The 108,089-nt window shown below is 36.9% G+C and carries 108 protein-coding genes, 1 tRNA gene, 2 riboswitches and 1 other annotated feature; of the genes, 14 read left to right on the plus strand and 95 right to left on the minus strand.

The window, feature by feature from the left end; translation table 11 throughout:
* Positions 1 to 111: 111 nt before the first annotated feature.
* The 3 genes from EJN67_RS05235 to EJN67_RS05245 all read right to left on the minus strand — a co-directional run bounded on the left by EJN67_RS05235 (position 112) and on the right by EJN67_RS05245 (position 3,898).
* A complete protein-coding gene (locus EJN67_RS05235; protein WP_165000744.1) occupies positions 112 to 1,038 on the minus strand; it encodes a PDC sensor domain-containing protein in 927 nt (308 codons plus the stop codon).
* A gap of 228 nt (positions 1,039 to 1,266) precedes the next feature.
* Positions 1,267 to 1,950 (minus strand): GntR family transcriptional regulator, encoded by a 684-nt coding sequence (locus tag EJN67_RS05240; RefSeq protein WP_129723290.1) that lies wholly within the window; start codon positions 1,948 to 1,950, stop codon positions 1,267 to 1,269.
* Between the two features lie 22 nt (positions 1,951 to 1,972).
* Entirely contained in the window at positions 1,973 to 3,898 is a 1,926-nt protein-coding gene (locus EJN67_RS05245) for an aconitate hydratase (protein WP_129723292.1), read from the minus strand.
* Positions 3,899 to 4,042: 144 nt separating this feature from the next.
* Between EJN67_RS05245 and EJN67_RS05250 the strand changes: the two genes are divergently transcribed.
* On the plus strand, positions 4,043 to 5,314 hold the full coding sequence (locus EJN67_RS05250) for a methyl-accepting chemotaxis protein (RefSeq protein ID WP_165000745.1): 1,272 nt from the start codon (positions 4,043 to 4,045) through the stop codon (positions 5,312 to 5,314).
* A gap of 47 nt (positions 5,315 to 5,361) precedes the next feature.
* Here EJN67_RS05250 and EJN67_RS05255 read toward each other — a convergent pair whose 3' ends face one another.
* Positions 5,362 to 9,126, minus strand: a complete 3,765-nt coding sequence (locus EJN67_RS05255; RefSeq protein WP_129723296.1) for a phosphoribosylformylglycinamidine synthase — start codon at positions 9,124 to 9,126, stop codon at positions 5,362 to 5,364.
* Between the two features lie 95 nt (positions 9,127 to 9,221).
* On the opposite strand from EJN67_RS05255, the gene EJN67_RS05260 reads away from it, so the two are divergent.
* A complete protein-coding gene (locus EJN67_RS05260) occupies positions 9,222 to 10,097 on the plus strand; it encodes a LysR family transcriptional regulator (RefSeq protein WP_129723298.1) in 876 nt (291 codons plus the stop codon).
* A gap of 137 nt (positions 10,098 to 10,234) precedes the next feature.
* On the opposite strand, the gene EJN67_RS05265 is transcribed toward EJN67_RS05260, so the two are convergent.
* Entirely contained in the window at positions 10,235 to 10,687 is a 453-nt protein-coding gene (locus EJN67_RS05265; RefSeq protein ID WP_165000746.1) for an ATP-binding cassette domain-containing protein, read from the minus strand.
* Between the two features lie 86 nt (positions 10,688 to 10,773).
* Between EJN67_RS05265 and EJN67_RS05270 the strand changes: the two genes are divergently transcribed.
* A protein-coding gene (locus EJN67_RS05270; RefSeq protein WP_394347508.1) for an IS3 family transposase occupies positions 10,774 to 11,906 on the plus strand; the annotation gives its coding sequence in 2 pieces (ribosomal slippage) (positions 10,774 to 11,002 and positions 11,002 to 11,906; 1,134 coding nt in all).
* A gap of 64 nt (positions 11,907 to 11,970) precedes the next feature.
* Here EJN67_RS05270 and EJN67_RS05275 read toward each other — a convergent pair.
* The 5 genes from EJN67_RS05275 to EJN67_RS05295 form a co-directional block, all read right to left on the minus strand.
* A complete protein-coding gene (locus tag EJN67_RS05275) occupies positions 11,971 to 13,563 on the minus strand; it encodes an ATP-binding cassette domain-containing protein (protein WP_129723303.1) in 1,593 nt (530 codons plus the stop codon).
* On the minus strand, positions 13,532 to 15,160 hold the full coding sequence (locus tag EJN67_RS05280; protein WP_129723304.1) for an ATP-binding cassette domain-containing protein: 1,629 nt from the start codon (positions 15,158 to 15,160) through the stop codon (positions 13,532 to 13,534). Before EJN67_RS05280 ends, EJN67_RS05275 begins: the two co-directional genes overlap by 32 nt.
* A gap of 37 nt (positions 15,161 to 15,197) precedes the next feature.
* Positions 15,198 to 15,497 carry a hypothetical protein gene (locus EJN67_RS05285; protein ID WP_129723305.1) on the minus strand — a complete coding sequence of 100 codons (300 nt, stop codon included), beginning with the start codon at positions 15,495 to 15,497 and terminating at the stop codon, positions 15,198 to 15,200.
* A gap of 45 nt (positions 15,498 to 15,542) precedes the next feature.
* The gene (gene loaP / locus EJN67_RS05290; RefSeq protein WP_129723306.1) at positions 15,543 to 16,067 is read right to left on the minus strand and encodes an antiterminator LoaP; all 525 of its coding nucleotides are present in this window, start codon (positions 16,065 to 16,067) and stop codon (positions 15,543 to 15,545) included.
* 659 nt (positions 16,068 to 16,726) lie between these two features.
* Positions 16,727 to 17,524 (minus strand): HAD-IIA family hydrolase, encoded by a 798-nt coding sequence (locus EJN67_RS05295; protein ID WP_129723307.1) that lies wholly within the window; start codon positions 17,522 to 17,524, stop codon positions 16,727 to 16,729.
* 153 nt (positions 17,525 to 17,677) lie between these two features.
* Positions 17,678 to 17,788: riboswitch (TPP riboswitch) on the plus strand.
* A 66-nt stretch (positions 17,789 to 17,854) separates the two neighbouring features.
* On the opposite strand from EJN67_RS05295, the gene thiT reads away from it, so the two are divergent.
* Complete coding sequence (thiT, locus tag EJN67_RS05300; protein WP_243641235.1) at positions 17,855 to 18,409, plus strand: energy-coupled thiamine transporter ThiT; 555 nt, start codon at positions 17,855 to 17,857, stop codon at positions 18,407 to 18,409.
* Between the two features lie 28 nt (positions 18,410 to 18,437).
* Here the strand turns inward: thiT and EJN67_RS05305 are convergent, their stop codons facing one another.
* Together EJN67_RS05305 and EJN67_RS05310 are read right to left on the minus strand one after the other, a co-directional pair.
* On the minus strand, positions 18,438 to 18,872 hold the full coding sequence (locus EJN67_RS05305; protein WP_129723308.1) for an OsmC family protein: 435 nt from the start codon (positions 18,870 to 18,872) through the stop codon (positions 18,438 to 18,440).
* 109 nt (positions 18,873 to 18,981) lie between these two features.
* The gene (locus EJN67_RS05310; RefSeq protein ID WP_129723309.1) at positions 18,982 to 19,614 is read right to left on the minus strand and encodes a hypothetical protein; all 633 of its coding nucleotides are present in this window, start codon (positions 19,612 to 19,614) and stop codon (positions 18,982 to 18,984) included.
* A 160-nt stretch (positions 19,615 to 19,774) separates the two neighbouring features.
* Here EJN67_RS05310 and EJN67_RS05315 point away from each other — a divergent pair, with 160 nt between their 5' ends.
* The gene (locus EJN67_RS05315; protein WP_129723310.1) at positions 19,775 to 21,199 is read left to right on the plus strand and encodes a hypothetical protein; all 1,425 of its coding nucleotides are present in this window, start codon (positions 19,775 to 19,777) and stop codon (positions 21,197 to 21,199) included.
* On the opposite strand, the gene EJN67_RS05320 is transcribed toward EJN67_RS05315, so the two are convergent.
* The 76 genes from EJN67_RS05320 to EJN67_RS14370 form a co-directional block, all read right to left on the minus strand.
* The gene (locus EJN67_RS05320; protein WP_129723311.1) at positions 21,189 to 21,473 is read right to left on the minus strand and encodes a DUF3343 domain-containing protein; all 285 of its coding nucleotides are present in this window, start codon (positions 21,471 to 21,473) and stop codon (positions 21,189 to 21,191) included. The genes EJN67_RS05315 and EJN67_RS05320 overlap by 11 nt on opposite strands.
* 129 nt (positions 21,474 to 21,602) lie before the next feature.
* Positions 21,603 to 22,391, minus strand: coding sequence for an Mrp/NBP35 family ATP-binding protein (locus EJN67_RS05325; protein ID WP_129723312.1), 789 nt, complete (start codon positions 22,389 to 22,391; stop codon positions 21,603 to 21,605).
* Positions 22,392 to 22,449: 58 nt separating this feature from the next.
* Positions 22,450 to 22,968 (minus strand): hypothetical protein, encoded by a 519-nt coding sequence (locus tag EJN67_RS05330; protein WP_129723313.1) that lies wholly within the window; start codon positions 22,966 to 22,968, stop codon positions 22,450 to 22,452.
* Between the two features lie 205 nt (positions 22,969 to 23,173).
* Positions 23,174 to 24,484, minus strand: a complete 1,311-nt coding sequence (locus tag EJN67_RS05335; RefSeq protein WP_129723314.1) for a putative bifunctional diguanylate cyclase/phosphodiesterase — start codon at positions 24,482 to 24,484, stop codon at positions 23,174 to 23,176.
* A gap of 104 nt (positions 24,485 to 24,588) precedes the next feature.
* Positions 24,589 to 26,016, minus strand: a complete 1,428-nt coding sequence (locus tag EJN67_RS05340; protein ID WP_129723315.1) for a sensor domain-containing diguanylate cyclase/phosphohydrolase — start codon at positions 26,014 to 26,016, stop codon at positions 24,589 to 24,591.
* Positions 26,017 to 26,187: 171 nt separating this feature from the next.
* Positions 26,188 to 26,715, minus strand: coding sequence for an NUDIX hydrolase (locus EJN67_RS05345; protein WP_129723316.1), 528 nt, complete (start codon positions 26,713 to 26,715; stop codon positions 26,188 to 26,190).
* 3 nt (positions 26,716 to 26,718) lie between these two features.
* Entirely contained in the window at positions 26,719 to 27,672 is a 954-nt protein-coding gene (locus tag EJN67_RS05350; RefSeq protein WP_129723317.1) for an SPFH domain-containing protein, read from the minus strand.
* Entirely contained in the window at positions 27,673 to 28,110 is a 438-nt protein-coding gene (locus EJN67_RS05355; protein WP_129723318.1) for an NfeD family protein, read from the minus strand.
* A gap of 248 nt (positions 28,111 to 28,358) precedes the next feature.
* A complete protein-coding gene (gene kamA / locus EJN67_RS05360) occupies positions 28,359 to 29,471 on the minus strand; it encodes a lysine 2,3-aminomutase (protein ID WP_129723319.1) in 1,113 nt (370 codons plus the stop codon).
* A 2-nt stretch (positions 29,472 to 29,473) separates the two neighbouring features.
* Complete coding sequence (locus EJN67_RS05365; RefSeq protein WP_243641236.1) at positions 29,474 to 30,502, minus strand: D-alanine--D-alanine ligase family protein; 1,029 nt, start codon at positions 30,500 to 30,502, stop codon at positions 29,474 to 29,476.
* Positions 30,503 to 30,675: 173 nt separating this feature from the next.
* Positions 30,676 to 31,326, minus strand: a complete 651-nt coding sequence (locus EJN67_RS05370; protein WP_129723320.1) for a rhomboid family intramembrane serine protease — start codon at positions 31,324 to 31,326, stop codon at positions 30,676 to 30,678.
* 20 nt (positions 31,327 to 31,346) lie between these two features.
* Complete coding sequence (locus EJN67_RS05375) at positions 31,347 to 31,751, minus strand: bacteriohemerythrin (protein ID WP_129723321.1); 405 nt, start codon at positions 31,749 to 31,751, stop codon at positions 31,347 to 31,349.
* Between the two features lie 38 nt (positions 31,752 to 31,789).
* Positions 31,790 to 32,206 (minus strand): bacteriohemerythrin, encoded by a 417-nt coding sequence (locus EJN67_RS05380; RefSeq protein WP_129723322.1) that lies wholly within the window; start codon positions 32,204 to 32,206, stop codon positions 31,790 to 31,792.
* A gap of 31 nt (positions 32,207 to 32,237) precedes the next feature.
* A complete protein-coding gene (locus tag EJN67_RS05385; RefSeq protein ID WP_129723323.1) occupies positions 32,238 to 32,714 on the minus strand; it encodes a GNAT family N-acetyltransferase in 477 nt (158 codons plus the stop codon).
* Positions 32,715 to 32,783: 69 nt separating this feature from the next.
* Positions 32,784 to 33,230: a chemotaxis protein CheW gene (locus tag EJN67_RS05390; RefSeq protein ID WP_129723324.1), complete on the minus strand. Its 447-nt coding sequence runs from the start codon at positions 33,228 to 33,230 to the stop codon at positions 32,784 to 32,786.
* A gap of 14 nt (positions 33,231 to 33,244) precedes the next feature.
* Positions 33,245 to 34,346, minus strand: a protein-coding gene (prfB, locus tag EJN67_RS05395) for a peptide chain release factor 2 (RefSeq protein WP_243641237.1) whose coding sequence is annotated in 2 segments (ribosomal slippage) — positions 33,245 to 34,270 and positions 34,272 to 34,346 — 1,101 coding nt in all. Because the reading frame shifts where the segments join, the coding sequence is not laid out codon by codon here.
* Positions 34,347 to 34,360: 14 nt separating this feature from the next.
* Positions 34,361 to 37,054 (minus strand): preprotein translocase subunit SecA, encoded by a 2,694-nt coding sequence (gene secA, locus EJN67_RS05400; RefSeq protein ID WP_129723325.1) that lies wholly within the window; start codon positions 37,052 to 37,054, stop codon positions 34,361 to 34,363.
* Positions 37,055 to 37,264: 210 nt separating this feature from the next.
* Positions 37,265 to 37,804: a ribosome hibernation-promoting factor, HPF/YfiA family gene (gene hpf, locus EJN67_RS05405; protein WP_129723326.1), complete on the minus strand. Its 540-nt coding sequence runs from the start codon at positions 37,802 to 37,804 to the stop codon at positions 37,265 to 37,267.
* A 143-nt stretch (positions 37,805 to 37,947) separates the two neighbouring features.
* Positions 37,948 to 38,520, minus strand: coding sequence for a hypothetical protein (locus tag EJN67_RS05410; protein ID WP_129723327.1), 573 nt, complete (start codon positions 38,518 to 38,520; stop codon positions 37,948 to 37,950).
* Between the two features lie 13 nt (positions 38,521 to 38,533).
* Positions 38,534 to 39,256 (minus strand): amino acid ABC transporter ATP-binding protein, encoded by a 723-nt coding sequence (locus EJN67_RS05415; RefSeq protein ID WP_129723328.1) that lies wholly within the window; start codon positions 39,254 to 39,256, stop codon positions 38,534 to 38,536.
* The gene (locus EJN67_RS05420; RefSeq protein ID WP_207207973.1) at positions 39,249 to 39,923 is read right to left on the minus strand and encodes an amino acid ABC transporter permease; all 675 of its coding nucleotides are present in this window, start codon (positions 39,921 to 39,923) and stop codon (positions 39,249 to 39,251) included. Before EJN67_RS05420 ends, EJN67_RS05415 begins: the two co-directional genes overlap by 8 nt.
* Positions 39,924 to 39,959: 36 nt before the next feature.
* Positions 39,960 to 40,733: a basic amino acid ABC transporter substrate-binding protein gene (locus tag EJN67_RS05425; RefSeq protein ID WP_129723329.1), complete on the minus strand. Its 774-nt coding sequence runs from the start codon at positions 40,731 to 40,733 to the stop codon at positions 39,960 to 39,962.
* A gap of 162 nt (positions 40,734 to 40,895) precedes the next feature.
* Entirely contained in the window at positions 40,896 to 41,177 is a 282-nt protein-coding gene (locus EJN67_RS05430; protein ID WP_129723330.1) for a zinc-ribbon domain containing protein, read from the minus strand.
* Between the two features lie 309 nt (positions 41,178 to 41,486).
* Positions 41,487 to 41,930, minus strand: a complete 444-nt coding sequence (gene flgN / locus EJN67_RS05435) for a flagellar export chaperone FlgN (RefSeq protein WP_129723331.1) — start codon at positions 41,928 to 41,930, stop codon at positions 41,487 to 41,489.
* Positions 41,923 to 42,318: a flagellar export chaperone FliS gene (gene fliS, locus EJN67_RS05440; protein ID WP_129723332.1), complete on the minus strand. Its 396-nt coding sequence runs from the start codon at positions 42,316 to 42,318 to the stop codon at positions 41,923 to 41,925. The genes flgN and fliS overlap by 8 nt, the downstream gene beginning before the upstream one ends.
* A 37-nt stretch (positions 42,319 to 42,355) precedes the next feature.
* On the minus strand, positions 42,356 to 43,954 hold the full coding sequence (fliD, locus tag EJN67_RS05445; protein WP_129723333.1) for a flagellar filament capping protein FliD: 1,599 nt from the start codon (positions 43,952 to 43,954) through the stop codon (positions 42,356 to 42,358).
* Positions 43,955 to 43,966: 12 nt separating this feature from the next.
* Positions 43,967 to 44,338 (minus strand): flagellar protein FlaG, encoded by a 372-nt coding sequence (locus tag EJN67_RS05450; RefSeq protein ID WP_129723334.1) that lies wholly within the window; start codon positions 44,336 to 44,338, stop codon positions 43,967 to 43,969.
* Positions 44,339 to 44,414: 76 nt separating this feature from the next.
* Positions 44,415 to 45,824 (minus strand): MATE family efflux transporter, encoded by a 1,410-nt coding sequence (locus tag EJN67_RS05455; protein WP_129723335.1) that lies wholly within the window; start codon positions 45,822 to 45,824, stop codon positions 44,415 to 44,417.
* A gap of 9 nt (positions 45,825 to 45,833) precedes the next feature.
* A complete protein-coding gene (locus EJN67_RS05460; RefSeq protein WP_129723336.1) occupies positions 45,834 to 46,283 on the minus strand; it encodes a zinc ribbon domain-containing protein in 450 nt (149 codons plus the stop codon).
* A 44-nt stretch (positions 46,284 to 46,327) separates the two neighbouring features.
* Positions 46,328 to 46,774, minus strand: a complete 447-nt coding sequence (locus tag EJN67_RS05465; RefSeq protein WP_165000748.1) for a DUF7575 domain-containing protein — start codon at positions 46,772 to 46,774, stop codon at positions 46,328 to 46,330.
* 88 nt (positions 46,775 to 46,862) lie between these two features.
* Positions 46,863 to 47,306, minus strand: a complete 444-nt coding sequence (locus tag EJN67_RS05470) for a GtrA family protein (protein WP_165000749.1) — start codon at positions 47,304 to 47,306, stop codon at positions 46,863 to 46,865.
* A 39-nt stretch (positions 47,307 to 47,345) separates the two neighbouring features.
* The gene (gene ade, locus EJN67_RS05475) at positions 47,346 to 49,142 is read right to left on the minus strand and encodes an adenine deaminase (RefSeq protein ID WP_165000759.1); all 1,797 of its coding nucleotides are present in this window, start codon (positions 49,140 to 49,142) and stop codon (positions 47,346 to 47,348) included.
* Between the two features lie 37 nt (positions 49,143 to 49,179).
* A complete protein-coding gene (locus tag EJN67_RS05480; RefSeq protein ID WP_165000750.1) occupies positions 49,180 to 50,169 on the minus strand; it encodes a LysM peptidoglycan-binding domain-containing protein in 990 nt (329 codons plus the stop codon).
* 187 nt (positions 50,170 to 50,356) lie between these two features.
* Positions 50,357 to 51,016 carry a hypothetical protein gene (locus EJN67_RS05485; RefSeq protein ID WP_129723341.1) on the minus strand — a complete coding sequence of 220 codons (660 nt, stop codon included), beginning with the start codon at positions 51,014 to 51,016 and terminating at the stop codon, positions 50,357 to 50,359.
* 14 nt (positions 51,017 to 51,030) lie between these two features.
* The gene (locus EJN67_RS05490) at positions 51,031 to 51,798 is read right to left on the minus strand and encodes a hypothetical protein (protein WP_129723342.1); all 768 of its coding nucleotides are present in this window, start codon (positions 51,796 to 51,798) and stop codon (positions 51,031 to 51,033) included.
* Positions 51,799 to 52,003: 205 nt separating this feature from the next.
* Positions 52,004 to 53,659: an ROK family protein gene (locus EJN67_RS14445; protein WP_341538795.1), complete on the minus strand. Its 1,656-nt coding sequence runs from the start codon at positions 53,657 to 53,659 to the stop codon at positions 52,004 to 52,006.
* A gap of 299 nt (positions 53,660 to 53,958) precedes the next feature.
* Positions 53,959 to 54,726, minus strand: a complete 768-nt coding sequence (locus EJN67_RS05505; RefSeq protein ID WP_129723343.1) for a PHP domain-containing protein — start codon at positions 54,724 to 54,726, stop codon at positions 53,959 to 53,961.
* A 7-nt stretch (positions 54,727 to 54,733) separates the two neighbouring features.
* Complete coding sequence (locus EJN67_RS05510) at positions 54,734 to 55,561, minus strand: carbohydrate ABC transporter permease (RefSeq protein WP_129723344.1); 828 nt, start codon at positions 55,559 to 55,561, stop codon at positions 54,734 to 54,736.
* A gap of 17 nt (positions 55,562 to 55,578) precedes the next feature.
* Complete coding sequence (locus EJN67_RS05515; protein WP_165000751.1) at positions 55,579 to 56,478, minus strand: carbohydrate ABC transporter permease; 900 nt, start codon at positions 56,476 to 56,478, stop codon at positions 55,579 to 55,581.
* 72 nt (positions 56,479 to 56,550) lie between these two features.
* Positions 56,551 to 57,888 carry an ABC transporter substrate-binding protein gene (locus tag EJN67_RS05520; protein ID WP_129723346.1) on the minus strand — a complete coding sequence of 446 codons (1,338 nt, stop codon included), beginning with the start codon at positions 57,886 to 57,888 and terminating at the stop codon, positions 56,551 to 56,553.
* 64 nt (positions 57,889 to 57,952) lie between these two features.
* On the minus strand, positions 57,953 to 59,152 hold the full coding sequence (locus EJN67_RS05525) for an ROK family protein (protein ID WP_165000752.1): 1,200 nt from the start codon (positions 59,150 to 59,152) through the stop codon (positions 57,953 to 57,955).
* A gap of 42 nt (positions 59,153 to 59,194) precedes the next feature.
* Entirely contained in the window at positions 59,195 to 60,439 is a 1,245-nt protein-coding gene (locus tag EJN67_RS05530; protein WP_165000753.1) for an alkaline phosphatase family protein, read from the minus strand.
* Between the two features lie 216 nt (positions 60,440 to 60,655).
* Positions 60,656 to 62,659 carry a methyl-accepting chemotaxis protein gene (locus EJN67_RS05535; protein ID WP_129723349.1) on the minus strand — a complete coding sequence of 668 codons (2,004 nt, stop codon included), beginning with the start codon at positions 62,657 to 62,659 and terminating at the stop codon, positions 60,656 to 60,658.
* A 162-nt stretch (positions 62,660 to 62,821) separates the two neighbouring features.
* The gene (locus tag EJN67_RS05540) at positions 62,822 to 63,751 is read right to left on the minus strand and encodes a diguanylate cyclase (RefSeq protein ID WP_129723350.1); all 930 of its coding nucleotides are present in this window, start codon (positions 63,749 to 63,751) and stop codon (positions 62,822 to 62,824) included.
* A complete protein-coding gene (locus EJN67_RS05545; RefSeq protein WP_129723351.1) occupies positions 63,744 to 64,379 on the minus strand; it encodes a chemotaxis protein CheC in 636 nt (211 codons plus the stop codon). Before EJN67_RS05545 ends, EJN67_RS05540 begins: the two co-directional genes overlap by 8 nt.
* Positions 64,366 to 64,743 carry a response regulator transcription factor gene (locus tag EJN67_RS05550; RefSeq protein ID WP_165000754.1) on the minus strand — a complete coding sequence of 126 codons (378 nt, stop codon included), beginning with the start codon at positions 64,741 to 64,743 and terminating at the stop codon, positions 64,366 to 64,368. The genes EJN67_RS05545 and EJN67_RS05550 overlap by 14 nt, the downstream gene beginning before the upstream one ends.
* Before the next feature lie 120 nt (positions 64,744 to 64,863).
* Complete coding sequence (locus tag EJN67_RS05555; RefSeq protein WP_207207972.1) at positions 64,864 to 67,239, minus strand: homocysteine S-methyltransferase family protein; 2,376 nt, start codon at positions 67,237 to 67,239, stop codon at positions 64,864 to 64,866.
* Positions 67,240 to 67,245: 6 nt separating this feature from the next.
* The gene (locus EJN67_RS05560) at positions 67,246 to 67,893 is read right to left on the minus strand and encodes a methionine synthase (RefSeq protein ID WP_165000755.1); all 648 of its coding nucleotides are present in this window, start codon (positions 67,891 to 67,893) and stop codon (positions 67,246 to 67,248) included.
* Positions 67,883 to 68,794, minus strand: a complete 912-nt coding sequence (metF, locus tag EJN67_RS05565) for a methylenetetrahydrofolate reductase [NAD(P)H] (protein WP_129723354.1) — start codon at positions 68,792 to 68,794, stop codon at positions 67,883 to 67,885. Before metF ends, EJN67_RS05560 begins: the two co-directional genes overlap by 11 nt.
* Positions 68,795 to 69,032: 238 nt before the next feature.
* Positions 69,033 to 71,006 carry an FtsX-like permease family protein gene (locus EJN67_RS05570; RefSeq protein WP_129723355.1) on the minus strand — a complete coding sequence of 658 codons (1,974 nt, stop codon included), beginning with the start codon at positions 71,004 to 71,006 and terminating at the stop codon, positions 69,033 to 69,035.
* A complete protein-coding gene (locus EJN67_RS05575; RefSeq protein WP_129723356.1) occupies positions 71,003 to 71,761 on the minus strand; it encodes an ABC transporter ATP-binding protein in 759 nt (252 codons plus the stop codon). Before EJN67_RS05575 ends, EJN67_RS05570 begins: the two co-directional genes overlap by 4 nt.
* Positions 71,762 to 71,853: 92 nt before the next feature.
* Complete coding sequence (locus EJN67_RS05580; protein ID WP_129723357.1) at positions 71,854 to 72,882, minus strand: sensor histidine kinase; 1,029 nt, start codon at positions 72,880 to 72,882, stop codon at positions 71,854 to 71,856.
* Entirely contained in the window at positions 72,879 to 73,553 is a 675-nt protein-coding gene (locus tag EJN67_RS05585; RefSeq protein WP_129723397.1) for a response regulator transcription factor, read from the minus strand. The genes EJN67_RS05580 and EJN67_RS05585 overlap by 4 nt, the downstream gene beginning before the upstream one ends.
* A gap of 110 nt (positions 73,554 to 73,663) precedes the next feature.
* The gene (locus EJN67_RS05590) at positions 73,664 to 74,671 is read right to left on the minus strand and encodes a methyl-accepting chemotaxis protein (RefSeq protein WP_129723358.1); all 1,008 of its coding nucleotides are present in this window, start codon (positions 74,669 to 74,671) and stop codon (positions 73,664 to 73,666) included.
* A gap of 152 nt (positions 74,672 to 74,823) precedes the next feature.
* On the minus strand, positions 74,824 to 75,861 hold the full coding sequence (locus EJN67_RS05595; protein ID WP_129723359.1) for an NAD(P)H-dependent amine dehydrogenase family protein: 1,038 nt from the start codon (positions 75,859 to 75,861) through the stop codon (positions 74,824 to 74,826).
* Between the two features lie 104 nt (positions 75,862 to 75,965).
* The gene (locus EJN67_RS05600) at positions 75,966 to 76,802 is read right to left on the minus strand and encodes a MerR family transcriptional regulator (protein ID WP_129723360.1); all 837 of its coding nucleotides are present in this window, start codon (positions 76,800 to 76,802) and stop codon (positions 75,966 to 75,968) included.
* 589 nt (positions 76,803 to 77,391) lie between these two features.
* Positions 77,392 to 77,586: a flagellin gene (locus EJN67_RS14360; protein ID WP_279387716.1), complete on the minus strand. Its 195-nt coding sequence runs from the start codon at positions 77,584 to 77,586 to the stop codon at positions 77,392 to 77,394.
* A 245-nt stretch (positions 77,587 to 77,831) separates the two neighbouring features.
* Positions 77,832 to 78,938, minus strand: a complete 1,107-nt coding sequence (locus EJN67_RS14365; RefSeq protein WP_129723361.1) for a flagellin N-terminal helical domain-containing protein — start codon at positions 78,936 to 78,938, stop codon at positions 77,832 to 77,834.
* A gap of 185 nt (positions 78,939 to 79,123) precedes the next feature.
* The gene (locus tag EJN67_RS05615) at positions 79,124 to 79,357 is read right to left on the minus strand and encodes a carbon storage regulator (protein ID WP_129723362.1); all 234 of its coding nucleotides are present in this window, start codon (positions 79,355 to 79,357) and stop codon (positions 79,124 to 79,126) included.
* Between the two features lie 3 nt (positions 79,358 to 79,360).
* Positions 79,361 to 79,792 carry a flagellar assembly protein FliW gene (gene fliW / locus EJN67_RS05620; RefSeq protein WP_129723363.1) on the minus strand — a complete coding sequence of 144 codons (432 nt, stop codon included), beginning with the start codon at positions 79,790 to 79,792 and terminating at the stop codon, positions 79,361 to 79,363.
* A 20-nt stretch (positions 79,793 to 79,812) separates the two neighbouring features.
* Positions 79,813 to 80,379: a DUF6470 family protein gene (locus tag EJN67_RS05625; RefSeq protein WP_129723364.1), complete on the minus strand. Its 567-nt coding sequence runs from the start codon at positions 80,377 to 80,379 to the stop codon at positions 79,813 to 79,815.
* Between the two features lie 6 nt (positions 80,380 to 80,385).
* A complete protein-coding gene (gene flgL / locus EJN67_RS05630) occupies positions 80,386 to 81,363 on the minus strand; it encodes a flagellar hook-associated protein FlgL (protein WP_129723365.1) in 978 nt (325 codons plus the stop codon).
* A gap of 15 nt (positions 81,364 to 81,378) precedes the next feature.
* Positions 81,379 to 82,953, minus strand: a complete 1,575-nt coding sequence (flgK, locus tag EJN67_RS05635; RefSeq protein WP_129723366.1) for a flagellar hook-associated protein FlgK — start codon at positions 82,951 to 82,953, stop codon at positions 81,379 to 81,381.
* A gap of 34 nt (positions 82,954 to 82,987) precedes the next feature.
* Positions 82,988 to 83,488 carry a flagellar protein FlgN gene (locus EJN67_RS05640; protein ID WP_165000756.1) on the minus strand — a complete coding sequence of 167 codons (501 nt, stop codon included), beginning with the start codon at positions 83,486 to 83,488 and terminating at the stop codon, positions 82,988 to 82,990.
* A 5-nt stretch (positions 83,489 to 83,493) separates the two neighbouring features.
* Positions 83,494 to 83,796, minus strand: a complete 303-nt coding sequence (gene flgM, locus EJN67_RS05645) for a flagellar biosynthesis anti-sigma factor FlgM (protein ID WP_165000757.1) — start codon at positions 83,794 to 83,796, stop codon at positions 83,494 to 83,496.
* Between the two features lie 58 nt (positions 83,797 to 83,854).
* Positions 83,855 to 84,274 carry a TIGR03826 family flagellar region protein gene (locus tag EJN67_RS05650; RefSeq protein WP_129723369.1) on the minus strand — a complete coding sequence of 140 codons (420 nt, stop codon included), beginning with the start codon at positions 84,272 to 84,274 and terminating at the stop codon, positions 83,855 to 83,857.
* Complete coding sequence (locus tag EJN67_RS05655) at positions 84,255 to 85,025, minus strand: ComF family protein (protein ID WP_129723370.1); 771 nt, start codon at positions 85,023 to 85,025, stop codon at positions 84,255 to 84,257. Before EJN67_RS05655 ends, EJN67_RS05650 begins: the two co-directional genes overlap by 20 nt.
* A 10-nt stretch (positions 85,026 to 85,035) precedes the next feature.
* A complete protein-coding gene (recD2, locus tag EJN67_RS05660; protein WP_129723371.1) occupies positions 85,036 to 87,282 on the minus strand; it encodes an SF1B family DNA helicase RecD2 in 2,247 nt (748 codons plus the stop codon).
* Positions 87,283 to 87,319: 37 nt separating this feature from the next.
* Positions 87,320 to 87,904, minus strand: coding sequence for a hypothetical protein (locus EJN67_RS05665; protein WP_129723372.1), 585 nt, complete (start codon positions 87,902 to 87,904; stop codon positions 87,320 to 87,322).
* A 64-nt stretch (positions 87,905 to 87,968) separates the two neighbouring features.
* Positions 87,969 to 88,124 (minus strand): YvrJ family protein, encoded by a 156-nt coding sequence (locus tag EJN67_RS05670; RefSeq protein WP_129723373.1) that lies wholly within the window; start codon positions 88,122 to 88,124, stop codon positions 87,969 to 87,971.
* 56 nt (positions 88,125 to 88,180) lie between these two features.
* Entirely contained in the window at positions 88,181 to 88,396 is a 216-nt protein-coding gene (locus EJN67_RS05675; protein ID WP_129723374.1) for a DUF2922 domain-containing protein, read from the minus strand.
* Between the two features lie 41 nt (positions 88,397 to 88,437).
* Positions 88,438 to 88,662, minus strand: a complete 225-nt coding sequence (locus EJN67_RS05680; RefSeq protein WP_129723375.1) for a DUF1659 domain-containing protein — start codon at positions 88,660 to 88,662, stop codon at positions 88,438 to 88,440.
* 92 nt (positions 88,663 to 88,754) lie between these two features.
* Positions 88,755 to 89,132 (minus strand): hypothetical protein, encoded by a 378-nt coding sequence (locus EJN67_RS05685; protein ID WP_129723376.1) that lies wholly within the window; start codon positions 89,130 to 89,132, stop codon positions 88,755 to 88,757.
* Positions 89,133 to 89,219: 87 nt separating this feature from the next.
* Positions 89,220 to 90,404 (minus strand): methionine adenosyltransferase, encoded by a 1,185-nt coding sequence (metK, locus tag EJN67_RS05690; RefSeq protein ID WP_129723377.1) that lies wholly within the window; start codon positions 90,402 to 90,404, stop codon positions 89,220 to 89,222.
* A gap of 98 nt (positions 90,405 to 90,502) precedes the next feature.
* Positions 90,503 to 90,611: riboswitch (SAM riboswitch) on the minus strand.
* 80 nt (positions 90,612 to 90,691) lie between these two features.
* Positions 90,692 to 91,039: a cell wall hydrolase gene (locus EJN67_RS05695; RefSeq protein ID WP_341538797.1), complete on the minus strand. Its 348-nt coding sequence runs from the start codon at positions 91,037 to 91,039 to the stop codon at positions 90,692 to 90,694.
* Positions 91,040 to 91,051: 12 nt separating this feature from the next.
* Positions 91,052 to 91,183 (minus strand): hypothetical protein, encoded by a 132-nt coding sequence (locus EJN67_RS14370; protein WP_279387717.1) that lies wholly within the window; start codon positions 91,181 to 91,183, stop codon positions 91,052 to 91,054.
* Between the two features lie 107 nt (positions 91,184 to 91,290).
* Between EJN67_RS14370 and EJN67_RS05700 the strand changes: the two genes are divergently transcribed.
* Entirely contained in the window at positions 91,291 to 92,598 is a 1,308-nt protein-coding gene (locus EJN67_RS05700) for an amidohydrolase family protein (RefSeq protein WP_129723379.1), read from the plus strand.
* 159 nt (positions 92,599 to 92,757) lie between these two features.
* Positions 92,758 to 92,883 (plus strand): hypothetical protein, encoded by a 126-nt coding sequence (locus EJN67_RS14375; protein ID WP_279387718.1) that lies wholly within the window; start codon positions 92,758 to 92,760, stop codon positions 92,881 to 92,883.
* 51 nt (positions 92,884 to 92,934) lie between these two features.
* Here the strand turns inward: EJN67_RS14375 and EJN67_RS05705 are convergent, their stop codons facing one another.
* From EJN67_RS05705 to EJN67_RS05715, 3 genes are all read right to left on the minus strand, one after another.
* On the minus strand, positions 92,935 to 93,837 hold the full coding sequence (locus EJN67_RS05705) for an AraC family transcriptional regulator (RefSeq protein ID WP_129723380.1): 903 nt from the start codon (positions 93,835 to 93,837) through the stop codon (positions 92,935 to 92,937).
* Positions 93,838 to 93,908: 71 nt separating this feature from the next.
* Positions 93,909 to 93,993, minus strand: a tRNA-Tyr gene (locus tag EJN67_RS05710).
* 80 nt (positions 93,994 to 94,073) lie between these two features.
* Positions 94,074 to 95,018, minus strand: a complete 945-nt coding sequence (locus EJN67_RS05715) for a L,D-transpeptidase family protein (protein WP_129723381.1) — start codon at positions 95,016 to 95,018, stop codon at positions 94,074 to 94,076.
* A 204-nt stretch (positions 95,019 to 95,222) separates the two neighbouring features.
* Here EJN67_RS05715 and murC point away from each other — a divergent pair, with 204 nt between their 5' ends.
* Together murC and EJN67_RS13995 are read left to right on the plus strand one after the other, a co-directional pair.
* The gene (gene murC, locus EJN67_RS05720) at positions 95,223 to 96,605 is read left to right on the plus strand and encodes a UDP-N-acetylmuramate--L-alanine ligase (RefSeq protein ID WP_129723382.1); all 1,383 of its coding nucleotides are present in this window, start codon (positions 95,223 to 95,225) and stop codon (positions 96,603 to 96,605) included.
* 79 nt (positions 96,606 to 96,684) lie between these two features.
* Positions 96,685 to 96,861: a hypothetical protein gene (locus tag EJN67_RS13995; protein WP_165000758.1), complete on the plus strand. Its 177-nt coding sequence runs from the start codon at positions 96,685 to 96,687 to the stop codon at positions 96,859 to 96,861.
* Positions 96,862 to 96,897: 36 nt separating this feature from the next.
* On the opposite strand, the gene EJN67_RS05725 is transcribed toward EJN67_RS13995, so the two are convergent.
* A complete protein-coding gene (locus tag EJN67_RS05725) occupies positions 96,898 to 98,142 on the minus strand; it encodes an adenosylhomocysteinase (protein ID WP_129723383.1) in 1,245 nt (414 codons plus the stop codon).
* 187 nt (positions 98,143 to 98,329) lie between these two features.
* Between EJN67_RS05725 and EJN67_RS05730 the strand changes: the two genes are divergently transcribed.
* On the plus strand, positions 98,330 to 98,635 hold the full coding sequence (locus tag EJN67_RS05730) for a hypothetical protein (protein ID WP_129723384.1): 306 nt from the start codon (positions 98,330 to 98,332) through the stop codon (positions 98,633 to 98,635).
* Between the two features lie 41 nt (positions 98,636 to 98,676).
* On the opposite strand, the gene EJN67_RS05735 is transcribed toward EJN67_RS05730, so the two are convergent.
* The 3 genes from EJN67_RS05735 to EJN67_RS05745 all read right to left on the minus strand — a co-directional run bounded on the left by EJN67_RS05735 (position 98,677) and on the right by EJN67_RS05745 (position 102,985).
* On the minus strand, positions 98,677 to 101,808 hold the full coding sequence (locus EJN67_RS05735) for an alpha-mannosidase (RefSeq protein WP_129723399.1): 3,132 nt from the start codon (positions 101,806 to 101,808) through the stop codon (positions 98,677 to 98,679).
* 98 nt (positions 101,809 to 101,906) lie between these two features.
* The gene (locus tag EJN67_RS05740; RefSeq protein WP_129723385.1) at positions 101,907 to 102,371 is read right to left on the minus strand and encodes a chemotaxis protein CheX; all 465 of its coding nucleotides are present in this window, start codon (positions 102,369 to 102,371) and stop codon (positions 101,907 to 101,909) included.
* 29 nt (positions 102,372 to 102,400) lie between these two features.
* Positions 102,401 to 102,985, minus strand: a complete 585-nt coding sequence (locus EJN67_RS05745) for a CheB methylesterase domain-containing protein (protein ID WP_129723386.1) — start codon at positions 102,983 to 102,985, stop codon at positions 102,401 to 102,403.
* Positions 102,986 to 103,246: 261 nt separating this feature from the next.
* Between EJN67_RS05745 and EJN67_RS05750 the strand changes: the two genes are divergently transcribed.
* The 4 genes from EJN67_RS05750 to hydG all read left to right on the plus strand — a co-directional run bounded on the left by EJN67_RS05750 (position 103,247) and on the right by hydG (position 107,672).
* Positions 103,247 to 103,771, plus strand: coding sequence for a nitroreductase family protein (locus EJN67_RS05750; protein ID WP_129723387.1), 525 nt, complete (start codon positions 103,247 to 103,249; stop codon positions 103,769 to 103,771).
* A 72-nt stretch (positions 103,772 to 103,843) separates the two neighbouring features.
* Positions 103,844 to 104,770 carry a DUF2935 domain-containing protein gene (locus tag EJN67_RS05755; RefSeq protein WP_129723388.1) on the plus strand — a complete coding sequence of 309 codons (927 nt, stop codon included), beginning with the start codon at positions 103,844 to 103,846 and terminating at the stop codon, positions 104,768 to 104,770.
* 234 nt (positions 104,771 to 105,004) lie between these two features.
* A complete protein-coding gene (gene hydF / locus EJN67_RS05760) occupies positions 105,005 to 106,204 on the plus strand; it encodes a [FeFe] hydrogenase H-cluster maturation GTPase HydF (protein ID WP_129723389.1) in 1,200 nt (399 codons plus the stop codon).
* Positions 106,205 to 106,223: 19 nt separating this feature from the next.
* A complete protein-coding gene (gene hydG, locus EJN67_RS05765; RefSeq protein WP_129723390.1) occupies positions 106,224 to 107,672 on the plus strand; it encodes a [FeFe] hydrogenase H-cluster radical SAM maturase HydG in 1,449 nt (482 codons plus the stop codon).
* 154 nt (positions 107,673 to 107,826) lie between these two features.
* Positions 107,827 to 107,883, minus strand: a sequence feature (sodium ion sensor (DUF1646 type); this cis-regulatory element may regulate processes involved in with the transportation of sodium ions).
* Positions 107,884 to 108,089: the final 206 nt, after the last annotated feature.

The raw sequence follows: 108,089 nt of genomic DNA on the forward strand, positions 1-108,089 counted from the left end.
AGTTTCTTGCCCATATTAATATAACCTCACTTTTCTATATCTATGGACAATAGTTTACTACAAAAGGCTATACAATCTCATCGGTAATTTTTTCATTGGCTAAATGTTCCTTCATGCTTTTGCCGTGACCCCTAATATTAGGCAAAATAGCGATAAACTTAAAGTAAAGGTTTTAGTTCGATTTATCTCAGCCAAAAATATGCTTTTAGGCATAACCATAACATATTTCCAATTGTTTTGCTCAGATGTATGGCATAGTACAGTAACTTCATCCCTACCCATGCTATAATCAAATATACTGCTAGATAAGCTTATCTGTTTTTTGATTTCATTTGGTAAAAGAGGTGCCTCTTTAGACGTAAGTATCGTTTCTCCATTTTTATCAATTATATAGATATAAGCTCCCGCTGCCCAATGCATCTTATCTATCATGCCGCTTATCTTTTCTTCATCTATTAATATAATTAATTGTCCAAGTGGCCTATCACTTCTATTTATGGGAATTGACTGAACAAAAGTTATTACCCTATGTTTCTCTGAATTATAGGCATTTAGTTGTCTAGAAGGCAAATAAGTATGAAAATGATATTTTGATAAAACTTCATCTTGCCAGCTACTATATTCTACTCCTTCATAACTGTACATAATGTCATAAAATCGCTGCGATGGAAATTTCACTGTTGCTGTAACTACTTGGTCTGTATTATAAAAATATATATAATAATCGTAGATAAACTCATTTTTAGGGTAGTTCATCATGTCTTCCATTATATCTTTATAAGAAAATATATAATCATTTCCCTTAATCAATATGGCTAGCTTTTTATCAAATACTATATTGTTACTTAATTCATATACCTGTCTTAACTTATTATCCATATCTATCTGTAGTTGTTCAAGCATAGCAAAGCTAGATCGTTTTATATTTTCCAATGTATTCTTTTCCATCCTCTGGTAGTATATTACATTGCTGGTCATAGATAATAGAAGTATTATTATATATGAAATTGAAAATATTAGAAACACACTCCTTTTCATTTTTGTATGCCTTATATCTTCCATTAACTTTGTAAACCGTTTGAAAAGCAATGTACCCACCCTTTCAATTATATAAACCTATTGTTTGAATTCACCATAAATTATAGATCAAGCATAATACACTAACTATTTAGTTACTAATATTATAATATAATTTCTACTTATTTTAAATACTAAAATTTTTATATAAAAAGTACTCATAATAACATAAGGATATATTAAAGGACATTAAATGTCCTTTAATATATCCTTATGAGTGTGCAAATTTTGACTTGCCTGGGAGATATGATTTATCATAAGCAGCTCCCCACTTTTTGCATCACCTTTTTTAAATGCTTCAAGAATTGCCTTGTGTTCTTCTAATGCCCGCTCTGCCCGTTTGGGTACCTTATATGAACCTAGCCGAGCCCTTTCTATATAGCGCAGTAAACTCCTCAATGTATGTTTTAATACCTTGCTATTAGATGCATCATATATAGTTTCATGAAACCTGGTATCTAGTTCTGTCAAGCGCTCCATATCATTCTTTCCAGTAGCATGCTCCATTAAACTAACAATCTCTTCAAGTTCCTTTAGCTGATTTGGAGAGATACGCAATACGCCCCAACGTACCGCTAAACCTTCCATAGTAGATCTAATAGTATATATATCCTCTATATCCTGCTCAGTAATCTCCGTTACAAACACGCCTTTATTAGGCACATATACTACCAAGCCTTCCAGTTCTAACTGTCTCAATGCTTCTCTCACTGGTGTTCTGCTAACTCCAAGTTCTTCTGCAAGCTTAGTCTCTACCAGTCCCTCACCAGGATGATACTTACCATTTATGATATCCTGCTGCAACCTATTAAATATACGCCCCCTAAGTGAATTTTGTTCATAGGCGTCTGTCTCCCAGAAATTTTTTGCCAAGCCATTATTCCTCCCTTAAAGGCTATGCATTCTTTTTAGTATAATTTAAAAGTCCTCCTGCTAATATCACATTCTTAAGTCTAGGTGAAACTTCAAGTTTTACCTTAAACTCAATATCTTTTGTAATATTTTTTACAATTAGTGTATCGCCTTGTTTTATTTGATTCACTGCATCTTCTATAACTATATAATCGTCCCTGTCTATGGTATTATAATCATCTTCATTTACAAATACCAAAGGTAGTATACCAGAATTTATAAGATTGGACTTGTGTATTCGTGCAAAAGATTTTGCAATAACTCCTTTTATACCAAGGTATAAAGGTACCAATGCCGCATGCTCTCTGCTGGAACCCTGTCCATAATTATGTCCAGCTACTAAAAATCCTCCTCCCGCCTCCTTGGCCCTAGCTGGGAATCCCTTATCCACAGGTGTCAAACAATAATCCGATAGATATGGTATATTTGATCTATAGGGAAGAAGCTTGGCATTTGATGGCATTATATGATCGGTAGTTATATTATCTTCCATCTTTAAAAGTACCGTTCCACTCACCTTATCCTTTAACTCTTCATTTATAGGGAATGGCTTTATATTGGGCCCCCTCACTACTTCCACATCCTCCGCATGTTCAGCCGGTGAAATAACAGAATTATCATTTACTACAAATGTATCAGGCATATCGATTTCAGGATATTCACCTAATATTCTTGGATCTGTCAAAACTCCTGTAAGTGCAGTAGCCACTGCTACCTCAGGGCTAGCTAGATATACCTTTGCACTAACAGTACCACTTCGCCCATAGAAATTACGATTAAATGTACGTATAGATACTGCATCTGTAGCCGGTGCTTGTCCCATACCTATACAAGGTCCACATGCACATTCAAGCACCCTAGCGCCTGCATCCACCATATCAGCCAATGCACCATTTTTAGCAAGCATAGTATATACCTGCTTGGAGCCTGGAGAAATAACCAAGCTAACATCTGGATGCACTGTTTTACCTTTGAGTATTTTTGCCACTCTCATAAGATCCAAATATGATGAATTTGTACAACTGCCTATAGCAACCTGATCCACCTTTATAGGTCCAACATTTTTTACACTGTCCACATTATCAGGACTATGGGGCTTTGCTATCAAAGGTTCCAAAGTACTTAGATCTATTTCAATCTCCTCATCATATTGGGCATCATAATCCGCACATATCTCTATCCACTCATCTTCCCTGTTCTGCGCCCGCATAAAGGCTCTAGTCATCTCATCACTTGGAAATATAGAAGTGGTAGCACCTAGCTCTGTGCCCATATTGGTTATCGTTGCCCGTTCCGGAACTGTAAGGGTAGATACACCATCCCCGGCATACTCGAGTACTTTGCCCACACCACCTTTAACTGAAAGCTGTCTTAATATCTCAAGTATTACATCCTTTGCAGTTACCCATGGATTAAGTTTGCCTTTCAATACTACCCTGCATACTCTGGGCATAGTAAGATAATAAGGTCCTCCCGCCATAGCAACTGCTACATCTAGCCCTCCAGCACCAATAGCCAACATACCTATACCGCCTGCTGTAGGTGTATGACTGTCAGAACCTAAAAGGGTCCAGCCCGGTCTATCAAAACGCTCTAGATTAACCTGATGGCATATACCATTGCCAGGTCTTGAAAAATAAACACCATGTTTTGATGCCACAGTTTGTATATATTTATGATCATCTGCATTTTCAAATCCAGCTTGCAGCATATTATGATCTACATAGGCTACAGATCGTTTTGTTTTAACCCTTGGCACCCCCATTGCTTCATATTGTAGATATGCCATGGTCCCGGTAGAATCCTGAGTCAGGGTTTGATCAATGGTAATAGCAATCTCCTTACCTGACTTCATAGTACCGCTTATCAAATGCTTTTCTATTATCTTTTCTACGATGTTTTTACCCATATCTAACCTCCTTACGCTTGATATCTAGCATTATTGTATACAATAATACACATGGTGTCAATTAGGAAGTTTCCTTTGCTATTCTTCCAAAAAAGTGCTATAATATGTCATAAATACGAGTATTATGGGGAGGTAGGAAATTACATGCAGTCAACAGAGAAAAGCTTTTTCACCAGATCTACAGCTTGGATCGTAAAAAAACCAATGCTTGCAGCCGGTATAATATCCATAGGTTTTACCATTCTGATTAAATTGATAGCAAGACTTACCTGGGGACAATTTTTCATAGTATTAGCCTTCAATATGTTTGCGCTTATGGGGATAGCTTATGTAATAAGCAAAAATGCTAGCAACAAACTAGACTCAATGGTATATATAATGGACAGAATAAAAAAACGTGATTTCAAGCAAACCTTAGATGTAAATGAATTTCAGGGTATTGAATCAGTGCCTATGACTTTTAACAGCATGGTAGAAGAGCTACGCAATATAATGGTATCCCTGAAGGATATATCTGTTAAACTGGTAGGCTCATCCAATATGTTAAGTGACAACTCTGGCAAGGTAAATGCTGCCATCGATGATATATCGGCAACTATGAATGAAATAGCCCATGGTGCCTCTGAACAGGCCGCTGAAGCTGAGCGTGGTGTAAGTCTTATAACCAATCTGGCTGATGAGATCAATAATGTCCATAACTATTCAAATAAGGTAGTAAAATCATCAAATGGCATGAAAAATCTCACAAAAGAAGGCATAGAAGCAGTAGATACATTAAAACATGCAAGTGAAGAGAGCATTGATGCTTCTTTAGAAGTAGCAAAATTCATAGATAGTTCAATAAACAGGGCTCAAAATATCGGTGAATTTGTATCCACAATCAATCAGATTGCAGAACAAACAAATCTCCTTGCATTAAACGCAGCCATAGAGGCTGCAAGGGCGGGAGAAGCAGGTAAGGGATTTGCTGTAGTAGCAGATGAAATTCGGAAACTGGCTGACAACAGTAAAAATGCTACTGAACAAGTAGAGGTACTTATGGAGCAGATAGTAAAAGAAGCAGATAATGCACACAGTATATTGACCTCCATAAATACCGTTATGGATGAACAGTCAAAGGCAGTAGAAAATACATCAAGTACCTTTTCCGATATAGCACAAAGTGTTGAAAATGTAATCACTGAGATAGACAGGGTAACAAAAGCCATAGCAGTAATGGAAGAGAATAAAAACAATGCCATAGATGCAATACAAAATATATCCGCAGTATCTGAAGAAGCTGCTGCATCTAGTGAAGAAGTTGCTGCAAGCACTCAGACCCAGAAGGATTTTATGCAAGAGATGGTAAACTCCACACGTATGCTGAACGAATTAGCACTCGAATTAAAACGCCATGTGGAATCATACAACGTATAATACATATAAAAAAATGGAGCAAATTTGCTCCATTTTTTTATTCCTATTTATTTAAAATATCTAACTCCCGCCTCAAATATCCCTTGATCCTTTTCACCTTTTATATTCATATATAAGCCATTTCCTATACGCTCTGAATGTCCCATCTTCCCAAGTATGCGCCCATCAGGACTTGTTATACCCTCCACAGCCCACATGGATCCATTTGGATTATGCGGCATATCATATGTTGGGTTTCCATCCAAATCCACATACTGGGTAGCAATTTGACCATTTTTCATCATATCTTCCAGTTCCAAATCCGATGCTACAAATCTACCTTCGCCATGGGATATGGGAAGCGTATGCATATCACCTTCATTGACATTCATAAACCATGGTGACCTGGTAGATACCACTTTTGTACGCACCATACAGGACATATGCCGACCTATTGTATTGTATGTCAATGTCGGGCTATCCGCCTTTAGCTCCCTTATCTCGCCATATGGTACCAATCCCAACTTAACAAGGGCTTGAAAACCATTACATATACCTAGCATCAGTCCATCCCTATTCTTCAGCATATCCATCACCGCATCGGACACCTTTTGATTTCTAAAGGCAGTGGCTATAAATTTCCCTGAACCATCCGGTTCATCTCCACCGCTAAATCCACCAGGTAACATTATAATTTGGGCATTATTTATTCTTTTAACCAATTCATCTAGTGAATCTTCTATATGTTTTGGTGTCAGATTTCTAAATACAAATACATCCACCAATGCTCCCGCCTTCTCAAAGGCCTTTTTGCTATCGTACTCACAGTTGGTACCCGGAAATACGGGAATCAATACCCTTGGTTTTGCTATCTTTTCCTTTGAATATATAAAAGTCTGTTTATCAGATTTAATGCTTAGTATACTATTATCTGTATGCCCCTTTACTTTGGTTGGGAAGACCGTTTCCAAGGGTTTTTCCCAAGCCGCTATGGCATCTTCAATGGATATAATGTTATCATCTAAAACGATCTTTCTATCCTCAGTGGTATCTCCCAATAGTTTATAGTCAATGCCATTCAGTAATGTATCCACATCCTCATTAGTCCCTATTTCTACTATCAAAGATCCGTATGCAGGATTAAATATATCATTTTTATCTACACAATTATTAAATTTGAAACCTATCTTGTTCCCAAAGCACATCTTAGATATGGCCTCACATACTCCTCCATACCTTATGCTTTGAGCAGACAATATCCTGTTATCATTTATAAGTTCATATATCCTCGTATACATAGCATCTAGCTTTTTAAAATCAGGAAGATGGGCATCATCCCTTACAAGCGGAAGATATACCACTTTGCTTCCAGCATTTTTAAACTCTGGAGATAATACATTTTTTATAAGAGTAGGACATACAGCAAATGCTACCAGTGTAGGAGGTACATCCAAATCGTTAAAGCTGCCTGACATACTATCCTTACCACCGATTGCCGGGAGTCCCAATTGCATCTGGGCATAATATGCACCCATAAGTGCTGAAAATGGCTTACCCCATCTCTTAGGATCATTGCCCAAACGTTCGAAATATTCCTGAAGGGTTAAACGTACCTTTTTATAGTCTCCTCCCATTGCTACTACCTTGGCAACAGCCTCTACTATGGCATATACAGCACCATGGAATGGACTCCACTTTGCTATATTGGGATTGTATCCATATGTCATTAGGGTAGTGGTAGTAGTATCTCCTTCCAATACCGGTACCTTCGCTGCCATACCCTCTGCTGGTGTAAGCTGATATTTCCCGCCAAATGGCATGAGTACCGTACCTGCACCTATTGTGCTGTCAAACCTTTCTGCCAAACCCTTTTGACTGCATATATTAAGATCCTGAAGCTTTTGAAGCCACATATCCCCTATATCATCTCCGGCATATGATGCGTTAAAGGGCACATTTTCATGATCGGGGGCTAATACCTCTACCGTTGTCCGCTGGGATGCTCCATTACTATCCAAAAAATCCCGGCTGATATTTACTATTGTATTATCCCTCCATACCATCCTTAGCCTTTCCTCTTCTGTAACATATGCAACTAATGTAGCCTCTAAATTTTCTTCTTCTGCAGCCCTTATAAATTTCTCGGCATCATCCTTAGATATGAGCACCGCCATGCGCTCCTGGGATTCTGATATTGCAAGCTCCGTACCATCCAATCCCTCATATTTTTTAGGCACCGTATCCAAGTTTATAAAAAGTCCAGGGGCCAATTCGCCTATAGCCACCGATACTCCCCCTGCACCAAAATCATTACATTTTTTTATCATACGGGTAACATCGGGGTTTCTAAACAATCTTTGTATTTTCCGCTCTTCTAGGGGATTTCCCTTTTGCACCTCTGCACCACAACTCTCCAAAGACTCTTCGGTATGAGCCTTTGATGAACCGGTTGCACCACCGCATCCATCTCTTCCTGTCCGACCGCCTAATAATATAACCACATCACCAGATACAGGTCTTTTTCTTACTACATTTTCTCTTGGAGCTGCGCCTATAACTGCCCCCAATTCCATACGCTTAGCTACATATCCCTCATCGTATATCTCCACTACCTGACCGGTAGATAGGCCTATTTGGTTTCCGTATGAACTATAGCCTGCTGCTGCACCATTTGTAATCTTCCGCTGCGGAAGCTTGCCAGGCAAAGTATCTTTAAGAGGAATCCTTGGATCACCACTTCCAGTTATTCTCATAGCTTGATATACATATGCCCTGCCAGATAACGGATCCCGTATGGCACCCCCCAGACAGGTAGCTGCACCGCCAAATGGTTCTATTTCCGTTGGATGATTGTGAGTCTCATTTTTAAACATTATGAGCCATTCTTCAATTTTTCCATCCCTGTCTACGGGCACCACTATACTACAGGCATTTATCTCATCTGATTCATCCAAATCATCTAGCATACCCTGCTTCTTAATGGCCTTCATTGCAATGGTGGCCATATCCATTAGACATATATCTTTTGCCTTTCTTCCGTCATATACATAATCCCTGGTTTTCATATATCCTTCATACGCAGATTTTATAGGTTTTGCAAGCGGATCATCGGATATCTTTATTTCTTCTATTTTGGTTAGAAAAGTAGTATGGCGGCAATGATCGGACCAATAGGTATCCAATACCCTTATCTCTGTTATAGTAGGGTCCCTTTTTTCTTCATCTCTAAAATAGCGCTGACAAAATCTAATGTCGTCTATGGACATGGCAAGACCTAAATCATCAATCATGTCCTTTAGCTCATCTTGAGATAGGTATATAAAACCATCTATACTATCCACATCCTGTGGTACATCTGCATAAAGCTCAATTGTAGATGGTTTTTCAAGGCTGGCTTCCCTCGATTCTACTGGATTAATGCAATAGTTCTTAATCCTTTGAAATTGCTCTTTTGATATATCGCCCTCTAGGACTATAAGTTTTGCTGTCCGTACTATGGGCTTGTCCCCCTGGGTCAATATCTGTATACATTGGGCAGCACTATCTGCCCTTTGGTCATATTGTCCAGGCAGATATTCTATGGCAAAGGCCTCGCCTTCTATATCAATCTCTTCATCCCATACTTTATCTACAGGCGGTTCTGAAAATATAGTACCCTTTGCAAGATTGTATACCTCATCTGAAATGCCCGATACATCATATCTATTTATTATGCGTACATCCGTTAGTGCTTCTATTCCCAAATTGTCATGAAGGTCATTATAGAGATTTCGAGCCTCTACCGCATATGTCCCTCTCTTCTCCACAAAAATACGTCTAACATGCCCATTCATAGGAAATCCCCCTTTTTTATTTTTCATCTTTATTATATTATGTTATAATATATAAGTAAAATTAATATTTCTAATCATTTGTATTAGGAGGGCTTATGAATATAAATTTTGAGCTATACAAGGTTTTCTATTTTGTTGCAAAATACAAAAGTTTTTCCCTGGCAGCTAAGAAGCTTTATATTACCCAGTCGGCAGTAAGCCAATCCATCAAGAATTTAGAGATGGCACTTGATAGTACCTTGTTTTATAGAAAAAACAAAAAAATATCCCTTACCTATGAAGGTGAATTGCTGTTTGAACATGTAGAAAAGGCATATAATGCCCTAAATGCAGCGGAATATAAATTTGCAGAGATCCATGGACTAAAAACAGGTGAGATAAAAATAGGGGCAAGTGATACGGTATGCAAATACCATCTGATAGACTACCTTGAATCTTTTAATGAAAAACATCCAAATATAAAGATCCAAGTGATAAATAGAACTTCTCCCCAGATAATAGACCTCTTAAAAAGACAATCCATAGATATGGGTATAATAACACTGCCTGTTGATAATAAAGACATAGATATACTGAATTTTGCAGAAGTTCAGGATATATTTGTGGCATCATATAAATTTGCCCCATTAAAAGAACAAGTCCTTACATTTGAAGATCTGTCGAAATATCCACTGCTCTTTTTAGAAAAGAACAGTCAAACAAGGCAGAATATGGATCTATGGTTTAAAAAAGAAGGAGTACATATTACTCCTGAAATAGAACTAGAAAGTATAGACTTGCTACTTGAATTTGCAAAGATAGGTTTAGGCATTTCCTGTGTACTAAGAGACAGTGCCATTAGTGCTATTGAAAAAAAGCAGTTATTCGAAGTAAGGACAATTAAAAGGCTTCCTCCCAGACATCTGGGTATATGCACCTTAAAAGATGTTCCCCTGTCTAAGGCGGCACAAGCTTTTATAGGTGGGCTTTGAGCTTGTTTGCATGATAAGCCCGAATGATTACCTTAAGTCGTTTATTGTTAACTAAAAAGCTATTGATATCTTGCATTAAACTTGTTACTTCACTTCGTAGACGGTTAACGATATTAAGATTATATTGCAATTTAGACTTAACTTATTTTATAATTCTCTGTAGTCACATTATATAAATTAGCATAGTTACCGTTCTTCTCTAACAATTGCTTATGAGTACCCATTTCGACTATTTCTCCCTTGTCCATAACAATAATTTTATCTGATAATGTTGCAGAATATAAACGGTGAGAAACAAAAAATATTGTGTTATTCTTAAATCTATCAAATATTTGTTTAAATATGTTATATTCACTTATTAGATCTAATGCACTTGACGGTTCATCTAATATTAGTATTGGATTCTCATTTGCAAATAATCTCGCCAAAGCTAGTTTTTGCATTTCCCCTCCAGACAAAACTACCCCAGTTTCATCAAATTCTTTAGTCAGTAATGAATGCAATCCTTTATCTAAGCTATTTATTTTATCCCCTAATCCAACTGAATTTAATGCATCTAATACCTGCTTAGATTTGGTATCATCGTACAAATCCAAAAGCACATGATGTTAGTATAATATTGTAGACACGATTTTCTGAATGCTATAAAATATAGTAAAGGAAGGAAGTGTCTAGAATGTCTAAGAGATATACAGAAGAATATAAAAATACCATTGTAGAACTTTACAATTCCGGTAAAACACTATCTGAGCTTAATAGTGAATATGGCCTACCTAAATCTACAATACTAACATGGATAAAGAAAGCTAAACCCATAGCAGTAGATAATAACAAAATAATTACCCAAGCTGACTATCAGGCCATGCTTAAGAAGATGGCTAGAATAGAAGAGGAGAATGAAATATTAAAAAAAGCCATGGCCATATTTGCAAAGAAGTAAGCTCGATATATAAGTTTATTACCGATAATAAAGATGTTCATGATATAAAACTAATGTGCAAAGTTTTAAAGGTACCTAGAAGTTCGTATTATAAACATCTTAATAAAAAAGAAAGCAAAAGAAGTATTGAAAATAGATTTCTAGAAGAAGAAATTCTAAACATCTATAAAGCCAGTAAATGCCGTTATGGAGCTCCAAAAATATATGAAAAACTAAAAGCTAAAGATATATTTATAAGTCTTAAAAGAACTCAAAGGCTTATGAGTAAATTAGGCATAAAATCAATAGTATGTAAAAAGTTTAGACCATATTCATCAAAACATAAAGTTGAAAGTAGAGAAAATATAATTAATAGAGACTTCTCTACAACTGGTATTAATCAGAAATGGGTGACTGATATTACATATATTCATACAATTAAAGATGGTTGGTGCTATTTAGCTTCTGTTATGGATCTTAATAGTAGGAAGATTGTTGGATACTCTATGTCTAAAAATATAGATACTACATTGGCTATAAAAGCTTTAGATAATGCATATAAACTTCAGCAACCTTCAGAAGGTCTGATTCTCCATAGTGACTTGGGAAGTCAATATACAAGTTATGATTTTGGTGAATATGTTAAACGTCACAAGATAATCCATTCCTTTAGTGGAAAGGGTAATCCCTACGACAATGCCTGCATAGAATCTTTTCACTCAGTATTGAAGAAAGAAGAAGTTAATCTAGTTAAATATTTTGACTTTGATACGGCTAGACTAGCAATATTTGAATATATAGAGTCATGGTATAACAGAGAAAGAATACATAGCTCTCTAGGCTATATTACTCCCCAAGAATGGAAAGACAAATCTAAGAGGGTTGCATAAAAATTATTCGAGAAAATGTGTCTACTATATTGACATAGGTCCAAATCATAATCTAATCTTAAATTTATTTTAATAATATTTTCTTTTCCATTGTCCTCAAAAATTCGTTTTCATGCGAAATGGAGATAACTGTTCTATCCGTTCTGCAAATAAAGTCAGACAACCATTCTTTTGACTGTGTGTCTAAGTGATTACTTGATTCATCCAATAACAATATGGGACAATCCTTTAGTATGGCTCTTATAATAGAGATTTTCTGTTTTTCGCCGCCCGAAAGTTCGTCATGCTGAAAAGATATTTCTCTTTCCGCTAAATGAGAAGCACCCATCTTTTCCAACAGGTCAAGCGCAACCCCTGTGTTCTCTCTATTGTCAAAAATCAAATTTTCAAGTACAGTACCGTCAAAGAGACACGGTTCCTGTGGAACCAGCGCCAATTGATGCCGCCAATTATACAATGACATATCAGACAGCTCTGTTTTGCCATTAATAAGAATATTTCCATTATACTCAGGCGAAAAGCCACATAACAGTTTTATCAGTGTTGACTTTCCGCTGCCATTTGCGCCGCATATAGCTACTTTTTCTCCATAGCATACGGTGAAAGATAAATTTTCAAAAATCAATTTATCATCATGACGAAAAGCAATGTTATCTGCGGATATGCTAGAGAATTCGTTTATCGTTTCCGCATTGTTCGGTTCGGATTCCTCATATAAGATTTGCATCCGTTCACATAAGTTGTTTAGGATAGGGCGCTCACGTATAATATATCCAATGGAAGAAAAAAGCGAATTATATATTGAAAAATATCCTACCATTGCCGCGACAGAACCTGCGCTGATCAAATCTCTCGAAACCATTACCACCCCAAGTAGCAACACCAAGAGGGTTGTTAATGTATTTACTGAAAGAGAAATTCCATTTGCAATTGATTGATATTTTATTCTTTTCTGCGCAGTTGTCAAAAAGAAGTTCTCATACAAATGATCAATAGATTTAATTAAAGGCTCTTCTAAACCAAGCATAATAATGGCATGCGGTTTAGATGTAATCTCCACCTCGTTAGCTCGCATAGATGTATTATATTCCCTCGTTTCCCTATCATATTTTGCATTCCATTTTCTTACGGCTAGAGGAATGCATAATCTCATTATAGAGATAAGAAATGTACAAACTGCAAACAGCCAATTTATTCCGAATGCAAAATACGTAAGAACAATAAACGTAATCGGGGTTACAATCATTTTGGATACTATCTGCATCCATCCATGTCGATAGTCATTAGGATCGTATTCTAGGCGATATTGCGCATCTCCCCTTTCTATAGCCATGGCTTTGGAATATATCTTGTCTAAAAAGCGTCCAATTACTAGCTTGTCATGAAAAAGGGCGCCTTTTAAAGTAATTACATTGTTTATATACAAAAACAGGGGTATTATAATAACAGAAACTCCTATGCAAGCAACCAATATCCATATATTCTGAAGGACAAACGTTATATTCATCGCTAAAACCGCATCAGCAAATCGAGCTAAAATACTCGCTATATACACAGACAATATTCCTGATATTCCTTCTCGAACTACAGTGAGCAACATCGGCAAAAACATAGCCTTTCTGCAATCATTTCTTATTTCTCTTTTCAATGCTGTCATTTGCCATCAAACCTCCTTCCATCCTATAAATGCTGTCCGCAATTGCATCGAAGATTTTATCATGTGACACTATAATAGTAGTCTTTTTTCTATTATTAATCTTATTGCATAATATCCCTTTTGCAGTTTCGTCTAAAGAATTGCTCGGCTCATCCAGAATCACAATGAAAGGGTCTAAGGTAAAAGCTAACGATAAAAAGACTTTTCTGCGCTCCCCACTAGATAACTCTGTAATTCTTGATTCGTTAATAAGTTTATCCGATAGACCAAATTCACGGAAACATGTGACACAAGAATTTATATTTATCCCGTCTATCATTTCTACAAGCTCTATTGGTTTTATTTGTAACATTGGATCATTCTGTGAAAGATAAAAAATATGTTTTCCCCAATTATTATGCGCAATGTTTCGAGGGGCGCATCCTCCTATTTGGATACTTCCGGACTGTTCTTCCTCTAAACCGGAAATAAGATTTAACAGAGTGGTTTTCCCGGCACCATTCAACCCTTTTATCAATGCAATGGTATTCTCGGGAATAATAATACTAATGCCATTCAGTACAGGGACATCGTTATATTTGAAAGAAACATCTGTCAGTCTAATGCTACTATCTGTAATTTTACCACTTGCCCGCAACCCCTCGGCGAACAATTCACTGATCCGCTCCTTTGCTGTTTTAGCAAGTGAAAAACCTGGAATACAATTAAACACCGTGTTCATTGCAGAATACATACCACCAGAAAGAGCGATTGCTTCAACCCCCACGTCAAGCGTCGCTACATTAAATACGATAAATAAACCTATTGCGCCATACATACCATATTTAAGGATATTCTGCAAAAAAGATTCCATTGCCATTTGCGCTGCTACAGTCAATTCAGAACGATTCCCAGTATTGAGTAATTGTTTATGTAATCGTTCTATACGTTTCAAGTACCATTTTTTAAGGTCAAAAACTTTAATTGTGGATAATCCTTCGTAGCCCGCTACAGTTTCGTTTGTTAGTTTTGCCTCAATATCTCTGGCTTTATCATAATTTATCTGCATATATTTTCGAACGATCAACGGTGGAAAAACTTGCAGAAAGGCAAGTAGTAATAAGGTAAATCCAATCCAAAAACTTTTTATACTAAGAAATATAAAATACGAAATCGTTATAAGTACACCGGACCATAGATTTGGGCGCAAAGAAACAGGAACATTTGTGAGTTTTTCAAAATCATCAGAAAGATACTCCAATGTCTTCCCATTATCTGAACGAAAAAGGATATTCAGCGGATTGGATAAAAAACTTTTATAAATATGCATTTTACAATCATGCAGAGCGATGGATAATGCTTGCTCATATACGATTTCTATAAGAATATTTATTAAGCTTACAGCTATAACAATAGAAAGCAGAATAATAGATTGATTTATAACATGTCCGGTATTCCCCGCAATGGCATATTTAACTATTTGGGACAGAATAGAAGCAGTAAGTAAGTCAATAGGTATATTTACCGCCTTTCTCAATCCATTATAATAGGATATTTTCTTTAAGCGCTTATATATAAATGATAAAATCTCTTCTGTTTTGGTCAAGCCTTTTTTCATACAATCACTCTCATTTCGTTATTATACCCTAGGGTCGCTATCTTACAACCAAACGTTCACAATAATCGGACAATTCTTGATGATTCATAGCGCAATAATCACAAATATCCCTAATATAATCTCCCCAATGTAATATTCTTGTCGAACAAACATAATCCTTCCATTCATTAAAGCTAATCGTTAATTGCCTTTCATTAGGCATCAAAACACACGGTTTAAATCTAAAGTTTTCATCAATGCTCCATTGCAAAGTACCCGCTGTGCAATAATAGGGAAAATCAAAATATAAAATGTTATTTATAAAATACGTGAGTAATTCATTTCCTCTATCTTGCATACAGTTCCCACACCTCCATAATTGCAAGTTTACTAGACTCGCATATTAAACCTTCTTCAGAATTTCCAGCGGCACACTAACTTGCCTTATCTCTCCCATAAATTCTAATTCTATAGTTGCTCGTCTTTTATGCCTATTTGTTTTCTTTATAATGCTCTCTAATCCTATTAGAGGACCTTCGTTTATATATACACGGGTTCCTACAATAATCCCACTTGATGATTCAATACATCTATCATCATTACATAATCTTAGCAACATATTTCTTTCATGATCCTTCATTGCAATATCACCTGTATCGTCGTACTGCAAAAAACTAATAATATCCTTTGAAGCATAAATAATATGTCTTGTCTTTTGTATAACTTCTATGCTTGATAGTTCTGATTCTATAAATACATAACTAGGAAATATTGGCCTAAGCTCTTTTTTTGTCTGTCCAGAACGTCTAAATATGGCCTCTGACATCGGTATGAAAGGCATAAACACTTTGTTATCTAATCGTTTCTCTAAGATTTTCTTAACTTTTTCTTCACGTCCCGTGCATGTAAAGAGTACATAACAATACATTTTGCCTCACAACTCCTCATTACGGTTTGCATGGCTTCGCCCTTTCACTTATCTCAACGACAAGCTACAATAATTTTTATAATATGATCCTTACCAGATATTAACGTGACCCACCAGCGATTAATAACCAATAAGTGCTTTTTTCGTGGCAACTTCTATAAGTAAACAAAGATTATGTATAACTACTGCAAATAAATGAAAAATATATATTATTGTATTAATTCTCAATATTAAACAATCATTGAATATATTGTACATCCATTGATTTGTTGTGTCAACTATTCTATTAGATATTTTATTGTCATACCATTATGCCCGTTTATAATTAAATGTAACACAAAAAATATCGCTTGCAGTTTAAAAGTAGTAAAACAGACAAAAGAAGGAATAAACGTATACTAAGTAAAAACATAGAAGCTGTTCAAAGTAGAGAAATATTTGGTCATTGAGAGATAAACACCGTTTTAGATATCGAAATGATTCAAGCTTGGATGAATACGCTTTCTAAAATGATTTTAGGCTATATGACTCCTGAAACTTGCTTTAATATAGGTGCATTTATTATTACAATTTATAAAAAGATTCGAATTTGCAAAGACAAGTTTAGGCATATTATATTTACTAAAAGCTTGTGCCCCTGTCTAAGGCGGCACAAGCTTTTATCGGTGGGCTTTGACTAATGCATGGGCTATATCCTGCAATGAATTAAATATAAGGTCAGGTTTTATATTTGATTTTTCTACATCCTCCATAGATGTTTCCCCAGACAATACCAATATGGATAAAATACCATGATTTATGCCAGTTGCTATATCGGTATAAAGCCGATCTCCTACTATAGCCACCTGATCTTTCTTTAATTTTAACTTTTCCAGCAAACTATCTACTATTTCTCCATTTGGCTTTCCTATTATTTTTTCAGGTTTTATATCGGTGGATGCCTCTATAAAAGCCAATATTGCACCACAATCAGGTATCATTCCATCCTCAGTAGGACAATTAAAATCAGGATGAGTCGCAATATATGGCACTCCTTTTCTTATAAAATCACATGTCTTAACCATTTTTTCATAGGTAAGTGTAGTATCAAAACCCACAACTACCAACTCAGGATCTTCTCCCACCAGCTGTATATCATACCCCATAAGCTCTTTTTCTAAATATTCCGTACCAAGTACAAATACCTTTTTACCATTGTATTCACGATTTAGATATATGGCAGTGGCCTCTCCAGAGGTAAATACCTGATTTTTTCCCACATAACAACCCATTTTGGCTAACTTTTGTATATAATACTCTCCATTATGTGAAGAATTATTGGTAAGGAAAATATAGTCCTTCCCTTGGGACTCCAAAGTATCTGTAAAGTCTAGAGAGCCATCTATTATCCTATTTCCCAAGTAAAAAGTACCATCCATATCCAATACAAAACATTTTATATTATGTAATTGCTCCACAGATTCAAAACCCCTTTAATTTAATTTAATAAATAACTATATTCTACAGAAATTTTGATATCCCTGCTTTTTTTGTATAATCCAGTTAAAATAAGTGAACTATACTACCTTGACAGTATATTTTATAGGTGATAATATAATGTTCGAAACAGAATATATTGTTTGGGGAGCTGAAAGAAATCGGCTGAGAGGGAGTTAATTTACTTCGACCCACTAACCTGATCTGGATAATGCCAGCGGAGGGAATAGCTAAATGCATGTTAAACTATATGCCTCTTCTGGTATATAGTTTTTTTATTGCCCCCCAAAGATGATAAGGAGAGGATTTTTTTGACAAATGCACAAAATACAACTGGGAAAAAAGTAAACACCCATATGTTGGTAGAAGGAGGGGTAATGATTGCTCTGGCGCAAATACTTAGCTATATAAAGCTTTTTGAAGCACCCTATGGTGGATCTGTAACTGCAGGCTCTATGGTACCTATTATTATATTTGCAATTCGCTGGGGTGCAAAGGATGGATTGATGGCGGGAGTTATTTATGGTATATTACAATTTTTACTAGGGCCAAAGTGGTCATTTCATCCCGTTTCCATTATATGCGACTACCCCCTTGCCTATGGGTTCTTAGCCCTTGCGGGATTGTTTGGCAATAAAACCAACAAAATATACTTGGGAACATTTTTAGGCATTTTAGGTCGCTTTGTATCCCATGTAATATCGGGAGTAGTAGTATTTAAATCTACATTGCCAGAAGGTCATCACCCTCTAATTGGTTCCATGCTATACAATGGTGCCTATCTACTGCCTGAGTTCTTAATATCCGTTGCCATATTATTTGCCCTATCAAAATTTAAAGATGATCTATTTGTACCTAAAAATTAAGGGAGTACCAAAAGGTACCCCCTTTTTTCTATTTAAGTGATATCTTAACAGGCGTAGGATTGGATAGATTATCACTTACAGGACATCTCTGCTCTATTGCTTGCAACCATCTTTCCAGTTTAGTCTGATCCGCATCTGTATCAGGTTTTACATATACCCGTATTTCCTGATACCCTGCCCTGCTATCGGTATCTTGCCCGGAAAACTTAGCAGGATCTAAATCCCCTTCCAATTCAAATTCTATACCTCTAAGTTCAAAACCCATCTCCTTAGCTATTAAATGACCTACCACATTCATACATCCTGAAAGGGCTGCTAATATATACTCTACTGGATTAGGTCCCGCATCTGTACCACCTAAATTCTTAGGTTCATCTATCACCAATTCAAAATTTCTGGCCTTTACCACCGTTTTAGTAGGACTTTCACTTTTAGATTTAACTTTAAATTTTGCAGTAGGCAAGAAAATCTCTCCTTTCGTATTTATTATATAATCCTTCTCTAAATAGTATTTGCAACTTTGTGATATATATATAATCACAAATCAATCTTTAAAAACAAAAATAGCCAATCTAATTTAAAAAATCCATATCTGGTGGATTAAACGATGGTAAAGGCTTGTTTTTGAATACAGAATATATATTATCAGGTTTAATATCCACACCTTCCCTAGGAGCAGGAGAATATCCGAAGGCTTGAACTAAAAGTTCTACTGTACCCACCACCTTTACAATAAGAAATACCCCAATACCTAATACAAGTTTATCCTCCAGAAGTTTACATTGGAGCGTTTCAGATCTAGTCTCTATCCTGATGGAAAATGAAAATTCTTTAGAAGTATATGGTATGAACATCTCTATGTACTTTGAAAATTCTATATAATCACTTATAGTAGTAATTTTTTCAGAATTGGTATTTTTATTTGAAAACATTATCTCAAATGGAACTCTAAATTTGAATCTTACCCTTGAAATATTCTCTTTAGAAGGCACTATAGACAGGCTTTCATCTAATATACATCCCGGCCCATAGATTATTTTAGGTTCATCAAATATTTCCTCACCTTTCGGCAGGTCTATTATCTTTTCAGGCTGACATTCTCTGTAATAACATGCATCGAATACCTTGTCCACTAATATACATTCTGGCTTTATATTGCATCCTTCGAATTCATTTGTGGACTTTTCAAATAAATCTTTTCCCATATCTTTTCCTCCCCATTGACCATATTTTTAATCTTCGTTCTATAAGATTAATATATACATAACAAACAGGAATTGTTACAAATTGAACTTAAAAGGCAATAAAACAGATTTTTATGCATATATATCTAATAAAAGATTTTTGTATATAGGTGGTGAGATAATGGATATAAAAACTAGCACAGATCATGTAGCAAGGTTAAAAGATGGACAATTGTGGCACTTTTTTGTAGGGATGGATAGCAAACTATATTACCGTATAATAGATAAAAACGGCATCTGTAACAAACAAATAGAATTGGCGCTTAATGTACAAAAGGATTTTTCATTATGTATCGATCAAGATGGATATATAAATATAATATATCATCTAAATACTGGAGAAGTCATATATATGAAGCACAATGGTACCGCATGGGCCAAACAAATATTAACTAGATATAACCCTTTAAGATACGCTTTTAGCTTCCCAAACATCTTTATAGTAGGGAAATATATACATATACTATTTACCATGGGTGCTGCATTTAACGTAGGCCATTGGACCCTATATCATTATTTTTGGAATGGTCAAAAATGGATAAGCTATAAGATAACAAAATTTATTGCCGGTAAATATTTAAGCCCATTTCATGTAGATGCATGCAATAATGATTTATACGTAATATATAAGGCGCTATCATTGGATAGATATCAGATATTTTGTATACAATTTAACGGTGAAAAGCAAAAATGGGGACATCCTGAAAATATAAGTAATAGCATAACAGATTGTAATATGCCTTCTATGCTCATAAAATACAATAAATTGCATGTAGTATGGACCGTAGTACAAAACGGCAATCTAGTGGTAAAATATAAAAAAAGTGATCTTCCCCTTTCCAATAATAGGTGGAGTGAAGAAATAATAATATCAGGTTCACTTGCTAACTGTTCTCAACCTCAATTATTATGGGCAGATGATGCGATTGTTTGTATATGGCAGCAAAATGAAATGATTATGCAGTCTACATCAGAAGATGGCGATAGCTGGGGATGGCCTGCTGAAGTTGAGTGGCAAAGCAATAATAGTTTTAAGATCATAAAATATTGTACTTGCTATAAAAAGGATGATGTCTTTAAAGTTAATAGAATTTTTGCTAATCTTTACACCGAAATACCATTCCCTATAATAGGAAAGTACATAAATATTCATATAATTCAACCGGCTGTTCCTATTGCGAAGAAGCCACCAACAATACATCAATCTTGCGATCGTTACGAAGAAGATAAATCATCACAAGATAATGTCATTAACTTTAAAGATAAATCCCAGAAACATGTCAGCCCTGAAGATAAACAGGATATTACACAAAATTTTAATTACATCGAACAAAGACTGACATTCTGGATGGATAAGGCTAAGAAAAATTATGAGCAAAGTCAGAGTATAATGGGTGAGTTTGAATATATAAGAAACCAATTTTTAGAAAACCAAAAACAGTGGGATATGCTTATAGACGATTTCCAAAATATAAAGCAGGAGGTTGACCTACTAAGTGAAAAAAATTTTTTTAAAAGACTTTTTTCACATTTGATTAAAAAGTAGACTCATGATGTATACGCTTTATATTCGTGATGCTACCCATTCTCTCTATATGATAAAATCCTATTATAGGTAAATTAAATCTTTTATATATTTCTATAGCTCGCGGTGTTACATATGGTTCGAATCTCGCCGATAGGCCACAGCCCAACGCGATTTCCTTTGGAGTAGATATTATCCTGGCGGCGCATCCTTCTTGATTTAGTATTTGACAAAATTTAAGTGCATGGCTCCTTGATCTAAAAGCAACTATATCAAAAGTTTCATTATATGGCATCTAAAACACTCCCTTAACAATATTCATTTAATATATAGTATTTTATATTATGGCATTTTGTTACCCTTGTACGTTGACATTTTAGCCATAAAAAAAGGCCATCAAAAAGATGGTCTTTTTTAGAAAACACTATTTTATATCAAAGGATTTAATTAATTTATCTCCAATTTCTTCAAAGAAATCTGTATGTATATTATTTACCAGCTCTATTCGTCCTTCATCACTTAATTCTGCTACATCCGGCAGTATAGGAAGCCCACCTAAGAAAGGTATGCCCATATTATTAGCAGTTTGAGGAGCAGTACTTTTACCAAATAGGGATATCTCCTCTCCACATTTGGGGCATTTTATATAACTCATGTTTTCCACTATTCCAAGTATGGGCACATTCATATCCTGGGCCATATGTATTGCCTTTTTTACTATCATATCTACTAACTGTTGAGGAGATGATACTACAATTATACCATCTAATGGTAGTGATTGCATAACTGTAAGGGGTACATCACCTGTTCCAGGCGGGAGATCAACTAACATAAAGTCCACATCCCCCCACATAACATCTTCATAAAATTGCTTTATCACACCTGCTATAATAGGACCCCTCCATATAACTGGCTGATCCTCTGCATCTAATAATAAATTTGTAGACATTACCTTTATACCTGTCGCTGTTTCAGATGGTAATATGGCCGTTTCCGTACCTCTAGCCTTATCTCTTAAGCCAAATAACTTAGGAATACTAGGCCCTGTTACATCTGCATCCAGTATAGCTACCTTATACCCCTTCTGTCTAAGGAAAACTGCAGTAAGGGCAGTTACAGACGATTTTCCCACGCCTCCCTTACCACTCATAATAGCTATTACATTTTTTATATTGCCATATTTGTTAGATAACTTTTCAAAACCCTGTGTCATATTAAACTCCTTCCTCTTGTAAGAACTTTTCTTTGTTATTTATTATTTTCCCTCATTTTTAAATCTTTATCAAGTCTTTCATAGTTTTATCTACAGGCAGCTCTTTTTCCTTTTTTAGCTCTATTACTCTCCAGAAAATTAATATGGCCAATAATGCACCCATATTATTTTCTATAAGATCAGTCATGGTATCAAATAAACTACCTTCCTGAGCCAATCTGTAACCTGGTGTACCACCAAATATCTGATCCGCAGTAAACTCTATTATCTCCCATATTACACCTAACGAATTTACAAGATTAAAAGATGCTATTGAGACCTTTGTTTTAAAAGCTCTAGGTGTATAATTTGAAAAATGTTTTTCTAATCCATAAAATGTAGATAAGCCTAAAAAAGCCAATAAAATACCACCTGTAACATGAAGTATACTATCATAAAGGGGAAATTTATCATAGAAGTGAAAAAACTTCCCAAAAATTGCATGAAGCGTAACTTGAAACACGGTTAAAAATCTGAGTTCCTCCAATACTACAATATTAAAAAATCTTTCTATCAATTGATTGAGGAGAGTATACAAAAGCAGCACATCCCAAATATGCCATAAAATCAATATAATTAAAAAACATTATACTGCCTATTAAAGGAAACAATGCTACAAATGCAGCAAAAAATCTATTAAACTTCTGAAACTTTACCTTTTTATCATAATTATTCAGGAAAATCAGCGACATATCCCACCACAAACCTTTCTTATATATCTTTATTCAGCATTTTAATAATAATTACCTAAATCCATTCTTTTTTTGTATAAACATACGAGAAATGCTTGCATTTGATAATGGTCTGCTGAATAAATAACCTTGTATTCTATCGCATTTCTGGGCAACCAGATATTCATACTGATCCATTGTTTCTACGCCTTCTGCAGTTACTTCCAATCCAAGGGCATGGGACATGTTTATTATAAATTTTACTATGGCCATTTGGTCATAATCTTTTATATTATCTATAAAGCTCTTGTCAATCTTTAAATTTTGCACTGGTAATTTATTGAGATATCCTAAAGAAGAATATCCTGTACCAAAATCATCTATGGAAATAGTAATGCCATAATCTTTTAGCTTGTATAATTTTTCAATCGTATCATCCAAAGAATTTATCAATATACTTTCCGTTACTTCCAATTCCAGATATTCCGGCTCAAGACCAGTCTCATCTAAAATCCCCATAACCATATCAACAAAGTTTGGTAATCTAATCTGCATGGGAGATATATTAATTGACACCCTGCATGTTGTACGCCCTTCATCATGCCATTCTTTAAGCTGCTTACATGCACTACGCATGACCCATTCTCCTATGGGGATTATTAGCCTCGTTTCTTCTGCAATTGGAATAAATTCTGATGGAGATATAAGTCCCCTTTTAGGATGAAACCATCTAAGCAATGCCTCTAAGCATACTATCTTACCCATATTTACATCCACCAGAGGTTGATAATAAAGCATAAAATCCATATTATTTACTGCCCTACGCAAACTACGCTCTATGTAGGCCCTATTAAGTCGAACTTGGTGCATAGAATGTTCAAAAAAGGTGTAGTTATTTTTCCCCGATTGCTTGGCCATCTCCATGGCAACCTTTGAATTGCTTATGAGCACATGTGGGCTTATACCATCATCGGGGTATATGGAGATTCCTATGCTTACGGTTATATAAAAACTATAGCCTTCTATTTGCCATGGCTCGTTAAATGCAGTCAATATCGTTTTAGCAAACTCTGATACATCTTCGACTTTAGCTATATTGTTTTGATATATTAAAAAAGTATCATCACCAAGCCTAAATAAAGAAGAATTATCAAATAGACAGACCTTTAATCTGTTTGAAGCTTCTAATAATATCCTATCCCCATATTCATAGCCTATAACTTCATTTATAGAGCCAAAATTATCAATATCAATGATCAAAACAGCACTCTTTTGGGATACTGCAGAATTTTGCGATATTTTGTTGCTGAATTTTTCACTAAAATACTTGCCATTTGGCAAATCGGTCAAAGAATCATAATAAAAACTCCTGCCCCTATTCATTTGCCCTCCTTCAACTAGCACATTCAATGCTATAAATATTGAATAAACTCACTGCTACTATTTTATTCTAGCACTTTCTACATATTTTTCAATAGCATATTGTATTAATATCCCTTAGTTTCCATTACATCTACAAAGCGTTGAACTAATATTGGATCAAATTTTATCCCTGATTCTTTTTTTATATTTTCAAGCGCTTTTTCCTTGGTCAATGGCAATTCACTACCAAATGGATTCATTAGAGTATCATATTCCTCTATAATAGATAATATTCTACATTCTATAGGTATATCATAGCCCTTTAACCCTGAAGGATATCCCGTACCATCCCATTTTTCATGATGATGGAGGACTAACCTAGCCATATTGGTCAACTGGCTGTTTCGCAAAATTATATTATGCCCTATCTGACTGTGATTTTTTAAAATTTCATATTTTTCTTCTATAAGCGGACTGATATCTATAAATTCCTCTGCTGGTATGGCAGCCTTACCTACATCATGTATTTTTGAAAGCATTATCAAATTATCTCTTAGCTCTTCTGGTAGATCAAGCTCATCTGCCATCATGTTCACCAGCATTAGTAATCTGTTTATCCTTGCCTCATCCATGATTTGCTTCTTTTTTAAAATATATTCTATCATAGGCACTATTCTATCCTCACAAATGGATAAATTGCCCAACTTATCTTTATACATATCACTGTCTGCCAGCTGATATATATCATATATGGTTTCATCATTGATATTCTGAATAGCTGCCACCCCTATGGATATACTTATTGGAATGCTATTATTTTCACATTTAGCATTATACTCATCTATCATAGATAACAATACAGCTTTTTTCGAAGCCGCCACTTCATAGCTCGTATCGGGAAGAATTATACAAAATTCATCCCCACCTATTCTGGCTACTACATCTGTTTTTCTAAACACACTTGATATTATATCTGCAGCTTTTTTTAAAGCAACATCACCTGCTTCATGACCGCATGTATCATTTATTATCTTCAACCCATCCAAGTCTATAGATATTATACTAAGGGGACTAAATCTCTTTAAATCTTTGTTTATTCTTGCCATTTGCTCGTCAAAATAAGCCCTATTGTATAGGCCCGTTAAGCTGTCATGAAATACAAAATAGCGCATATTTTTCTCTGCCTTTTTTTGCTCAGTTATATCATCTGCTGTAATCACCCAGCCAATATAATCATCTGTTTCATTAACTATATTAGGATATATATTTATTAAAATATCTTTATGCTGGCCATCTTTTGTGACTATTTGTATATCAAAAGCAGGTTTTTTTATTTTTTTATCAATGGAAAAGTATTGCTTAAAAATCTCTCTCTTATTGGTATCAATAATTTTATAGAGTTTCTTACCTAGCATATCATTCTTAGGCATATCAAACATATGGGCAAATGCTAAATTGCAGTATATAATAGCATATTGCTCATCTATTATGCCAATACCCTGCTGTAAATTTTCAACCAGTTTTGAAAATTTAATATTATCCATATTTAACATAGCAGCCACTCTTTCTTATAAAAACATTTAATATATTCTTCTAGTACTTAAGTCCTATATGGATATTCTATCATTATTTATAAACATTTCAAGCTTTTATTGGCAATTTAGAATAATTATTTACATTTTTATGTTAGAAAAAGGGTCTGGTGTCAATACCAGACCCTTTTTCTAACATAATTTTAAACTTTCAATGATTAATACAGCTATAATTGTCTTGCCATCCAAAATTTGGCCATTCTTAGCCATACTTAAGACATCTCCAAATTTTACTCTCCTAAAGGTTAGAATTTCATTTTTATCAAGGTGCTGCTTTGACACCTTCTCTATGTCAGTAGCAAGATATAAAAATATCTTTTCATCATGCCCCCCAGGAGAGCTAAAAAAGCTTCCAAGCTCCCGCCAACTTTTAGCCTCATATCCAGTCTCTTCCCATAATTCACGCTTTGCAGCATCTGAAGGCTGCTCTCCAGGGTCAACAAGTCCTGCAGGCAACTCCAAAAGCTTTTGTCCTATTGGGTACCTGTACTGCTCAACCATAAGAATATATCCTTCATCATCGATTGCAGCTATAGCAGCTGCCGGATGATGTTTTACCGCATCCCTATAGGTAGTACGACCATTTTCTAATAGCACCTTGTCATGATATACATCGAAGATTGGTCCTTTATATACCTTTTCTTTTGATATAATCTTCAATTTCTATTTTTCACCCTTTTCAGTTGATTCCTTATTGAGCTTAAGTGTCTCTGCAATAGCTGCCAAGCTACCTAAAGATGTCAATGTTTCATTCGGTATTATGAGCTTGCTTGAAGGACTATCTGCCATCTTAGATAAGGCATCTACCTGCTTTAATGCTATTACTACTTCATTTGTGCCAGACTCTATAATAGACTTATTTACCCTTGATATGGCCTGAGCTTCTGCATCTGCTATAGCCCTAATAGCATCTGCCTTACCTTGTGCTTCTAGAAGCTGTGCCTCCCTTGCACCTTCTGCACGTCTTATATTGGCTTCCTTTTCGGCTTCCGCAGAAAGGATCTCAGCTTCCTTCTTACCCTCTGCCATAGCTATAGCACTTTGCTTTTGTCCCTCTGCCTGAAGTATAGCTGCCCTTTTATCCCGCTCTGCCTTCATCTGTTTTTCCATTGCCTGTTGAATTTCTGCAGGAGGTACTATATTTTTTATCTCTATGGACATGATTTTTATTCCATAGGAGTCAGTTATATTGTCTACTATAGTCAAAAGTTCCCTGTTTATCTGATCCCTCCCAGATAAAACCTCATCTAAAGTCATCGATCCTACAATATTTCTTACATTGGTGATAGCACTATATATAATACCTGATCTATAGCTCTCTATATTATACACTGCATCCCTTGCATTCATTACCTTATAGAATATAACATTATCTATGCTGATTTTTACATTGTCTTTGGTAATAACCGATTGTGGCTCAATATCAAGTATCTGCTGTTTAGTTGATATTCTAGCCCTTACAAAATCCACATATGGTAAAACCATGTGCCATCCAGGCTCTAATACCTTATAAAACTGTCCAAAACGTTCTACTACGAATACATATCCAGTATTAACTACCTTTATAGATAGTAAAACGGAAATTAGTATAATGGCTAAAAGAATATAAAGAATCATTTACATATCTCCTCCTTGCTCATTTAATTTTTTTATTAGCAATTTACTACCTTCTATGCCTGTAATTATAACTGCATCTCCCGCCTTTAAAGGCTCACCCGTATTCTTAACCGTCCAATATATACTATCTATGGAAATGGTAGCTTCATCCTGTATATCTGTATCAACTATCATCTCCCGCCCTACAAGACGGCTTTCAGCAGACTTAAATTCCGGTATTGAGCTTTTAAATTGTTTTTTTAGAAACGGTATAATTGATGCCAAAGATAAAATAGTTACTATTCCAAATATTACCGATTGCCAAAAAGGAGGAAAACCAAAGAGTGCAGTTATCATGGCAATAATACCACCAAAAGTAAAACATATAAAGAATAAATTGCTAGTGGTCGCATCTATAACTAGTGCGACAATGGATATTATAATCCACCATTTTAGCATACATTCACCCCCCTTATAAAGTTAGGGTATATCACTAAGCCTATTTTATAACATGGACAGAGATATAGTAAACAACTATTTAAATATTCCTTAATTTGTAATTTTAAAATAAACAGCACCATCCCTATGCTCTTCTAACCAGGCATAAGTTTTATACCAATATAATCCATATTACAAAATTCAGTAACTATCCTCTAAATTGGTATACATAGGGTTTATAACAAAGAGCTCATATTAAGAATTAATCATCAATGTATATTTGGATAGGTATATATATCACCCTTGTAATTTTTCATCACTATATCCCTGTCATCTATATCCACTACATACTCTGGATTTATAGGTATCTTTCCTCCTCCACCGGGAGCATCCATTACGAATGTAGGAACAGCATATCCTGATATATAACCCCTTAGACTTCTCATTATATCAACACCTGCCTCGACCGATGTTCTAAAATGCCATATGCCCTGTGATAAATCACACTGGTATAGATAATATGGCCTTACTCGCATCTTTACAAGTTTTAAAAATAGCTCTTTTATAGTTTCCTTGTCATCGTTTACTCCCTTTAAAAGTACCGTTTGATTTCCCAAAGGTATACCGGCATCCACTATTTTTTCACAAGCCTGTATGGAATATTCCGTTATCTCGTTTGGGTGGTTAAAATGTGTATTTATCCAAATAGGTTGGTATTTTTTGAGCATGGCAAGCAGTTCATCCGTTATACGCATTGGCAAAACTACTGGAGTGCGGGTACCTATTCGTATTATCTCCACATGTGGTATATCCCTTAAAATAGATATAATACGTTCTAAAAATTCATCGGAGAGTATAAATGGGTCACCACCTGACAGTAACACATCCCTTATATTCTTATTACTTTTTATATACTCTACTGCCTGTTCAAACGATTCATAGGTTATGTCACAATCCTCCTGACCAACCATCCGTCTGCGCGTACAATGTCTGCAATACATAGAACATTTGTTGGTTAATAGGAAGAGTACTCTATCAGGATATCTATGCACTATATTGGGTACAGGTGATAGACCATCTTCATCAAGTGGATCAGATAGCTCATATGGCAATATGGTAAGTTCCCTGATATCCGGGATACATTGGGCTTTTATAGGACAATTAGGATTGTCCTGGTCAATAAGGCTGGCATAATATGGGGTAATAGCCATACGAAATTTGTTCAGACAGGCATTTATCTCTTCCTCTTCATCAGTTGAAATACTTATCACCTTTTTAAGAGTTTTGGTATCAGTTATTCTGTTCTTTATCTGCCATCTCCAATCATCCCATTGCTCTTTTGTTACATCTGACCATGGTTTAATATCCTTATAATCTCGCATTTCTATAGCCCCCTCATATTATAGCGTTTTAAGGCGCTGTTTAATATGCCCTTTATAAGGGATTTATAATCCATTCCACACATAGAAGCCAACATGGGATAGTCACTATAACCTGGTGTCAATCCTGGAAGTGGATTGATTTCAATAAAGTATATAGTACCATCTTGAGCCAATCGGAAATCTATCCTGGAAAAATCTCTGCACTTTAATGTATTATATATTTTAAGGGCAGCATGGGTCATCTTGTCTGCTATACACCCATTTATTCTGGCAGGACAAATATACTCTATATAATCCTTATAATTACATTTTACATTATAACTGTATATGCCATACCCTGAGCAATCATTTTTATATGATATCTCCATCGGTGAAAATACCTTTACATCCCCACCATTACCTAAAATACCTATCGTAAACTCCCGACCCCTTATAAACTCTTCTATAAGCATTGGCTGATTATATTTTTGTAGATTTTTATTTAAAATACTATTAAGCATATCCATATTGTCAGCAACCGCCACATCTGTTATGCCCTTACTTGAACCCTCCGCATTTGGTTTTATTATCATTGGAAACTTTAACTTGGAATTGACCTTTTGTGATATGTTGGATATCTCTTGATATTTTGGTGTTCTAACCTTTGCCGTAGCTATAATACGCTTACATAATGCCTTATCAAGGGCTACACACAAGGTTGTTTCATCAGAACCTGTAAAAGGTATGTTGAAAAAATTGAGTATTGATGGTACCTGGGCCTCTCGCCCCCTCCCTAATCTACCTTCTGCAATATTAAATACCATATCTAGATTAGTATCCTTAAGCCTATCGAAAAGATAATCATCAGCTTCTAAAAGTTCTACATTACATCCTAGATCCTCAATGGTATTTTTTATTGTTAGAACAGTATCAAGGCTGTCATACTCAGCCTCTTCATCTTCTACATCGGACTGTAGTCCCTTTTTTACGTTATAAGTTATGCCTATGGTATAAAGTGGTATAGGCTCACTTTCCTTTTCCAATTTTATCACTCTCCAATCAAGCTTTTATATTATAGGTTTTATCTAATTATAGCAAACCCATAGATAATTAAAATAGTAAAAAAACGCCGTATTTTATAATATATACAGCGTTTCCCAGTTATTCTTGGTTTAGGACCAAATCTCATTGTTTATTAAATTTTTTTATTATATTAAATACCTAATCAATAATAATCTTTTGTTCTAAAGAAATTTTGTAAAAACATTCCTGATAAAAATCCCCCTACATGCCCCCACCAGGCTACTCCACCTGCTGCACTGCCTAGTATCCAGTTTACAGTACCTGAATATAGTTGGCTTAAAAACCAAAAGAACAAAAATATAACTGCCGGCACCCTTATAAACATTGGGAACACAAAAAACGTAGGAATAAGAGTTACAATCCTGGCATGTGGATATAGAAGAAAATATGCACCCATAACCCCTGCAACTGCACCCGATGCACCTATAGTTGGAACATCTGAAACTGCATTAAATGCAGTATGGGTATATCCTGACGCTATACCACATAATAAATAAAATACCAAAAATTTAAAATGCCCCATGCTATCCTCTACATTATCGCCAAACAGCCACAAAGACCACATATTTCCAAGCAAATGCAACCAACTTCCATGCAAGAACACACTTGTTATAAGGGGCAGATGGTGCTCATGCAGCTTTACAGGGATAAGCCCATATCTATAGATAAACTGGACCATTTCTTGTTGCGGCATCAATGCCTGGTATATGAATATTATCGTATTTAATATTACTATAGTCTTTGTAACTACAGGAGGTTTTTCACTCCGAACCGTATCCCTTAGTGGAATCACCTATTAGTACCTCCGTAAAATCAACTATTTTCTTTAACATATTTAGCAAATTCTTTATCCATTTTACTTATATGATTAATAAACCAATCTACAACTTCTCTATTGAATTGTATCGTAAAATGGAGGGTAGGACCTTCTTCTTCAAACTGTTTTTTTAACTGCTCAACTTTTTCTAAAAAGTTTTTATGCACCCTTGCATGATTTTCGTACAGGGGATAGTTGTATTTTCTTTGATAGGCTTCCTCGTCTTTCAAATGAGTAACAGCATATTCAGATACAAACTCAAGAGTATCCTTTACTTCTTCTTTCCCCTTACCATTAGCGCATGCTTCCAGAAGATCACTGGCATGTTCTATAAGAGCCTTATGCTGCTTATCCAATTCCTCTATACCAATTTCAAGATCTTTTCTCCATACTATAGCCATATCATTACCCCCATTCTTTATATTATGCTAAACATATATTATTTGTCCTGTGTATAATTTTCTTTTACATATTTAGCAAATTCCTTATCCATCTTGCCTATATGATTTATAAGCCAATCGACCACCCGCTTATTAAACTGTACAGTAAACCTAAGGGTTGGTCCCTGCTCATCGAATTCCTGTTTTAGATTTTCCACCTCTTGTAGAAAATCTTCATGCACCTTTGCATGTAAATCATATAAAGGATAATTATATTTTTTTTGATAGGCCTCTTCATCTTTGAAATGGGTAACTACATAACTGGCCAAAAAGTCTAACGTCTCCTTTACCTCTTCCTTGCCCTTACCTTGGGCACATGCCTCAAGAAGTATATTGGCCTGCTCTATAAGAGCTTTGTGCTGATCATCTATGCTCTCTATACCCGTTTCTAAATCCTTCCTCCACATTATAGCCATACTGAAATTCGCCACCTATCTATCTTTTACATTAATATCTAATCATACGTCCATATATGCCTGGTACGGAATCTTCTATCACGGTAGCTCCCGCCACCTTTTGATAAAATGGGATTGCACCACCTGTACCACCTATAATAGCATATGCATATCCCTGTTCATACATTGCATGGAGGCAAGCCAGTAACAGTGCCTTACCTATACCTTTGCCACGTACATTCTCATCTATCCCAGTAGGTCCAAAAAAATCCTTGCATGTTGCATCATAGCATGCAAAACCTATCACTTTTTTGTCCTGCACAGCTATAAAACAAGATATAGGGCTATTTGAAAAAGCCACATCACATTCGCTAGCCCAACCATCACCAAAGGTTTCCCTTACGTATTCCACTACTTTGAATTTATCTGGTGCTAACGCCCTTTTTATGTATATGCCCTGCTCCTCAAGTTTTTTTATATTTTCACTATTGTCGGGCAGGTCATATAGCTTTACTAGCATATCCGACATATAATATCATCCTCCTCACCATCTGCCATATTAGATAGATAAACAATAATATCAAAACAAAACATATTTTTATAACGCTGATATTACTTCTTTTTCCTCAACGGTGAATATTTTGGACAAGTCCAAGATCACCACTAGTTTGTCCTTAAGCTTTGCCATACCACTTATATACTCTTTCTTTATCTTTGTCATATCAGGTGCCTCACCTATTATAGAATCATCTACCCTTAGTACTTCAGTAACCTCATCTACAATAAATGCAGCCTTCACATCTCCTACTTCAGCTATTATAAAACGTGCCCCTTGTTTATAGGCAGCCTCACCAAGGTGAAACCGCTTTTTTAAATCCATAACCGGCACCATAGTGCCCCTGTAGTCAATTACCCCTTCTATAAAATCAGGATTATTTGGCACTTTAGTAGGCTGCTCTGGGAATATAATCTCCTGTACATTGTATATATGGGCAGCATACATCTCCTCGCCAAGTCTAAATACTACAAACTGTTGCTCAGCCAATTATTACACCCCCTTTACGCCATCATTTGAAGATAGGCATTTATAAACATATCCAAATCACCGTCCATGACGGACTGGATATTTCCTACTTCCACTCCTGTTCTGTGATCCTTTACCATACTGTACGGGTGGAACACATACGAACGTATTTGGCTACCCCATTCAATACGCTTTAGTTCACCCTTCATGTCCCTTATCTTTTCTTCTGCTTCCTGCTCCTTTAATGCCAAAAGCCTGGCCTTTAGCACCTTCATTGCCGTTTCTCGATTTTGGATCTGGGAACGCTCATTCTGACACTGTACCACAGTATTGGTCGGTAAATGGGTAATTCTAACAGCAGATTCAGTCTTATTGACATGCTGTCCCCCTGCACCACCAGAGCGATAGGTATCTATCTTTAAATCCTCAGGTCTTATCTCTATATCTATATCGTTGTCAAGCTCAGGCATTACATCTGCCGATGCAAATGAAGTATGGCGCCTTCCTGAAGAATCAAATGGGGATATTCTCACTAGCCTATGAACTCCCTTTTCAGCCTTTAAATAGCCATAGGCATTAGGTCCACTTATCTGAAATGTAACACTTTTTATGCCCGCTTCCTCACCAGGCAAAAGATCCAGGGTTTCTACCTTATACCCCTTATCCTCTCCCCATCTTACATACATTCTATATAGCATGGATGTCCAGTCCATAGCTTCTGTACCACCGGCTCCTGCATGAAGAGAAATAATAGCATTATTCTTATCATATGGACCACTTAATAGAGTTTCCAATTTTAGATGTTCTATTTGGGTACTTAGTTCTTTTATAGTATGTCCAATCTCATCGGCAAGGGACAATTCTCCCTCTTCTTCAGCCAGTTCTATCAGCACATAGGCATCCTCCACACTAGAACTTAATTTTGTATAATTTTCAATTCTGTCCTTTAAATATTTTATTTCTTGGGTTACCTTTTGACTCTTCTCTAAATCATTCCAAAAATCCGGATCACTCATCTGTTTTTCCAGTTCTTCTATGCGTTTCTTTGATCCAGGGATGTCAAAGAGACTCACCAACCTGGGATAATGTTTTAGATAATTCATCGAGTTCAAATTTTGACTCTTCAATTTCTATCATATTATTCACCCTTCCTATGCGTTTTTACCACAACATTTTTTATATTTTTTGCCACTGCCACATGGGCAGGGGTCATTTCGACCTATCTTCTCGCCCTTTACTATGGGGCGTCTTACTGTTTCTTCTTCTCCGCCATGGCTGGCATGCAATGGTTTTGCTACCTGCTCCCGCCTTGGCATCTCTTTTTCTATCTTTAGATGATACAATATGGATATTGTCTCCTCCTGTATACCATGTATCATCTCTTCAAACATTTCATATCCTTCTATTTTATACTCTATTACAGGGTCATGCTGGCCATATGCCCTAAGACCTATGCCTTGACGAAGCTGATCCATGGCATCTATATGATCCATCCACTTCTGATCCACTACCTTTAAGAGGATGACCCGCTCAGCTTCCCTCATATTATCAAAGCCGATTTCCTCTTCTTTTCTGTCATATTCTGCCCTAGCAATCTCCATAACGCGCCCTTTTAAATCTTCCTTTGTAAGATCAAATACCTCCTCTTCCGGTATGATAAGGGCACCTTTAGGCAAGAAAATCCTCTCTAGATGTTCAATAAGCCCCTTTATATTCCATTCCTCAGGATGGGGCACATCTCCGGTATACATATTTAAAATATCTTCCACAAGGGTATCTAGCATATCCATTACGGCATCCTTTATGTTTTCACCCTCTAGCACTCGACGCCTTTGACCATATATTATCTCTCGCTGTATGTTCATCACATCATCATATTGGAGCACATGGCGCCTTATATCAAAGTTTCTGCCTTCCACCCTCTTTTGAGCCTGTTCTATCTGCCCGGATAACAGGCCATATTCTATAGGCTGACCCTCGTCTACTCCCAGTCTTTCAGCTATACCCTTTACCTTGTCAGAGCCAAATAGACGCATAAGATCATCTTCAAGTGAAATGTAGAATTTCGAAGATCCAGGATCTCCCTGTCTTCCAGAACGACCTCTAAGCTGATTATCTATACGCCTACTTTCATGTCTTTCCGTACCTATTATGTGAAGGCCGCCTGCCTCTAATACCTTGTTCCTCTCTTCTTCAGTCTCCATGTGATATTTTTCATACAGGGCTTTATATATATTTCTAGCCTCCAATATATCCTTGTCATCTATCTCTTCCTGACTGGTTACATAGGATATCATCTCCTCTGAATACCCCTGCCTTCGCATCTCTTTTTTAGCCATGAACTCCGGATTGCCTCCAAGGAGTATATCAGTACCACGCCCAGCCATGTTAGTGGCTATTGTAACGGCCTTGTACTTACCAGCCTGTGCTACTATCTCAGCTTCCTTTTCATGATATTTTGCATTTAATACCTCATGTGGTATACCTCGCTTTTTAAGCATATCACTGAGCATTTCAGATGTGTCTATGGATACAGTACCAACTAATATTGGCTGACCTATGGCATGCCTTTGTTCTATCTCGTCTACCACCGCATTAAACTTGGCCCGCCTTGTCATGTATATAACATCGTTATAGTCCCTTCTTATCATTGGACGATTTGTAGGAATAACTACAACATCGAGGCCATAGATGGTCTTAAATTCATCCTCCTCGGTCTTGGCTGTACCAGTCATACCGGATAGCTTGTTATACATACGAAAATAATTCTGAAACGTGATAGTTGCAAGTGTCTTGCTCTCCCGCTCTACCTTCACACCTTCCTTGGCCTCTATAGCCTGATGCAATCCATCACTGTACCTTCTACCCGTCATAAGACGTCCTGTAAACTCATCGACTATTATAACCTGCCCATCCTTTACTACATAGTCCTTATCCCGCTTCATAAGGGCATGGGCCTTAAGTGCTTGATTTATATGATGGGAAATCTCTATATTCTCCGGATCGGCTAGATTCTCTAGATTGAAATATTTCTCTGCCTTATCTACTCCTTCTTCAGTTAAATGTACTGTGTTGGCCTTTTCATCAGATTCATAGTCTTCTTCTTTTTTAAGGCGGGAGATAAATCTATCTACCTGAAAATACAGATCCGTAGATTTATCCCCAGGGCCTGATATAATAAGAGGAGTCCTGGCTTCATCTATTAATATGGAGTCCACTTCATCCACTATGGCAAAGTTTAACTCCCTTTGCACCATTTCTTCCTTATATATCACCATATTATCCCTTAAATAATCAAAACCAAATTCATTATTGGTACCATAGGTAATATCAGCGCCATAGTTTTTTCTACGTTCCTCAGAGCTCATATCATGAGCTATAAGACCCACAGACAGCCCCAAAAATTTATATATTTTTCCCATCCATTCACTATCACGACGTGCTAGATAGTCATTTACCGTAACTATATGGACTCCCTTACCCGTGAGTGCATTTAGATAGGCTGGCAAAGTAGCTACCAAAGTCTTACCTTCACCTGTCTTCATTTCAGCTATACGCCCTTGATGAAGCACTATACCACCTATTAGCTGTACCTTAAAATGTCTCATACCCAATACCCTTGAAGATGCTTCCCGTACTACCGCAAATGCTTCTGGAAGCAGATCATCTAAGGTTTCTCCATTATTAAGACGCTCTTTAAACTCACCTGTCTTTGACTTGAGTTCATTGTCGGTAAGTCCTCTCATATATGATTCTAATCCTTCTATCTGATCAACGGTCTTGCTTAGCCTTTTTATCTCCTTTTCATTAGGATCGCCAAATATTCTTTTTAATGCTCCTAACATATCAACACCTCAATAATATCCTTTTTATACTAATACTTAATTTTAACATCTATTCTAACAATATTCAAGGACAAAAGAAATTCGCTTTAATTCATAGCTTTAAAATAAATAGCGGGATATAAATGGTATGAAATTGAATGACACATGGGAGTGTCCTATTAAGCTAAAAATACATTTAAAAAAGGAGCGATATTCGCTCCTTTTAATATTTTATAGATATTCCGGCTCTATAAGCCCATAATTACCATCTTTTCTCTTATATACTACATTTACTTCATCACTTTCTGCATTTATAAATACAAAAAATGCATGCCCCAAAAGATCCATCTGAAGTATTGCCTCTTCAACATGCATGGGCTTTACGGCAAAACGTTTTGTTTTTACCAATTTTGGCATATCAACTTCCTCAGGTTCAAACGCTTCACTAAACACCGGTTTTTCGTACTTAAAGGCACCTGACCTTATCTTCTTACTCAGTTTAGTTCGGTGCTTATGTATCTGCTTTTCCAGCTTATCTAGCACCTTATCAATTGTTATATACATATCATCAGTGGAATCCTCTGCCCTTATGACTATACCGTTAAATGGAATGGTGACCTCCATTATATGGCGGTTTTTTTCAACTGACATTGTTACATATACTTCGGTATTTTCGTCAAAATAACGCTCTAATTTGCCTACCTTTTTATATACCTGATCTCTAAGTGCATCTGTAATTTCAATGTTCTTTCCACTTAATATAATACGCATAGCGGTCAGCTCCTTTCAAAATAAAACCTTATATTATATATATTCGACAAATAAAAAGTAATTCCTTCTAATACATTTATACCCCCAACCTATTTTATTAAACATGCCTTTTAGAAAATAGGCAACAAAAAAGATAAAGCCCATTATGACTTTATCTTAGAAAATTTCATATTGGAATCTATTTCTTCTATTTTCTCATCGGTACATGAAGATATGGAAACAAGTCTCCATGTATTTTTCTCCATATCCAATTCAAACTCCATATATGCCTTCTTGTTCTTCCATTCATACATGGCATAAATGGCACGTGCATCCTCAGTATCGTACATTTTGCTGCTTAAGGACAGCTTATAATCATCAACATCTGGAAAATTTGAAAGTATGGCTTCATCCATTGGGATAAAACTGCTTGAAACCAAATCTTTACACTTTAATATATCGACTACTTTTGAAATTTCATTATCCCGTTCTTCAATAATAACATCACTACAGCGCTCAACAAATAGTGGTGCCTGATAATCTATAGTAAACCTATATAATGAAATAAAAAAGGCCATAATAATCCCGCATATCAATACCATTGCAATAATTCGCGTATAAAATGCTTTTTTATCATTCTCTTTAGCTGATTTATTTATCCTTTTTACATATGCCGTTATAATAGGCATCAAGGAAAGTATTATAAACACAGCAAATACAATTTTAGCTCCTTGCAAAGATATCCTCCTCTCACAGTACCTTGCTTAAAAAGGCTTTGGTACGCGTCTTTTGAGGGTTTTTAAATATATCCTCGGGGGTACCCTCTTCATATATAATGCCTTCATCCATAAATAATATCCTATCGGCTACCTCCCGGGCAAATCCCATCTCATGGGTAACAACCACCATTGTCATACCTTCCTGTGCCAAATCCTTCATAACATTTAGAACTTCACCAACCATCTCAGGGTCAAGTGCTGAAGTAGGCTCATCAAAGAGCATTATCTCCGGATCCATGGCAAGTGCCCTTGCTATGGCTACTCTCTGCTTTTGTCCTCCAGATAGCCTATTTGGATATACATCCTCCTTATCTGGCATCCCTACCTTCCTTAGAAGCTCTACAGCCTTTCCTTTGGCCTGCTCTTCTGATAAACCCTTTAATTTAATAGGCGCCATAGTAATATTTTGCATAACCGTCTTATGGGGAAATAGATTAAATTGCTGAAAAACCATCCCCATCTTTTGTCTCATCTTATTTACATCTTTTCTGCGCTCCACAAGGGATACTCCATCTACATATATCTCACCCTTTGTAGGCTCTTCAAGGAGGTTTAAACATCTCAAAAAGGTGCTCTTTCCAGAACCACTAGGCCCTATTATGCATACAACCTCACCCTTTTTTATTTCGTTGTTGACACCCTTTAGGACCTCAAGTTCACCAAAATATTTATGAAGATTCACTACTTTAATCACTCTGTCTGAGCCTCCTTTCCAGATGCCCTAGCAATCCTGTCAAAATAGAGGTAATAAATAGATATATAAGAGCTACCAATATAAATGGTGTATATGCATCAAATGTTCGACTGCGCACTATGCTCCCTACCCTCGTCAGATCGTCAAGGGCTATATAACCTGCTATTGCAGTTTCCTTAAGCAGGGATATAAACTCATTTCCAAGGGCAGGTAATATATTTTTCACAGCTTGCGGAATTACTATATAGCTCATAGATTGACCATATGAGAATCCCAGTGAACGGGCTGCCTCCATCTGTCCCTTGTCTACCGCCTGTATACCAGCCCTTATAAGCTCAGCTACATATGCACCGCTATTTATACCAAATGCCACAGACGCCACCATTTGTTTAGGCAGCGAACTACCCCCAAGTATGGCATAATATATAATGACCAACTGTACTACTGCAGGTGTACCCCTTATTATGCTCACATAAATATTGGCTATATTATTAAAAATCTTTATCTTACTCATCTTTGCCAATGCCACTAATAATCCTATAATAACTCCCAGTATAGCAGCATATAGAGTAAGTTTGAGGGACACTAAAAGTCCCTCCCAGAATAGAATATACATATTGTCCTGTATTAAGTTAGAATATATGGCATTCGATAATGCCTTGTAAATACCTGTCACAATAATCCTTACCCCGCTCCTGAAACATTATTTTATATAGTATTTGCTTATGATTTCATCCATCTCTCCGCTATCCTGAAGCTCCTTTAGTACCTCATCTATAGCTTGCAAAAGTTCGCTATCTCCCTTACGTACAGCTATAGCATATTCCTCCTGATCTCCCGCCTTTTCATCGAGTATCTTTACCTCAGAATTTTGTGCTATTAACATCTGTGCAGGCAAATCATCTATAACCACTGCATCCAAATTACCATTCTTTAAATCCAGTATGGCCTCAAGCCCTGTATTATAACGCTTAACATCTGCATCTTCCGTATTTGAAGCTACCTCAGTATCTCCGGTAGTACCGGTCTGAACGCCTATCCTTTTCCCTACTAGATCATCAGTTCCCTTTATATCTTCATTTTCATTTTGTACTATTATGGATTGAACTGCCTCAAAATATGTTTTAGTAAAATCCATGGTCTTTTCTCGCCTTGAATCTCTTGTAAATCCGGCTGCAATAAAATCTACCTTACCAGACTCCAATGCTGCTGGCAGTGCTTCAAATTCCATATCTTCAACAATCAGTTCAACACCCAGTTTATCCGCTATCTTCTGTGCAACATCGGCATCTATACCCACAACATCTGTGCCTTCCTTAAGCTCAAAAGGTGGAAAATTGGCGCTGGTCCCCCATACTATCTTCTTCCCTTCATCTATACGCTTCATAGTATCGATCTTTTTGCCACATGCTGTAGTCGATATAATAAGTATAGAAATAAGTGCAATTGTCAAAATACCTTTAATCTTTTTATTCATGTATAATCTCCTCCAATATCGAAACTGTTTTCTAATTGCTTTTATATAATTATACATGAATAATTACAAAAAATCAATGCATATTTATAAATTTTATTATTTTTTATATCATCTATAAAAGGACAATATAAAACCCTGGAGCAATTTCCAGGGTTTTTTTGCTTATCTGTGATTCTTCAAACACTCTGAGCAATAGATGGGCCTATCATTTTTAGGTTCAAAAGGCACCTGAGTATGTGCACCACAATCGGCACATATAGCATCGTGCATTTCCCTTCTAGCGCCACCATTGTGTCTGCCATTTGCTTTTCTAGCATCACGGCATTCCTTGCATCGAGCTGGCTCGTTTTGGAAACCTTTCTCTGCGTAAAATTCCTGTTCACCAGCACTAAAAATAAACTCCTTGCCACACTCTTTGCATACTAAGGTCTTGTCTTCGTACATGGATATAATCCCCTCACTTTGAAATAATTTTGTTCCATTTTAGGACCATTCCGACTAAAAAGTATCTTTAATGGTACGCACTGCACTATAGCATGGCAGCTACTGAAGGTTTTAAGTGGTACCCCAAGATAAACTAAGAGGATTATATTATGTACCACCAGGCTCTCCATCCTGCACAGCCATAGGTCGGACTTACCCTTTAAGCCCTACCATGACCATCTGGGTCTTTTATAGGGTATAGAACAATTCAATCATATTATATCCTTGTTTTTTCTAAAAATCAATAGAAATTCTAGCAAATTTACATATTTATTGTTTTTGGTCAATGAATATACCATCCTGTATTGGAGCATTAGGTTTATATGCATTATAAGTCTTTTGTCCATTATTTATCTTACGCATTTTCCCTTTATGCTTTTCAATAAATACGTTTAAGCACTCTTTGTTTTCCTGATCCTTAGCATATACCCCCGTTATAATCTCCCTTATATCTAAAAGTACCTTATAAACTTCCTTGTATTCATCAGATTTTTCTCTATATTCGTCTAAATCGCCTAAGCAGGTTGAAAACCTATCATCCAATTTATCTATGTGAGCAATATGCTGCTGCCTCTTCTCTATATATTTAGAAAGACCATCGATATCCCCTGATTTTATTGTCTCTCCCTGCTTTATACTAATTTCTGCTATGGCTTGTAAATGCTTTTTTTTATCCTCTAGATATCGTAAAAGATCATCTACATCATTACACATTTCCTCTATACCTTTGCTTTCGTGTAATTTTTATAGCCTGTCCCCAAGTATCCCTAAGTTCTGTCATAAGTTCAAGCACTTCTTTAAGTACGTTCTCATCTTTTTTTATATTTGCATCAATAAGGGATGTAACTATAAAATCGTATATGGCCATGAGATCCTTCGATATGTCATATTGCATATCAAGGCTCCCCATAAGTTCTGAAACTATATCCTGTGCCTTTAGTATTGCAGTATTTGCACATTGCATATCTTGTTTTTGTATAGCCACTATAGCTTGCTTTGTAAATTTTATGCATCCATTGTATAACATAAGGGTTAATTCTTCAGGAGTAGCTGTAAGCACACTCTGCTGCTGATATTCCTTATATGGGTTATTTATTGCCATGTATATCCCCCTCTATCTATATATCGTTCTACATCAGTTATTGTCCTAAACCTAGCTGCTGCATTAGCCACATACTCTGGCTGCTCATATTTTGCAATGCCTTTTCCATGGCAGTAAACTGCCTCCAATACTGCTCTTCCTTGCGGTATAGTAGTTCATTTAAGCTTTCTATACGCTTGTCTATATCCTTTATCTTATCACCAAGTATATTATTTATATCCGTCAAATCACCTTGTATACCGGCCTTTTCCAATAATATACCTTTTTTATTGTTCTTATCCCTGCGCGTTCTAATATTATCCTGTATAATGTCAGAAAAACGATGCATAATCCCCACATTATTATAACGTACCTTACGCTCTTCTGCATTTAAATCTGGCGAATAGGATTCTTTATATTGCTGGCAAAAAAGTTTTTCTACCTCTTCACCCCTATTAGCAAGGGCATCCTTTAACTTTTCTTCATTTACATATAGTTTACCATTCTCATACCATTGACCGGTGGTTATACCTATATCTGATAGGGATATATTAACCCCTTCTATCTTTTCAATTAGCGCCCGCCTCATAGACTGGGTGATGTTCTGTACTATGGGATCACTCCTTAGGACTCCACTTTTACTCTTTTCTTCCCAAAGCTTTATATCACTTTCCTCCATAGATTTCTTCTGCTCATCAGTAAGGGGTTTATAATCACGATACCGCTTTTCAACAAGCTTATTATTTAGCTTGTCTATCATCCCGTTATATTTTTCTACAAAATTCTTTATATTGTTAAATGCACTATCCACATCCCTAGATACATCTATATCTATCTCTTTACCAACTGTATTAGCCATTAAATTAAAGGTAATACCATCCCGAGTAAAGGTATTTGTAGGGGACGTCATGGTATATGACTGCCCATCTATCTTAAGCTGTACCGTAGCATCACGTGTTGCATCAGCCTCTAAATTAACATTAAGTCCAAATGTACTTAAAAAATTACTCCCGCCATCTGCATCCTGGGCATTAAGAGACGCAGATGCCCCCGTCTTCTTGGTTTGGAGTGTAAGCTTGCCCGTTATACTGCTATACGCAAGGTTAACTCCCGCCTTTTCATTCGCATTTATTTCATTCATAACCTTTTGAAGGGTGTCATCCTCTGAAAAACTAAATGCTTCTCCATTTATATTAAAAACAATCTTTCCTTTGTCAGCACCATCAATATTTCCACTAATCCCAAGTCCTTTTAAAGATTTCTTGGTATCAAAACTGCTTCCCACTTCAGATTCTGCCTTGGCTGGTTCAGCCATTTTTATGCTGGTTATGGTATACCTCCCTGGCGCTGCATCAGCATTTGCACTGGCAGTTATATACCGTTCTTCTGTAGATGTTACCTTATAGCATCTATATGTATTCGGAGATAACATATTGCTTTGAGGCTTTGCCACATCAAAAAACTCATCCTTTAGACCTCTTAGCATATTGGTAACATCTCGGTATGCATCCCGCTGCCACTCTACCCATTTTTTATCCTGTTTTAAACTGTCAACTTTCGTACGCTCAACACTCATAAGCTCATTTATCATATTTTCCGTATCAAGGCCACTAGCCAGTCCGCTTACCCGCATGCGGTTTACATTATAAATACTCATCTTTTAACCTCCCTATACCCGCTCATCCACTATGATACCAGCCATTTCCCATAATTTAGCTATCATGTCCAATATCTTTTCGGGCGGTATCTCGCGTATAATTTCATTGGTCTGTGTATTTATTACCTTAACCATTATAGATTTAGTCTTTTCATGAATCGAAAACTCAAAACGTCTGTCATAGTCTTCAACCGCTTTGTTAGCTTCCTCCACAGCCTTCTGCAGTACATCCTCGTCCAATAATGGCTTTTTTTCCCCTTGCATTGGCTTTTCATCTATTTGTTTAATCCCTTTATCTGAACCATTATTATGTCCCGCTATCTCTACAGTTCGGACCACCCTAGGAGTTACCGGCCTAGTGCATGATATTTCATCTATACGCATGTGTACCATCCCCTCTTTCAATCTTCCTTTCAATATATTTATCGGAATGATACACAATAATCTTTAGGGTATTTTTTTAATATATAGAAATATTCGACCATTTACCCCTTTTGAATCTTATGACTAAAAATATAGCTTCTATAATATACTGTATAGCAGTAACATACCAAAGGGCGGTGATGGGTGCCTTTATTATATATACTATCACATATGTAACGGGTAGTCTGTATATCCATGTACTCAAGATAGCCGTTAACATGGGTCCCTTTGTATCTCCCGCTCCCCTTAATGCACCACCTAGCACCATGGAAAATCCCATGGGAATCTGTTCAAGGGCGGCTATACGTATGCATTTACCTGCTAAATCTACTATATCCATCTCATCTGTAAATAATCTGGCCAATTGTCTCGGAAAAAAGAAAAATATGATTGCAGTAGCTCCCATAACGGCAGCTGCCAAATATGAGGACATCCAGCCATTTTTCTCTGCCTCTTTAAGCTTCCCTGCCCCCAAATATTGACCTACCATAGTAGTTGCAGCTACTGCAAATCCTGAATTAGGCATAAAGGATAGGGATTCTGCAGTGGTAGCTATTTGATTTGAGGCAAAGGATAATGTTCCAAGCTGCATTATCATAAAGGCATATATAAGCCTACCACCACTGCTCAAAAGCTCATGGGTTTGTGCAGGTAGACTGAGGTGCCAAATTTGATCAAAATCCTTTTTGTCCCACGTTTTTAAATATGCCATCTCGTATTTAATTTTCCCATCTCTCTTGAATAAAACCCATATAACATAACAAAATCCTATTATCTGCCCGATAGCTGTGGCAATAGCCGCACCGTCTACTTCGAGCCTAGGGAAACCCCATTTTCCAAATATCAATACATAGTCCCCTATGAGGTTTATAACATTTGTTATTATTGCCCCTATCATGGGCGTCTTTGTATCCCCAGATGCCCTCAATATAGCACTTGTTACCATACCTGGCACCATAAAAAGACCTGATACTGCTATCAGGCGCAAATATCTAGTGCCTAGATCTATAACCTTACTCTCCGCCTTTGCAAGTATAAAAAATTTATCAAATATAAAGATGCTAAAGATTGTCAAAACCATCCCCAGCACAATGGATATTTGAAAAGCATGGGCAGCTGACTGTTTGCCCCGCTCATAATTTTCCGCTCCTATATGCCTGGCAACTATGGCCGCTGCTCCAACGCCTAAAGCTGCAAATACATTTACAAATGAAAAAAATATCTGCCCTCCCAATCCAACTGCACTAAGTGCCTGGGCATCCAATCTGCCCACCATGGCAGTATCGGCTATCCAAACAACCATACCCAGTATCATCTCTAATATAACCGGTGCCGCTAAACGCAATATTTCCCTCATATTTTGCCTCCCTTTAATCCTTTTACGATCTATTAGTCCGTTTATTATAACAAAAAAAATAGTAGCCCCCATGAAGCTAAATAGCTTCATAGAGACTGCTTATGTCTTCTTTTTGAACTTATATGAACATTTAGTACATGTGACCATTAATGTACCTTTGTGTCTGGGTATACGCAATTTTTGTGAACAATTAGGGCATTTTACTACCTTAAATCGCTTTTTTTGCTCCCATTTCCATCTGAGTTTGCCAAAGGCATTATATGATTTGGGTCTGTTTACCTTTGTCTTGCTTTTATTACCCAGATTTTTAAACCATCTAACTACATTATCTAGCCAATAATTAAGTTTACGACCAATATTTTCGAATATAATCTCCTCTCGCCGTCTCCTATTTTTATTATGGGAAGTAGCACGCCATATGGCGTAACCCAAAATTCCCAATGCCATTAGCAATCCAATAGTATTTCTTGAAAAGAAAAAAGGTAGACTTAAAACGGCCATAAATTTGGAGAGATTATCCCAACCATATGTATCCGTTTTGTTTTTCATCTATATCCCTGCTTTTTATTATACGTCTATTTTTTTCAATATGGTTATTCTTCTTCCTCTTTATCCAAGACTTCTCCTTCTAGCACTTCGTCATTTTCCTGTACCTCTTCCTCTACAACAGGCATCTCCTGTTTTTGGCCACATTCTGGACAAAATTGTATATTGACATCCAGTTCTTTCCCACACTGTGGACATTTCTTTATCTTCTTAAGATTCATAAGTTTTTTCTCAAGTTCCTCAATAGTTGCATTTAAATCATCTATATTCTGACATAGATCAATTATATCGTATGATACTGTACCTAAATCCTTGTATTGCTCATACATCTTTTTACCTATTTCATTGTATAGGCTTTGTATTTCCTGATCTTTATCGTAGATATCCTTTTTTATCTTGCCATATTCCATGGATTCCCCTGCTTTTTTCGTAACGCTTTTTGCCCCTTCTTCCACAGACTTTGCTATTTTTGAAAATCCGTCCCATATAGGCATATACATACCTCCTTTTTACCAGCATTTTATATATTGTAATTCACATTATATCATGGTTTATTCCTGTTTTCTACTACTTTTTGCACATTCATTTGTCATCATCACCCTTGAATATGATAAACTTATTGACCAAAAAACTTATCGTACCTGTAGTCATAGATGCAATAAGATTGACAATATTTGCCCACATCCTTGGAGACAGTCTACTAGGTAATATCATAGTCAAAGTAGATAATATCCATCCATTCCCTAAAGCTGCTAAAAATAATATCGAGGCATATGCAGGATAGGTAGTCTTTTTATTACCTTTATAATCAAAGGTTAACTTTTTGTTCATAAAATATCCGTTTATCGAATATGCCATAAACGATATAATCTTGAACAGAAAAAACATCTTCCCTTGATATATATGGGTTAAAGACATAAGTAAATTTAAAATACATATATCTATTATAAAATTGACACTTCCCACTGCACCATAAGCGGCATATTGAAAAATCCAGTGGGATTTGATTCTTTCCTTTATGCGCATATCCATCCCCATCTTTAGCACTTTATTTTTATAGAAATATTATTCTATTATAAGGTCTGTAAACTTAAAATTCACCGTATCTACAAGCCCTCTATTTGTTAGTCTGAGTTCTGGCAATACGGCAAGGGACAAAAGGGCCATGGTCATAAATGGAGATACTAAATCACATCCTAGTTGTCTCCATGCTTCTCCCAATGCATCAACATTTTTAGCTATATCCTCCGCAGGCAGTTCACTCATAAGACCTGCTATAGGCAATGGCAACAGTCCTGTAACTTCTCCATTTCGTACAGCTACCATCCCCCCTCCTGTCTTAATCAATGTATTAGCAGCTAGCGCCATGTCATCATCATTTACACCTATTACAAGGAGGTTATGGGCATCATGGGCAACAGTTGATGCTATAGCACCTTCCTTTATATGAAATCCCTTTACCAAACCCTTTCCCATAGTGCCTGTGGCCTTATGTCTCTCTATGACTGCAGCTTTTATTATATCCTGTTTTAGATCTATACCAAGCACCTCATCTAATACGGGCATCATACATTCCCTTGCATAGTTATTGACCTTCGCTTCTACGATTTCCATCACCCTGGCCTTTACCCTACCATTTGGTCTATTCTCTACATTAATGACAAAATCTTTAGGTGTAAGTTTTCTTCCTACTTTCATGGTATCCTTTGAATACTTAGGATATACACCATTTGGAATTTCTACTATTGTTTTTCCACCTTTAGCGACTATTTCTCCATTTATTAGTACCATCTCCACCTTTACCTGGGTAAGATCGCTTATAAATACTATATCAGCACATTTACCAGGAGATATGCTGCCAAGATCCCTGTCCATCTGAAAACACTGGGCAACATTTATGGTCGCCATCTGTATAGCAGTTATGGGATTTACACCCTCTTCTATAGCACGCTTTACTATATAGTCCATATGTCCCTTTGAGATAAGGGTACTTGGATGTGTATCATCGCTAACCAAGGTAGCATATCTAGTATCTATATTGTTTTCCGTTATGCTCTTTACCGTCTCCTTTACATCATGCCATGCCGAACCCTCTCTCAGCTGTGCATACATCCCAAGACGCATTTTTGCCAGGGCATCCTCTGCCCTTATGGATTCATGACAGCATCGTACCCCGGAAGCTATATAAGCATTTAATCCAGAGCCGGTTTCAGGCATTGAATAATGACCGGTTATTATCTTATCCGCTTCTAGAGTAGCCTTAAGTTCACTATGTACATCATGATCTCCAGATATAACACCTGGAAAATTCATCATTTCCCCTAGTCCGGCTACTCCTTCCCATTCCATGCTGTTTTTTATATCATCGGGACCAATTGAAGCGCCCGCGTCCTCAAAACCCGGTACTGCCGGTACGCATGAAGGAGTCACAGTATATACCTTTAGAGGCACCTCCTTGGCATCGTCCATCATAAGCCTTATCCCGTCCATACCTAGTACATTACCAATCTCATGGGGATCCATATATATAGCAGTAGTTCCATGGGGCATAACCGTTTTTGCATATTCTCTGACAGGCATCATACTGCTTTCGACATGTATATGTCCATCCATAAAACCTGGGGCCATATAAAGACCTTTAGCATCTATTATCTGCGTATTTGATCCTATTGTATGCGTAGCATCTCCTACTAGTGCGATTCTTCCATGGGTAATGGATATGTCCATATTATCCATTATCTCTCCCGTATTAACATTTATTAACCGGCCATTTTTTATCACCACATCGGCCTTTTCTCTCCCTTGTGCTACTGCTACTAGTTTTTCTGTCACTTCAGCTAGTCTATAATATTTATTCATGATTCAGCCTCCCATATTTTTATATTTCTCTTTATTTTTCTTAATCTTTATCCTTTTTAATTCCAACATGAACTTTTTCTATTGTTTCTTGGGTTGGAATTATAAGATAGCTCCCTACTTGCAATGTTTTATGGTCTGCTATTCTGTTGATTTTGCCCAAAGCCTCTCCATATCTAGAGTGGCCATAAAACTTCCTACTAAGGTCTGATAGGGTATCCCCTGCCCGCACCTTATAAATCTTTTCTTCTTTTAAATTAGTAACATCCTGTAAATTAGTAACATCCTGTAATTTTACTTCCATCGTCTTAATTTCCTGTTCCCTATGCTCCAGGGCATCTTCTAAATCGCCAATGGTTTTCTTTAATGCCAATATCTCATCATTATATTTAGTGTCCCCATACTCTTTTTCTTTATCTGTATCTATTTTTTGTGTTTCATTCCCATTGTATGATATCCTATTGGTTTTAAAATCCATATATTTAAGGTATAGGAAATAGACTAAACTAGCCACTGATATAAGTACAATGATCCACTTTGCATAATATGTATGTTTTATATCTTTTTGCTGTCCTTTAGCTTTGCTATAGAGCCCACACCCATTATAGCGCCTTAATCTGCCAGCTTCCCAAATATAAAAGCTCAAATCATCAGCCTTATCATCCAAGAGACACATAACCTGGAAGGGATCTGCAAAAAAACTTTGATGAATGAACTGATCCTCTTCCATCATCATAGCATTCCAGCCTGTACGCACTCCATACCATCCTAAAATCTGTTGATTAGGAAATCGCTTTATTAACCTTGTTTTTATATCTATCCATCTTATATCTGTCAACGTATCCCTTACACCCTCTAATTTACCAACAGGCATTATATCTTCTATATATACAAAAATGCTTTGGTCGTGCCTCTCCCGCCTTCCAACTAAAATGCCAAAGCTTTTTCTCCCTATAATTCTCTTGTTTTGACGAAGCAAAGAATGCTTAAGCGATTCAGGCATAAAAATTTTAATGTATCCTTCTCCAATCAATTCTTCTTCCCTCCCCGCATACAATGAGCTTTTAATATGGTTATATACATTATGCCACCACAGACCATATAAGTAAATACCAAACTCCCCATCCAATATAGCTGCAAAATTCAAACAAACCATATTATCATTGACCTATAAACATTCAATGATAATATGGTTTGTTCAACACTTCAAATACACCTTATTAGTATTGGAATCTACCCTTTATCTCGTTTAAATTATACCATTTAAGCAGTTCATTAAAGAATTTTTCATCTGCAATGAGATCATGGAGCGTATATTTATATCCCCGTTCGTATGTACTTTCCAAACTTTCCTTTGGAGCAGTCTCCTTTTCTCCCGGAGCCAAACGCACATAAAGGGTCTGCACTATGACTTTTGACCTGTTCTTCACGGTTATCTCTATGTCTATGTTGTCCTTAGTATCAAGCCCAGCAAATCCCACATTCCAATATATCTGCCCGGTTTCCATGTCAAAAGCCCTTTCCGCCTTACGGCTGGGTTTTATGACCTCACTTATATCCCCATTGTCATACAGTCTTACAGCCTCTACATATATACTATCTATATTCCATGATTCGGTTGGAAATATATCAATGCTGGTAAGTGTTACGTTATCTATTTTATTACCCTTATCACCATAATATATATGTACCTTAGATATATAGCGCTTAGGTACCTCTATCAATACCTTTCTAGGTACATTATCCCTTAGTTTGTTATCTAGATTTGGATCTTTTGTCATCTCCTTAAGACTCATCCATCTTACAGCAGCAAATGCCACAGTACTTACCATCAATATAGACAAGGCTATTATAAATGTAACGATTACTTTTTTATTCATGATTAAACTCTCCTTTACTGTATAATGCATTTTTGCGTACTTATCACCCTACCTTCCATATCGTACATGGATAAATCTATGGTGCTGCCTTTTTTAAGACCTGCAATGGATAAATTATATCTGTTTCTGCCATTATACTGCATATCCGTATTATTTGCCTTCACAGAATAGACCGCTGGTGTCACCTGTACAGATATATCAGTTGCCAAATCACTATATTCTATATTTATGCTCTTTATATACTGCTTTTTGGGCTCATCTTCGCCTTTATTTTTATCTTTATTGTCATCTAGTTTATTTTTATCATCCTTTGGTGGGTCATTTTTTTGGTCATTATTAGTATTATCAAGCCATGGGGCTTTAGATGGGCTTTGCGGTTTCTGAATCTTACCTGGATAATTATTATTAGGAAATGTATTGCTCTTTTTATCATCATCTCTACCCTTCTTGGGTAAGACTTTATTGCTATCTTCTTTTATTACACTGGCCCAACCATTATCCCCATCGTCTGATAATTGTGCATGCCTATTATCCATCTCCTCACGTATTCCCTCTATATCTATATGTTCTGATGCTTCAACATTGAAAGAATTTGCATCTTTATATGGAGAGGTTTTTGCATTATCAATCCATTTTTCCAAATTATCAATATCCTTATCCATACTGGCAAGCATTGCCTCATATTCAGCATTATTTCCTTGCTGAGACGTGCAACTGCACAGTGGCAGTGCAATGGATATTGATAATATTATAAATACAATGTAATTTTTTCTATTGATCATAAACTCTATCCCCCATTTTTAACTAAAACTATCCTATAATATAATATCGGCAATAGATTATATAAACTTAAGTATTTTTTCTATAGTTTATTCTTATATAATATTATAGTTCCACAGATTATTAAGACTAATAGGTAAAAAATCCTCGTACATCAGTATGATATACAAGGACTTCCCGCTTTTAATCATTATCAATATATATTTATCACTCAAAAAACTCTTCTTCTAACATCGCACAAAGGGTATGGTAAACGGGCAAATGATATTCCTGTATGTCAGCCGTACTTTGGCCTGGTACATTGATTAAAACATCGCTAATATGAGCAAGCTCTCCCCCTTCTGACCCAGTCATACCTATTACCTTTAACCCCAAAGCTTTTGCCACCTTTGCAGCATTAACCACATTTGTAGAATTGCCAGATGTACTGATACCTAAAAAAGTATCACATTTTTGACCATAGCCATATACCTGCTGAGCAAACACCATTTTTGGATCGACATCATTCATAAAAGCTGTAGAAAAGGCAGTATGACCAGTTAAAGATATTGCAGGTAAAGCCCCTTGCAAAAATTCACCTTTTTGACCAATTAATTTTAGCATATCTTCATTTAGGGGGCGTTTTTTATAAAATCCCTTCATAAGCTCCCCTACTATATGTTCTGCATCAGAAGCACTGCCACCATTTCCACATACAAGAAGTTTCCCATGCCCACTATATGTCCTTAGCAAAATATTATATGCATCCATTATTTTATCTTTTATCCCCATAAGTTCAGGATAACGTTCAAACAATCTATTATAATGATACATAACCTTTTCATCTTCTTCCGCATGGCTAGGCATCGGATCAATTCCCATTTCATAGCATGCAGTTATAATACTTGCTAAATCTCCTATTCTTTCACCGGTTTGAGCAGGGACAATGCTACATATCCTTTGTGAATGCATAAGAGCCTCCCTTTGTATCACCCGTTCCATAGATGCTCGAAGCAAATTTTCACTTCTCACGAATATACTGCCAATTACTATCTTCTCAGGATTTAGTATATCGATGAAGATACTCAAAGCCTTCCCCAGTTTCTCACCCACTATTTCGTATATCTTCTTTGCATCATCATCACCATTATTTGCATATTCTGCAATAACCTTTGCACTTATTTCCTCTATCTTTATACCATCTTCAATCCACGCTGGTACCTTACCCATATCCAACATCTGTTTGGTAATGGACTGGGCTAAGCGACCAATTCCTGCACCACTGCAAAAGCCCTCTATAGAGCCATTTTTCCCAAATCCGAAGGGACCATCGTCCTCCAAACGAATATGACCTACTTCACCTGCCATATCATTTTGTCCTCTAACTAGCACTCCTTCCGATATAATACCTGCACCAAAGCCGGTACCCATGGTTAAAAACATCATATTATTAGTATCTCGGCCTGCTCCTAATTTCCATTCTACTAAGGCACATGCATTTGCATCGTTTTGTATAAATGCCGGGACATTAAACTCTTCAGTTAGCAATTTGGCAAAGGGTATATTGTCCCATCCAGGCAAGTTCGGTGGAGATAATATAATGCCATTTCGACTATCTAATGGTCCACCACAGCTTACCCCAATACCTATTACTTTGCTTATTGTAAGGTTATTTTTTTTGAGTATATCCCATGCCGAAGCGAAAAGTCTCTCTTGAGCTTGCAAATATCCTTTACTGGCGTTTGTAGGAAATGTAATTTTATCTATAAGCTTTATTCCATTTGACACCGAAGCTAAATTTACTGCACATTTCGTCCCACCAATATCAAAACCTATAATGTATTCTATTTTTGTACCCCCTTGTATAATTTTGCATCTGTTCACCATATCCTCATGGCGATTGGACATGGCACTAGATTAAACTTATCCGAATGCACTACTTAAGACTATGCTAAAACATCCATATTAATATTGCATCCTGTCAATGTTTTAAGCTTTTTTAGTTTCCACATACATGGATTCAACAGAATTAAAAGAGGCGTTCCATGCACTATTCTACCACGTATATGTATCAAAACAAACTAAAAATAATAAAAAGCTCCGAGTCAAGGTATTTAATATTTCCCCTCAACTGAGAGCTTTATCTGTATTCATACTTATTATAACTGATCGTGTTTATATATTTAAATACTATACTGTATGCACTTATGTCCCTTGATTTTTTCAATTCCCCAATCTATCATCCCTACTGCATCTAAGGCATGGGCATCGCTTCCTATACTCATGGGAATATTGTTTTGAGATAATTTATCTATTACCCAATCACGAGGTGACTTTGTCATACAATGTAGTTCTATAGCCTTGTTTGAAAACCTTAATGTATCTATCAACTCATCTATATATTTTTCATCAAAATATCTATTTGCAATTTTCTGTGCCAACCGTATACGTCCTTCAAAGGTAGTAGTATTTGGTACAAGCATGGAACCATATGGAAGATAACTTTCCATATGCCCCAATATATTGCCTGATCCCTTTGCCATATTTATTACTTTATTCTTATATGCAGTCCAAAATTTATCATCATAATACTTACCAGGTATAATACTCCCTCCATATTCTATATAATGGGGGCTGGTAATTATAATTTCACAGTTTTTTATAACCCTATCACTTAATCGAATTTTACCATAGAAATCTGTACAGGTTTCTATACCACAAATAACCCTTTGTCCTTTTTTACAGGCATATTCCTTTATCATAGAAAAATGCTCTATTAAATCCATCTCTCTTATATTATTTATTGAAGGATTTGGATCATATGGATCAAAATGATCTGTAATAGCTATACTTTCTAAATTCAATTCCCGTGCCCTGTCTATTACTTCCTTATAGCTGCCTTCTCCATCGGAAAAGGTAGTATGGATATGATAGTCTACCCGTTTTACCATAAATGCTTTACTCCTTAACACCAGTTAAGGATATCCCCTGTACAAAATATTTTTGGAATGATATATAGACTATAAGCACTGGTATTATGGCTAATGTAGCTGCCGCCATTTTTAAATTATACGCATCGTAATACTGGCTAGAAAATTTAGCTATTGCAACTGGTAACGTCCTAAGTTCATCACTATTTACTACCAATAATGGCCATTGGAAGGCATTCCAACTGGCAACAAATTTATTAATAGTAATTACTGCTATTATGGGTTTTACAAGGGGGAGTATCAATTTATGGAATATATAGAATTCCCCTGCCCCATCTATCCGTGCAGCTTCGATAAAAGCTGTAGGTATAGTAGTCATAAAATTACGCATTAAAAATATACTGAATGCATCTGTGATACCAGGAAATATCAGACCAAAATACGTATCTATTGCCCCTACTTTATAGGTCAATATGTATAATGGTATTATAGTAGCTACCCAGGGAACCATAGTAGTTGAAAGTATCATAGTAAAAAAAACTTTTTTGCCTTTAAATTTATATTTTGCAAATCCATACCCTGCCATAGTAACAATGAAAAGATTCAACACAACCTGCATACCTGTTACAAATAGGCTGTTTAAATAATATTTCCCGAAATTAGCCTTATCAAAGAGCTCTTTAAAATTATCGAGCATAAACTTTTTCGGTAAAATTTTAGGTGGTATTAAATAAAACTCATTAATTTCTTTGAAAGAGGAAAATATCATCCAAACAAATGGCACTACCACAAAAAGGGAACCTACGCATAATAGAATAGTAACTATTACGTTTTTTGTCTTTTTATCCTTTCTCATTTAATACCCTCCCCTTTCTATTCTTCATCCAATTTTAAGAATTTATATTGCAACAATGTCACTGTAAAAACTATAATAAATAGCAAAAAGGATGCAGCACTTGCATATCCCATCTCTGAACTCAGAAAGGCCTTATCATAAATATAGTTTACAACAGTATATGTGCTTTTTAATGGACCTTGTAGCATGTAGGTTTCCTGAAAGATCATAAATACACCTATCACCCCTGTAATAGCCAAATATAAATTAGCTGGTTTTAATAGTGGAAATGTAATATGACAAAACCTTTGCCACCAGTTTGTACCATCTATCTCTGCAGCCTCTATTAACGATTGGGGTATATCCTTAAGGCCTGCCAAATATATAAGCATGGCTGCACCTGCGCCTTTCCAAACTCTAAAAATTATTACAGATCTAACAGCAGTTTTTGCATCTGATACCCAGCCTATGCTGGATAGGCCTATTGCATTTCTAATACTATTAAAAAGTCCAAAAGTAGGTTGAAAAAACCAATCAAATAAAATTGCAGCGGCTATAGTCGAGGTAATTACAGGAGAATAGTATACTACCCTAAAAAATGTAATTCCCTTTATATCATTATTCAAAAGCATTGCAACTATCAATCCAACTAGCATTATTAATGGTACTGATATGAAAAATTTTGCCATTACTATTATAGATTTTTTGAATGCAGGGTCCCTAAATAATCTGGAGTAATTATCCAAACCAATAAAATTCATCTTAGGACTTAATGCACTCCAATCGCTAAAACTTATAGGTAATGCCATAATTGCAGGTAAAAAAGTTACTATAGTTAAATATATCATAGCAGGACCAATAAAAATATAAGGTGCTATTTTTTGGTTTTTAGATTTTAATCTAGTCTTGGATTTGACAATTTCCGTTTGATTAGACATAATAACCTCCCTAAACATTTTATATACAAAGCCCCAAATACCTTAAAAGGGGCTTTGTATATAAAAATTGTTTTAATCTAAATCCTTAGCTATTTCATCATTGAGTTGCTGTTGAATTTCTTTCAAAACATCTTCTAGGGGTTCATCCGTTAATATAAGCCTCTCATATTCATTTTTCCATATATCATAGGTAGCTGGTAATTGTAAAAATGATACATAAGAATCATTAAGTGATGATAATAGTAAAGCTACTTGCGAATCCTCTATAAGCTCCTCATCATCTAGCAGCGCCTTACGAGCAGGTAGTTCTCCAGTCTCCTTTGTCCACCTTTTCTCCACATCTTCACTCGCCAAATATTCTATAAACTTCGTTCCCATTTCAGAATTAGCGTTCTTTCCCAATACATATGCCCATGAAGTAACTATGGTAGTATGTTTATCTCCCTTGGCAGGAATAAGCCCTATACCTAAATCAATATTTGGAGCAGTCAATTGCAAATTTCCAAACATTGCAGGATGTCCCAACATCATGGCAACCTTTCCCTGTCTAAAGCCTGCCCAGTTTTTCATAAACTCTATATCATACACCTTATCAATTTTATAGGTATCTACCATAAACTTAATTGCCTCTACTGATTTTGGATCATCGGCAAAGATAAATTTACCATCTTCATCCACCATTTTACCACCATATTGATTTATAATAGCCTCTACTTCAGGTGCATATCCCTTTGTGCCCCAGCCTGATTGAACCATAGTTCCGTTTTCTACCTTCGTAAGTTTTTTTGCCCATTCCCTCATCTCATCCCATGTTTGAGGGCCTTTTTCTCCATCAAGACCTGCTTCATTTAATAAATCTTTGTTCCAATAGGTGACAATAGTTTGAACGTCTGTTGGTAAGCCGTAGTATTTGCCATCTACATTTAGGGCCTCTACGGTAGCATGTACAAAATCATTTTCAATATCTGAAGTGGACAAAACATTTTCATCCAACTGTTGGATAGCATTCGATTTTACCAATCTTGAGATCATACCAGATTTTACTTGCATAACATCTGGCGCAGCATCTGTTGCCAAAGATGATATGAGTTTCGTAGAATAATCTGCTTCAGGTATAAATTCCATTTTAATCTTCACATTTTCATTTTGTTCCATAAATTCGAAAGCAAGTGCCTTCATCATGTTATCCCGCGCCTGACTGCTATGCTGCCAATAAGTAATACTGACATCCTTAGCCGAAGATTTTGATTCATCTTCTTGTTCATTATCTTCTGTTCCCTTTTTCCCTTCATTGTTTACAATTTCATCATTTTGCTTATCTGCTTGCCCATCTTTTTCGCCACATGCAGCAAGCAATGTCGATATTAAAAAGATGCACAGCATAAGACTAATAATTTTGTTTCTTTTCATTTCTGGAACCTCCTTGTTTTAATGTTTCTTATTTTAATGGCTGTGTACAGCCATTAATAACAAATTAAAATTCTATAGGGCTAAATATCTTCTTTTCAAATATATAGTTTGCCATACCTGCAAGTGCTGATAAAATCCCTTTTGTTGTAAATTTAATATTTATGCCATCGTTATAAAATTTTAAGGCAGTATTACGCCCTGTATCTAAAACAATGTCTAAATAATTCCACTCACATTTACTAAGGGGGCCTCCTATGGCAATCATCTCAGGATTTATCATATTTAAAACATTAGCAATCCCTATGCCAAGTATCCTAGCTTGTTCCTTTAATATTTCTTTTGCTACAATATCTCCTCCATTAGAGCGGACAATTACATCATCTAAACGTAATTCATCATCAATGCCTTCTTCTCCCTTTTCTTTTAGTTTCTCTTTATACCTATTTACAATATAATTTTCAGAAATAATAGTTCCCAAACATCCTTTATTTCCACATCTACAAACAGGCCCATTCAAATCTATAGTCATGTGCCCTAGCTCAAATCCTCCTATATTGCTGGGTTGGAACAAATTACCCGAGTTTATATACGACATTCCTACACCATCTTCTACCATTATGTAAGCAAAATTGTTGTAATGTCTGCCTATTCCAAATTTGTGCTCTCCCAATATAAGCGCATCTGTATCTTTAAATACAAAACAATCCATATTGTTTTTTTGTCTTTTTATAAACTCTATCATTTCAAACTCTTTTAATTCCAAAGGTGCTGAATAGAGAATGCATCCATCCTGATTATTGACTATTCCTGGAATACTGATCCCGATTCCCACAATTTTTCCCTCAAACTCACCATATTCATCAAAAATATCATGAAGACATCTAGCTAAAATATTTTTTACATTTTCCTCACCAACGATGTTTTGTTTTATATTCCATTCTTTTACAACAATGCAATCCAAATTAAGTAGGGCATATATAACTTCTTTTGGTTTCAAGATTATTGAGATTACAAATCGCGCATTTGGATTTATCCCAAGCATCACTGGTCTTCTACCCCCGCTCGACTCTCCTATTCCAAGTTCCATTACTATTTTCTTGTCTATAAGCTCTGAGGTTATAAGAGATACAGTAGTAGGACTTAATTTTGTATATTGAGTCAATTCCGCTCTAGAAATCTCACCATGTTTCCTGATATTTTTGAGAACTATCTGTCTATTTAACCTTTTTAGCATCTCCTGATCTGCTTTTTTCATCTTTGCCATAAACATACCTCTTTCTTTTATCACTGGAAAAAGTATCTTGCTTTATACAATGATATCATATATTATCCTTGCATTGGATTGCACCGGTAAAGGCAATTCCATAGCAGTACACAGCGTAGGAATAAAGCTTATATTATATACCCTTTTATCGTACACTACGCCTTTCTTGAAATCTGGCCCTTTGATTAAGGAAAAGACATGCTGTGCTTGACTATTTAAAGAATCATGATTAGCATGCAAAGTCCAATATCTATTTTTGTTTATACTAAAATGGTACGGTGGTATGGGAGATACAAGCATATCTGCAAAAAAAGCTGCCGTTCCCCGCTTTTTTAGTTCATCCTTTGTCAAACATTCTTCAACTATATCATCTTGTTCTATCATTGCCTTGATAGAGCGCATTTTTTCATCTCCCAACTGATCTCTAAAATATATTTGCAGCTGAAGATTTACACTTATCATAATAACTTCCCAGTCTGGGCTTGACGTTTCACCTATATTTAGACATTCTATTTTATGAAATCCCTGATTTTTCAGTATTTCTATTATTCTATGTACATAACTTTTTCCTTTAAAAGGTACCATTCCATGATCGCTAGTAAGCAATATATTAGTGTTATCATAAATACCTATATATTTAAGAAATTCTACAAATTTTCCTAATTCATTATCCATCTGTTTCAAACGACCCATTATATTTTTCAGCCTACCTTTTTCAGTAAACCGTTTTATCCTTCCCCGAGCATAAAATTTATTATGCCCTATGGAATCTAAATCATCCATATAGATAAATAAAACCTTAGGCTGTTCATCCATCTCTATTCCTGATATCCCAGAGTTTACGAATATTTGCCTTGCCCATTTGAATCTATTCTTATAATCTCCCCCAGGTTGGATGTACAAATGTCTCAAATCATCATACTCCGCTCCCCTATTTTCTAAAGCAAATTGCTGTATAGAGGCAAAACATATATCATTCCCGGCTAAAACCTCTCCTATAGTTTGAGCTTTATTGAGTCTCCTACATAATATCACTTTGTTTAAATGTCTATCGAAATATTTATAAACATTGTTTGTAACATCAGAATAAGCTCCTGATACTATGGCACTCTGCATAGGATAGGTAATAGAAGGTATGCCAGTATATGCGTTTGTAAATAATATTCCTTCATTAAGCAATTTATTTATATACGTTGTTCCTGAGTATGATAAACTATTAGCTAATTTATAATAATAGTAGGAAAACCCATCCCAATTTATATATACAAAAAATCTATTATTTTTCATCATATAGCCCTTCTTATTCCAGTGGAAAAACAAAGTATGTACAAAATCCACTTGCAAATATAAGTATATATTAAAATATACCATCTTGCAAGCTATTTTTATCCTAAATTTATCAATATGTTATTAAATAATAACATATTCCCGTATTATTCTATTATTTGCTTGTATAATAAAGGGATATAATAAATTTATTATATCCCTTTATTACATCTATATTTAATATTTAAATTTGGCAATATTTAATTGCATCTCATCTGCCAAATGTGCAAGGGCTTCACTTGCACTTGCAATACCTTCTATTGAAGATGTCTGTTCCTCAACAGATGCAGAGGCCTCCTCCGTTCCTGCTGCATTCTCCTCGGATATTGCAGATAGATCCTGTATAACACCTATGATCTCATCCTTCTTTACCTGCATCTCATAGCTCGATTTATTTATATTTGATATAATCCCGTGCATATCTTCAATGGCAGAGGCAATGCCCTTAAATTTATCATCTGTAATATATACACTCTCTGATTGAAACTTCACTACCTGTTTGACTGTCTTCATGGTATCAACAGAATACGCCGTTTTATCCGTAAGATCCTTGATTATCCCGGCAATCTCTTCTGTAAATTTATTTGCCTGCTCTGCTAAATTCTTTATCTCTCCCGCCACAACAGCAAATCCTTCTCCCGCCTCGCCTGCTCTAGCTGCCTCTATACTGGCATTGAGGGATAACAAATTGATCTGCTTTGATATATTTTTTATCATCTCACTGGCATCCTGTATCTTTGTAGCGCTCTCATTGGTATTTAAAATAATTTCATGTATCTCTTTAGCAGAACTATCAATATCCTTAGTCTTCTCCACAAGGTCCTCTACGCTTTCAATGCCTTCATCTTTTAATGTATCTATTTTTCCAGTAGCTTTATTGAGTTCATCTAAATCCCCTTGATTTTGTGCTATTTTCTTACCTAATTCTTCAATATGTAAAACACCCTGTTCCGTATCCTTAGCCTGATCACCTGCACCACCTGCTATCTCCTCTATTACCTTTGCAATCTCCTCTGCCGCCATGGATGACTGCTCGGTAGTAGCTGTTAACTCCTCAGAGGAAGATAATACCTGCTGTGACGATTCAGATATATTTTTGATCAAACTGATTAGATTTTTTTGCATAGTTACCAATGCATTAGCAATAGTACCTATCTCATCATTTCGCTTTAAATATTTCATTGCTTTGCTATCATTATTAATGCTTAAATCGTAATTAGAGAATCTCTCAATAACCGTAGATAAACTAATTATTGGCCTTGCAATAGACCTTCCTAATGATAGGGAAGCCATCATACCAATTATAATAAAAACTATTGAGACTATTAAAATGTTATTCTTTAATTTAGATAATTCACTTAGAGCATCTTTTTCATCTGTGCCTACACCTATCATCCAACCTGTACTTTCTATGGGGACTACACCTATATATCTTTTAGATCCCATAAGTTCATAATTTGCAACACCTTTTTTACCAATGCCTATATCTTTTAAAGCTAAACCCCAATTTTTAAACTCCCCATCTGTCTCTATGTCCTCTAAAACATTCCTTCGATTTATTACATTTTCCCGATTAGGATGTGCATATATTGTTCCATCTGTGCCAATGATATAGGCATAGCCATTTTCTCCAACTCCCATTTGATCCGTTATTTCATTTAGAGCAGTACCATCTTTTCTACCAATTAAAATTCCTACGACCTTTTTATCCGTTTCAATGGGAACTGCATACATTATAACTGGTTCATTGGTCACCTTGCTTATTATCACATCAGAAATGCTATTTTCCCCTTGAAGAGCCTTCTTAATATAATCCCTATCATCCAATTGAACAGTATCCTCATTTAATGCATATTGGGTCATTCCATCTAGATTCATAATCCCCATATCCAAATATCCTAGCCGTTTGACAGCTGAAATGAGTGTTTCACGCTGAACTTGCCAGTCCATGGTCTGTATATTAGAATCATTTGCCAACTCATTTAATGTACTTAAATCCTTATCAATACTTGTTTCTATTTGCTTAGATCCTTCTTCTGCAAGCAACAATAGAGCTTCTTCAGTCTGATTTATAACAGCATCTGAACTAACCTTTAATGCAGTCATTCCTAAACCTGTACAAACGACCAAAGTGAGAATAGCTACCACTAGAGCGATTCTCCTAGATAAATTTAACTTCATTTTAATCTCTCCTCTTATCTCATATATGGAAATATCGTTCTATCTGTAGCTATATAGTAAATATAAAACGACATTTTACTACTTTTATCGACACCTTTTCGACAAAACTTTAGCATATTTATATCTTTTTCGTTTAATATCAATACAACATAAAAAAATGCATCAATAATTGATACATCTATTTCCACCTACATTTTTCACACGATACATGGCCTTATCTGCTTTTGATATGAGCTCATCAATACTATTTCCATCCTTAGGATAAAAACTTACTCCTATGCTCAAAGATATACATATTTCCTCTTCATCATTAACTTTGACCTTATTTTTTGCATTTGCAATTCGTGCAGCTATACATCTGTAATTAGTATAGGCTTTTAAACCGGGTAATAGTATTAAAAACTCATCCCCACCATACCTAACTACAGTATCATTGGCCCTCGTACTTTCAGTCAATATTTTTGCTACTTCTACTAATACCCTATCCCCTATTTCATGCCCATACTTATCATTTATGCCCTTAAATCTATCAACATCGATAAACATCAGACCCAATATAGTATTATCACGCCTAGCAGCTTCTAAAAACTTAGCAGCTACCTCATAAAAAAGAGTTCTATTGGCTAACCCTGTAAGCTTGTCATAATAGGCTAACTTCTCAATTTCCCGTTCTTTTTCCATCAACTCCCTGTTTAATGAATATAATTCGTTTGCATATTCCTTTAGCTGATTAATTCTTATGAATTGGCTGGTTACATCTATACATTCGATAATTAAATATTGTTCATCATTAACATCAAATCTGCTTACCTTAAGATTTATTTCAGCATTATCAACAATTAATCCCTTATGTATTGCTGCAGAAAAGAAAAACTTTCGGTTTTTCCCCATTACAGCTGTCACTGCATTTCTAAAACATGACCTATTCAAACTTGGAACCGATGTATAAATATTTGTATCTATAACCTCTTTTTGTTTTGTACCAGTTAAATATTCCATATAATTATTCCAAAATAGAATATCCAACTTATTGTCTAATATTATGATGCCTTCGTCAATATAATCTAGTACATCAAACAACACATTACTCATGTAAACCATCTTCCATTTTCTCTATTGTCTGAATCAATTCATTCAATGAATTTAAGGTCAAATTTATAATTATAGCCCCTTCTATTTCAGTATCATCTATTATAAAGGTTATATATAGCATCAACATATAAATATCTTCTTTGTTTGAAATATCATTTTCAAACTCCATCCTATTAAAAAGTCTCACAGTAGGCAGGGTATATTCCAAACTAACATCTAAGAAGTTACCAATCTCTCCAATGACAGAATTTAAAATAATATTCCCTACTTCTCTGATTATATCAAAATCTATATCGGTAAAACTCATCTCATATTCGCCATCTATTTCACCGTGATCAATACAAAGGTTTATAAATCGACGCATCTTATCCGCAGGGAATATCAAGTTTGCCTCACCCGTAAGCTTTTCTTCAAATGCGATTGAAGATACCATTAGTGTTCCATTGGATATCTTGGGAAAACACTTTGCTAAATCTATGTCCAATTCTTCACAATTTAATATTTCTATAGTAGGCACATCCAATAATATTTTTTTGTTAATCATCTCTGATAGCATATTTGCTGCCTTACCCACACCAATATTAAATATCTCTTGTAAAATGTCATACATTAAATCATCTTTGCCCATTTGCATCACCTTTTATAATGTCACATATGGCTTCGGCTCTTCCCTCATTAAACGGTTTATTGAAAAAACCCTTAATTCCATATGCTTCTACCTCTTCTTTTATACTTTTCTGTATATCCGCTGAAACAACAAAAATTTTAGATTCATCATCATATTCCCGTATAAGCTTTATAAGTTCCCTACCATCCATTTTAGGCATTAATAAATCAACAAATACATAGTCTGGATTTATGTACTTATATTTATCGAATCCCTCTTCTCCATCACTGGCAAAATCAATTTTCACATCTTCAATAAATTTTTTTAGCATGTTTGATATAACTATCTGTGAAAATCGTGAATCATCAACAACCAATATCTTCATCAATATCCTCCTGTAAGTTTCGGTGTAGTCCATTATCTTATATTTCAAATCATATTTATAATACCACATAGCAAGGGAAATTCAACAGCATCTTTGTAGAAAAATGAAGAATTTTGTCGTTTAGCTTTTATAGACCATCTCTGCTATTTTTACCGCATCCCTGGCATCCTTACCATAATAGTCAGCACCTATCCTTTTTGCGTAATCCGAATTAAGAACCGCCCCTCCCGCCATTATCTTACAATCGAGATGTTTTGCCCTTATACACTCGATTGTCTTCTCCATGTTTTTAACGGTAGTTGTCATCAGTGCGCTAAGTCCCACAAGTCTTACATTATACTTTTCTATTGCATCTATTATCAATTCCGCAGGCACATCCTTTCCCAGATCTATTACCTCAAATCCATAGTTTTCTAAAAGCATCTTAACTATGTTTTTCCCGATATCATGAATATCACCTTTTACAGTGGCTAAAACTATCTTCCCCCTACTTGCTTTTTTATCTCCACTCTTCTCCATATAATCCTTAATCTCTTCAAACGCTATCTTTACAGTTTCCGCCGACTGTATCAATTGTGGAAGAAAAATTTCTCCCGCCTCATATCTTTCCCCCACCTCGTCAAGGGCCGGTATTATAGAGCCATTGATAATATCCATAGGCTCTATCGTGTTTAATAATGCCTTTGTGCTTTTTAATATCTCCCCTTTTAAACCTTCGTGTATTATGGTCTTCATATCCTGTTTAGAATCGGGTAATTTCCTAGCCTCCAAACTATCTTCGGCAATTTTAATATAGCGCCCTATATATGCTTCTGCCCTCTTATCATGATTGGATAATACCTTAAAAGCCATGACAGTATCCATCATCTCCATATCACCGGGATTTAAGATAGGCATATCCAATCCATACGCCAAAGCCATAGCTAAAAAAGTTCTATTTAATAGTGCCCTTTTAGGCAAACCAAAGGAGATATTGCTAACCCCTAAAACCGTTCTAACCCCATAGCGCTCCTTTATCTCTCTGATGGCTTTTAGAGTCTCAAAAACCTGTTCCTGATCTACAGAGGCAGTAAGGGTAAGGCAGTCAATAATTATATTACATTTATCTATGCCATAGCCTTCAGCCGTATCCAGTATCTTCTTACAAATTTTAACCCTATCTTCACATGTTGATGGCAAACCGTTTTCATCCATGGTCAAACCAATGACATTAGCACCATATTTCTTCGCGATTGGAAATATCTCTTCCATTGTCTTAATATCGCCATTTACCGAATTGATTATTGGCTTGCCATTATATGTCCTAACCGCCCTTTCTATTACCTCTGGATTGGAGCTGTCTATTTGAAGGGGAGTATCTAAAATACCCTGTATCTCCTTAACCATTTTCTCCATAGTCAAAACTTCATCAATTTCAGGTATCCCTGCATTGATATCCAATATATCTGCCCCAAATTTCTGCTGCCCTATCGCTTCCCGTAAAACATAATCCATATCCATATTTATTAAGGCTTTTTTAAGGGCCTTCTTACCTGTTGGATTGATCCTTTCCCCTATTACTTGTATACTGCCATCCACGAAAACAGTTTTAGTCGATGAACAAACAGTCGTATATTTTTTACGCTGTTTTTTTATAGGCCGTTGCCCATGTAGGCTTTTCACAATTGCATTTATATAGTCAGGATTAGTACCACAGCAACCACCAAATATGGATGCCCCTTTTTGAGCCATATATCCAATCTCCTTAGAAAACTCCTCAGGCGTTACATTATATATGGTGTTGCCATCCTTATATACGGGCAATCCTGCATTTGGTTTAACCATTACTGGTATAGAAGCGTATTTAAGTATTTCATCCACTACATTTTGAAGATCCTTAGGACCTAATGAGCAGTTAACCCCTAATGCATCTATGCCTAAAGACTCCAAAACAAAAACCATTGTTACTGGATCAGTTCCCATAAGTGTCCTGCCATTATTCTGAAATGTCATAGTTGCAAAAATAGGGAGATCACAATTTTCCTTTGCAGCCAATATGGCAGCCTTAGTTTCATATAGATCAGACATAGTTTCTATTAAAATTACATCCGCCCCTGCATCATAACCAGCACCTATCTGCCTCTTAAATATTTCATAAGCCCTCTCAAACTTTAAAGTACCTGTTGGTTCTAATATCTGACCTGTAGGACCTATATCAAGGGCAACGAGTTTTTCACCAGCAGCTTTTCGCCCAATATTTACTCCAGATGCTACTACCTTTTCAACAGAATATGGTGCATCTTTTAGCTTTAGCTCATTTGCACCAAATGTATTGGTGGTTATAATATCCGCTCCCGCCTCTATATATTTTTTATGTATATCGAATATAATATCGGACTTTTCTATATTAAATATCTCGGGCAGCTCTCCCGCCTTTAATCCCAATCCCTGAAGCATAGTCCCCATGGCACCATCAAAAAACAAAAATCTATCCTTTAATATGTCCCTTATATCCAATATCGTCTACTCCCTTCTAAAATTACAACTATCTCTTTTTAGGCAGCTCTCGCATCCCATATTGACTGAAACCCCTTTATCTTTTAGCCCTATAATAGCTGTAACGGACTTTCTAGGTATCATTATTAGATTATCATTTACCGTCAAACCAATCCTATTGGCCTCCAATATATTTAATAAGTCAGGCTGAATATCTAGCGGAAAATCTCTATATCCCGGGCTATATCTTGGCATGATGTTTAGATGGTATTCTTCTTTTGCAATTAGTTTAATCTCCTCTTGAACTTTATCACACACATTTTCTATTAGTGCCGTTGCACATGCATCTAGTACAAAACTCCTTGTTAAATCATAGCTTTTATAGTATCTGATCCTTTTATCAACGGAAATGCCTAAAGTAGCGCCCATAACAGCACATTTAAAACACCCATTGAGATATCTGTTTATATCTTTTCCCATTAACAGGGTATTGGTTTGTTTTATCCATGCATATTCATCTGTGAATTTTAAATCAAACATTTTGTATACATACATAGGATAAGCAATATCTAAAATTTCCTTTATACACTCACTAATATAAAGCTTGAGCTTCATATCAGCCTTATTACGACCAACACCTAAATATCTTAATACCTCATTTATGTCAATATGCACCTTTATCATCCAATTCCATATATTTTTCTTCCGTTACAGCATCTCTTACCTCGGAAAGATTTTTCATGATTTCACTTGCTACCTTTGGCTTATTCATAGTATATAGATGTATGCCATCCACTCCCCATGACAACAGATCTATTATCTGCTCGGTGGCATAGGCAATCCCTGCTTTCCTCAATGCCTTGGGCTTGTGTTCATATTTTTCAAGAATCCTAATAAATTTTCTAGGTAGGGATGCCCCAGATAACGATACCATCTTTTGTATTTGGTTTTTATTTAATACAGGCATTATGCCGGCCATTATTGGAGCATCTATCCCTTTTTTGGCTAATCTATCCATATACATATACAACTTTTCATTATCAAAGAATAGCTGGGTTATCATGAAATCAGCACCGCAACACATCTTTTCCTTTAAGTATTCTATATCCTTATCCAAACTATCACATTCTATATGTCCCTCTGGATAGGCAGCAACCCCAATAGAAAAATCATCAAATGCTTTTATATGACTTACCAGATCCTTTGCATATTTATAATCACTCTTTCCGTTAAATCCACCAATGGGTGGATCCCCCCTTAATGCTAAAACATTATCCACATTATTTCTTTTTAGCTCTTTAAGTATGAATTCCGTTTCTCCTCTGGTTGAGGTATAGCACGTCAAATGCGCCAACGTCTCAATACCATATTTGTTTTTTATCTCAGATGCAATCTCTATAGTCCTGTCCTTGCTGCTGCCTCCCGCTCCATATGTAACGCTTATAAAATCCGGATCCAGATCCCTTAACTCTTCTACGGTATCATATACAACATCAATAGGGAATTCCCTTTTAGGAGGAAAGACCTCAAATGAAATAACCGGATTTTTCTTTGAAAATATATCCCTTATAAACATCCCCCAGTCCCCCTTATATTATATAAAAAATCCTTCCCTAACATCTTAAGGAAGGATTCTCATTCTTTTTATCCATCTTATCGACGTTAGCAGAACCACCTTGTTGAAAAGGCAACAGGTTGGTATAGGGTCAACGAGCTAACTCTCTACCCTAACTCTGGATAAGTTAATATCAAATTATAAATATAATACTAACACTGTATATATAGTATGTCAATAGTTTGAATTTTTAGAATTCTTATTTAACTATTCTAGCATACTGACCCTTAGTGATAAAATAAAATATGCCATACACTATTGCATATACACCATACATTACAGAGGAAAAAGTAAGAACGGTAACATACGAATTATCAACAGGTATCATATTAGAAAATATCATAGTATCCGCTGCCTTCATGGCAAACATGCTATGGATAATTCCAACTACAAGGGGGATTAGAAAAACAGGCAGCAATCTCTTTTTTATGACCTTCTTCTCTATATTATCATCCATGCCGATCTTCCTAAGCATCCTATATTGATCCTGTTCTTCCTCTGCGGCCATTATCTGCTTGAAGTATAAAAGACTTGCAGTCATGAGTATAAATACGGCACTCATAAAGAAACCTATAAAGCATAACAGTCCAAACATCTTTAGTGACTCATTATAATAACTATATGCCATTCTATAGCTCCCCACATTCCCCGATAATACCTTATCAAGCTCAGTGCTTAACTTATCCGATTTCAAAGCATCTTCATATCTAAATACAGTTACCTTATCAAAAGGTGCACCACTACCCCTATAGGTATCAAAAATATCACCAGTCTTTAAAAGGGCATTAAAATCATCATCATTCAAGATCAATGTATGGATTGCACCAAAGGATAGTATATCAGATTCCAATATAGATGTTATACTTATCTTTTGATTAGAAAAAGTAAGTATCTCCCCATTAACTGCATTTTCAAGTTCTTCAAACATATACGGAAACACATATGTTGCTTCACCAGGTTTTATATCAACAGGTTTTAGGCTGCTCCTTGATAAAGAGATAAGCTTATTACATTCGGATTGGGAATACACCCTAAAATAGCAGTCTTTATCATTAGAAATATATTCATGACCATCTACTACAACTGGCTTTATCTGTGGAACGCATTGGTATCTCTTGGTAGTATACTCCCCTGTGATTTTCGTATCATGCCTTTTAAAAACCTCATGAACCCTGTCAATTAGCCCTTCCTGGCTCGTATAAAAATACATATCATACCCAATATTATTATACGTAGCTTTTTCTATACTGCTATAAAGTGTAAACCCTGTTGCAATTGCCGTAGTAGCAACGGCGGATAATACTGCAATGGTTGCCATAACCGAACCTATGGATCTCATCCTATGAGAAAAAGTTGATATTGAAATTAGACTTACACCTCTATAATATCTCTCTTTACTCCTCTTTAACAAATCTAAAACCTTTGGAAGCCCACCCCAAAAGAAAAGGTATGTACCTCCAATTACAAGGACTAATATGGGTATTACCATTTGCATAATCGTAAAAGGATCACTTGTTGCAGCAATATAATAACCTGTTCCCATCAATATAAACGATATAATAAGCATAATAACGGAACCTTTGGAATTGCCTTCAGATACCTTATCAGCCTTAAATAGATCTATGAGTTCAAATTTATTGACAACCCACAAGCCTGATAAACCCATAACACAAAAAATTGCCATGAATATCATTGCAGTAATATAGATAGCTTTTAGGGATATGGTAAATGCAATATCACCAGTAAACGATGCTAATGAGATATCAAGCAGGATCATTGCCGTTAACTTGGAGAAAAATATGCCAAAGCCTATGCCCACAACAAGGGATGCCACTCCTACAATCATCGTCTCTAAAAAAAGCAACCTCCCTATCCTGCCATTTGTCATACCAAATAATGAATATGTGGAAATTTCCTTTTTTCTTGCCTTTATAAAACTCTTATTAGAGCTGTTGAGGAAGAATAGAACGAATACCATGATAATAATGCCAAACGCAGTGAGCATGGCTTTATATTTATCACTATAGGTAAATGCCTGTTCCACCTGTTCATTTTCCATCAATGCAAGAAACGAGTATACTGTAAATACACTGAAACTTAGAGAGAAAAAATGCATTATATACCTTTTAAAATTCCGCTTTATATTTCGAATGGCTAATGTAAAAAGGTTCATTTTATCCCACCCCCAAGCACACTCATAACGTCTATTATGGAATCAAAAAACTTCTTTTTATCATCCCCTGCATATAATTCATTGTATATCTCACCATCGCGAATAAATAGTATCTTCTGGCAATAGCTTGCAGCGTATACATCATGGGTTACCATAAGAATGGTTGCCCTATACGATTTATTTATAAATGTTAAAAGCTCAAGTAAATCTCTTCCCGATCTTGAATCAAGGCTACCTGTTGGCTCATCTGCCAAAATTAGCTTTGGATTGGTAATTAGGGCACGACATGCTGCAGCACGTTGCTGCTCACCTCCTGAGACTTCATAAGGGTATTTATTAAGTATGTTTATGATGCCTAGATCCTTTGTAAGACTCATAAGTCTATCCTCTATAACATCAACCTTATACCCAGATAACGTAAGTGGGAGTATGATATTCTCCTTTAGCGTCATTGTCTCAAGTAGATTATAGTCCTGAAATATAAAGCCTATATTTTTCACCCTGTGTCTGGCAAGCTCGTTTTTATTAAGGTTTGCAATGTCCTTTCCATCCATAATAAATCTACCCGTTGTTGGTTTATCTATACTTCCCAGTATATTAAGGAGCGTAGTCTTACCTGACCCGGATGCACCCATCACACCGATAAATTCCCCTTCATTTACTTCAAAGCTTATGCTCTTTAATGCCATATACTGCTTTGAGCCCTTCTTATTGCCATATACTTTGCTAATATTCTGTACTTTTAGTATCTGCATTATTTTTACCTCCGTATCCCTCTTTATGAGATAAGTATATCCCATATACGGATCTAGAGAAATCGAACCAACTTACATTTTATATCCTCAACTTACATTTTTGTCACATGGTGCATGGTCTTGTTTTCAACGAATGTCAAACTAAACATGGCATACTCACCATATTCAGACTGTACCGTTAGTTCATGGCCTAGCATATCACTTAGCTTTTTTGATAGGTATAATCCATATCCTGTAGACTTCATACCATTTCTATTGCCAGATGAAGTATAACCCTTGTTAAATACCTGCCCGATATCCTGCTTTGAAATCCCTTCACCACTATTTTTAATGGATATTGTAACTCTATTTTCTCTTCTACTCGTGCTAATCACAATAGAGCCTTTCATAGGTGTATATTTTACCGCATTGGATAATATTTCAGATAATATATATCCGCTCCATTTTTCATCTGTCAAAACATCGTATACATCTCCCGTAATAGCAAAATTTATCTTGTTATAGCTGAAAAAATTTGAATACCCCTTTAGAGCACCAGCAATTAATTTTTTCGTACTAATCTTTGCTATCTTATAATCATCATGGAGGGTATTGCTTTTTATCTGATAAAAAACCCTTTGCACCGACTGCTCTATTGAAAATATTTCCGTATCTATATCCTGATAAAAACTATTTGGAATATCGCCCTCATGATTTTCCAATATAAGCCTTACAGCTGCAATCGGCACCTTGACATCGTGCACCCACTTTGTGATAAATTCCAGTTCCTCCGATGATTTAGTATATATATCCGACTTGTATTTTTCATATTGCAGTGCTAAACCATGCACAATCTCTGCATATTCCCTATCTATAGGATAGGAGAACTCGTCTAAATCCTGTGAAGAGGTATTTAGGCTACAATATCTTTTAAACTTTTTTATACGGGAATTGAAGATTCCATAGTCTAAAGCCACAAAGATAATAAATAAAATCCCCCATCCTGCCAAAATATATTTGGCATTTGATTCACCAATGCTGAACCTTTCATCCAATTTATAAACTGCAAAAGAAAATATAAAGGCAAGGAGGATAAAAATATATGTTACCCATCTCTCTTTTAAATATTTAATAAAGCTCATATCAGCCTATATCCCTCTCCCTTAATTGTTTTGATATACCCTTCAAGCCCTATCGTATCCAGCTTTTTGCGCAAGCGATTTACATTGACTGTAAGGGTATTATCGTCTACAAAGCTCTCGTCATCCCATAATGCCCTCATAAGGCGGGAGCGCGTGACAACCTTGCCATGATTTCTAATAAGCATAGATAATATCTTACACTCATTAGGGGTCAGCTCTATTTCATTTTCATTATAGAAAACCTGCAAACGCTCTAAATTTAGTATCATATCCCTATATTGCAATACATTCAATGTCTGGTCACTGTATGAATATGCCCTACGTAAAACAGCTTGTACTTTCGCAATAAGTAGATCCATAGAAAATGGTTTTTCTACGTAATCATCCCCACCCTGTGATATTGCACGTATTTTATCACCATCAGTATCTCTAGATGATATGAAGATGATGGGGATATTGGAAATTTGCCTAATCTTTGCACACCAATAAAATCCATCATAATATGGCAGATTAATATCCATTAGTACTAGATGGGGCTTAAAAGAAGTATAGTTTGAGATTACATCATTAAAATCCGGGATTATGGAAACCTCATATCCCCATTTATTTAGTTTCTCCTCCATTATTGAGGATATTGTATCGTCATCCTCCACAATTAATATCTTGTAAATATCTATCATCCCCTAATTACTACTATTTGAAATTGAGCCATCTTAATATGTAGTACATACTAAGATGGCTCAATCAATATTATAACATAAACATCTGGAGATGGTGATTTTTAATACTTAAATTTAGCAATATTTAATTGCATATCATCTGCCAAATGTGCAAGGGCTTCACTTGCACTTGCAATACCTTCTATTGAAGATGTTTGTTCCTCAACAGATGCAGAGGCCTCCTCCGTTCCTGCTGCATTCTCCTCGGATATTGCAGATAGGTCCTGTATAACACCTATTATCTCATCCTTCTTTATCTGCATCTCATAGCTCGATTTATTTATATTTGATATAATCCCGTGCATATCTTCAATGGCAGAGGCAATGCCCTTAAATTTATCATCTGTAATATACACACTCTCTGATTGAAACTTCACTACCTGTCTGACTGTCTTCATGGTATCAACAGAATACGCCGTTTTATCCGTAAGATCCTTGATTATCCCGGCAATCTCTTCTGTAAATTTATTTGCCTGCTCTGCTAAATTCTTTATCTCTCCCGCCACAACAGCAAATCCTTCTCCCGCCTCGCCTGCTCTAGCTGCCTCTATACTGGCATTGAGGGATAACAAATTGATCTGCTTTGATATATTTTTTATCATCTCACTGGCATCCTGTATCTTTGTAGCGCTCTCATTGGTATTTAAAATAATTTCATGTATCTCTTTAGCAGAACTATCAATATCCTTAGTCTTCTCCACAAGGTCCTCTACGCTTTCAATGCCTTCATCTTTTAATGTATCTATTTTTCCAGTAGCTTTATTGAGTTCATCTAAATCCCCTTGATTTTGTGCTATTTTCTTACCTAATTCTTCAATATGTAAAACACCCTGTTCCATATCCTTAGCCTGATCACCTGCACCACCTGCTATCTCCTCTATTACCTTTGCAATCTCCTCTGCCGCCATGGATGACTGCTCGGTAGTAGCTGTTAACTTCTCAGAGGAAGATAATACCTGCTGTGATGATTCAGATATATTTTTGATCAAGGTGATTAGGTTTTTCTGCATAGTTCTTAGTGAATTGGCAATAGTACCTATCTCATCTTTTCTCTTTAAACTCTTCTCCAATTGGCTGTCTTTATTAATACGCAAATCATAATTAGATAATCTCTCAATATCTTTCGATAAGCTTATTATTGGTCTTGAAATAGAAAAGGACAGGCATATTGAAAATTTATCAATACACCTGCCCCAATGTTATAACTTTTTTTGATCTATTATTAGTATTTAAGGTACATCTGCATAGGATATGATAGGTATTCAACGTTATCCATTTTCTCTACAGTATAATATCCTGCAGGCGTCTCAAGCACCAAAGGAATGCGATTCACAATGGTAGCACAAGTATGTTCAACAGTTGCAGGTTTTTTTACAAAGAATGTCGTATCCGGTTCTCCTATGATCTTCCAGTCGCACATATCCCCATCATCAGGTCCATATACCTTACCTATACATTGTGTCTCGATAATGGGTCCCTGGAAAGTTTCAGTGGTTACAACAGCACTCATACCAATGCAGTTGCCCTTAGGAATAGTCTCACCAAGGGTCTTTGAATATAAATCAGTATCATAGAAATATGGAACACATTTTTGAGTTTGTGATTTTATTGTCCAACCCATCTTAGAGCATAATGCTTCGTTTGAATTCCATACATAAGCAGGCTCTAAGGTTTCAGGATGTGCAATCTGCTCTTCAAACTCCTCCGGTGTAAGTCCGACACCATGGGCCTTTGCCAGTGCAAGGCCATAATCCTCAACATTATAGCTCACTGCACCCTCTATTTTATCAATACGATGAACCCCTCCGGCTACGCAGCTTATCATATTCACCCAGTAGATATCCTGCATGCCAGATCCAGCAATGGTACAACCATTCTCCTTGGCCATCTTATCAAGCCTGTTTGTAATAGCAGAGGCAGTTGTCCATGGATATATGGCTTCCTCACAGGTAGTTATAACATTTATTCCACGGCTTATAAGCTTCTCAAAATGTGGCATTACATCTTCCATAAAGCTAAATAGGGTAACAACAGCAATATCCGCATCACATTCATCTAGCACAGCGTCAGCATCACTTCTAATCGGGACACCCAGCTTAACACCTAGTTCTGCCCAATCACCAACATCCATTCCGACAATTTCAGGATTGATATCAATTGCTCCAACAATCTCTGCACCCTTCTCATACAGATAGCGAAGAGTATACTTAGACATCTTCCCACAGCCATACTGAACAACACGAATCTTCTCTTTAAACATAGTTGCATCCCCTTCTTTATTATTCATCGGCTAAATATTTCAATATATACCGACGTTAATTATAGTATAAACCTTATAGTCGGAATAATGTCAACGATTGATTGTTATAAATTTAACTCTATTGGTATTTGTAACCTTAGGAACATACCACGCTCGTCCTCTTCTAAAAAGGGTAATTCAGCCAAAACCTCGCATATATAGTCACCAGAGATAATATAGCCCTTATCCGATACCTCATCTAAAAGACGATTTATATACTCCTTTTCCTTTTCAAATTCATCACAATATATACAAAGATATGTGTTAGCTGGAATAGATATGGTCAGATCATTTGGAACATAATCATTATCTACAAATACAAATACTTCACTTGAATAAAAATAGCGTTTTTCTAAATTTTCTTGTCGTAAAATAGTACCTGCATTACAAAAATAGATCTGAGGTATTTTATCATAGATCATATTTTTCTTTAATTTTCTTAGTAACATCTCATAAAAGTCAATCCCATGGTCATAAAAATTCATCCCTGAGTCAATGCAGTACATCTGCCGCTTTTCAATATACTCAATGGTGATTGTACCATCAGGCGGAGATCCTTCATACCGCTCATAGCTCTTTAAAGTGCGCTCAACTGCCCTTTTTTGATATTCCAGTTCACGAATTTGTGCATCAATTTCCATTATATTTTGTTTGAGCATATCTTTTACAGACTGGGATTCATTGCAATCCAATTGCTTTTTTATATCCTTAAGCGTCATCCCTGTAGATTTCATGTATTGAATCATATCCAATCTGGCACTTTGCTTGATACTATAGTAGCGATATCCCGTATTTTCATCAACAATGTCAGGCTCTAAAAGCTTTATCTTATCATAGTATCTCAAAGTTTGTTTAGATACATGATTGAGCTTTGCCATCTGCCCAATTGATAGTTTATCCATCCATATGACCCCCTGTGATTGCTTATGAAATATGATGATATCACAAGATAATATTTGACATAATTATACTTTCAACATATAAATCCAAAATCCTCTTGTTAGACCTTTATTTACGATAAAACTTGTCTGATCTATACAAAAAAGTATCAAAAAAGAGCCAGAGAAAAGATTCTCTAGCTCTTTTATAGTTAGTATAATTATCTGAGTAATTGTAGTACACTCTGAGGTGCTTGGTTTGCCTGCGGACCTTCAAATAGCTTTCACTATCTGCCAGACTATATCTTCAACCAAACCTACTATTTGGTTGTCGGGTACTTCGAGGGCACCTCCCGCCCCTACGCTTCTCATAGTCATAGCACTTATTTTAATTGCCTTAGACCGTACAAGCTAGTCGTTGAACCTTCTCCATCTTTTCAGAACAGGAGCTAGGCTGCTGATTATCCATTGTTTCATCCTTTTTCTTTTTGACCCTTCACGTTTACCGTTTCCAATTCCGTTGTAGGGAAAAAGGCTTTAGGAAGTTCCAGCAATTCACCCGATTTGCAATTAGAGATTGCTCTCTAATGGACCCGTAAACTCATTCCTCATATTATCTTAATAATTGTAGTACTCCCTGAGGAAGTGAATTTGCTTGAGCCAGCATTGCAGTAGCTGCCTGCTGCAAGATATTGTTCTTGGTGAACTCCATCATCTCTTTGGCCATCGTCGCCACAACAAGTTTCCCTGTTGACCAGACTATATCTTCACCCTCAATGTTATTTGAGGAGTCGGGTACTTCGAACACATTTTAGTGCCCTACGGACTTCATCACCATAGCTTTGCCTTAGGTGGTATGCCCTAGTCGTTGAACCCTCCCCAACCTTTCGATACAGGGGCTCGGCTGCTGATTGCCCAATCCCTTTATTTTTCAAACCCTCACGTCTGCCGTTTCCAGCTCCGCTGTGGTATAAAAGGCTATAAGGGTTTTCCAGCAATTCACCCGATGATACTCCTAACCGTTACCAGTTAGGACGACTGTGCCTGCACTGCTTATGCAGCTTCGGCATAATCAACGTCTCTTATACGGCTCTCTGCAGCCTGTAGGTTCTCTGCAGATGTATCAAGGTTCTTGATAGAATGCTCTAATCTATTCTGCATAGCACCAAGCTTGGAACGCTCTGCTGATACTTGTTCTATTGCTTTGTTTATAGTAGTTATTGATGTATCTGCTTTAGTTTGACTAGATACATCAATACCTACTTTTTTACTAGCATCTTCATCTATGACTGTCACATTAACAGTAGTAGCATCTGGTTTAGATGTTAACGCATCTGTTCCTAAAGTTGCTCCATCTTTAACTGCAACACTAATTCCAGCTTCGCTTGCTACTGTATCTAACGCTGCCTTTATATCCGCTTCAGTTGCTTCTATAGCCCCATCTTTACTGCTAGCAGTATCATAGGCAGCTTGTTTTAATTTAATAATTATTTTGTTATTCTCTTCATCGAAATCTGCAGTTGTGTCAGTAACAGCTTCATGTCCATCGCCTGTTTTTAAAGCTGCGAATTCAATACTTAATGTTTCACCAGTTTTACTTGTAACTTCTATATTAGTAGCACCTTGAACCTCGGTCGCTTTATATGCTACACCTTGAACATTCAATGCTTTAGCACTCATATCATTAATTGCTAAATCAACGTTTTGTCCACTATTTGCACCTATATGGAATTTCGCACTAAACTCTCCAGTCAATAAATCCTGAGTATTGAATTGAGTTGTTTCGGAAATTCTTGTAATTTCTGCTGCCAATTGATCTATTTCTTTTTGAATTTCGCCTCTATCAACTTCTACGTTTGTATCATTTGCTGATTGAACAGCTAATTCCCTCATCCTCTGAAGGATTGCATGGGTCTCTGTTAAGGCACCCTCTGCAGTCTGGATAAGTGATATACCATCCTGAGCATTTTTAGAAGCCATGTTAAGACCTCTGATCTGGCCTCTCATCTTCTCGGAGATTGCAAGACCTGCTGCGTCATCTCCCGCCCTATTGATCCTAAGACCTGAGGATAGCTTCTCTAAAGTCTTAGCAGAAGCATTGTTTGTAACACCGAGTTGTCTGTGGGCATTTATTGCCATCATATTGTTGTTAATTCTCATTTGTTATTCCTCCTTGAGTTTGTTTTTACCGGCGTCCTTGCCGATATATTTTATTATGAAGCCCTATACCGCTCGGCCGTAGCAGTATATCAGCCTCATTTTGTTACTCACTATATATATCGTATGGAGGATATAAAAACTTTAGGGTTTTTTAGCAATTTTTTTGCTTTTTTCATAAATTTAATTTAGTTTTGTTCTTTAAGCGCCTTTGCAATATCAGATAGGGATATGGATTTTGTATTAACCGCCTCTTTATTTACCTGCCTTACCTCATCTACAAGCTCCCGCCTTACAATCGCCATCTCCCCTGGCGCATCTATACCTACCTTGACCTTATCCCCTTCCACGCCTACTATGGCAATCCTTATATCTTTGCCGATTAATATCTCTTCACCCTTTTTTCGCGTCAAAACTAACATAATCTATTCCCCCTTTGATCCAAAGACTGGATAGCGTATGGGGTAATTCTGTGATAATATCACCTGTTTACCTAGATATTCCTTGGCATTTATCACTATAGGTGCTGCCAAGTTTACCGTCATCTTTTTATAATCATCAGGTATCACTACCACATTTAATAGGATTATATCCTTTCCATCCTCTATCTTAAGCTCTTTTAAGCAATCATCTGGCACAACCGGTGAATAATCAGGTTTTATATTGAAGGGGTTTACCACTACCATCGCTATATCAGAATCATCTACAGATTGCAGCCAATTAAGGGGCTGTATATCCTCAGGGGTAATTAATATGTACTTTTTTAAGCCTTCCAAACCTAAAAGTCCTTCTTCAAAAAAAATAACCCTATCGGCTGAATATTCTATCTCACCAAATCGGGTTGTATTTATCTTCATATATGCATCTACCTCTTTATCTATATAGTCTTGTTTAACTTCTTGCCTACATATTCCACCTTTATATCAGGCCATCTCTCCATATATATATCCACCTTATGCCGGGTAGCTTTTATATCAGCTGTGGTATGGACATACCACTGTATATCGGCGGGCCTTGGAGTTATCCGTATATTAGTTTCTCCCTCTTCTAGCTCTATCTTGGGGCGGGATGTAGGTGCACATACTAAATTCAAATCCCCTTCATATTTAAACATGGATTCAAAGGCTAGATCCACTATCGGATCCCTGCCTTCTTCTATGCGCATCATCCGATCTCCCGCCTCCGCTATATCCCCTATAGCCTCTACCCCAGATTCATAGCACTCATCATAATAATCATGAGCCAACTGCAGGGCAGGCTTTAGGCCTTTCTCAGCAAAGCACTGTGTCTGATCGATATGGATTTTAGGCTGTTTTACTCTAATATCCATATCCGCCTTTGGCTGGGATATATCAGCCCTTGGAGGTTCCTGCCTTATATCCATCCACGCCCTTTGGGTCCTTATACCGATTTGTCCGTAGACCTGAGTTATCCTAATATCCATATATCATTACCTCAAAAAATCTATCAATGTGGGCTGTATTATACGAGCACCTACCGCCAGGGATGAACGGTATGCCATCTCCGCCATCTTAAATTCTATAGTAGCCTCTTCCTGATCCACATCCTCTACCTCAGACTTTATCTTTTTATAGTTGTCCTCATCATTTTGAAAACGCTTTGACACCAATTCCAGCCTGTTGGTCTTGCCGCCTACCTCGGCTACCTGAGATAATATATCACTGCTCTTACCCTGGAAAAGGCCTATACATTCGTCTATAACCTCAGTCTGTTTTCCATTTTCCAAAGGATCACCATTTGAATTTTTGCCATCTAAAGCCTTGCTAAACTTGTCCAGCATTGCATATACATTTTTATCACCAATGCCCAAAAGCTCGCATCCTGGGGTCGATACATCCATATATACTCCAGGCCCTATTTCATACTTTATACCTTCATTTTTAAGCTCATCCAAATTATCCACTCCCGCTGGATCATTTGGATTATAGAGCACCTTCCCATTGTATAGTAGTTTGCCATCCTCATCTACTTTGAATGGCTTGTCCACCGTATTGTATCCACCAAATATATATCTGCCTGCAAAATCGCTATTTACCGTATTTACAAGCTGCTGTTTTAATTGTTCTATCTCCTTTTGTATATGCTGCCTATCCTCTGGAGTTTTAGTATCGTTTGCAGCATCTCCCGCCAATTCATAGGCACGTCCAAGGATACTGTTTATCTCCATCAAGGCAGTCTCAGTCTCATGGAGAAATGTTTGAGCATCATTTACATTATCAGAATACTTCTTCACCACCGACAGATCCCGCCTAGCCTGTAAGCTTCTAGTGATGCCCACAGGATCATCTGATGGGCGGCTAAATCTTTTACCTGTAGTCAATTGACTATGATATTTCTCCATCCTTCCAGCATTGTTATTCAAGTTTTGCATAAATCTATTTATAAGCATCGAATTAGTAACACGCATATTCCCATCCTCCTATCATCTGCCTACCAGACCGGTACGATTTATAAGGGTCTCAAGCATTTCATCCATTGCAGTAATGGTACGGGCAGCAGCCGAGTATGAATGCATATACGTTATTAGATTGGTCATCTCTTCATCTAAAGACACCCCTGATATGGAAAGCCTTTGATTTTGTATATGCCCAGTAAGTATTTGCTGACCCTTTGCCATCTTTGTGCTATGTGATGACTCTACCGCTAACTCTGATATTACCTTTTTAAAATAATCCTCAAGGTTCCCTATCAATATACCATCTTCTAGCTTTATATTGTTTTTATTGCGTATCTTAAGCATCTCCAATGCATTTTTATTATCTCCCCAATTCTTTATCTTTTGCTGATAATCTGGATCATTAGGAGATGACGGTTCCAATTTCTGTCCTGAACATGCTATGTTAAACACGCTCTCTAATATGGCATCCGATACCTTTATATTCTTAGCAGTTATGCCTTCAGGCGGTTCAAAGAAATTGATACCTGCACCACCTTCATCAGAAATCTCTAATTCGCTATAGGTTTTACTATCATTTGGTATGGGATATCCTTTGCTATGTACCTCATTAAATGCCTTTGTAAGTCCAGCTGCAAAATTATTAAGCTGTCTTATCATATATGGTATGCCCATATTATCAGGCGTATTGCCATCCCTCATATCCACATATCCCTTTATCTCCCCGCCATTTATGGGGACCTTCAGGTCACTGTCCTTCCAATATACATTGTTTAATTTATTAAGATACTGTGGTTCCCCTGTCTGTCCCTCATATATGGGATTATCCTTATCCGCCCTTACCTCTATAAGGTTATAATGCATATGATCTACCAGCGGCATACCATCTATGTCCACCCTAAATCTACCGTCGGGGCTTTCATAGTAATCCAACTTTATAATCTGGGATAGTTCGTCTAACAACATATTTCTCTTATCCCGAAGGTCGTTGGCCTTTTCTCCACCAACTTCGAATTTAAATATCTGTTCGTTTAGATCCCGTATCTGAACTACCATATCATTTATCTCATCCACTGTTACTGCAATGGCATCATTTTGTTCCTTTTGAAGCTGTACCAACTGGTCATAATAGTGATGTATGGACTCAGTAAGTTTTATGGCATCCTGCCTGACTAGAGTCCTTATCTCCTGACTCTCTGGGTTCTTAGACATCTCCTGCATAGAGGCATATAGATCTGCCAATGCTGCATTTATACTTGCATCTGACGGTTCTCTGAATATATCCTCTATATAGCCAAGTGTATTAGACTTTATGGTCCACTCCCCAAGATGCATAGACTCCCGCCTGTACTGCCTGTCCAAATACCCATCCCGTATCTGATCCAAAGACTGTATATCTACACCGCCACCTGCCATGCCCTTACCTACTGACCTATAAAGCCCCGAATTGGCCGGCGGGGGTATGGATTTTACAGTAAGCCTCTGTCTGGTATACCCTGGTGTATTTACATTTGCCACATTATGCCCCGTAACATCCAGACCTTTTTGGCTGGCATACAGCCCCTTCCTTGCTATTTCCAATCCATAGAATGTAGAACTCATCTTTTCAACTCCCCAAACGTTTTATAAAAATAAATTAGACCGATTTATCAAAAATTCCTGAAGAACCATTATTCTTCGGTGATTTGGCATCCTTATCATATACCGTGCCACTATTTAACTGTCCCGTGAGAAAGCTTAAGGAAAAACTTACGTATTCAAGATTGGCCTTTACAAGCTGCCTATTTATATCGTTTACTGAGCTCTGCTCTGATATTATACTGGACAATTTTTCCTTTATATTTCTAAGCCTGTCCTTCGTCAAATCGTCGGCATCCTCTATCAATTCGCTGATGGTAATAGTATTATTGGATAAACCCCGCTCTTTTGAAATCATCTCTACCTGTTTTTGCCTCTGGAGCTCTATTGTCTCCAGCTTTTTTATGAGCTCCTGCTCAGACTTTGTTATCTCACCCAGCTTTTTTACATCTTCTGCTAAAAGCACCTCTGTCTTTGACTTTGACAGTTCAAGTAACTCTGTCTGTATATTATACTGTACGTCCAATATATCAATAATCTTATCCAGATGAGTGCTCACATAAATCACACCCTTTTATCTAAAAATACACCCTTTATCATTTTTGTTGCAATATCTGTACTTTTTACATCATACTTCCCAGACTCTATCAATCTCTTTATATGTTCTACCTTTCCCATACGCACACCATCATCCTGTTTTGCGGCTTTATATGCAATGGACAGGGCTTTTGCGTCCGTTGACAGCTCTAGAGCATCCCCTTTTAGTTTGCCATTCTTCTCTTTTGCCTTAGATACATTGCCTTCCTTTGCCACATTGCTCCTATATAGGCCTGTAACATACGATATGTTCTTGTTCTCTATTTTCAAGCTCCTCACTCCCTACGTTACTTTTCATTTAATATATCGGCCATATTTCAAAAAACATTTAGGGTTTTTGTGGACTATTTTTTCTAAATCTATCAGCTGTATGCATATGCCCCTTGAAATCCAGGTCTTTACCCCTATTCGCTTCTTCATTAAGTCCCTTTTTGAGCTCCCTTGTCATGTCCTGTATACAATCTTGACAATATCTGCCGCTTCTTATGGGCCGTCCACACCTCTCACAGGGCAATCCCGGGCTTGCTTCCTTAAGCTCTAGCCTACCTTCACGCAAAAAATCCAATATATATTTCTCCTCCACGTCGGTGGCCTCTGATACATCCACCACATTGGCAGCAGGATTTTCATCTATATAGTCCCTTACTCTCCTAAACATCTCCTCAAGCTCCTGTAAACAGTTATAACAATAGTTGCTGCCACTATACTGATATATTCGCCCACACATCTTACAATTTCGTATGTCCATTATATTGCCCTCCTTCGCTTAAATTCTCCATATTTCTTCCTGTAGCAAAAGTAGATACATATACTCCCGCCGCCCTATTCTCCTTTAGTACCATGCTACAGGCATCTACCGTAGCACCTGTAGTATATACATCATCCACCAATAGTACAAACTTTCCCTCTAGTTTATAAGGTTCTTCTACAGAAAATGCATCCTGAAGATTTTTCAATCTCTGAGCCTTTCCTAAATGGGTTTGGGTAGGTGTATACCTCTTCCTGATAAGGCAGGTTTCACTAACTGAAATCCCCATCTCCCGCCCTATACCCTCTGCGAGGTAATATGCCTGGTTGTATCCCCGCTCCCGTTCCCTTTTTTTATGCAACGGTACCGGTATTATAATATCAATAGGCCAATTAATCTTAGATATCTCCCCTACCATAAAAGAAGACATAATACCACCTATATCAGGTCTATTATTATACTTTAGGTTATACACCATACGTTTTGCAACGGAGGTGTATTCAAATGCCGCTACAGCCTGTATAAATTCATGCCCTCCCGCCTTGCAATCTGGACACATGATCCCATCTGAAGCTATAGGCTTGCTGCATATTATGCACCTTGGTTCCTTTACATATGGAAGGGATATATAGCATGCTGCGCATAAGCCTTTAACAGGACTTTTACATGGCACCTTACCACAACTTATACAGCCCATATCCCCAGGGTATAGTATACCTAAAACAGCATCTAAGACCACCTTTAGATCCATATACTCCCCCCTATATCCCATCAAAGGGCAGTGCTACATCAGAAGGCACAGCAAAGATATTTTTAAACTGACTTTTTAATCCTGAATATCTCTCCGCTATGCGATTATTCTGGATCATATTTTCTATGGCAGACTCCCTGCCTACGATCACCACCATATCCCTAGCCCTAGTAACTGCAGTATACAAAAGGTTTCTAGTCATAAGAAGGGGTGGTCCCCAAGCAAGGGGCAGTATAACTACAGGAAATTCACTGCCCTGACTCTTATGCACTGATATGGCATAGGCAAGCTCTATCTCATCCAGCTGGGTAAAATCATATGTAACCTCCCGGCCTTCATCGAATATTACAAGCATGGTCTGATCCTCTTCATCGATGGAGAGTATATACCCCACATCACCGTTAAATACGCCTTCACCTTTCTCTATCACACGCCCCTTTTCGGTTACCTCCCATTCGGTCTTATAGTTGTTTTTTATCTGCATGACCTTGTCGCCTTCACGAAATATAGTATCCCTATAGAGCTTTTCCTTCTTGCCATGGGATGGAGGATTTAATACCTTTTGAAGCTCTATATTTAGGTTATTTACACCAATTAAGCCCTTTCGCATGGGGGACAATATCTGCATATCCTTTAGACTATCAAATCCGGTAAACCTAGGGAGCCTGTTTAGTGTAAGCTCCTTTATGGTATTTAATATATCTGCTGGAGCATGCTTACGTTCAAAGAAAAAATCCTTCTCCCGGACATTTAGGTATGGAAACTCACCATTATTTATGCGGTGGGCATTTACTATGATCATACTCTCCTGAGCCTGCCTGAATATCTCCGTGAGCCTTACCACCTTTATAATACCACTATCTATTATATCCTTTAAGACATTACCTGCTCCCACCGATGGCAGCTGATCCACATCTCCCACTAGCACCAATCTAGTACCGGGCATTAAGGCCTTTAAAAGATTATTCATGAGTATTATATCCACCATGGACATCTCATCCACTATCACCACATCCGCAGACAGCGGGTCATCCTCACCCTTGTTAAACAGATCCTCCCCTTCTGCATATCCGTATTCCAAAAGGCGGTGAATGGTCTTTGCCTCGTGCCCCGTAGTCTCGGTCATACGCTTTGCTGCCCTACCCGTTGGAGCAGCAAGGGCCACTTCCAGCCCCTTCCTTTCAAAAAGCTTTATTATACAGTTTATGGTGGTAGTCTTGCCGGTACCTGGACCACCGGTTATTACCACTACACCATTTGATAAAGACTCTAGTATTGCCTCCTTTTGCTCTTTGGCAAATATTATGCCCTCTTCCATTTGAAACTCCTTGAGTTTGTCCTCTATCTGGTCATATACCGGTTCAAACTCCACCATGGACATCTTCATAAGCCTTTTTGCTACGCCTAGTTCTGCATAATAAAATGGAGCTAGATATATGGCCCTATCCCCCTCTATGTCCTGGGTAAATATTGCCTGACGCATGGATAGGGATACTATGGCATTTTCTATAAGGATTTTGTCCACTCCAAGGATATTTCCCACTGCCTCCTTTAGCTTCTCTTCAGGTAGATATGTATGTCCATAGCCCACAGCCTGTGATAATACATAGAGCGTTCCTGCCTCTATCCTGTATGGTGAATCAAATGTTATACCCATACTCTGGGCTATGCGGTCGGCCGTCTTAAATCCTATTCCCTGTATATCCTGGGCAAGTCTGTATGGATTCTCCTTTACAACCTGTATTGTCATATCACCATACATCTTATATATTTTAACAGCAAAGGTAGTACTTATGCCATAGGTCTTTAGGAATACCATAACCTCCCGTATCTCCTTCTGCTCTGCAAAGGATCCATATATGGACTCAGCCTTAGCCGGGCCTATACCATCTACCTCAGTAAGACGCTCAGGATGAAACTGTATAACCTCCAATACATCAAGTCCAAACTTTTCCACCAGACGCTTGGCAGTAGCGGGACCAATACCCTTAATCAGACCAGATGCCAGGTATTTTTCCATACCCACAATGGTAGATGGAGCTACCGTCTCATAGTCAAGTATCTTTATCTGTGGACCATAATCCGGATGCATTGTCCACTCACCTGTTATAAGCACCTTTTCACCTTCATTGGCAAAGGGAATGCTGCCAACTGCAGTTATTTCCCCTCCGTCATCATCCTTTAGCTCCAGTACTGTAAAACCATTTTCCTCATTCCTATATATTATTTCCTGTACAATTCCGCTTATCTCTGCCATAATGGAGAATTCGCCCTCTCTACTAAACTTAAGTAAACTATCTTCCCTTGATTATATCATATTTATGCAGCAAATTAATTATATTTTGGGACAAGGAAAAAAGCTCACTATTCACCTCATATTCAGCACACTCCATCTTGCAGCAAAGATAGGTATAATCAGTCATATGCCTTGCAAAGGCCATACGTTTTTCGATTGTAGATAATCGCTCCAATATATCTATAAACTGCCCATCCTTCAATAAAACCCTACATCCACAATCTAAATCACATACCTTATCCACCGCTTTGAATACTATATACCCTGTAGCCCCATCATCCTTACCAATGGGTCTTCTAACCTTTATAGGAACCAGAATGGTATCGGGGGATAAGGGCAGCACATTCATAGTGCGCTGCCCGCTTATCTCTGAAGCTTTTTTGTTTACCGCCCTTATATCCTTTTGATAAAGTCTAGCAAGATTTGAAATGATAGTCTTTACACGCCTTTTATCCTGCCTTGTATCCCCTCCCTTAAATAAAAGTCTACTCCCATTTCCTCCCGCCTCGTCATAGCTTGGAAGCACCCCGTATAGCTCCTTTGTCACCCATAAATTTTCATCCAAAGCTGTGCCTTTATCCATCTTTTTCACTCCTTGCCGCTTTTTCCTTTATTATATATCGAACGTATGTTCTATGTCAACCGCCTTATTTTGTCGATTTCTGTAGATTGGATATGGCAGCAGCCAGTTCGTATATGGAGCGGGTGAGGGTTTCTAGCTTATTCTCTACCCGTACCAATAGGTATACAGATACCGCTATTGGGAACCCCAAATTTGCGATCACTGAAAACATCTGCTCCATAATACTCCTCCTTTCACATGTTTTAAAAGGGGTGCAAAATGCACCCCTTTAATCCATTACACCAGCTCGACAGGCTGAACATCGGTTACTATGATATTTGCCTCAACTACCTCCCCAATGCCCCCTGGAGTTGAGAATATATTTTTAGCTTTAATAAGGTCCATAGCAGACTTTATCTCTTCGCTAGTAATGTCCTCTCTAGGCTCGTTCAATGTAAGCCTAAAGTTTTTTCCCTCTCCAGTCTTAAAAACCATCTCTAAAACCCTTGCCATCCATCTCACCTCCCTTCCCAAGAGTAAATATCCTCCTTACTCTAGATATTTACGTATTCTGCCGGTATCACCCTGCGTATACTCTCAGTTGAATATACCTGAAGTCCTACAAGGGCTTGTGCCACGTCATATACATCCTGGTCAACGGCTGAAGGGGATATTTTGTTGAATGTCTTAGTACGGGTTATTTTTCTACCATTATCATCGGTTCCCAAATCAAACTTTAGCTGTAGACTCCCTTCCAGCGGCCTTATATCAAGTGCCATATTATCACCTCCTTCCTTGATCCTTACATATAATAGAATTACTTTAGGACCAAAAAAGGATATAAAAAAAGACTGAAAATTAATTCAGTCCATCATTTTAACCCATGAAATAGTTCGCTTATCTTTTCATCTAGCTCTCCAAGCTCATCCTTATCCATGATTTTTATAAAACAATAGTCCTGTGAGAGCTTTTCAATTATCCTTATAGTATCATCTTTAGAGCCTCCATCTATAATAATTAAGTTATTTAATATCTCATCTCTACCATCGGACTTAGTCCTTAGCATAATAGCCCTTACAACGCCCTCTATGGCACTTTGACAGTCCTTTGTCCATAGTATTACCCCATATCTGTTTGCCTTTTGATCCTTCTTAAACTGTATCTCTTCAAACAGCTTTATTATAAAGAATATAAAGCCAAATATGGCAAAAGTCCATACCAATATGGCCATATATGTATCAAGGTACATAGTAAATGCCCCCTTTTCAACGTTTTATACTGCATAATATGCAGCAAGTTTTAGTATCGTGAAAAGGGGGCATACATCTATGCTATATTATTTATCAAATGCCTGTTTTTTGATTGTATCTACCTTGTCAAGCTTTTCCCATGGAAGATCTATGTCCGTTCTGCCAAAGTGCCCATATGCAGCAGTCTGTTTGTATATAGGCCTTCTAAGATCTAATTTTTTTATGATTGCAGCTGGCCTTAGATCAAAATTTTTGTTTATAATTTCAACTATCTTATCATCTGAAATCTTGCCTGTGCCAAATGTATCCACCGTAATAGATACGGGCTTTGCAACACCTATTGCATATGCAAGCTGTATCTCACATTTGTCTGCTATACCTGCTGCTACAATATTCTTAGCAACATATCTAGCTGCATATGCAGCAGATCTATCTACCTTAGTAGGATCCTTACCTGAAAACGCACCGCCGCCATGCCTTGCATATCCACCATAGGTATCTACTATTATCTTTCGTCCAGTCAGACCTGAATCACCCTGGGGGCCACCAACTACAAACCTGCCAGTGGGGTTTATATAATATTTTGTATCATTATCTAAAAGCTCTGCTGGAACAACCGCTTTTATAACCTTTTCCATTATATCATTCTCCAGCATATCCCTATCCACTCGGGGGCTATGTTGGGTTGAGATTACCACCGTATCTACACGAATGGGCTTATCATCTTCATATTCCACAGTAACCTGTGATTTGCCATCAGGTCTTAGATAATCAAGCGCTCCATTTTTTCTTACCTTTGAAAGCTGCAATGTAAGCTTATGGGCAAGTGCTATGGCCATGGGCATATATTCAGGTGTTTCATTGCATGCATATCCAAACATCATACCCTGATCTCCAGCACCTGTAGCCTCATCATCCTGCATAGCACCCATCTTTGCTTCAAGTGCCTTGTTTACACCCATAGCAATATCAGGGGATTGCTCATCTATGGAAGTTATAACGGAACAGGTGCCTCCGTCAAATCCAAATTTCGCCCTAGTATAACCAATCTCGTCTACAGTCTGGCGCACTACCTTGGGAATATCTACATAACAATTCGTTGATATCTCTCCCATTACCAATACCATACCTGTGGTAACCGCTGTCTCACAGGCAACCCTCCCATAGGGATCCTGCTCCATTATGGCATCTAATATTGCATCTGATATTTGATCACACATCTTATCTGGATGTCCTTCTGTAACAGACTCAGAAGTAAATAGTCTTTTCATAAAAGCTCCTCCTCAAAAAAATATAAACTTGGGTACTGCAACCAGCATTCCTCAAAAGGGCATAAAAAAACCCTCAAATAAGGGTTTCTATAAAACAACCCTCATCTTTCAGGAAGGCTAATGCCATCCTGTGGGAATTGGCACCAAGTCAATAAGACTGGTTGCCGGGTGTCATCGGGCCCATCCCTCAACCTCTCTCGATAAGGAAATTATTCAAATTTTATGCCTTTACTATAGCATATTCTGACATAGGTGTCAATCAAAAAAAATAGACCCAGGTTTCGGGTCTATTTACTAAATACATGATTTCCTATAGATACTGCATAGACTGCACTTCTTTCCTTCATCCATCTTGATGTGGCTATTTTGGGATTATAATAAAATAAACATCCACCAGTAGGATCATTCCCCAATATGGCATCGAAAGCAGCCCTATAGCTCTCTTCGTCGGGCGGTAAATTGATCTGCCCGTCTATGACGCAAGTAAATGCGTTTTTTTGGTATACTACTTCCGTTAACGTATTGGGAAACAAAGGGGATTCTATCCTGTTTATCATAACTGCTCCAACCGATACCTTGCCTTTGTAGGATTCTCCACGGGCTTCACCATGTATTACATGGGCAAGTAAATGGATATCCTGTGCCTTTCAATCGGTAGTTGTGCATATTTCATCTATTTTTGACCCAATATAGTCCTGACCATCCCTTTGCTGTGCAAAGGCGACTGTTGGATTTATCATATATATAGTCAGGAGGCAACAGCAAAAAACTTTTTTCATGCAAAATCCCTCCTTACGAAATATAGTTTATCTTTTTGAGTGATAATAATACATAAAACTTCTGCCATTTTGTGATATAATTTGAATTAAAAAATCGGAGGTTTTTTATGAATATTGAAAAAGCAGATTTTATTATAAAAAATATACATATACTCACTATGGATGGAGAAAAAAGGCAATACAAAAACGGGGTAATTGCCATAACAGGTGATACCATAAGCTATATAGGGGATAATATGCCCCATATGGATGCAAAAAACATAATCGATGGTAAGGGTAAAATTGCCCTCCCCGGCCTTATAAATACCCACACCCACTCTGCCATGATAATATTTAGGGGCTATGGCAATGACCTTCCACTATGGGACTGGCTATCTAAAAAAATGTGGCCGCTAGAGGATCAGTTAACCGCCCAAGATGCATATTGGCTCTCACTCCTTGCTATGGCTGAGATGATACAAAGTGGCACCACCACATTTTCGGACATGTATATGTTCATGGATAAGACAGCGGAAGCCACCTCATCCTCCGGTATGAGGGCGGTACTTGCACGTGGGCTTCAAGGACCTGATGATAAATCAAATCTTCGTATGGAAGAAACCAAATCACTATATAAAGACTGGCATAATGGTGCAAATGGTCGTATAAGGGTTAGGGTAGCACCCCATGCCATATACACCTGCTCCACCAAATACCTCAAAGAGTGTATAAAACTTGCAATCAGTCTTGATACAGGTATGCATACCCATGTATCTGAAACCCACAAAGAAGTAGAGGATTGTCTAAAGGCAAATGGCAAAACCCCTGTTAAATATCTATACGATCTAGGTTTTTTTGATCTACCTTCAATTGCAGCCCATTGTGTACACCTAAATGATGAAGATATTGATCTGTTAAAGGAGAAGAACGTACAAATAGCCCATTGTCCAGCAAGCAATTTAAAGCTAGCAAGTGGCATTGCCCCCATACCTAAGCTTGTGAAAAATGGTATTAATGTTGCATTAGGCACCGACGGTGCATCTAGCAACAACAACCTTAGTATGATGAAGGAGATGAACCTAACATCAATTATACACAAAGGTATAACAGGAGATCCTACCATAATTCCCGCACCCTATGCCCTTGAAATGGCCACTATAAATGGTGCAAGGGCACTTAATTGGCAAGATGAGATTGGAAGCCTCGAGAAAGGCAAAAAAGCAGATGTAATCCTTGTAGATACCTCAGCTCCACATTGGCAACCTATAAATGATATCCCCTCCAATATGGTATATAGCAGCCAATCTAGTGATATAGATACGGTTATTGTAAATGGAAAAATTCTGATGGAAGATGGTATCTTGAAGACCATAGATCTAGATAGGGTATATTATGAGGTGAATAGGATAAGGGACAACTTGATGTTTCAATCATGACTAAACGGTTTATTATGTAAACAAGAGGGTTTTTAAACTTATTACTATTTTGTAATCATTAATTGAAAGATATATAAGATATTTGTAAAACTTTCGAAATATATTTTGGTTATAATAAGATTACAGAAAGATTAACTCATAATAAACGGAGGGGACGCCATGAAAATGTTTTTAAGATCGGATGTGGGCAGAGGAATTACAGGAGCATTAATATCGATAGCCTTAACGTTGGCAATATTGTTCCCCGTAATATTTATGGAAATGTTTTCATATTTCGTAAGATAAATATTTAACATAATGATAAAGGACCATATGGTACTCAGATGAGTACCATATTTATTTTTTGGCCTTTGCCATAGCATTCCTGTATTGACTAGGAGACATGCCTGTATGTCTTTTAAAAAATTGGCTTAGATAATACTCACTTGAAAAACCACATTTGTCAGCTATCCATGCCACCGTTTCATCACCTTGCAAGAGTGCCCGTTTCACATGACCAAGCCTTATACCATCTATATATTCCTTAGCGGTCTTCCCCGTATTATGCTTTACTATACGGTTTATCTGCCTCCTACTCAAAAACATATGCTTTGATATGTCATTAAGGGTTATACCTTCTGAATAGTTATCCTCTATAAAACGATGTATCTGCTCCATGCGGGCATACGACGTACTGCGCTGTGGTATCTTGTATGCATTGGAATTACTATCTGTAAGGATACGCACCGACTGGATTATTATTTGACAAATAAGGCTCTGAATACGGGAATAAAATCCTATCTCCCGCCTACTAGCCTCTTTAAATACCTCATCCATCAGCTTCACTATGCCACATGTATCATCTACTGCCCGTGGATCATCGTTATTTAATGCATCCAATATGGCCTGTATCTCTTCTGTATTACCATATTCTTTATTATTCAATAGCTCTATATCACAGTTTATTGCATACTCCATGGAAGGAGAATCACCCACAAGGCGCTGCTCATGAAAAATTCCAGGGCCTGTAAGGTAGAATTGACCTTTGTTTACCAAAAACTCCCTCTCATCTGTAAATATACGGTTCCTGCCTTCCACTATATAGTGGAATTCATATGACGAATGTCTATGTCTCACAATTATGGGATTATCTTTATTAAAGGGTTGAGCACGAAACCACAATATGTTTATCCTCAAAGCATCCAATTGAAAATCCAGATCTAAAGACATTATATCCCTGGATGATATATATATATCCATAATATCTCCTGCTATATTATTTAGTATATGCAAAAAAGCAGTTGACTATATATGTCAACTGCCATATGTTCTGGTGGAGGAGGATGGATTCGAACCATCGAAGGCTGAGCCAGCAGATTTACAGTCTGCCCCCTTTGGCCGCTCGGGAACTCCTCCCCATTGCAACCGCCTTATCGGCTGCAATTCATAATTATAGAGCAAAACTTTTAAAATGTCAACCACTTTTTTTATTTTTATTAATTAACCCATACAGCCGTACCCTCAGGCATATTTTCGTATATCCAACGGCTATCCTCAACAGAGAGGCGTACACATCCTGATGTGATCCTCTCACCAAGCTCCGGCTCCTTTACATTTTTGTGTCTATCCATGGCCACTGAGTGGAATAGATAGGTGCCGTTAAATCGAACCCAATTTTTTGCACCACTTTGAAATTGGTCTGCATAAAACCACTCCCCCCTGTCAGCTATGCTAAATAACCCTCTGGTAGTGGGAGATTTATTACAACCTGTGGCGCATGGCATTACCCTCTCTATTTTCCAATTATCTTTACTACCTTTAAATACATATGTATGTTGCCTGTCTATGTCCACCCATATAAAATATTCGGTTTCACTTTCAAATTCATTATAATTTGCAAAGCCCTCTAAGTCCTCCCTATTTAAAAGTTTGGTGTTTACAGGACTATCAGGTGGAATATTCAAAACTGAATAGGGTAGCCAGCCTTCCATATCTTTGAATTTCACAAGATACCATTTTGCCGTCTTATCCTGTAATATCTCTACCTTTTCCCCTACAGATACATCCGCTAATTTCTCTGCACCAGATGATGGCTGTGAATATAGCTTTGTATCCGATTGTACTTCTGCCATGACAATATGGGGCTTAACTAGCGAAGCATAATATACCTCTAGATTTTCTTTTCCATATATGCCTTCGCTATTATCAATAACCCTATATGCAGGTTTTGGCATATCCATTGTAATATGGTTTTGATTATGTATATCTTCATCATCTTCTAGACTTTTGTTTGCATTGCCTGTTGTTGTCTTTTCTTTATCATATACACTAGTATTATTTAATGAATCATCCATTACTACTTCGTTGCTGTTAAATATAATCACGCAACATATAAGGGCTGCCAGTACAATTGTTATTAAACTTTTGTATTTTTTCAACATACAATCTCCTCTTGTAATTTCGATCTTATATCCTTATTATGAACATATTTTTCCTATCTTGCACATAATATTATAAACTAATATTTTAATGTTGACAACCTACTTTAATATTACCCAGTTAAACCTTTTTTTAAAAATAGCATTGATAAATTACTGCCTACGTGGTTATAATTAGCTTAGGTATTTTTTAAGGAGTGTTTGAATATGAGTAATGTACATATAAATAATTTTGAAAACGGTCATATCCATTTTATAGGAATAGGTGGCATAAGCATGAGCGGACTCGCAGAGATATTGCTAACAAAAGGATATACAGTTTCAGGTTCCGATATGCAGGATTCACCCATTTTACACAAACTTTCTAAAGATGGAGCACACATATATATAGGACATGATAAATCCCATATAGCAGGAGCCGATTTAGTAGTATATACAGCTGCCGTCCATGACGACAACCCAGAGATAATAGAGGCAAAATTGCAGAACATCCCCCTTATGGATAGGGCTACCCTACTTGGGCAAATCATGCAGTCCTTTAAGTTTCCCATAGGTGTAGCAGGTACCCACGGCAAAACCACCACCACATCCATGCTATCGATTATAATGCAGGATGCAAAGTTGGATCCTACAATACTGGTAGGTGGGGAATTGGATGCCATAGGTGGCAATGTACGTACTGGGAATAGCAACTATTTTATTACCGAAGCCTGTGAATATGTGGAAAGTTTTTTGAAATTCTATCCCTATATGGGCTTGATATTGAATATTGATCAGGATCATTTGGATTATTTTAGAGATTTGGATCATATATATAGTGCATTTTTTAAGTTTGCCAAACTCATACCATCGTCTGGGTATTTAATAGGATGTAACGATGATCCTAGGGTATCAAAACTTCTAACTGAAATGGACTGTAACATAATAACCTATGGCATAGATAATGCGTCTAACTGGATGGCATCTAATATACAGTATGATAAACAAGGGCATCCATCCTTTAATGCTTCATACAATGGGCAAGACATGGGGCGTTTTAATCTTAATGTACCAGGAAGTCATAATGTATACAATGCCCTTGCTGCATGTGCTGCTGCATATGCCATGGGTATATCACCTGATATCTCCAGAGAAGCCCTCAAACTCTATACAGGCACCCATAGAAGATTTGAGACAAAGGGCGAAGTAGGAGGTATTACCGTAATCGATGATTACGCCCATCATCCTACTGAGATATCAGCTACCCTGTCCACTATTGAGAAGATACCCCACGGAGATGTATGGTATATATTCCAACCTCATACCTATACGCGGACAAAAAAATTATTTGATCGATTTATCGATACCCTAAAAGGAGTTTACAATCTAATCATAACGGATATATATGCAGCCAGAGAACAGGACACTGGTGAGATACATTCAAAAGATCTGGTGGAAGCTATAAACAAAAACGGTGGTCATGCCATATATATATCCTCATTCTCTGATATAGAGGATTATGTAAAATCCCATGCAAAGGCGGGAGATATGGTAATTACCATTGGTGCAGGCAGTGTATATAAAATAGGAGAAGAGATTTTGAATAAATAAGAAATAAAAACATATCACATAGTAGAGGCACCTCTCATATTATGAACTAAAGCTAAATATTAAGAGAGGTGTACTGTATATGAATGACGTTAAAGATATGGAAAACAAAGGCTTAGGCACCCCTAGTTCAAGCGGTCTCGGTGGTCTAGCTGGTTTATTCGGCGGCGGCAATTTTTTTACCATACTTATAGTTATATTCTTTATCTTCATATTGTTCGGCGATGGATTTATACTAGGTAAAAACAATAACGAATAATGCAATACTTAAAAAGGGAGCATATGCTCCCTTTTGTCATTCCCAACTACTTAGATATTCAGCCTGTTCATCCGTTAGCCTGTCAATACTGACACCTAGTGCCTTAAGCTTCATTTCAGCTACCTGTTTGTCTATAAACTCCGGTACCTTATATACCCTATTCTCCAGCTTATCATGATTTTCAGCTATATACTTTGCCGATAGGGCCTGAAGGGCAAAACTCATATCCATTATTTCAGCAGGATGTCCATCTCCCGACGCCAGATTTACCAGGCGACCTTCAGCTAATAGATTTATTATCCTACCATCCTCCATTACATAGCCATCTATATTGTGGCGCATGGGCTTTTTAGAGATGGACATATTATCTAAATCTCTCTTCCATATTTCCACATCAAAATGTCCCGCATTTGCAAGCAATACCCCATCCTTCATCTTTTCAAAATGCCGATTTGTTATAACCTTATTGCATCCTGTAACGGTAATAAATATATCGCCTATAGCTGCTGCGTCATCCATGGACATCACCCTAAATCCATCCATTACCGCCTCTATTGCCTTTATGGGATCTACTTCCGTTACTATTACATTACCACCTAATCCCTTTGCCTTGGCGGCCACGCCTTTTCCACACCAGCCATAACCTGCTACAACCACGTTTTTGCCCGCTACTATTAGATTGGTAGTACGCATTATGCCATCCCACACCGACTGGCCTGTACCATATCTATTATCAAACAAATACTTACAATAGGCATCATTTACAGCTATCATGGGAAACTTCAAAAGTCCTTCCCGTTCCCTAGCCCTCAGCCTTATAACGCCTGTCGTGGTCTCTTCACTCCCGCCTAATACATTATTTGCAAGGTCACTGCGAGTAGTGTGAAGAAGATTTACCAAATCTCCCCCATCATCTATTACTATATCCGGCCCAAAATCCAGTGTTTTATTGAGATGAGAAAAATACTCCTTCTCCGTAGCCCCATGCCATGCGTATACATTAAGCCCCCCCTTTGCAAGGGCTGCGGCTATTGGATCCTGAGTAGAGAGGGGATTACTGCCGGTAACTGCTACCTCTGCCCCTCCTGCTGCAAGCACCGTACACAGGTATGCTGTTTTTGCCTCCAAATGCACCGATACAGATATCTTCTTCCCTGCCAGAGGTTTATTTTCTATAAATTCTTTCTCAATATGGTTCAAAAGGGGCATATATCCCCTTACCCATTGTATGCGTCTATCACCTTCAGGGGCTAGATTTATATCCCTTATGATATTTGACACTATATCATCTCCTTTATTCGTTATTATAGATAGCTTTTCCCTTTGATTATAACAAATTTTGTGGTATAATGTACATAGCTCCCCGATATAACAATTTTTTCATTTCAGTTGTTACAAGTTTTCTTCCAGAAGAGTTCCTAAACCTTTGTAAATGGCGGGAGCTTATAAAATGTAGGGAGGGAACAAAATGTCTGCCCAAAATGAAGTATTTGTAAAGGAGTTCAATGCCGATATGGGTGAACTCTCAATCAATGTAGCAGGTTCTAAACACTGGAAGAGATTCGCTGCTAGTCAAATAGCCGAAATCAAGAAGAACAACATCGAACAGAAAAAATTATTTGGTAAGAAATCTGTACAAAGACTAGAAATAGTTGTGGATGGCGATGAAAGCACTTATATAATACAAAAGGACAAATTCAAAGATGATTTCGAATGGGTTGAAGATGTGCTTAAAAAATTCGCAGAAAAAAACAAGATAACATTTGAGGGATAGAATAAAGTCCAGGCAGAGCCTGGACTTTATTCTATCTATTATTAAAATTTCACCTTAAATGTCTTTATCTCATAGGGCTTTATATCAAAGGTAATGCTATTGCCATCTATATTTATATCTTCCGTATCCTTCTCCATAAGGTTACATTCCCTAGCTTCCTTAAGATCCTTAAAGAATGTCAGGGTAGCTTTTGTACGCCTGTTATAGCATTCATACATCCTTATTATGGTATGATCCGTATCTTCAGCCTTCTTTACTACTTCTATTATAACATTTTCTGCATCTACCTGAACCATGGACATGGCGGATGGCATACTCCCGCCATGGGGCTGTTCTACCTTTGTATATAGTGGCACATTTAACTCGTATGCCATCTTGACTGTGCCTGCATCTCTCCAGTCCCCTCCGTGCGGATATAATGAATAGGTAAATCTATGCTCTTCCCTATCAGCAGTAGGGTTAGGCTCCATACCTGATTTTAAGAGTGAAAGCCTCATTATGCTATCCTTTATATCATAGCCATATTTGCTGTCATTCATAAGGCTGACACCAAATCCATCCTCTGATACGTCTGCCCATTTATGCGCACATACCTCAAATCTTGCCCAATCCCATGATGTATTCCAGTGGGTTGGCCTCTCAACATTACCATACTGTATTTCATATGTGGCCTTTGGTGCCAGTACATCCACAGGAAACGCAGCCTTTAAGAGCACCTGATCTTCCTTCCAATCCACATAGGTTTCAAAATCTATCCTGGATATATCCCTATATATGCATATATCCTGAATGATGGTAGAATCCTGGAATTTTCTGTAGATACGCAGTTTGCCCATTACTGCACCATTTTCCACAACTTCTATCTTCTCCACATCGTCTACTTCCCACATCTTTTCCTGATAGAATATGTCTATATCCCAGTTATCATAGTTCATAGGTTTATCTTCAAAGGCCTGCAATACATTACCCCTTTCGCCAGGCTTTAATACTTCGCGATCGTTTTTCTTATCATACATTGAGGTAAATGTACCCTTTTCATCCATATCAATACTAAAGAAGTCGTTCTCCAGTCTAGCTTTAGATACAATCATACATTCTTCGTTATTTTCAGTGCCCTCTGTCAGTTCAAAACATTTGTAACCCTTTGAGGGAATATCCTTTGCAAAGAATGCCAGTTTCATTTCCCCATCCTTTTCTACCATCTGAGATGGCAGTATATTGCCTTTTTCATCCATAACCTTTGGATGTTTAATACCATCGGGTAGACTTACAAATGCCACATCACTCCTTGTAAAAGACAGTGTATTGTATACTATCACCGACGGCTTATCTAAGGATATGTTCGCAGAAATAGTATCAAGGGCCTTTTTAGCCATATCTTTACCATTATTTAATATTTCCTTGTATTCTTCCTTGGTAACATCATATACCTCTTTTATAGAAGAGCCAGGAAGTATGTCATGGAATTGATTTCTTAATATTATCTCCCAATTGTCATTTAATCTCTTTTGCGGATACTCATATCCCACATGACCTGCGAGGGATGACAAAAACTCTACATCCTGATATAAAAGCTCGCTTTTCCTATTATCCCTTTTGTTCCTTGCCATAGATGTATACGTACCCCTATGGTATTCAAGGTATAGTTCTCCTACCCACTTAGGCAGATTTTTTTGATTGGACACTTTTTTATCTAAACGTTTAAAGTATTCACCTGCAGTGCCCATCTGTACCTTTGGACAGTTTGGTATACCCTTTGACATACGCCTTGCATTTTCCAGCATATCCTTGGTAGGGCCACCACCACCATCCCCATATCCGAAGGATATTAATATATCATTATTTATATCCTTTTGCTGATACCTCTCCCATGCACCCATTACGGCACCCGGATGTATATATCCATTATATGTGGTAAAATGACCTGCCCAGTTAAAGTTTGCATCTCTAGTAGTAACAAAATGGGTAAGCACCTCTGTACCATCTATGCCTTCCCACATAAATGTATCATAGGGAAGTTTATTAAATTGGTTCCAGCTTATCTTGGTAGTCATAAAATAATCTATATCGGATTTTTTAAGTATCTGAGGAATAGCAGCACTATACCCAAATACATCGGGCAGCCATAGCACACAATTCTTTACGCCAAACTCTTCCTCAAAAAATCTTGTACCAAACAATATTTGCCTAACAAGTGATTCACCGGATGTAACATTACAATCAGCCTCTACCCACATGGCCCCATCTGCTTCCCAGCGTCCTTCGCCTATCTTTTGCTTTATGCGCTCATAAAGCTCTGGGTGATCCTCTTTAACAAACTTGTATAGCTGAGGTTGACTGGACATAAACATATACTCAGGGTATTCATCCATTAGATTAAGTACAGTAGCAAAGCTCCTTGCTGCCTTTTCCCTGGTTTGAGCCACAGTCCAAAGCCAAGCTACATCGATGTGTGTATGGCCAACACAAGTAGCTATGACATCATCATAGTTACACATTTTTTCATAGAATTCCCTTTGTAAAAAGGCATCAGCCTCGTCTATGGAGTCATAAAACGCCTTTGAATAAGGTTTTCTAAGGTCTAAGATGTTTATGGTTTCGTTGAGTACCTTTAAAATATCTATAGTGGTCTTGTTGTCTTTATCCATACCACTTGCCACTATTGCCGGTACCTTTATGTTGTAATAGATATTTCGTATCTTTTCATCAAGTGCCACAAGTTGAACTAAGAGATCTGCTTTTTTATCATCCATACCGCTGTATGCATGAAGGTCTATCTGATATTCATCTCCCGCCTTTGCCTTACGAGATAGTATCACCTCCCGGTGATTGACATCTAATCCTTGAACCATCTGTCCATTTACAAAAAGTATAAACTGGGGATTTGTAGCATCCCATCCGGTAGCACCAGTAGATACGTATAATGCCACCATTTTACCATCAAACTGCTGAGGAACCTTTACTGTGGTCCTAAACCAAGCATGTAAATCCCTGCCGCCCCATTTTTCACCGGTTGTAAACTTTTGCCATGACGATTCATCTTTATCTACATCAACTACTTCTTTAAAATTGCCTTCCTTCATTAGATAATCATTTACCCTAGTCCTATCTAAATAAACATAGCTATTTAGCTGACTTGCTATTTTATTTATTCTCTCTAACGTGAAAAACATCATATCACTCCTCTCAGCATACATTATATCTTGTTAGGCACAAAATTATAATAAGATAGAAGGACATAAATTTAAGATTTTGGGACATAATCCATATATTACTCCATAGCAATATTAAGTCTTATACTGCCATAAGCTGTAGATCCATCTATTGATATGGATGGCATATTTTTTATAGATATTAAAGATCCGCATTCGGTAAATATAACAGGGGGTGCCGCAAAAATCTTTAAAAGGCACTTTTCCTCTAGCAATCCTATGGCTTCATCTGCTATAATACTGCTCAGTTTTGATATAGTAGCAAATACCTTGTACTGATGTATATTGTCATAACTTTCTCCCGTTATATTATTTGCCACATTTATCGCCAAACGGGGCTCCATGTCAATGGCAAACCTTCCACTCACACTACCTGAAAAGTCAATTATGTATGTCAACCCAAATGATCGTAATTCTCCCTTTTGCTCGTATACCTCATCCTCAAACGCCACTTCCACTCCCGTCATATTGAATATTACATTAGCTGTACTGTCTATAAATGGCCAGTATAATACCTTGTCCACGACGACAATACCCCCTTTGTTTTCATCCCTTATCCCGTTATAAGGCTTTCCATTCTATGACCCATTAACTCAATATCTACTACCTCATCTGACAAACCGGCGTTATGCACACTCTTTGGCATGCCATATACTACACAACTATCTGGACTTTGGGTTATACAATAGCACTTGCAATTATCCTTAAGCTTTTTTACTCCCACCTTTCCATCACTCCCCATACCTGTCAGGACAGCTGCCAATATCCTCTTATTAGCATATGATTGTGCTACCGAATCAAACAGTACATCAGCAGCTGGTTTAACTCCATTTACACTTTTCGCATCTATAAGCCTTATTACCTTTTTTTTCCTCTCCTCCACTACTATCATATGCAGACCGCCCTTGGCGATTATTATCCCTTTTTCTCCTATTATGTCTCCATCTTTTGCTTCCCTTACCTCAAGGGCACATTTTTTATTTAGGGAGTCAGCTAGCATCTGAGTAAAATTGGCTGGCATATGCTGTACAATTAAAATAGGAACATCAAAATCTTTTGATAAATTCGATAATACCTTATCTAGCGCAGAAGGACCCCCAGTAGATGATGCAATTAATACTAAGTCAAAATTCCCCATTTATGTCACCTTTGCTAATTTTTATTGGAATATATAGGATAAACTATACCATATACTCCGGAATTTCAATAATTGACATATTGACCAAAATTAAAACACAATCTTTGACCAATATTAACTTTTCTTGCCTAATACTATCTACATTTTATTATAGATCAAATTCCCTATATTGACAAAGGTTAAATATTATTATATTATAGTTATTGTAAATATATGTAATATATTCTAACCATTTTTATCTCTTTCTGAGGAGTGATATGTATGTTAGACATACTGCAAACGAGGCGCAGTATAAGAAAATTTAAAAATCAATCTGTGGAGGAGAACAAGATAGATAGGATAATAAAATCGGCTCTATTGTCTCCTTCATCGATGAACACACGTCCATGGGAATTTGTAATAGTGGATGATAGCCATATAATATCTGAGCTATCAAAATGTAAACCCAGTGGCGCTGATTTTTTGTCAGGTGCACCCCTTGCAATAGTGGTATTGGGAGATGAGAACAAGAGCAATGCATGGATAGAAGATACCTCTATAGCATCCATTATAATGCAGTTGGAAGCCCATGCTTTAGGACTAGGTTCCTGCTGGATACAGATAAGAGGCCGCAAACATGAAGATGGCTATTTTGCTGAAGATTACATACAGAGGCTTTTGTCCATACCTAAGCATTTGCGTGTAGAATCCATATTGGCCATAGGATATCCCGACAAGGAAAAATCACCCCATGCCAATGATGAAATGCTATTTGATAGGGTGCATAGAAATAGTTATAAAATTTAATCTAATATTCACCTTCCTTCAATTTGTGCAATATGATGATATTAATAGACAGTTTGAAGGGAGGATTTTTTTATGTTATCTAACAATGATTTTATCGAAATGTCACTTATGACACATCTTTTTTTTATGAGAATCATGAAGGAGCACACTATATTTTTAGAAGCATCACTTACGCCTAAGGATGTAGACTTAGCCATACAGGCAGACAATGCAAAAGAGCAGTTTACCGATCTACTTATGGAGGCTACTGCACTATCAAAGGGGGTTATTCAACCTAAGGGCGACTATACCTGTGGTATAGTAACAAACTATACGGTAAATGCTGAAATGGCTACACAATTTTTAACCAGCATACCCATAGATACAAATTTAACGACAGCTGAACTTTCCCTAAGGGATATACCCCCTATTAAAAAGCCCTATCCTCATTACCTAATATGCAGGGTTTACGAACTTAATCAAAAAGCCATACAGGCTACACAATCAATTATTGATTTTAAAGCTCAACTTGAGAGAAATGTTTTAGAATGTAGAGTATTTACCCACCTATACCCAACCCTCTTACATCATGTATTCGAAGAGGCTAAATTTTACTTAAATCTACTTATAATGCTGCATAACAGACTGGACAAGGAATGTATCTATAACATAGTTTATCAGGAGATATTCTGGAATCATATAATGGGTGAACATGCGGAATTTATAAGGGGATTTTTAGACCCTGAGGAAAAGGAACTTTTCCATACTGCAGATGAATTTGCCGAACGATTTGAAAAACTGGTTGAACTGGCAGAAAAGGCGGCAAATGATCCAGAGCTTATCCCCTCCGTTACCAAGGAGAGCCTTGAAAATACCGTAGAACTTAGGGATTTTAAAAAGGACAGCACCGAAGGCATACTCAGTTGCAAGATAAAATCGATAATAATCCCGCTGCTCTCAGATCATGTGCTTAGGGAGGCAAACTATTATATACACATTTTATCTATGCATGATCAATAAAACATTAATTCAAACTATTCTAAATTATAGTACTTTAAAAAACGTTTGCAAGTATGCTTAAGTGGTATTATAATATGAGGTAGAAAATAAATATTACCAAGCTCTAATGCCAAGGATAATATCTAAGGCAGAGGAATATTTGGATTGGGTCGTAAACCATGCCCTTTTTCAAGGATATTCTTCTGTAACCTTGAAAAAGGGCTTTTTTAATGTAAGAAACGAGGTGAATTACACATGAATAGCACCATAAGAGCTGATAGGCTACATATAGGTATCTTTGGAAAGCGAAATGCCGGTAAATCCAGCCTTATAAATGCCATAACAGGACAGGATACCGCATTAGTCTCTAAAATCGCTGGTACCACCACCGATCCCGTCTATAAATCCATGGAAATACCGCCAATCGGCCCCATTGTAATAATAGACACCCCAGGCATAGACGATACTGGGGATTTAGGCAGCATGAGGGTTAAAAAAACAAAAGAAATACTTAGAAAAGTAGATATAGCCATAATAGTGGTATCACATGATGCGCCATGGGATAAAAATGAATATGATCTATCCTCTGCCCTATCAAAGGCAAATATCCCATATATTATTGCAATAAACAAATGGGATGAAAATAAAGAGTATAAAATTCCAGAACATATCCCCAAAGTCCCAATCATATACACTTCAGCTAAGGATAACTACGGTATACAAAAACTTATATCAGAGATATGCAAATTGAAATCACCCGATGATAATATGATGCACCTAGTAGATGGACTGATAGATACTGGGGATACTGCCATTTTAGTAGTGCCAATAGATAATGCTGCTCCAAAAGGAAGGCTTATACTCCCCCAGCAGCAGGTGATAAGGGATATATTGGATCATAACGCCTATGCAATTATTACCAAGCCAGACGGGCTAAAAGATATACTCCAATCACTCAAAGCATCTCCTAATGTGGTTATAACCGATTCTCAAGCCTTTAGTTATGTAGATAAGATAGTACCTTCTAGTATCTTCCTTACTTCCTTTTCTATCTTATTTGCTAGATATAAAGGAGATCTAAGGCTGTTTTATGAAGGCATAAAATCAATAGACAACTTAAAAGATGGGGATTGTATATTAATATCTGAAGGCTGCACACATCATAGACAGGATGACGATATAGGCAAGGTAAAGATTCCAAATATGCTGCTTGAAAAAACAGGTAAAAAACTTAAGTTTAAACATACATCAGGTGGTTTTTTTGAAGAGGATATCTCGTCATATGCCCTTATTGTTCACTGTGGTGCCTGCATGCTAAATAAAAAAGAAATGGAATATAGGCAATCCCTGGCAAGTAGAGAAGATATCCCTATGGTAAACTATGGAATGGTGCTGGCATACGGCACAGGTATCCTTAAGAGGGCTCTAAAACCCTTTGAAGATGAGATTTTATAATATGAGAGGAGCATAAAATATGAACTTTTTAGAAAAATACAAAAAAGACTTCGAAGAATATGACAACATGGAAAAGGATTTTATAGACGACGACCTAATATGGAGTCAGCTAAATAAATGGGAAAATCCAAAGCCATCTGATGTACGTCAAGTGCTTAAAAAGGCAGAGGAAAAAATAAGGCTAGATCCTGAAGAGATGGCCATACTAATTCAAAACAAGGATGAGGAAACCATTCAGGAGATGTATGATTTAGCACATAAACTAAAGCGGGAGGTATATGGAGAGCGTATAGTGTTTTTCGCCCCCCTCTATATAAGCAATAAATGTGCAAATAACTGCCTTTACTGCGGTTTTAGAACGTCCAATAATCATATAACCAGAAAGACGCTATCCATGGATGAAATATCAGATGAAGTGAATATAATGATCAATGAAGGGCAAAAACGTACCGTTTTAGTATATGGTGAATCCCCTGAAACCGATGTAGATTTCATATGTGACAGTGTAAAGCAGGTATATAATACTAAGAATAAAAATGGTGAGATAAGACGAGCCAATATAAACTGTGCACCATTATCACGGGAAGAACTTAAAAAGCTTAAAAAAGTAGGTATAGGTACCTTCCAGGTATTTCAGGAAACCTACCATCATGAAACATACAGAAAAGTACATCCCAAAAATACTATAAAGGGAAATTATAGATGGAGACTCTATGCTCAGGACAGGGCACAGGATGCCGGAATTGACGATGTAGCAATAGGCGCCCTGTTTGGACTATATGACTGGAGATTTGAAGCTATGGCACTTCTTTACCATACCATCCATCTAGAGGAGAAATATAATGGTGTAGGACCCCATACTATCTCATTCCCTAGAATAGAACCAGCAATTGATACGCCCTTTGCCGACAGCTTGAAATATGCCGTAAGCGATGGGGATTTTAAAAAATTAATAGCCATATTACGATTATCCGTACCATATACAGGTATGATACTCACTGCAAGGGAAAAACCGGAGGTAAGGCGGGAGGTTATACCCCTTGGCATATCTCAAATAGATGCAGGTTCACGTATAGGTGTAGGTGGCTATAGAGAATCTATGGGCAACAAGCTCCCTGATAAGGAACAGTTTCAACTTGGTGATACCCGGGCATTGGATGATGTGGTGAGGGAAACTTGTGAGGCGGGGGATATTCCTTCATTCTGTACTGCCTGCTATCGAGCCGGTAGAACTGGAGAAAACTTTATGGGGTATGCAAAGTCCAAGTTTGTGCATAATTTCTGTATGCCAAATGCCATATTCACCCTCAAAGAGTACCTACTGGACTATGCAACCGAAGAAACCAAAGCTATAGGAGAAAAAGCTATAGAAAACTATATAAATAAAATAGAAGATCAAAAGCAAGTCCAGTTTATAAGGGAAGGACTAAAAAAATTAGAAAATGGTAAACGGGATATAAGAATATAATTTATATCACCCCTATTTCATTAATCCACCCAATATAAGTAGCAATATAAAAGCTACTCCAAAAAATATCAACGGAATGAGTACTTCTTTCTTTTTCATTATTTTGACACTCCCTTCCAAAAATAAAAGGGGTGGGAAACTCAAACATAAACTGAGCTTCCCACCCCAGAAACTTTATATCTCTTGAAAACAGCTATCACACTGTTCAACCGTGATAAGAACCAATATTTTATTTTCTATGTTAATTATAGCATAAATTGACGCTATAAATCAATAATACTTTTTTGTCAGATAGCGTCAATTTACTGTAGGGAAAAGAAGAATAGATAACATCCTGGGATATTTTTACTTAAAGTTACAGTTCCCATATATTCAGATGACTGTTTGGTATTATAGTTTTATCTACACCATTAACAC

The organism is Xylanivirga thermophila (assembly GCF_004138105.1).
In the GTDB taxonomy this organism is placed as follows: Bacteria; Bacillota; Clostridia; order Caldicoprobacterales; family Xylanivirgaceae; genus Xylanivirga; species Xylanivirga thermophila.

Bases quoted from the DNA above. Each gene is read 5' to 3' on its own strand.
- EJN67_RS05670 (WP_129723373.1), bottom strand. From the start codon at position 88,124: ATGGAGCAGATGTTTTCAGTGATCGCAAATTTGGGGTTCCCAATAGCG.
- hpf (WP_129723326.1), bottom strand. From the start codon at position 37,804: ATGCGTATTATATTAAGTGGAAAGAACATTGAAATTACAGATGCACTT.
- EJN67_RS05745 (WP_129723386.1), bottom strand. From the start codon at position 102,985: ATGGGGAATTTTGACTTAGTATTAATTGCATCATCTACTGGGGGTCCT.
- metK (WP_129723377.1), bottom strand. From the start codon at position 90,404: ATGAAAAGACTATTTACTTCTGAGTCTGTTACAGAAGGACATCCAGAT.
- EJN67_RS05255 (WP_129723296.1), bottom strand. From the start codon at position 9,126: ATGAATGGGCATGTTAGACGTATTTTTGTGGAGAAGAGAGGGACATAT.
- EJN67_RS05460 (WP_129723336.1), bottom strand. From the start codon at position 46,283: ATGAAAAACAAAACGGATACATATGGTTGGGATAATCTCTCCAAATTT.
- EJN67_RS05600 (WP_129723360.1), bottom strand. From the start codon at position 76,802: ATGGATAAACTATCAATTGGGCAGATGGCAAAGCTCAATCATGTATCT.
- kamA (WP_129723319.1), bottom strand. From the start codon at position 29,471: ATGCGAGATTATAAGGATATTAAACCATGGTCAGATGTAACAAAAGAG.
- EJN67_RS05680 (WP_129723375.1), bottom strand. From the start codon at position 88,662: ATGGCACTTGATATAAGGCCGCTGGAAGGGAGTCTACAGCTAAAGTTT.
- hydF (WP_129723389.1), top strand. From the start codon at position 105,005: ATGAATAGCACCATAAGAGCTGATAGGCTACATATAGGTATCTTTGGA.
- flgL (WP_129723365.1), bottom strand. From the start codon at position 81,363: ATGCGTGTTACTAATTCGATGCTTATAAATAGATTTATGCAAAACTTG.
- EJN67_RS05625 (WP_129723364.1), bottom strand. From the start codon at position 80,379: ATGGATATTAGGATAACTCAGGTCTACGGACAAATCGGTATAAGGACC.
- EJN67_RS05375 (WP_129723321.1), bottom strand. From the start codon at position 31,751: ATGGCTATAGTATGGAGAAAAGATCTTGAAATTGGTATAGAGGAATTG.
- EJN67_RS05570 (WP_129723355.1), bottom strand. From the start codon at position 71,006: ATGAACCTTTTTACATTAGCCATTCGAAATATAAAGCGGAATTTTAAA.
- metF (WP_129723354.1), bottom strand. From the start codon at position 68,794: ATGTTTATAAGGGATATATTTTCAAAGAAAAATCCGGTTATTTCATTT.
- EJN67_RS05520 (WP_129723346.1), bottom strand. From the start codon at position 57,888: ATGAAAAGAAACAAAATTATTAGTCTTATGCTGTGCATCTTTTTAATA.
- flgN (WP_129723331.1), bottom strand. From the start codon at position 41,930: ATGTGTAATGATGTAGATGATCTTTTACGATATCTAGAGGATAAAAAA.
- EJN67_RS05320 (WP_129723311.1), bottom strand. From the start codon at position 21,473: ATGCCATATAATGAAACTTTTGATATAGTTGCTTTTAGATCAAGGAGC.
- EJN67_RS05540 (WP_129723350.1), bottom strand. From the start codon at position 63,751: ATGAGTAATGTGTTGTTTGATGTACTAGATTATATTGACGAAGGCATC.
- EJN67_RS05380 (WP_129723322.1), bottom strand. From the start codon at position 32,206: ATGGCTATAATGTGGAGGAAGGATTTAGAAACGGGTATAGAGAGCATA.
- EJN67_RS05260 (WP_129723298.1), top strand. From the start codon at position 9,222: ATGAATATAAATTTTGAGCTATACAAGGTTTTCTATTTTGTTGCAAAA.
- EJN67_RS05750 (WP_129723387.1), top strand. From the start codon at position 103,247: ATGTTAGACATACTGCAAACGAGGCGCAGTATAAGAAAATTTAAAAAT.
- EJN67_RS05530 (WP_165000753.1), bottom strand. From the start codon at position 60,439: ATGAAAAATAATAGATTTTTTGTATATATAAATTGGGATGGGTTTTCC.
- hydG (WP_129723390.1), top strand. From the start codon at position 106,224: ATGAACTTTTTAGAAAAATACAAAAAAGACTTCGAAGAATATGACAAC.
- EJN67_RS05385 (WP_129723323.1), bottom strand. From the start codon at position 32,714: ATGTCGGATATGCTAGTAAAGCTATATGACCTGCCCGACAATAGTGAA.
- EJN67_RS05325 (WP_129723312.1), bottom strand. From the start codon at position 22,391: ATGACACAGGGTTTTGAAAAGTTATCTAACAAATATGGCAATATAAAA.
- EJN67_RS05485 (WP_129723341.1), bottom strand. From the start codon at position 51,016: ATGAATAAAAAAGTAATCGTTACATTTATAATAGCCTTGTCTATATTG.
- secA (WP_129723325.1), bottom strand. From the start codon at position 37,054: ATGTTAGGAGCATTAAAAAGAATATTTGGCGATCCTAATGAAAAGGAG.
- EJN67_RS05470 (WP_165000749.1), bottom strand. From the start codon at position 47,306: ATGCGCATAAAGGAAAGAATCAAATCCCACTGGATTTTTCAATATGCC.
- EJN67_RS05550 (WP_165000754.1), bottom strand. From the start codon at position 64,743: ATGAAGATATTGGTTGTTGATGATTCACGATTTTCACAGATAGTTATA.
- murC (WP_129723382.1), top strand. From the start codon at position 95,223: ATGAGTAATGTACATATAAATAATTTTGAAAACGGTCATATCCATTTT.
- EJN67_RS05430 (WP_129723330.1), bottom strand. From the start codon at position 41,177: ATGTACGAAGACAAGACCTTAGTATGCAAAGAGTGTGGCAAGGAGTTT.
- EJN67_RS05280 (WP_129723304.1), bottom strand. From the start codon at position 15,160: ATGAAAAAAGGCTTGACCAAAACAGAAGAGATTTTATCATTTATATAT.
- loaP (WP_129723306.1), bottom strand. From the start codon at position 16,067: ATGTATTGTTATGTACTCTTTACATGCACGGGACGTGAAGAAAAAGTT.
- EJN67_RS05245 (WP_129723292.1), bottom strand. From the start codon at position 3,898: ATGGGTAAAAACATCGTAGAAAAGATAATAGAAAAGCATTTGATAAGC.
- EJN67_RS05515 (WP_165000751.1), bottom strand. From the start codon at position 56,478: ATGTCTAATCAAACGGAAATTGTCAAATCCAAGACTAGATTAAAATCT.
- EJN67_RS05310 (WP_129723309.1), bottom strand. From the start codon at position 19,614: ATGGGAAAAGATTTATTTGAAAAGTCCACAAATGAATTCGAAGGATGC.
- EJN67_RS13995 (WP_165000758.1), top strand. From the start codon at position 96,685: ATGAATGACGTTAAAGATATGGAAAACAAAGGCTTAGGCACCCCTAGT.
- EJN67_RS05335 (WP_129723314.1), bottom strand. From the start codon at position 24,484: ATGAATAGGGGCAGGAGTTTTTATTATGATTCTTTGACCGATTTGCCA.
- EJN67_RS05350 (WP_129723317.1), bottom strand. From the start codon at position 27,672: ATGATTCTTTATATTCTTTTAGCCATTATACTAATTTCCGTTTTACTA.
- EJN67_RS05715 (WP_129723381.1), bottom strand. From the start codon at position 95,018: ATGTTGAAAAAATACAAAAGTTTAATAACAATTGTACTGGCAGCCCTT.
- EJN67_RS05525 (WP_165000752.1), bottom strand. From the start codon at position 59,152: ATGGCAAAGATGAAAAAAGCAGATCAGGAGATGCTAAAAAGGTTAAAT.
- EJN67_RS05575 (WP_129723356.1), bottom strand. From the start codon at position 71,761: ATGCAGATACTAAAAGTACAGAATATTAGCAAAGTATATGGCAATAAG.
- EJN67_RS05650 (WP_129723369.1), bottom strand. From the start codon at position 84,274: ATGGACATACGAAATTGTAAGATGTGTGGGCGAATATATCAGTATAGT.
- EJN67_RS05510 (WP_129723344.1), bottom strand. From the start codon at position 55,561: ATGAGAAAGGATAAAAAGACAAAAAACGTAATAGTTACTATTCTATTA.
- EJN67_RS05425 (WP_129723329.1), bottom strand. From the start codon at position 40,733: ATGAATAAAAAGATTAAAGGTATTTTGACAATTGCACTTATTTCTATA.
- EJN67_RS05655 (WP_129723370.1), bottom strand. From the start codon at position 85,025: ATGGATCTAAAGGTGGTCTTAGATGCTGTTTTAGGTATACTATACCCT.
- EJN67_RS05355 (WP_129723318.1), bottom strand. From the start codon at position 28,110: ATGCTAAAATGGTGGATTATAATATCCATTGTCGCACTAGTTATAGAT.
- EJN67_RS05705 (WP_129723380.1), bottom strand. From the start codon at position 93,837: ATGGATATATATATATCATCCAGGGATATAATGTCTTTAGATCTGGAT.
- EJN67_RS05285 (WP_129723305.1), bottom strand. From the start codon at position 15,497: ATGCAAGATAGAGGAAATGAATTACTCACGTATTTTATAAATAACATT.
- EJN67_RS05455 (WP_129723335.1), bottom strand. From the start codon at position 45,824: ATGAAGCTATTTAGCTTCATGGGGGCTACTATTTTTTTTGTTATAATA.
- EJN67_RS05730 (WP_129723384.1), top strand. From the start codon at position 98,330: ATGTCTGCCCAAAATGAAGTATTTGTAAAGGAGTTCAATGCCGATATG.
- EJN67_RS05465 (WP_165000748.1), bottom strand. From the start codon at position 46,774: ATGCCTATATGGGACGGATTTTCAAAAATAGCAAAGTCTGTGGAAGAA.
- EJN67_RS05685 (WP_129723376.1), bottom strand. From the start codon at position 89,132: ATGTACCTTGATACATATATGGCCATATTGGTATGGACTTTTGCCATA.
- EJN67_RS05535 (WP_129723349.1), bottom strand. From the start codon at position 62,659: ATGAAGTTAAATTTATCTAGGAGAATCGCTCTAGTGGTAGCTATTCTC.
- EJN67_RS05580 (WP_129723357.1), bottom strand. From the start codon at position 72,882: ATGAGCTTTATTAAATATTTAAAAGAGAGATGGGTAACATATATTTTT.
- fliD (WP_129723333.1), bottom strand. From the start codon at position 43,954: ATGAGTATTTATAATGTAAACCGCATGCGGGTAAGCGGACTGGCTAGT.
- EJN67_RS05700 (WP_129723379.1), top strand. From the start codon at position 91,291: ATGAATATTGAAAAAGCAGATTTTATTATAAAAAATATACATATACTC.
- EJN67_RS05615 (WP_129723362.1), bottom strand. From the start codon at position 79,357: ATGTTAGTTTTGACGCGAAAAAAGGGTGAAGAGATATTAATCGGCAAA.
- EJN67_RS05275 (WP_129723303.1), bottom strand. From the start codon at position 13,563: ATGACAGCATTGAAAAGAGAAATAAGAAATGATTGCAGAAAGGCTATG.
- EJN67_RS14375 (WP_279387718.1), top strand. From the start codon at position 92,758: ATGAAAATGTTTTTAAGATCGGATGTGGGCAGAGGAATTACAGGAGCA.
- EJN67_RS05545 (WP_129723351.1), bottom strand. From the start codon at position 64,379: ATGGGCAAAGATGATTTAATGTATGACATTTTACAAGAGATATTTAAT.
- EJN67_RS05315 (WP_129723310.1), top strand. From the start codon at position 19,775: ATGGATATAAAAACTAGCACAGATCATGTAGCAAGGTTAAAAGATGGA.
- EJN67_RS05505 (WP_129723343.1), bottom strand. From the start codon at position 54,726: ATGGTAAAACGGGTAGACTATCATATCCATACTACCTTTTCCGATGGA.
- EJN67_RS05490 (WP_129723342.1), bottom strand. From the start codon at position 51,798: ATGATCAATAGAAAAAATTACATTGTATTTATAATATTATCAATATCC.
- EJN67_RS14370 (WP_279387717.1), bottom strand. From the start codon at position 91,183: ATGAAAAAAGTTTTTTGCTGTTGCCTCCTGACTATATATATGATAAAT.
- EJN67_RS05735 (WP_129723399.1), bottom strand. From the start codon at position 101,808: ATGTTTTTCACGTTAGAGAGAATAAATAAAATAGCAAGTCAGCTAAAT.
- EJN67_RS05595 (WP_129723359.1), bottom strand. From the start codon at position 75,861: ATGTTTAAAGAGAAGATTCGTGTTGTTCAGTATGGCTGTGGGAAGATG.
- EJN67_RS05250 (WP_165000745.1), top strand. From the start codon at position 4,043: ATGCAGTCAACAGAGAAAAGCTTTTTCACCAGATCTACAGCTTGGATC.
- flgK (WP_129723366.1), bottom strand. From the start codon at position 82,953: ATGAGTTCTACATTCTATGGATTGGAAATAGCAAGGAAGGGGCTGTAT.
- EJN67_RS05450 (WP_129723334.1), bottom strand. From the start codon at position 44,338: ATGCGTATAGATGAAATATCATGCACTAGGCCGGTAACTCCTAGGGTG.
- EJN67_RS14365 (WP_129723361.1), bottom strand. From the start codon at position 78,938: ATGAGAATTAACAACAATATGATGGCAATAAATGCCCACAGACAACTC.
- EJN67_RS05675 (WP_129723374.1), bottom strand. From the start codon at position 88,396: ATGGCAAGGGTTTTAGAGATGGTTTTTAAGACTGGAGAGGGAAAAAAC.
- fliW (WP_129723363.1), bottom strand. From the start codon at position 79,792: ATGAAGATAAATACAACCCGATTTGGTGAGATAGAATATTCAGCCGAT.
- EJN67_RS05755 (WP_129723388.1), top strand. From the start codon at position 103,844: ATGTTATCTAACAATGATTTTATCGAAATGTCACTTATGACACATCTT.
- recD2 (WP_129723371.1), bottom strand. From the start codon at position 87,282: ATGGCAGAGATAAGCGGAATTGTACAGGAAATAATATATAGGAATGAG.
- fliS (WP_129723332.1), bottom strand. From the start codon at position 42,318: ATGGCAATAAATAACCCATATAAGGAATATCAGCAGCAGAGTGTGCTT.
- EJN67_RS05235 (WP_165000744.1), bottom strand. From the start codon at position 1,038: ATGAAAAGGAGTGTGTTTCTAATATTTTCAATTTCATATATAATAATA.
- EJN67_RS05665 (WP_129723372.1), bottom strand. From the start codon at position 87,904: ATGGATAAAGGCACAGCTTTGGATGAAAATTTATGGGTGACAAAGGAG.
- EJN67_RS05340 (WP_129723315.1), bottom strand. From the start codon at position 26,016: ATGTTAAATATGGATAATATTAAATTTTCAAAACTGGTTGAAAATTTA.